The organism is Tumebacillus avium (assembly GCF_002162355.1).
Lineage (GTDB): Bacteria > Bacillota > Bacilli > Tumebacillales > Tumebacillaceae > Tumebacillus_A > Tumebacillus_A avium.
In genome coordinates, this window is the sequence record NZ_CP021434.1 from 3,340,001 (window position 1) to 3,453,596 (window position 113,596).

116 protein-coding genes, 10 tRNA genes and 2 pseudogenes (1 of these 128 only partly in view) are annotated in these 113,596 nt (G+C 57.7%); 104 read left to right on the forward strand and 24 right to left on the reverse strand.

Annotation, left to right across the window (positions count from 1 at the left end; all coding sequences use genetic code 11):
- The 15 genes from CBW65_RS16245 to CBW65_RS16315 form a co-directional block, all read left to right on the forward strand.
- Positions 1-294 carry the end of a TraR/DksA C4-type zinc finger protein gene (locus CBW65_RS16245; protein ID WP_087457696.1) on the forward strand. The gene continues 420 nt to the left of window position 1, outside the view, so the window shows 294 of its 714 coding nt (coding positions 421-714); the start codon falls outside the window, past its left edge; its stop codon occupies positions 292-294.
- A gap of 153 nt (positions 295-447) precedes the next feature.
- Complete coding sequence (gene lspA / locus CBW65_RS16250) at positions 448-927, forward strand: signal peptidase II (protein WP_232463347.1); 480 nt, start codon at positions 448-450, stop codon at positions 925-927.
- Positions 927-1,907, forward strand: coding sequence for an RluA family pseudouridine synthase (locus tag CBW65_RS16255; protein WP_087457697.1), 981 nt, complete (start codon positions 927-929; stop codon positions 1,905-1,907). The genes lspA and CBW65_RS16255 overlap by 1 nt, the downstream gene beginning before the upstream one ends.
- Positions 1,908-2,146: 239 nt before the next feature.
- Complete coding sequence (gene pyrR, locus CBW65_RS16260; protein WP_198299636.1) at positions 2,147-2,701, forward strand: bifunctional pyr operon transcriptional regulator/uracil phosphoribosyltransferase PyrR; 555 nt, start codon at positions 2,147-2,149, stop codon at positions 2,699-2,701.
- Between the two features lie 146 nt (positions 2,702-2,847).
- Positions 2,848-4,101: a uracil permease gene (gene uraA, locus CBW65_RS16265; protein ID WP_087457698.1), complete on the forward strand. Its 1,254-nt coding sequence runs from the start codon at positions 2,848-2,850 to the stop codon at positions 4,099-4,101.
- A 176-nt stretch (positions 4,102-4,277) separates the two neighbouring features.
- Positions 4,278-5,237 carry an aspartate carbamoyltransferase gene (gene pyrB / locus CBW65_RS16270; protein WP_087457699.1) on the forward strand — a complete coding sequence of 320 codons (960 nt, stop codon included), beginning with the start codon at positions 4,278-4,280 and terminating at the stop codon, positions 5,235-5,237.
- Between the two features lie 30 nt (positions 5,238-5,267).
- Positions 5,268-6,554 carry a dihydroorotase gene (locus CBW65_RS16275; RefSeq protein WP_087457700.1) on the forward strand — a complete coding sequence of 429 codons (1,287 nt, stop codon included), beginning with the start codon at positions 5,268-5,270 and terminating at the stop codon, positions 6,552-6,554.
- A gap of 41 nt (positions 6,555-6,595) precedes the next feature.
- On the forward strand, positions 6,596-7,678 hold the full coding sequence (gene carA, locus CBW65_RS16280; protein ID WP_087457701.1) for a glutamine-hydrolyzing carbamoyl-phosphate synthase small subunit: 1,083 nt from the start codon (positions 6,596-6,598) through the stop codon (positions 7,676-7,678).
- Between the two features lie 3 nt (positions 7,679-7,681).
- Positions 7,682-10,879: a carbamoyl-phosphate synthase large subunit gene (gene carB, locus CBW65_RS16285; protein ID WP_087457702.1), complete on the forward strand. Its 3,198-nt coding sequence runs from the start codon at positions 7,682-7,684 to the stop codon at positions 10,877-10,879.
- Positions 10,880-10,898: 19 nt separating this feature from the next.
- On the forward strand, positions 10,899-11,669 hold the full coding sequence (locus CBW65_RS16290; RefSeq protein WP_087457703.1) for a dihydroorotate dehydrogenase electron transfer subunit: 771 nt from the start codon (positions 10,899-10,901) through the stop codon (positions 11,667-11,669).
- Positions 11,666-12,598: a dihydroorotate dehydrogenase gene (locus CBW65_RS16295; protein ID WP_087457704.1), complete on the forward strand. Its 933-nt coding sequence runs from the start codon at positions 11,666-11,668 to the stop codon at positions 12,596-12,598. Before CBW65_RS16290 ends, CBW65_RS16295 begins: the two co-directional genes overlap by 4 nt.
- Complete coding sequence (gene pyrF / locus CBW65_RS16300; RefSeq protein WP_087457705.1) at positions 12,595-13,317, forward strand: orotidine-5'-phosphate decarboxylase; 723 nt, start codon at positions 12,595-12,597, stop codon at positions 13,315-13,317. The genes CBW65_RS16295 and pyrF overlap by 4 nt, the downstream gene beginning before the upstream one ends.
- 26 nt (positions 13,318-13,343) lie before the next feature.
- Positions 13,344-13,973, forward strand: coding sequence for an orotate phosphoribosyltransferase (gene pyrE, locus CBW65_RS16305; RefSeq protein ID WP_087457706.1), 630 nt, complete (start codon positions 13,344-13,346; stop codon positions 13,971-13,973).
- Positions 13,974-14,103: 130 nt separating this feature from the next.
- Positions 14,104-14,370, forward strand: a complete 267-nt coding sequence (locus tag CBW65_RS16310) for a late competence development ComFB family protein (protein ID WP_157721988.1) — start codon at positions 14,104-14,106, stop codon at positions 14,368-14,370.
- 142 nt (positions 14,371-14,512) lie between these two features.
- Positions 14,513-15,196, forward strand: coding sequence for a Crp/Fnr family transcriptional regulator (locus CBW65_RS16315; protein ID WP_087457708.1), 684 nt, complete (start codon positions 14,513-14,515; stop codon positions 15,194-15,196).
- A 124-nt stretch (positions 15,197-15,320) separates the two neighbouring features.
- Here CBW65_RS16315 and CBW65_RS16320 read toward each other — a convergent pair whose 3' ends face one another.
- Positions 15,321-15,530 (reverse strand): hypothetical protein, encoded by a 210-nt coding sequence (locus CBW65_RS16320; RefSeq protein WP_087457709.1) that lies wholly within the window; start codon positions 15,528-15,530, stop codon positions 15,321-15,323.
- 79 nt (positions 15,531-15,609) lie between these two features.
- On the opposite strand from CBW65_RS16320, the gene CBW65_RS16325 reads away from it, so the two are divergent.
- The 10 genes and pseudogenes from CBW65_RS16325 to CBW65_RS16370 all read left to right on the forward strand — a co-directional run bounded on the left by CBW65_RS16325 (position 15,610) and on the right by CBW65_RS16370 (position 30,033).
- Complete coding sequence (locus CBW65_RS16325) at positions 15,610-16,419, forward strand: alpha/beta hydrolase (RefSeq protein ID WP_087457710.1); 810 nt, start codon at positions 15,610-15,612, stop codon at positions 16,417-16,419.
- Between the two features lie 351 nt (positions 16,420-16,770).
- Entirely contained in the window at positions 16,771-18,603 is a 1,833-nt protein-coding gene (gene abc-f / locus CBW65_RS16330; protein ID WP_198299637.1) for a ribosomal protection-like ABC-F family protein, read from the forward strand.
- 30 nt (positions 18,604-18,633) lie between these two features.
- Positions 18,634-20,292 carry a CocE/NonD family hydrolase gene (locus CBW65_RS16335; protein WP_087457712.1) on the forward strand — a complete coding sequence of 553 codons (1,659 nt, stop codon included), beginning with the start codon at positions 18,634-18,636 and terminating at the stop codon, positions 20,290-20,292.
- Positions 20,293-20,425: 133 nt separating this feature from the next.
- Positions 20,426-22,432 (forward strand): methyl-accepting chemotaxis protein, encoded by a 2,007-nt coding sequence (locus tag CBW65_RS16340; RefSeq protein WP_198299638.1) that lies wholly within the window; start codon positions 20,426-20,428, stop codon positions 22,430-22,432.
- Between the two features lie 133 nt (positions 22,433-22,565).
- Positions 22,566-24,653, forward strand: a complete 2,088-nt coding sequence (locus CBW65_RS16345) for a spore germination protein (protein WP_087457714.1) — start codon at positions 22,566-22,568, stop codon at positions 24,651-24,653.
- Positions 24,646-25,764, forward strand: a complete 1,119-nt coding sequence (locus CBW65_RS16350; RefSeq protein WP_087457715.1) for a GerAB/ArcD/ProY family transporter — start codon at positions 24,646-24,648, stop codon at positions 25,762-25,764. Before CBW65_RS16345 ends, CBW65_RS16350 begins: the two co-directional genes overlap by 8 nt.
- A complete protein-coding gene (locus CBW65_RS16355; protein ID WP_087457716.1) occupies positions 25,739-27,040 on the forward strand; it encodes a Ger(x)C family spore germination protein in 1,302 nt (433 codons plus the stop codon). Before CBW65_RS16350 ends, CBW65_RS16355 begins: the two co-directional genes overlap by 26 nt.
- A gap of 10 nt (positions 27,041-27,050) precedes the next feature.
- Positions 27,051-27,233: a hypothetical protein gene (locus CBW65_RS16360; protein ID WP_157721989.1), complete on the forward strand. Its 183-nt coding sequence runs from the start codon at positions 27,051-27,053 to the stop codon at positions 27,231-27,233.
- An 82-nt stretch (positions 27,234-27,315) separates the two neighbouring features.
- Positions 27,316-28,749, forward strand: coding sequence for an FAD-binding oxidoreductase (locus CBW65_RS16365; RefSeq protein ID WP_087457718.1), 1,434 nt, complete (start codon positions 27,316-27,318; stop codon positions 28,747-28,749).
- Positions 28,742-30,033 (forward strand): annotated as a pseudogene (locus CBW65_RS16370) ((Fe-S)-binding protein). The gene CBW65_RS16365 and the pseudogene CBW65_RS16370 overlap by 8 nt, the downstream one beginning before the upstream one ends.
- A gap of 32 nt (positions 30,034-30,065) precedes the next feature.
- Here the strand turns inward: CBW65_RS16370 and CBW65_RS25145 are convergent.
- Both CBW65_RS25145 and CBW65_RS24315 read right to left on the reverse strand, forming a co-directional pair.
- Positions 30,066-30,188, reverse strand: coding sequence for a hypothetical protein (locus CBW65_RS25145; RefSeq protein ID WP_269767954.1), 123 nt, complete (start codon positions 30,186-30,188; stop codon positions 30,066-30,068).
- Positions 30,189-30,252: 64 nt separating this feature from the next.
- Entirely contained in the window at positions 30,253-30,393 is a 141-nt protein-coding gene (locus CBW65_RS24315; protein ID WP_157721990.1) for a hypothetical protein, read from the reverse strand.
- Between the two features lie 162 nt (positions 30,394-30,555).
- Between CBW65_RS24315 and CBW65_RS16375 the strand changes: the two genes are divergently transcribed.
- Positions 30,556-30,759: a hypothetical protein gene (locus CBW65_RS16375; protein ID WP_087457719.1), complete on the forward strand. Its 204-nt coding sequence runs from the start codon at positions 30,556-30,558 to the stop codon at positions 30,757-30,759.
- 22 nt (positions 30,760-30,781) lie between these two features.
- Here CBW65_RS16375 and CBW65_RS16380 read toward each other — a convergent pair whose 3' ends face one another.
- Positions 30,782-32,719 (reverse strand): S8 family serine peptidase, encoded by a 1,938-nt coding sequence (locus CBW65_RS16380; protein WP_157721991.1) that lies wholly within the window; start codon positions 32,717-32,719, stop codon positions 30,782-30,784.
- Positions 32,720-32,843: 124 nt separating this feature from the next.
- Here CBW65_RS16380 and CBW65_RS16385 point away from each other — a divergent pair, with 124 nt between their 5' ends.
- The 3 genes from CBW65_RS16385 to CBW65_RS16395 all read left to right on the forward strand — a co-directional run bounded on the left by CBW65_RS16385 (position 32,844) and on the right by CBW65_RS16395 (position 35,698).
- Entirely contained in the window at positions 32,844-34,508 is a 1,665-nt protein-coding gene (locus CBW65_RS16385; protein WP_157721992.1) for a DUF2254 family protein, read from the forward strand.
- Between the two features lie 91 nt (positions 34,509-34,599).
- Positions 34,600-34,809: a hypothetical protein gene (locus CBW65_RS16390; protein WP_087457721.1), complete on the forward strand. Its 210-nt coding sequence runs from the start codon at positions 34,600-34,602 to the stop codon at positions 34,807-34,809.
- 91 nt (positions 34,810-34,900) lie between these two features.
- Positions 34,901-35,698 carry a GNAT family N-acetyltransferase gene (locus CBW65_RS16395; protein WP_157721993.1) on the forward strand — a complete coding sequence of 266 codons (798 nt, stop codon included), beginning with the start codon at positions 34,901-34,903 and terminating at the stop codon, positions 35,696-35,698.
- A 65-nt stretch (positions 35,699-35,763) separates the two neighbouring features.
- Here CBW65_RS16395 and CBW65_RS16400 read toward each other — a convergent pair whose 3' ends face one another.
- Positions 35,764-36,510: an alpha/beta hydrolase gene (locus tag CBW65_RS16400; RefSeq protein ID WP_157721994.1), complete on the reverse strand. Its 747-nt coding sequence runs from the start codon at positions 36,508-36,510 to the stop codon at positions 35,764-35,766.
- 112 nt (positions 36,511-36,622) lie between these two features.
- Between CBW65_RS16400 and CBW65_RS16405 the strand changes: the two genes are divergently transcribed.
- Together CBW65_RS16405 and CBW65_RS16410 are read left to right on the forward strand one after the other, a co-directional pair.
- On the forward strand, positions 36,623-38,248 hold the full coding sequence (locus tag CBW65_RS16405; protein ID WP_087457724.1) for a hypothetical protein: 1,626 nt from the start codon (positions 36,623-36,625) through the stop codon (positions 38,246-38,248).
- An 87-nt stretch (positions 38,249-38,335) separates the two neighbouring features.
- On the forward strand, positions 38,336-39,121 hold the full coding sequence (locus CBW65_RS16410) for a YheC/YheD family protein (RefSeq protein WP_232463544.1): 786 nt from the start codon (positions 38,336-38,338) through the stop codon (positions 39,119-39,121).
- 10 nt (positions 39,122-39,131) lie between these two features.
- Here the strand turns inward: CBW65_RS16410 and CBW65_RS16415 are convergent, their stop codons facing one another.
- The 6 genes from CBW65_RS16415 to CBW65_RS16440 all read right to left on the reverse strand — a co-directional run bounded on the left by CBW65_RS16415 (position 39,132) and on the right by CBW65_RS16440 (position 45,591).
- Positions 39,132-40,244 (reverse strand): glycosyltransferase family 4 protein, encoded by a 1,113-nt coding sequence (locus CBW65_RS16415; protein ID WP_087457726.1) that lies wholly within the window; start codon positions 40,242-40,244, stop codon positions 39,132-39,134.
- 75 nt (positions 40,245-40,319) lie between these two features.
- A complete protein-coding gene (locus tag CBW65_RS16420) occupies positions 40,320-41,123 on the reverse strand; it encodes an ABC transporter permease (RefSeq protein WP_087457727.1) in 804 nt (267 codons plus the stop codon).
- A 4-nt stretch (positions 41,124-41,127) separates the two neighbouring features.
- The gene (locus CBW65_RS16425; RefSeq protein WP_087457728.1) at positions 41,128-41,925 is read right to left on the reverse strand and encodes an ABC transporter permease; all 798 of its coding nucleotides are present in this window, start codon (positions 41,923-41,925) and stop codon (positions 41,128-41,130) included.
- Positions 41,903-42,928, reverse strand: coding sequence for an ABC transporter ATP-binding protein (locus CBW65_RS16430; RefSeq protein ID WP_087457729.1), 1,026 nt, complete (start codon positions 42,926-42,928; stop codon positions 41,903-41,905). The genes CBW65_RS16425 and CBW65_RS16430 overlap by 23 nt, the downstream gene beginning before the upstream one ends.
- Positions 42,929-43,040: 112 nt before the next feature.
- Positions 43,041-43,727: a CvpA family protein gene (locus CBW65_RS16435; protein ID WP_157721996.1), complete on the reverse strand. Its 687-nt coding sequence runs from the start codon at positions 43,725-43,727 to the stop codon at positions 43,041-43,043.
- Between the two features lie 121 nt (positions 43,728-43,848).
- Positions 43,849-45,591, reverse strand: a complete 1,743-nt coding sequence (locus CBW65_RS16440; protein ID WP_087457731.1) for an Rqc2 family fibronectin-binding protein — start codon at positions 45,589-45,591, stop codon at positions 43,849-43,851.
- 141 nt (positions 45,592-45,732) lie between these two features.
- On the opposite strand from CBW65_RS16440, the gene CBW65_RS16445 reads away from it, so the two are divergent.
- Positions 45,733-47,229, forward strand: a complete 1,497-nt coding sequence (locus CBW65_RS16445; RefSeq protein ID WP_087457732.1) for an aldo/keto reductase — start codon at positions 45,733-45,735, stop codon at positions 47,227-47,229.
- Between the two features lie 94 nt (positions 47,230-47,323).
- Here CBW65_RS16445 and CBW65_RS16450 read toward each other — a convergent pair whose 3' ends face one another.
- Positions 47,324-47,785: a hypothetical protein gene (locus tag CBW65_RS16450; protein ID WP_087457733.1), complete on the reverse strand. Its 462-nt coding sequence runs from the start codon at positions 47,783-47,785 to the stop codon at positions 47,324-47,326.
- 203 nt (positions 47,786-47,988) lie between these two features.
- Between CBW65_RS16450 and CBW65_RS16455 the strand changes: the two genes are divergently transcribed.
- From CBW65_RS16455 to spoVM, 17 genes are all read left to right on the forward strand, one after another.
- Positions 47,989-50,718, forward strand: a complete 2,730-nt coding sequence (locus tag CBW65_RS16455) for a calcium-transporting P-type ATPase, PMR1-type (protein ID WP_198299639.1) — start codon at positions 47,989-47,991, stop codon at positions 50,716-50,718.
- A gap of 6 nt (positions 50,719-50,724) precedes the next feature.
- Positions 50,725-51,555 (forward strand): diaminopimelate epimerase, encoded by an 831-nt coding sequence (gene dapF / locus CBW65_RS16460; protein ID WP_087457734.1) that lies wholly within the window; start codon positions 50,725-50,727, stop codon positions 51,553-51,555.
- A 173-nt stretch (positions 51,556-51,728) separates the two neighbouring features.
- Positions 51,729-52,613 carry a YicC/YloC family endoribonuclease gene (locus CBW65_RS16465; RefSeq protein ID WP_087457735.1) on the forward strand — a complete coding sequence of 295 codons (885 nt, stop codon included), beginning with the start codon at positions 51,729-51,731 and terminating at the stop codon, positions 52,611-52,613.
- Between the two features lie 79 nt (positions 52,614-52,692).
- The gene (remA, locus tag CBW65_RS16470; RefSeq protein WP_087457736.1) at positions 52,693-52,959 is read left to right on the forward strand and encodes an extracellular matrix/biofilm regulator RemA; all 267 of its coding nucleotides are present in this window, start codon (positions 52,693-52,695) and stop codon (positions 52,957-52,959) included.
- Between the two features lie 27 nt (positions 52,960-52,986).
- On the forward strand, positions 52,987-53,604 hold the full coding sequence (gene gmk / locus CBW65_RS16475) for a guanylate kinase (RefSeq protein ID WP_087457737.1): 618 nt from the start codon (positions 52,987-52,989) through the stop codon (positions 53,602-53,604).
- Between the two features lies 1 nt (position 53,605).
- Entirely contained in the window at positions 53,606-53,812 is a 207-nt protein-coding gene (gene rpoZ, locus CBW65_RS16480) for a DNA-directed RNA polymerase subunit omega (RefSeq protein ID WP_087457738.1), read from the forward strand.
- A gap of 76 nt (positions 53,813-53,888) precedes the next feature.
- A complete protein-coding gene (gene coaBC, locus CBW65_RS16485; protein WP_087457739.1) occupies positions 53,889-55,112 on the forward strand; it encodes a bifunctional phosphopantothenoylcysteine decarboxylase/phosphopantothenate--cysteine ligase CoaBC in 1,224 nt (407 codons plus the stop codon).
- Positions 55,109-57,556 carry a primosomal protein N' gene (gene priA / locus CBW65_RS16490; protein ID WP_087457740.1) on the forward strand — a complete coding sequence of 816 codons (2,448 nt, stop codon included), beginning with the start codon at positions 55,109-55,111 and terminating at the stop codon, positions 57,554-57,556. The genes coaBC and priA overlap by 4 nt, the downstream gene beginning before the upstream one ends.
- Before the next feature lie 115 nt (positions 57,557-57,671).
- Entirely contained in the window at positions 57,672-58,151 is a 480-nt protein-coding gene (def, locus tag CBW65_RS16495; protein ID WP_087457741.1) for a peptide deformylase, read from the forward strand.
- A 16-nt stretch (positions 58,152-58,167) separates the two neighbouring features.
- Positions 58,168-59,115, forward strand: coding sequence for a methionyl-tRNA formyltransferase (gene fmt / locus CBW65_RS16500; protein ID WP_198299640.1), 948 nt, complete (start codon positions 58,168-58,170; stop codon positions 59,113-59,115).
- Between the two features lie 5 nt (positions 59,116-59,120).
- Positions 59,121-60,470 carry a 16S rRNA (cytosine(967)-C(5))-methyltransferase RsmB gene (rsmB, locus tag CBW65_RS16505; RefSeq protein WP_087457743.1) on the forward strand — a complete coding sequence of 450 codons (1,350 nt, stop codon included), beginning with the start codon at positions 59,121-59,123 and terminating at the stop codon, positions 60,468-60,470.
- A gap of 16 nt (positions 60,471-60,486) precedes the next feature.
- The gene (gene rlmN, locus CBW65_RS16510) at positions 60,487-61,569 is read left to right on the forward strand and encodes a dual-specificity RNA methyltransferase RlmN (RefSeq protein ID WP_087459268.1); all 1,083 of its coding nucleotides are present in this window, start codon (positions 60,487-60,489) and stop codon (positions 61,567-61,569) included.
- A gap of 4 nt (positions 61,570-61,573) precedes the next feature.
- Positions 61,574-62,332 (forward strand): Stp1/IreP family PP2C-type Ser/Thr phosphatase, encoded by a 759-nt coding sequence (locus CBW65_RS16515; RefSeq protein WP_232463545.1) that lies wholly within the window; start codon positions 61,574-61,576, stop codon positions 62,330-62,332.
- Complete coding sequence (gene pknB, locus CBW65_RS16520; protein ID WP_087457744.1) at positions 62,329-64,299, forward strand: Stk1 family PASTA domain-containing Ser/Thr kinase; 1,971 nt, start codon at positions 62,329-62,331, stop codon at positions 64,297-64,299. The genes CBW65_RS16515 and pknB overlap by 4 nt, the downstream gene beginning before the upstream one ends.
- Before the next feature lie 35 nt (positions 64,300-64,334).
- Entirely contained in the window at positions 64,335-65,216 is an 882-nt protein-coding gene (rsgA, locus tag CBW65_RS16525) for a ribosome small subunit-dependent GTPase A (RefSeq protein ID WP_087457745.1), read from the forward strand.
- A gap of 11 nt (positions 65,217-65,227) precedes the next feature.
- Positions 65,228-65,872 (forward strand): ribulose-phosphate 3-epimerase, encoded by a 645-nt coding sequence (gene rpe / locus CBW65_RS16530; protein WP_087459270.1) that lies wholly within the window; start codon positions 65,228-65,230, stop codon positions 65,870-65,872.
- A 426-nt stretch (positions 65,873-66,298) separates the two neighbouring features.
- Positions 66,299-66,382 carry a stage V sporulation protein SpoVM gene (gene spoVM, locus CBW65_RS16535; protein ID WP_132946622.1) on the forward strand — a complete coding sequence of 28 codons (84 nt, stop codon included), beginning with the start codon at positions 66,299-66,301 and terminating at the stop codon, positions 66,380-66,382.
- 53 nt (positions 66,383-66,435) lie between these two features.
- Here the strand turns inward: spoVM and rpmB are convergent, their stop codons facing one another.
- Positions 66,436-66,627: a 50S ribosomal protein L28 gene (rpmB, locus tag CBW65_RS16540; protein ID WP_087457747.1), complete on the reverse strand. Its 192-nt coding sequence runs from the start codon at positions 66,625-66,627 to the stop codon at positions 66,436-66,438.
- Positions 66,628-66,853: 226 nt separating this feature from the next.
- On the opposite strand from rpmB, the gene CBW65_RS16545 reads away from it, so the two are divergent.
- The 8 genes from CBW65_RS16545 (at position 66,854) to CBW65_RS24320 (ending at position 74,009) form a co-directional block, all read left to right on the forward strand.
- Positions 66,854-67,219 carry an Asp23/Gls24 family envelope stress response protein gene (locus tag CBW65_RS16545; RefSeq protein ID WP_087457748.1) on the forward strand — a complete coding sequence of 122 codons (366 nt, stop codon included), beginning with the start codon at positions 66,854-66,856 and terminating at the stop codon, positions 67,217-67,219.
- 18 nt (positions 67,220-67,237) lie between these two features.
- Positions 67,238-68,914 (forward strand): DAK2 domain-containing protein, encoded by a 1,677-nt coding sequence (locus CBW65_RS16550; RefSeq protein WP_087457749.1) that lies wholly within the window; start codon positions 67,238-67,240, stop codon positions 68,912-68,914.
- An 86-nt stretch (positions 68,915-69,000) separates the two neighbouring features.
- Complete coding sequence (sdaAB, locus tag CBW65_RS16555; protein ID WP_087457750.1) at positions 69,001-69,672, forward strand: L-serine ammonia-lyase, iron-sulfur-dependent subunit beta; 672 nt, start codon at positions 69,001-69,003, stop codon at positions 69,670-69,672.
- Between the two features lie 12 nt (positions 69,673-69,684).
- Positions 69,685-70,575 carry an L-serine ammonia-lyase, iron-sulfur-dependent, subunit alpha gene (gene sdaAA, locus CBW65_RS16560; RefSeq protein ID WP_087457751.1) on the forward strand — a complete coding sequence of 297 codons (891 nt, stop codon included), beginning with the start codon at positions 69,685-69,687 and terminating at the stop codon, positions 70,573-70,575.
- Entirely contained in the window at positions 70,572-72,629 is a 2,058-nt protein-coding gene (recG, locus tag CBW65_RS16565; protein ID WP_087457752.1) for an ATP-dependent DNA helicase RecG, read from the forward strand. Before sdaAA ends, recG begins: the two co-directional genes overlap by 4 nt.
- A gap of 55 nt (positions 72,630-72,684) precedes the next feature.
- Positions 72,685-72,879, forward strand: coding sequence for a hypothetical protein (locus CBW65_RS16570; RefSeq protein ID WP_087457753.1), 195 nt, complete (start codon positions 72,685-72,687; stop codon positions 72,877-72,879).
- A gap of 156 nt (positions 72,880-73,035) precedes the next feature.
- A complete protein-coding gene (locus CBW65_RS16575; RefSeq protein ID WP_157721997.1) occupies positions 73,036-73,242 on the forward strand; it encodes an aspartyl-phosphate phosphatase Spo0E family protein in 207 nt (68 codons plus the stop codon).
- 38 nt (positions 73,243-73,280) lie between these two features.
- Entirely contained in the window at positions 73,281-74,009 is a 729-nt protein-coding gene (locus CBW65_RS24320) for an S-layer homology domain-containing protein (protein WP_157721998.1), read from the forward strand.
- Between the two features lie 18 nt (positions 74,010-74,027).
- Here the strand turns inward: CBW65_RS24320 and CBW65_RS25150 are convergent, their stop codons facing one another.
- Both CBW65_RS25150 and CBW65_RS16585 read right to left on the reverse strand, forming a co-directional pair.
- Positions 74,028-74,150 carry a hypothetical protein gene (locus CBW65_RS25150; protein ID WP_269767956.1) on the reverse strand — a complete coding sequence of 41 codons (123 nt, stop codon included), beginning with the start codon at positions 74,148-74,150 and terminating at the stop codon, positions 74,028-74,030.
- A 27-nt stretch (positions 74,151-74,177) separates the two neighbouring features.
- Complete coding sequence (locus CBW65_RS16585) at positions 74,178-74,462, reverse strand: hypothetical protein (protein ID WP_087457755.1); 285 nt, start codon at positions 74,460-74,462, stop codon at positions 74,178-74,180.
- Positions 74,463-74,788: 326 nt separating this feature from the next.
- On the opposite strand from CBW65_RS16585, the gene rsmD reads away from it, so the two are divergent.
- Genes rsmD through CBW65_RS16605 form a run of 4 tightly spaced genes read left to right on the forward strand, consistent with a single transcriptional unit; the run spans position 74,789 to position 77,761 of the window.
- A complete protein-coding gene (gene rsmD, locus CBW65_RS16590) occupies positions 74,789-75,361 on the forward strand; it encodes a 16S rRNA (guanine(966)-N(2))-methyltransferase RsmD (RefSeq protein WP_087457756.1) in 573 nt (190 codons plus the stop codon).
- Positions 75,358-75,837 (forward strand): pantetheine-phosphate adenylyltransferase, encoded by a 480-nt coding sequence (gene coaD, locus CBW65_RS16595; RefSeq protein ID WP_087457757.1) that lies wholly within the window; start codon positions 75,358-75,360, stop codon positions 75,835-75,837. Before rsmD ends, coaD begins: the two co-directional genes overlap by 4 nt.
- 57 nt (positions 75,838-75,894) lie before the next feature.
- The gene (locus CBW65_RS16600; RefSeq protein ID WP_087457758.1) at positions 75,895-76,704 is read left to right on the forward strand and encodes a patatin-like phospholipase family protein; all 810 of its coding nucleotides are present in this window, start codon (positions 75,895-75,897) and stop codon (positions 76,702-76,704) included.
- Complete coding sequence (locus CBW65_RS16605; RefSeq protein WP_087457759.1) at positions 76,688-77,761, forward strand: SepM family pheromone-processing serine protease; 1,074 nt, start codon at positions 76,688-76,690, stop codon at positions 77,759-77,761. Before CBW65_RS16600 ends, CBW65_RS16605 begins: the two co-directional genes overlap by 17 nt.
- 52 nt (positions 77,762-77,813) lie before the next feature.
- Here the strand turns inward: CBW65_RS16605 and CBW65_RS16610 are convergent, their stop codons facing one another.
- On the reverse strand, positions 77,814-79,040 hold the full coding sequence (locus CBW65_RS16610) for a nucleotidyltransferase (RefSeq protein ID WP_087457760.1): 1,227 nt from the start codon (positions 79,038-79,040) through the stop codon (positions 77,814-77,816).
- 111 nt (positions 79,041-79,151) lie between these two features.
- On the opposite strand from CBW65_RS16610, the gene CBW65_RS16615 reads away from it, so the two are divergent.
- From CBW65_RS16615 to rnc, 10 genes and pseudogenes are all read left to right on the forward strand, one after another.
- On the forward strand, positions 79,152-79,679 hold the full coding sequence (locus tag CBW65_RS16615) for a YceD family protein (protein WP_157721999.1): 528 nt from the start codon (positions 79,152-79,154) through the stop codon (positions 79,677-79,679).
- A 34-nt stretch (positions 79,680-79,713) separates the two neighbouring features.
- Positions 79,714-79,890, forward strand: coding sequence for a 50S ribosomal protein L32 (gene rpmF, locus CBW65_RS16620; protein ID WP_087457762.1), 177 nt, complete (start codon positions 79,714-79,716; stop codon positions 79,888-79,890).
- Positions 79,891-80,084: 194 nt separating this feature from the next.
- On the forward strand, positions 80,085-80,636 hold the full coding sequence (gene fapR, locus CBW65_RS16625) for a transcription factor FapR (RefSeq protein ID WP_087457763.1): 552 nt from the start codon (positions 80,085-80,087) through the stop codon (positions 80,634-80,636).
- 30 nt (positions 80,637-80,666) lie between these two features.
- Entirely contained in the window at positions 80,667-81,671 is a 1,005-nt protein-coding gene (gene plsX, locus CBW65_RS16630) for a phosphate acyltransferase PlsX (RefSeq protein WP_087457764.1), read from the forward strand.
- Complete coding sequence (locus tag CBW65_RS16635; RefSeq protein ID WP_087457765.1) at positions 81,668-82,654, forward strand: beta-ketoacyl-ACP synthase III; 987 nt, start codon at positions 81,668-81,670, stop codon at positions 82,652-82,654. Before plsX ends, CBW65_RS16635 begins: the two co-directional genes overlap by 4 nt.
- A 27-nt stretch (positions 82,655-82,681) precedes the next feature.
- Complete coding sequence (gene fabD, locus CBW65_RS16640) at positions 82,682-83,638, forward strand: ACP S-malonyltransferase (protein WP_087457766.1); 957 nt, start codon at positions 82,682-82,684, stop codon at positions 83,636-83,638.
- Positions 83,632-84,372, forward strand: coding sequence for a 3-oxoacyl-[acyl-carrier-protein] reductase (gene fabG, locus CBW65_RS16645; protein WP_087457767.1), 741 nt, complete (start codon positions 83,632-83,634; stop codon positions 84,370-84,372). The genes fabD and fabG overlap by 7 nt, the downstream gene beginning before the upstream one ends.
- 49 nt (positions 84,373-84,421) lie before the next feature.
- Positions 84,422-84,658, forward strand: coding sequence for an acyl carrier protein (gene acpP / locus CBW65_RS16650; protein WP_087457768.1), 237 nt, complete (start codon positions 84,422-84,424; stop codon positions 84,656-84,658).
- A gap of 103 nt (positions 84,659-84,761) precedes the next feature.
- Positions 84,762-86,002 (forward strand): annotated as a pseudogene (gene fabF, locus CBW65_RS16655) (beta-ketoacyl-ACP synthase II).
- 74 nt (positions 86,003-86,076) lie between these two features.
- A complete protein-coding gene (gene rnc / locus CBW65_RS16660; protein WP_232463348.1) occupies positions 86,077-86,772 on the forward strand; it encodes a ribonuclease III in 696 nt (231 codons plus the stop codon).
- 63 nt (positions 86,773-86,835) lie between these two features.
- On the opposite strand, the gene CBW65_RS16665 is transcribed toward rnc, so the two are convergent.
- A complete protein-coding gene (locus CBW65_RS16665) occupies positions 86,836-87,534 on the reverse strand; it encodes a type II toxin-antitoxin system PemK/MazF family toxin (protein WP_157722000.1) in 699 nt (232 codons plus the stop codon).
- Between the two features lie 208 nt (positions 87,535-87,742).
- Here CBW65_RS16665 and smc point away from each other — a divergent pair, with 208 nt between their 5' ends.
- From smc to CBW65_RS16760, 19 genes are all read left to right on the forward strand, one after another.
- Positions 87,743-91,315 carry a chromosome segregation protein SMC gene (gene smc / locus CBW65_RS16670; protein ID WP_087457771.1) on the forward strand — a complete coding sequence of 1,191 codons (3,573 nt, stop codon included), beginning with the start codon at positions 87,743-87,745 and terminating at the stop codon, positions 91,313-91,315.
- A 42-nt stretch (positions 91,316-91,357) separates the two neighbouring features.
- On the forward strand, positions 91,358-92,293 hold the full coding sequence (gene ftsY / locus CBW65_RS16675; RefSeq protein WP_087457772.1) for a signal recognition particle-docking protein FtsY: 936 nt from the start codon (positions 91,358-91,360) through the stop codon (positions 92,291-92,293).
- Between the two features lie 91 nt (positions 92,294-92,384).
- Positions 92,385-92,717, forward strand: coding sequence for a YlxM family DNA-binding protein (gene ylxM, locus CBW65_RS16680; RefSeq protein ID WP_087459271.1), 333 nt, complete (start codon positions 92,385-92,387; stop codon positions 92,715-92,717).
- Between the two features lie 12 nt (positions 92,718-92,729).
- The gene (gene ffh, locus CBW65_RS16685) at positions 92,730-94,085 is read left to right on the forward strand and encodes a signal recognition particle protein (RefSeq protein WP_087457773.1); all 1,356 of its coding nucleotides are present in this window, start codon (positions 92,730-92,732) and stop codon (positions 94,083-94,085) included.
- A 92-nt stretch (positions 94,086-94,177) separates the two neighbouring features.
- Positions 94,178-94,450, forward strand: a complete 273-nt coding sequence (gene rpsP / locus CBW65_RS16690; protein ID WP_087457774.1) for a 30S ribosomal protein S16 — start codon at positions 94,178-94,180, stop codon at positions 94,448-94,450.
- A 26-nt stretch (positions 94,451-94,476) separates the two neighbouring features.
- Entirely contained in the window at positions 94,477-94,704 is a 228-nt protein-coding gene (locus CBW65_RS16695) for a KH domain-containing protein (protein WP_087457775.1), read from the forward strand.
- Positions 94,705-94,782: 78 nt separating this feature from the next.
- Complete coding sequence (locus CBW65_RS16700; RefSeq protein WP_157722001.1) at positions 94,783-95,202, forward strand: YlqD family protein; 420 nt, start codon at positions 94,783-94,785, stop codon at positions 95,200-95,202.
- 11 nt (positions 95,203-95,213) lie between these two features.
- The gene (gene rimM / locus CBW65_RS16705; protein WP_087459272.1) at positions 95,214-95,726 is read left to right on the forward strand and encodes a ribosome maturation factor RimM; all 513 of its coding nucleotides are present in this window, start codon (positions 95,214-95,216) and stop codon (positions 95,724-95,726) included.
- Positions 95,727-95,745: 19 nt separating this feature from the next.
- Positions 95,746-96,489, forward strand: a complete 744-nt coding sequence (gene trmD, locus CBW65_RS16710) for a tRNA (guanosine(37)-N1)-methyltransferase TrmD (protein ID WP_087457777.1) — start codon at positions 95,746-95,748, stop codon at positions 96,487-96,489.
- 232 nt (positions 96,490-96,721) lie between these two features.
- Positions 96,722-96,796 (forward strand) — tRNA-Gln (locus CBW65_RS16715).
- Positions 96,797-96,799: 3 nt separating this feature from the next.
- Positions 96,800-96,876, forward strand: a tRNA-Leu gene (locus CBW65_RS16720).
- 6 nt (positions 96,877-96,882) lie between these two features.
- Positions 96,883-96,958: transfer RNA gene (locus CBW65_RS16725), tRNA-Ala, on the forward strand.
- 4 nt (positions 96,959-96,962) lie between these two features.
- Positions 96,963-97,038: transfer RNA gene (locus CBW65_RS16730), tRNA-Asn, on the forward strand.
- Between the two features lie 5 nt (positions 97,039-97,043).
- Positions 97,044-97,119 (forward strand) — tRNA-Thr (locus tag CBW65_RS16735).
- A gap of 7 nt (positions 97,120-97,126) precedes the next feature.
- A tRNA-Glu gene (locus tag CBW65_RS16740) sits at positions 97,127-97,203 on the forward strand.
- 32 nt (positions 97,204-97,235) lie between these two features.
- A tRNA-Phe gene (locus CBW65_RS16745) sits at positions 97,236-97,311 on the forward strand.
- A gap of 118 nt (positions 97,312-97,429) precedes the next feature.
- Positions 97,430-97,504, forward strand: a tRNA-Gly gene (locus CBW65_RS16750).
- Between the two features lie 7 nt (positions 97,505-97,511).
- Positions 97,512-97,585, forward strand: a tRNA-Cys gene (locus CBW65_RS16755).
- A 27-nt stretch (positions 97,586-97,612) separates the two neighbouring features.
- Positions 97,613-97,698 (forward strand) — tRNA-Leu (locus CBW65_RS16760).
- A 52-nt stretch (positions 97,699-97,750) separates the two neighbouring features.
- Here the strand turns inward: CBW65_RS16760 and CBW65_RS16765 are convergent.
- Positions 97,751-98,107, reverse strand: a complete 357-nt coding sequence (locus CBW65_RS16765; protein ID WP_087457778.1) for a L,D-transpeptidase — start codon at positions 98,105-98,107, stop codon at positions 97,751-97,753.
- Between the two features lie 128 nt (positions 98,108-98,235).
- Here CBW65_RS16765 and CBW65_RS16770 point away from each other — a divergent pair, with 128 nt between their 5' ends.
- The 10 genes from CBW65_RS16770 to CBW65_RS16815 all read left to right on the forward strand — a co-directional run bounded on the left by CBW65_RS16770 (position 98,236) and on the right by CBW65_RS16815 (position 106,400).
- Positions 98,236-99,051 (forward strand): deoxyribonuclease IV, encoded by an 816-nt coding sequence (locus tag CBW65_RS16770; RefSeq protein ID WP_087457779.1) that lies wholly within the window; start codon positions 98,236-98,238, stop codon positions 99,049-99,051.
- A 141-nt stretch (positions 99,052-99,192) separates the two neighbouring features.
- Positions 99,193-100,314 (forward strand): C40 family peptidase, encoded by a 1,122-nt coding sequence (locus CBW65_RS16775; RefSeq protein WP_087457780.1) that lies wholly within the window; start codon positions 99,193-99,195, stop codon positions 100,312-100,314.
- Positions 100,315-100,453: 139 nt separating this feature from the next.
- Positions 100,454-100,801 carry a 50S ribosomal protein L19 gene (gene rplS, locus CBW65_RS16780; protein WP_087457781.1) on the forward strand — a complete coding sequence of 116 codons (348 nt, stop codon included), beginning with the start codon at positions 100,454-100,456 and terminating at the stop codon, positions 100,799-100,801.
- A gap of 91 nt (positions 100,802-100,892) precedes the next feature.
- Positions 100,893-101,471: a signal peptidase I gene (gene lepB, locus CBW65_RS16785; RefSeq protein ID WP_087457782.1), complete on the forward strand. Its 579-nt coding sequence runs from the start codon at positions 100,893-100,895 to the stop codon at positions 101,469-101,471.
- A 35-nt stretch (positions 101,472-101,506) separates the two neighbouring features.
- Positions 101,507-102,412 (forward strand): ribosome biogenesis GTPase YlqF, encoded by a 906-nt coding sequence (gene ylqF, locus CBW65_RS16790; RefSeq protein ID WP_087457783.1) that lies wholly within the window; start codon positions 101,507-101,509, stop codon positions 102,410-102,412.
- Positions 102,413-102,512: 100 nt separating this feature from the next.
- The gene (locus tag CBW65_RS16795; RefSeq protein WP_087457784.1) at positions 102,513-103,340 is read left to right on the forward strand and encodes a ribonuclease HII; all 828 of its coding nucleotides are present in this window, start codon (positions 102,513-102,515) and stop codon (positions 103,338-103,340) included.
- Positions 103,341-103,362: 22 nt separating this feature from the next.
- Entirely contained in the window at positions 103,363-105,447 is a 2,085-nt protein-coding gene (locus CBW65_RS16800) for a flagellar hook-length control protein FliK (protein ID WP_087457785.1), read from the forward strand.
- Between the two features lie 25 nt (positions 105,448-105,472).
- The gene (locus tag CBW65_RS16805) at positions 105,473-105,748 is read left to right on the forward strand and encodes an EscU/YscU/HrcU family type III secretion system export apparatus switch protein (protein ID WP_087457786.1); all 276 of its coding nucleotides are present in this window, start codon (positions 105,473-105,475) and stop codon (positions 105,746-105,748) included.
- The gene (locus CBW65_RS16810) at positions 105,745-106,113 is read left to right on the forward strand and encodes a YraN family protein (RefSeq protein ID WP_087457787.1); all 369 of its coding nucleotides are present in this window, start codon (positions 105,745-105,747) and stop codon (positions 106,111-106,113) included. Before CBW65_RS16805 ends, CBW65_RS16810 begins: the two co-directional genes overlap by 4 nt.
- Before the next feature lie 59 nt (positions 106,114-106,172).
- Positions 106,173-106,400: a YneF family protein gene (locus tag CBW65_RS16815; RefSeq protein WP_087457788.1), complete on the forward strand. Its 228-nt coding sequence runs from the start codon at positions 106,173-106,175 to the stop codon at positions 106,398-106,400.
- A gap of 53 nt (positions 106,401-106,453) precedes the next feature.
- Here CBW65_RS16815 and CBW65_RS16820 read toward each other — a convergent pair whose 3' ends face one another.
- Positions 106,454-106,804 (reverse strand): hypothetical protein, encoded by a 351-nt coding sequence (locus CBW65_RS16820; protein WP_087457789.1) that lies wholly within the window; start codon positions 106,802-106,804, stop codon positions 106,454-106,456.
- Positions 106,805-106,942: 138 nt separating this feature from the next.
- Between CBW65_RS16820 and CBW65_RS16825 the strand changes: the two genes are divergently transcribed.
- The 3 genes from CBW65_RS16825 (at position 106,943) to CBW65_RS16835 (ending at position 109,240) form a co-directional block, all read left to right on the forward strand.
- Positions 106,943-107,440 (forward strand): hypothetical protein, encoded by a 498-nt coding sequence (locus tag CBW65_RS16825; protein WP_087457790.1) that lies wholly within the window; start codon positions 106,943-106,945, stop codon positions 107,438-107,440.
- Positions 107,441-107,554: 114 nt separating this feature from the next.
- The gene (locus CBW65_RS16830; protein ID WP_087457791.1) at positions 107,555-108,748 is read left to right on the forward strand and encodes a S8 family peptidase; all 1,194 of its coding nucleotides are present in this window, start codon (positions 107,555-107,557) and stop codon (positions 108,746-108,748) included.
- Between the two features lie 96 nt (positions 108,749-108,844).
- On the forward strand, positions 108,845-109,240 hold the full coding sequence (locus tag CBW65_RS16835) for a hypothetical protein (RefSeq protein WP_087457792.1): 396 nt from the start codon (positions 108,845-108,847) through the stop codon (positions 109,238-109,240).
- Positions 109,241-109,282: 42 nt separating this feature from the next.
- Here the strand turns inward: CBW65_RS16835 and CBW65_RS16840 are convergent, their stop codons facing one another.
- The gene (locus tag CBW65_RS16840) at positions 109,283-110,008 is read right to left on the reverse strand and encodes an MOSC domain-containing protein (RefSeq protein WP_087457793.1); all 726 of its coding nucleotides are present in this window, start codon (positions 110,006-110,008) and stop codon (positions 109,283-109,285) included.
- Between the two features lie 71 nt (positions 110,009-110,079).
- Positions 110,080-111,615 carry a YifB family Mg chelatase-like AAA ATPase gene (locus tag CBW65_RS16845; protein ID WP_087457794.1) on the reverse strand — a complete coding sequence of 512 codons (1,536 nt, stop codon included), beginning with the start codon at positions 111,613-111,615 and terminating at the stop codon, positions 110,080-110,082.
- Positions 111,616-112,087: 472 nt separating this feature from the next.
- On the opposite strand from CBW65_RS16845, the gene CBW65_RS16850 reads away from it, so the two are divergent.
- Positions 112,088-112,303: a hypothetical protein gene (locus CBW65_RS16850; protein ID WP_087457795.1), complete on the forward strand. Its 216-nt coding sequence runs from the start codon at positions 112,088-112,090 to the stop codon at positions 112,301-112,303.
- A gap of 17 nt (positions 112,304-112,320) precedes the next feature.
- Here the strand turns inward: CBW65_RS16850 and CBW65_RS16855 are convergent, their stop codons facing one another.
- From CBW65_RS16855 to CBW65_RS16865, 3 genes are all read right to left on the reverse strand, one after another.
- Positions 112,321-112,740 carry a hypothetical protein gene (locus CBW65_RS16855; protein WP_232463349.1) on the reverse strand — a complete coding sequence of 140 codons (420 nt, stop codon included), beginning with the start codon at positions 112,738-112,740 and terminating at the stop codon, positions 112,321-112,323.
- A 79-nt stretch (positions 112,741-112,819) separates the two neighbouring features.
- Positions 112,820-113,149, reverse strand: a complete 330-nt coding sequence (locus CBW65_RS16860) for a hypothetical protein (protein WP_087457796.1) — start codon at positions 113,147-113,149, stop codon at positions 112,820-112,822.
- Between the two features lie 3 nt (positions 113,150-113,152).
- Positions 113,153-113,596 carry a molybdopterin-dependent oxidoreductase gene (locus CBW65_RS16865; protein ID WP_157722004.1) on the reverse strand — a complete coding sequence of 148 codons (444 nt, stop codon included), beginning with the start codon at positions 113,594-113,596 and terminating at the stop codon, positions 113,153-113,155.

The window sequence follows — 113,596 nt, forward strand, 5'->3', positions numbered from 1 at the left end:
CCTGGCTTTGGACGCTCGTTTATGGATCATAACGATGAGGACTACAACGGGTATGACGGGGAGGACGCTTGGCAGGACGTGGCCCGTTACGGAACGGCCGCTACCAACGATGAAAACCCGGATGCCCTGCACCCGAACGAATTTTACCTCCACGCAGACGAACGTCTGGGCTACGTCGAGGACATCGAAGGCTTCACGATCACCGACATCGAAGGCAATCCGGTGTCCGAACCGCAATACGTCCGCAACGATGCGTATCGCCGGGCGTGGAGAGAAGCTGACGAACGCTATTAAAAAAAGCTCTGTGCCGCAAGCAGGCACAGAGCTTTTTTGTATGAAAAATATTTTTGTTTGAAATGAGGGCGCGGGGAGCATGGTAAAGAGTAAGGGAATGTGCTACAATGGGCAAGCAAAAAACGGGCTTTTTTGCCTTTTAGAGGTGACAAGATGCTGTTTTATCTGCTGATCGCTCTTGTGGTGGTCCTCGATCAAGTGATGAAATATTACATACGCACGAATATGGAAGTGACCGAGTCGGTTCCGCTGTGGGAAGGCGTCATCAATTTGACTTCACACCGCAACACAGGCGCTGCTTTTGGGATTTTGGAAGGGCAGCAGTGGTTCTTCATTCTGAGCGTGGTTGCGGTGCTCGTCGGGGTGATCTATTTCCGCTCCAAAGGCGAATTCAAAGGCCGTCCGCTAATGGAGACGGGTGTAGCGCTGCTCGTCGGCGGCGCGATCGGCAATGCGATCGACCGCGTGGTATTTGGCGCAGTGACCGACTTTTTTGATCTGCAGTTCATGAGCTTTGCGATTTTTAACATCGCTGACGTGGCGATCAACGTAGGTGTCGGCTTGATGATTCTGTCGATGCTGGTGGAATGGGCGAAGGCGAGCAAGAACATCCGCAGGGAGGGAGATGCCTGATGGAAGAGAACGTGCAAACGGAACTTGGACAAACGGTGGACGAAGAACTGGCCGAACGCGACACGATGTCGTGGACGATCGGCGAGGAAGCGGGAGAGCGCATCGACAAACTGCTCACCGGCTGGGTGAGCGAACTGTCGCGCACACAGGTGCAGGATCTGATCGACGAGGAAGCGATCCTCGTCAACGGCAGCAAGTCGAAGTCGAACTACAAGGTGCGCGCAGGCGACGTGATCACGCTCGACCTGCCCGAACCGGCCGAAGTGGAACTGGTGGCGGAAGACATTCCGCTCGATGTGCAGTATGAGGACAAAGACGTGATCGTCGTCAACAAGGCGCGCGGCATGGTCGTGCATCCGGCGGCGGGACATACGAGCGGGACGCTGGTCAACGCGCTGCTGTTCCACTGCAAAGACTTGTCCGGCATCAACGGCGAAGTGCGTCCGGGCATCGTGCACCGCATCGACAAGGACACTTCGGGGCTGTTGATGGCAGCCAAAAATGACCACGCACACCGCCACTTGTCGGCACAGCTCAAGGAGCACTCCGTGACCCGCAAATACATCGCCATCGTACACGGCGTTGTTGAGCATGACCTTGGCACGGTGGATGCGCCGATCGGACGCCATCCCGTGCATCGCCAGCAGATGGCGGTGATCCGCGAAGGCGGCCGGGAAGCGGTCACACACTTCCAGGTGATCGAGCGGCTGGAGAAGCATACGGTCGTCGAGCTGAAGCTGGAGACGGGCCGCACGCACCAGATTCGCGTACATATGGACTTTATCGGGCATCCGCTGGTCGGCGACCCGAAATACGGGAACCAAAAGCGCAACAAATTCGGCGACATCATCGACGGCCAAGCTCTGCATGCGCAAGTGCTGGGCTTTGTGCATCCGCGGACGGAGGAGTATCTGGAGTTTACGACCGATATTCCTGAGGAAATGGTGCGCCTGATCGACTTTTTGCGACAACAGGCTTGACGAGTCTCGCAAAAATTGCTATTCTTCAATAGAACTGAATAAGTCCTTTAAACTGATCCTGTGAGGTCGGTAAGGAGTCGGCGCAGAGGCCGGATGCTTGCGAGCATCTCCGGTACTCTGTAAACAACTGTGCACGTATAAGCAGGAGGCTTCTTCCATCCAGGGAAGAAGCCTTTTTTTGTCGACTAGGGGACACTAGATAAGCAATCAGCAAACTGTGTGAGACTGGAGGAGCCACGATGGACCTGACCGAAAAAACGCAGCTGCTCGATGCGGAAGCGATCCGCCGGGCTCTGACACGCATCGCCCATGAGATCGTCGAGAAAAACAAAGGGACGGAAGATCTGGTGATCATCGGCATCAAAACGCGGGGCATACACCTCGCGAAACGGCTCGCCGACCGCATCCAGTCCTTTGAGGACCAGCAGGTGCCGGTCGGGACGCTCGACATCACTTTGTACCGCGACGATCTTAAGCAGCGGACAGAACAAGCGGTGGTGCACGGCTCAGAGATCCCGTTTGACATCACCGACAAGAAAGTGGTGCTGGTCGACGATGTGCTCTTTACGGGCCGCACCGTCCGCGCCGCACTGGATGCGCTGATCGATATCGGACGGCCGACGCAGATCCAACTGGCTGTGTTGGTTGACCGCGGACACCGCGAACTGCCGATCCGCCCCGATTACGTAGGCAAAAACGTTCCAACCTCCCGCGACGAAGTGGTGGCGGTGAATCTGGCGGAAACCGAACAAGAAGATAAAGTCATCATCATGGAAAACGCAAACACTCTTTAACCGGGTCCCGTGAGGCGCGAAAGAGTGGGATGCTTTGGACAGGCCTTGCTGTACCCTGGCTGTGCCTTGCCCAAACACGCCCTCTCCCGAACGCTGCGGAGAGGTTTTTTGTTACCAAGGGGTGTGTCATCTAGGGGGTAAACATCATGAGCCAACAACGAGTTGTCGATGTACATGAGCGCCTGCCGCTCGGACAATCGCTTCCGCTTAGCCTGCAGCATCTCTTCGCCATGTTTGGCGCGACGGTACTGGTGCCGTTCCTGACCGGGTTGAACCCGGCGATTGCCTTGTTGACGAGCGGCATCGGCACTTTGATCTACATCTTCCTGACCAAAGGCATGATTCCGGGCTACCTCGGCTCGTCCTTCGCTTTCATCGCGCCGATCGTCGCCGTGTCGAAAGCGGAAAGCCCGGAAGCCGCCCTCTTCGGCTGCTTGATCTCGGGGATCGTGTACATCATCGTCGCCTTGATCATCAAAGGGGCGGGCATCGGCTGGCTGAACAAGCTGCTGCCCCCGGTCGTCGTCGGCTCGATCGTCATCGTCATCGGGCTTGGCCTCGCTGGAACGGCGGTCAACATGGCATCGAAAAACTGGACGGTCGCTTTTGTCGCCTTGATCATCGCGATCATTGCCTCCGCATTCTTCCGCGGGTTCCTCGGGGTGATCCCGGTTCTGCTCGGCATCATCGGCGGCTACATCTTCGCTGTCACGCAAGGCATGGTTGATTTCACGAAAGTAGCGGAAGCAAGCTGGCTCTCCATGCCGGACTTCCAAACGCCGAAAGTGTCCTGGACGGCAGCGCTCTTGATCGCCCCGGTCGCGCTGGTCACCATCGCCGAACACATCGGTCACCTGCTGGTCACCGAAAACATCGTCGGCCGCAACCTGATGCAAAAGCCGGGTCTGCACCGCTCGATGCTCGGCGACGGCGTCGCAACGGCGATCGCAGGCGCCTTGGGCGGTCCGCCGTCCACCACGTACGGCGAAAACATCGGGGTGATGGCGATCACCCGCGTCTACTCGGTCTGGGTGATCGGCGGCGCTGCGGTGTTCGCAATCCTCTTCGCCTTCATCGGCAAAATCAACGCGGTCATCTCGTCGATTCCGGAGCCGGTCATGGGCGGCATCTCGATCCTGCTCTTCGGGATCATCGCCTCGGCGGGTCTGCGCATGCTGGTCGAAAGCGGCATCAACTACGGCAACAAGCGCAACCTGATCATCTCCTCGGTCATCCTCGTGCTTGGTGTGGGCGGTGCGAAGATCCACATCGGCGAGCTGCCGATCGAAGGGATGGCGCTGGCCACGTTCGCCGGGATTCTGCTCAACCTGATCCTGCCGAAAAACATCAACAACGACGGCGCAGTACAGACCGATACGCTGGAGCATCAAAAAAAGTAAATAGGTGAAAATAGAAACGTTCTGTGCCTTCACAGCACCTTTAAACCAATACGAGAGATTGGTAAGGTCTGTTCTATCGGACGTGTAGTTTACTCTGTCTGCGGGACTCCCTTGCCAATGCGATATGCAAAGCAACGGGAGTCTCTTTTTGTGAGAAGAAACGGGAGGTAGCCGACATGTACCACGTGCTCAGTGCTCATCAGTTTGACCGCAACCAATTGGACCATCTGTTCCGCATGGCGGACATCATGGAATATACAGCTGCAAACGGCGGCTCGAATGTGTTAAACGGCAAGATCATGGCGGCTCTGTTCTTCGAGCCCAGCACGCGCACCCGGCTCTCGTTCGAGTCGGCAATGCTGCGCTTAGGCGGCACGGTGATCTCCACCGAAAATGCCGCTCAGTTCTCCTCGGCGATCAAAGGGGAGACGCTCGAAGATTCGATCCGGGTGATCTCGTCGTACGCCGATGTGATCGTGCTCCGCCACAACGAAGTAGGCGCTGCGACCCGCGCGGCGAAAGTGTCGGACGTGCCGGTGATCAACGCCGGCGACGGCGCGGGCGAACATCCGACCCAGTCCCTGCTCGACCTGTTCACGATCCAAAAGGAACTGGGCAAGATCGACGGCCTGCACATCGCGATGGTTGGCGACCTGACCTACGGGCGCACGGTGCACTCCCTGTCCTACATGCTCTCCCGCTACCAGAACGTGACCCTCTACTTCGTATCGCCTGACAACTGCCCGATTCCGCAAAAGGTCAAAGACTACCTCGACGAGCAGGGCGTCACCTACTTTGAAGAAAACGACCTGCAGCAAGTGGCGGAAAAAGTGGACGTGCTGTACATGACGCGGATTCAAAAAGAGCGCTTCCCGAGCGGCGAAGAATACTTGAAAGCGGCCGGCAAATACGTGATCGACCAAAACGTGCTGAACTTGATGAAACAAAACGCGATCATCATGCACCCGCTGCCCCGCGCCGGCGAAATTCTGCCGGAAGTGGATGCCGACCCGCGCGCGGCGTACTTCCGCCAAGCGAAAAACGGCGTCTACATCCGCATGGCGCTGCTCGCCTACTGCCTGGGCGGCAAACAGGCGGAAGCGGAACTGGAAGCTTTGGCAAAAGTGATGGGCTAAGCAAGCTTTACCATACAGAGGAGGATGACGATGGGACTGGTACTGAAAAACGGACGACTCTTGAACTTGGAAACGGGCGAGCTGGAAGCACGCGAACTGCGTATTGAAGGGGAGATCATCGCCGAGGTGGCGGAGCGCATCGACGCGGCCGGCCACGAGGAGATCGACTTGAAAGGCAACGTGATCCTGCCGGGCTTCCTCGACATGCACGTGCATCTGCGTCAGCCGGGCTTTGAAGCGAAAGAGACGATCGAGACCGGCACGGCAGCAGCAGCAAGAGGCGGGTTCACCACGGTGGCTTGCATGCCGAACACCCGTCCGGTGATCGACTCGCCGGAATTGATCCGCTACGTGTACGAGACGACCGCCAAGGAAGGCTCCTGCACCGTCCTCCCGTACGGCGCGATCACCAAAGGCGAACTCGGTGAAGAACTGACCGACATCGCCGGGCTGAAAGCGGCCGGCGCGCTTGGCATCACCGACGACGGCGTCGGCGTGCAGTCTTCCTCCCTGATGCGCGAAGCGATGCGTGTCGCCGCTGCGCTTGATCTGCCGGTGGTCATCCACTCCGAAGACGAAGACCTCGCCAAAGACGGCTGCATGAACGAAGGCGTTGTCTCCAAACGCCTCGGTCTGCCGGGCATCCCCGGCTTGGCGGAAAGCGCGATGATCGCCCGCGACATCCTGCTCGCCGAAGACACTGGAGCACACCTGCACGTCTGCCACATCTCGGACGCCGCATCGGTCGAACTGGTGCGCTGGGCAAAAAGCCGCGGCTTGAAAGTGACGACCGAAGTCACGCCGCACCATCTGCTCCTGACCGAAGCGATCATCGACCAGACGGACGGCCAAGACGCCAACATGAAAGTCAACCCGCCGCTACGCACGGAAAAAGACCGCCTGGCCTGCCTGCAAGGGCTGCTCGACGGCACGATCGACATGGTGGCGACCGACCATGCGCCGCACACCGCAGAGGAGAAAGCGCGGCCCTTTGCCACCGCCCCGTTTGGCTTTATCGGACTGGAGATCGCCTTCCCGCTGCTCTACACCGAACTTGTGCAAAACGGTCACCTGCCGCTGCACGAACTGGTCCAAAAGTTCACCGTCAACCCGGCGAACGTGTTCAAAATTGACCGTGGCAGCCTCGCACCGGGCAAAGTGGCCGACCTGACCATCGTCGACCTCGAAGCGGAGCGCGAAATCGCAGCGGCTGAACTGAAGACAAAAGGCCGCAACACGCCGTTCCTCGGCAAACAGGTCAAAGGCTGGAGCGTGCTGACGATCAACCAGGGACGCATCACCTACCAAGGCAACTAAAACAACTCAGGCTAGAGGACAAAAGAAGGGTGGAGAAGCGAATGCGAGCAAGGCTGATTTTGGAAGACGGAACGGTGTTTGAAGGCACCGCGTTTGGCGCAGACGGCGAATCGTTTGGTGAAGTTGTGTTTAACACCGGCATGACCGGCTATCAAGAGGTGCTGACCGACCCGTCGTATTTTGGACAGATCGTGACGATGACCTATCCGCTGATCGGCAACTACGGCGTCAACGTCGATGACATCGAGTCGAACCATCCGCACGTGCGCGGCTTTGTGGTGCGCGAGTGGTCGGAACATCCGAGCAACTGGCGCAACATGGGCAGCCTCGATGGCTATCTGAAGAAAAACAACATCATCGGCATCCAAGGCATCGACACCCGCATGCTGACCAAAAAGATCCGCGTCAAAGGCACGATGGGCGGCGTGATCACCACTTTGGACGGCACGGTGGACGAATATGTGGCGAAGCTGAACACGCCGCATCTCCTGCCGCGCGACCAAGTGGCCCGCGTCACCACCAAATCAACCTACAGAAGCCCGGGCAAAAACCGCCGCATCGTCGCGATGGACTTCGGGATGAAATCGGGCGTGCTGCGCTCGCTCGTTGCACGCGGCTGTGATGTGACGGTCGTGCCGGCCGACACTTCGGCCGAAGAGATTCTCGGCTGGAAACCGCACGGCGTGATGCTCTCCAACGGCCCTGGCGACCCGGCCGACCTGAACGACATCATCGAAACGGTGCGTGGGTTGATCGGCAAAGTGCCGATCTTCGGCATCTGCCTGGGCCACCAGCTGATCTCGCTGGCGTGCGGCGCGAAGACGGACCGCCTGAAGTTCGGCCATCGCGGCGCCAACCACCCGGTCAAAGACCTGCTCAACGGTCGCTGCTACATCACCTCGCAAAACCATGGCTATGTGGTGGTCGCGGAGTCGCTGGAAGGCACCGGCCTCGAACTGACCCATATCAACCAAAACGACGGCTCGGTAGAAGGCGTGCGCCACACAGAGCACCCGGTCTTCTCCGTCCAGTACCATCCGGAGGCGCGTCCGGGTCCTGACGACTCCGATTACCTGTTCGACCGATTCATGGAGCTGATTGAAGCACACTGGGAGGGGAAATAAACCATGCCGCTGCGTACAGACCTCAAGAAAATTCTCGTCATCGGTTCCGGTCCGATCGTCATCGGACAAGCTGCGGAGTTTGACTATGCGGGCACCCAAGCCTGCCACGCCCTGCGCGAAGAAGGGATCAGCGTCGTGCTGGTCAACTCCAACCCGGCAACGATCATGACCGACATCGAAACGGCCGACAAAGTTTACGTCGAGCCGCTCACCCCGGAATTTGTGGCACAGATCATCCGCCAGGAAAAACCGGACGGCCTGCTCGCTACACTCGGCGGCCAGACCGGCCTGAACATGGCGGTCAAACTCCACGAGATGGGCGTGCTGGAACAGGAAGGCGTCGAACTGCTCGGCACCGCCTTGTCCTCGATCAAGCAGGCGGAAGACCGCGAAGAGTTCCGCTCGCTGATGCACGAACTTGGCGAACCGGTGCCGGAGTCGGAGATCGTCAACACCTACGAAGGGGCGAAGCAGTTCGCCGAAGAGATCGGCTTCCCGATCATCATCCGCCCGGCCTACACATTGGGCGGCACCGGCGGCGGGATCGCCAAAGACTGGGCGGAGTACGAAGAGATCGTCAACCTCGGCCTCCAGCTCTCTCCGATCTCGCAGGTGCTCGTGGAGCGCTCGATCGCAGGGTTCAAAGAAGTCGAATACGAAGTGATGCGCGACAAGAACGACAACTGCATCGTGGTCTGCAACATGGAGAACTTCGACCCGGTCGGCATCCACACCGGCGACTCGATCGTCGTAGCACCCTCGCAGACCTTGTCCGACCACGAGTACCAGATGCTCCGCACCTCGGCCTTGAGAATCATCCGTGCGCTGGGCATCGAAGGCGGCTGCAACGTGCAGTTTGCGCTCGACCCGGACTCCTTCCAGTACTACCTGATCGAAGTGAACCCGCGCGTGTCCCGCTCTTCGGCGCTGGCGTCGAAAGCGACCGGCTACCCGATCGCGAAAATCGCGGCGAAGATCGCCATCGGCTACACCCTCGACGAGATCGTCAACCCGGTCACCAAGCAGACCTACGCCTGCTTCGAGCCGGCGCTCGACTACATCGTCACCAAGATCCCGCGCTGGCCGTTTGACAAATTCGTCTCCGCCAAGCGCGTGCTCGGCACCCAGATGAAAGCGACCGGCGAAGTCATGGCGATCGAGCGCTCCTTCGAAGCCTCGCTGATGAAAGCGGTGCGCTCGCTGGAGATCGGCCTCGACTCGCTCGACCTGCCGGGCGCAGAAGAACTCGATCAGGAAACGCTGGAAAAACGCCTCATCGTCGCCGACGACGAACGCCTCTTCCTGCTCGCCGAAGCATTTAAGCGCAACTACACGGTAGAGCAATTGCACGACCTGACCAAGATCGACGAATGGTTCCTCGTGAAAGTGGAAGGCATCGTCCGCCTCCTGCAGACGATCGAAAAAGACGGCCTGACCGAAGAGAACCTGCGCAAAGCGAAGCGCTGGAGCATCACCGACTCGACGATCGCCCGCTACGCCAAGACGACCGAAGACGAAGTGTATGGCACCCGCCAAGCCTTGGGCCTGCGTCCGGTGTTCAAGATGGTCGACACCTGCGCCGCTGAGTTCGACGCGGAAACGCCGTACTACTACTCCGCTTACGAGACGGAAGACGAAGTGGTCGAATCGAACGACAAGAAGGTCGTCGTGCTCGGCTCCGGCCCGATCCGCATCGGCCAGGGCATTGAGTTCGACTACTGCTCCGTCCACGCGGTGTGGGGCTTGAAAGACGCAGGGTACGAGTCGATCATCATCAACAACAACCCGGAGACGGTCTCGACCGACTTCTCGACCTCCGACCGCCTGTACTTCGAACCGCTGCACATCGAAGACGTCATGCACGTCATCGACCGCGAGCAGCCGGAAGGTGTCATCGTCCAGTTCGGCGGTCAGACGGCGATCAACCTCGCCGCACCTCTCGCCAAGCGCGGCGTGAAAATCCTCGGCACGCAGCTCGAAGACATCGACCGCGCCGAAGACCGTGAAAAATTTGACCAGCTGCTGACCGACCTCGACATTCCGCGCCCGCAAGGCAAGACGGTCTTCACCGTCGAAGCGGCAGTCAAGGCAGCAAATGAAACCGGCTATCCGGTCGTGGTGCGCCCGTCCTACGTCCTCGGCGGCCGTGCGATGGAGATCGTCTACACCGAGCAGGATCTGCTGCACTACATGAAACATGCAGTCAAAGTCAACTCTGAGCATCCGGTGCTCGTCGACCGCTACCTGACCGGCCTTGAGATCGAAGTCGACGCCATCGCCGACGGCGAGACGGTGCTGATCCCGGGCATCATGGAACACGTCGAGCGCGCCGGCGTACACTCCGGTGACTCGATCGCGGTGTACCCGACACAGAAGCTGTACCCGCACCTGAAAGAGACGATCATCGAATACACGACGAAAATCGCCCGCGCCCTGAACGTCAAAGGGCTGCTGAACATCCAATACGTGGTCTCCAAAGACAAGGTGTACGTGATCGAAGTCAACCCGCGCTCCTCCCGCACCGTGCCGTTCCTCTCGAAAGTGACCGGCGTGCCGATGGTCGACGTGGCGACCCAGATCATCTTTGGCAAGTCGCTGGTGGAACAAGGCTACCAAAACGGGCTCTGGCCGGAGCCGCAAGACATGGTCGCTGTCAAAGTGCCGGTCTTCTCCTTCGCCAAACTGCGCCGCGTCGATGTTACGCTCGGCCCGGAGATGAAATCGACCGGGGAAGTGATGGGGCAGGAGCGCACGTTCGCCAAAGCGCTCTACAAAGGCCTGCTCGCCGGCGGCATCGACATCCCGGAGCATGGCACGATCATCGCGACGATCGCCGACAAAGACAAGGATGAGGCGCTGCCGATTCTCAAGGGCTACGCAAACCTCGGCTTCCGTTTCCTGGCGACCAAAGGCACCGCCGCGCTGCTGCGGGAAAAAGGCATCACGGCGGTCACCGAAGTGAAGAAACTCGCAGAAGGCTCGCCGAACCTCGTCGACCTGCTGCGCCAAGGCAAAGCCGACATGGTCATCAACACGTTGACCCACGGCAAGGACACGTCCCGCGACGGCTTCCGCATCCGCCGCGAATCGGTGGAACACGGCATTCCGTGCCTGACCTCGCTCGATACTGCGCAAGCGATGCTCGACGTCCTGCAGTCGATCCGCTTCTCGACCGTACCGCTTGGCGCCGTACAGAACTAACAAAAGGGGGCTGGGACACATGGCACGGCTTACGATTCTCGAACACAAAGAAATCGCCCGCAACATGATGTGGATGGTGTTTGAAGCGCCGGAGAACCTCGACTTTTCCCCAGGCCAATTTTTACACATCCGCGTGACCGACGGAGTGGATCATCTGCTCCGCCGGCCCATCTCGCTCTGCAAGGTGCTGGGGGACAAAGCAGGCATCGGCATCGCCTACCGCGTGGGCGGCAAAGGGACCAAACTGCTCCAGGCCAAAAAGCCGGGCGACACGCTCGATGTGCTCGGACCGCTGGGCAAAGGCTTCAAACTGCATGCCGGCGACCAACATGCGCTGCTCGTCGGCGGGGGGATCGGTGTGCCGCCGATGCTGGAGCTGGCCGAACAGCTGACCGGACAAGGAGTGCGCGTGACCACGATCGTTGGCTTCCAAAGCGAAAATGTCGCGATTCTGATCGAAGAGCTGAATGTGTTTGGCGAAGTGCTGGTCGCGACGAATGACGGAACGCTTGGCAAGCAGGGATTTGTCACCGATTACATGACCGATGAACTGCTGGCCTCGGCCGACCGCTTCTACGCCTGTGGACCGACGCCGATGCTGCGCGCGGTACAGGAGAAGATGAAAGGCAAAGTCGAAGGCTACCTGTCGCTCGAAGAGCGCATGGGCTGCGGCATCGGCGCCTGCATGGCTTGCGTCACTTCCTGTGTGATGGAGGACGGCAGCGTTGGGTTTAAGAAAGTGTGCAAAGACGGGCCTGTGTTCCCGGCGCCGGAGGTGGTCTTGTCATGACAGCAAACGTCGATCTTTCTGTTGAAATCGGCTCTCTGAAGCTGAAAAATCCGGTGATGCCGGCGTCTGGCTGCTTCGCGTTTGGCAAGGAATTTGCCGACTTTTACGACTTGAGTCTGCTCGGCGCGATCACCGTAAAAGCGACAACGCTGGAACCGCGCCTTGGCAACCCGACCCCGCGTGTGGCAGAAACGCCGGGCGGGATGTTAAATGCGATCGGGCTGCAGAATCCGGGCGTGGAAAAAATCATCGCTGAGGAACTGCCGCACCTGCGCAAATATGACATCCCGATCATCGTTAACGTCGCCGGCACCACGGTAGAAGACTATGTGGCGGTCACAGAGCGCCTGATGGACAGTCAGGATGTAGACGCGGTGGAAGTCAACATCTCCTGCCCGAACGTGAAGTGCGGCGGGATTCAATTCGGCACCGATCCGGAGCAGGCGGCACATGTGACACGTGAGATCAAGCGCGTCTCGAAAGTGCCGGTGATCGTCAAGCTGTCTCCGAACGTGACCGATATCGTGGCGATGGCCAAAGCGGTGGAAGATGCCGGAGCGGATGCGATCTCGCTGATCAACACGCTGGTCGGCATGTCGATCGACCTGAACAAGAAGCGCCCTTTGATCGCCAATGGTATTGGCGGCTTGTCCGGCCCGGCTGTCAAACCGGTCGCCGTGCGCATGACCTACCAGGTGGCGCAAGCGGTACAGATTCCGCTGATCGGCATGGGCGGGATCATGACCGGCGAAGACGCGATCGAATTTATGATGGCTGGCGCTGCGGCGGTGGCGGTCGGCACGGCGAATTTTGTGAACCCGCTGGCCTGCCCGGAGATCATCGACGAGATCCAAGCGTACTGCGCGGAAAACGGAGTTGAGCGCGTGCGCGATCTGCAAGGCGCGGCGTGGAAGGAGTTGGCGCGATGAACACGGAGCTTCGGCCGCAAGAACGGATCTTTGTTGCCCTCGACTATGCCAACATGGACGATGCGCTGCGCATGGCGGAGCAGCTCGGCGACACGATCAAGACGATGAAAGTGGGCCTGCAGCTCTTTTTCAACAGCGGGCCGCAGATCTTGCACCGTTTGCATGAGATGGGCTTTCAGGTGTTTATGGACTGCAAGTTTCATGACATTCCGAACACGGTGGCCGGGGCGTCTGACTCGGTGACGCAGCATGGCGTGTACATGTTTAACGTGCATTGCGCGGGCGGCGTGGAGATGATGAAACGCGCCAAGGAAGCGGCGCTCAAACGGGCGGAGAGCATGGGCATCCTCGTGCCGAAACTGATCGGGGTCACGCAGCTGACCTCGACGTCGCAGGAGATGTTAAACGCCGAGATCGGCGTGCCGGGCGATGTGCAAAGTTCGGTGATCCACTATGCAAAACTGGCGCAGCAGGCCGGTTTGGACGGCGTGGTAGCTTCGGGGCATGAGATCGAAGCGATCCGCACCGCCTGCGGGGATGACTTCGTGACGGTGATCCCGGGCATTCGGCCGACGTGGGCAGCAAGCGATGATCAAAAGCGGATCATGACGCCGAAGGAAGCTCTGCAGGCCGGCGCGCACTATCTGGTGATCGGGCGCGCGATCACGCATGCGGCCGACCCGAAAGCGGCAGCCTTGCGCATTTTGGAAGAAGTGTAAGAGACATTTCGAGGGGGAGTAAGATTATGACCACGACGACAGCGAACAAAATCTCGAAAGCTTTGCTCGACATTCAAGCGGTGTTCCTGCGCCCAAACGATCCGTTCATCTGGGCGTCCGGGATGCGCTCGCCGATCTACTGTGACAACCGGCTGACCCTGTCTTATCCGGAAGTGCGCGACTTGATCGCGGAAGGATTTGCGGAGCTGATCAAGGAGAAATACGGCGACGCGGATATCATCGCGGGCATGGCGACCGGCGGGATTGCGCACGCAGCGTTTGTCGCGCAAAAGCTGAACAAACCGATGGTCTACATCCGCTCCTCGGCGAAAAAGCACGGCAAAGGCAATCAGGTGGAAGGCGCGCTGCAGGCCGGGCAAAAAGTCGTGATCATCGAAGACCTGATCTCGACGGGCGGCTCGGTGCTGGACGGCGTCACCGCTGTGCGCGAAGCGGGCGGCGAAGTGCTGGGCGTGGCGGCGATCTTCACCTATGAGTTCCAAAAGGCGTATGACAACTTTGCGGCTGCAAAATGCCAATTTGACACGCTGACCAACTATTCGGCTCTGCTGCCGATCGCGGTGGAGTCCGGCTATGTGTCGGAAGCAGACCTCGAACTGCTGAAAAAATGGAAAGAAGCGCCGGAGAAGTTTTAAACAAGCGTGTGGCAAGAGACCCTAAGACAGGGTCTTTTTTGCGTTTTGGGGAGGAAGCAGCAGGCAAGCGAAGAATGTATTAATTGCGACAGGGATGAATTTTAACATCAGTATAGTGAGGGACGCAGAGATGAAAGTCACCAATTTGATGGAACAGATCGTGGAAGATGTTTTGCAGGAGCAGTGGCAGAACCTGAACTTGGCCTGCACGTGCGAGATCTGCAGAAATGACATCCTGGCCGTCACGCTCAACGCCTTGCCGCCGCGCTATGTGGCGCATGAACGCGGCCGGGTGATCGTGCAGGCGCGGATGATGCATGAACAGATGAAAGCGGATGTGCTGCGGGAAGTCGCCCGTGCAGCGGGCATTGTCGGGGCCAAACCGTCCCATGAGTAACGGAATCCAAAGATCGCTGACGGCGGTCTTTTTCTGATCAGTTGCGTGATTTTCTCATTGCGGCGTTGACGCAACTGTGTTACTTTAGAAAGGGAAGTAACACGGTTCGATAACACTGGCGAAATGGGGAGGGCAGTTCAATATGAGCGAATGTGCAATCTGCTACCTCGGACAATATGACTTGTTCAAAGATCTGACTGAAGATGAACTGGATCTGCTGGGGAGAGGCAGTCAGCCAAATGTGATTCCGAAGCGCGAATATATTTTCACGCCGGATGACCCGGGCAATCAGGTATATATGTTGAAATCGGGACGCGTGCGCATCTCGCGTCTGTCGGAGACGGGCAAACACTTTACGCTGGTCATTTTGGAGCCGGGCGATGTGTTTGGCGAAAATGCTTTGTTTGCGGATGAACCGCGCCGCAATTTTGCCGAGGTGCTGGATGACGCGCAGATCTGCGCGATCGATAAAAAGGAATTTGAAAAAATTGCGATGCGAAATCCGTCGGTGTCGCTGAAACTGGCGCAGATCGTCGAGCATCGCTTGAATGAAGCGCAGGAGCAGATCGAACACCTGGTGTTTTATGATGTGCAGACTCGTCTGGCCCGCCTGCTGCTGAAGCTGGCCGACATTCACGGTGAGCGCGTCGACGGCGGCGTGCAAATCGGGATCAAGCTGACGCATGAAGACATCGCGTCCTTGATCGGTTCGACGCGGGAGACGACCAGCAAGATTTTGAATGAGTTCAAAGCGAACGGCTGGATCGATGTGAAGAAACGCCATATTATTTTGGTCGACCAAAAGGTGTTGGCTGAGATGAAGTAAGAGAGCGCCTGCAGAGCGCTCTCTTTTTTATTCGCGAAGAGGAAAGGTATGGGGGGAGACGAAATAGGTTGGTAGAAGCACAGAAAGAAACCGCCCGGACGAAGCGGGCGGCCTGTTTGATGGGCTATTGGGCATCGTAGGAATGGATCTCATAGGTGCGGGCGGCTGCGGGACGGGTGGTGCGGCGTTTGACAGGGACTTTGGTTTTGGGTTGTGAGGGTGAAGGTGAAGGTCGACTGAACTGGGTGAACAGGAAGATGACGCCGACCAGCTCTGCCAAGTTTCCTGCGATCCCGACTGTGTCCCGGATGAGGTAAAACATTCTGTCTTCCACGGTTGCTCCCCCTTTCCGACCATTTTGGTGCGAGTATATGGATGTTGGACAATAAGCAGAACAGAGGGAGGCGAAATTGATGCAAGGGATACACACGGAAATGAGCAGGTCGAAAGGTGCGGTCGGGCTGGCTGCGGTGCTCCTGCACGGCGCATCGGACCACAGTGCGCGCTACCGGCATGTGATTGATTCATTAAACGAAAACGGCATCGACGTCATCACCGGCGACCTGCCCGGATTTGGCCGGTCGAAGGGGCTGCACGGGCATATTGACCGCTTCGACGAGTACCTGGGGACGGTGGATGGCTGGGTGCGCGAGGCGGAGCGGTTGGCAGGCGCTGACGGGCGCGTGGTGGTGATCGGGCACAGCATGGGCGGTCTGGTCGCGGTGCGCTATTTGCAGGAGTATGGAGCGAAGCATGAGCGGATCATCGGGGCGGTGCTTTCCTCGCCGCTGTTGCGCGTGGCGGTGGCGATCCCGGCCTGGAAGCGCCAGATCGCCAAGGTGCTCGACCGCGCCCTGCCGAAACTGCGCATGCCAAGCGGGATCAGCACGTCGTACCTGACGCGCAGCCCGGAAGTTGTCACCGCCTATGAGCAGGACCCGCTCTGCGGCGGCGTGGTCAGCGCGCGCTGGTACTCGGAAATCCAGCGCGCCATGGAACTGGCGAAACGGGACGCGGGGAAAATCACGGTGCCGATCCTGCTGATGCAGGCCGGGTCTGACAAAATCGTGGCGCCGGAGGAAGCCGAGCCGTTTTTCCACTCGCTGGCTGAGCGGGAACAAAACAAGTTCGTCTGGTATCCGGACTGCTATCATGAGCTGTTTAATGAGCCGGAGCAGGAGGAAATTATCCGCGAGATGCTGGAATGGGTTGCCAACTCCTAATGTCTTGGCATATACTTACGTTGTAACACATTCCCAAGTTTCTGAAAGGTGGCATCAAGATTCTACATGATCTACTAAGTTTGCAATTCGACGTTCACCAGATGAATAGGTGAGTAGAATTCAAACGCGGCTTCTATGCTGCGAGAGCGGGACAGGTGTGCCCTGTTCACAAGACTCTCGAAGTGGACCCATGTAGACAAACGATTGATGCGCCATTCGCATGTGTTGGCTTATTTTCTTATTTCCTCATGCGGGAATGGATACTTATTGATCGAATGTTGGAAGCCGTGGTCGCGTTTGCTGACTGCGGCTTTTTTGCGTGGGTGCCCTTCGGATTGGGAGGGATTCACGATGTTAGTTGTGAAGATGATTGGTTTGAAAAAGATGTTTGTTACGCGTACGGTATTTGAGAATTTGGAAGCCTCGATCGCCTGGGGCGAAAAAGTGGCGATCGTGGGACCAAACGGAGTGGGGAAAACGACGCTGCTGAACATGTTGACCGGGACGGAAGCGCCGGACGCCGGGGCGATCGTTTGGGACCCGCAGATTGACCCAAAGCGAATCGGGCTGTTGACGCAGCAGATCCAGCTGCAGGACGGTGAGACGGTGCGCGAATTTGTGCGGGGGGCAAGGCCGGAACTGCTGGCTGTGGAACGGGAAATGCGACAGATTGAGACAGAGATGTCGAAAGATATTTCTCGGGAAATAATGGCGGAAGAGCTTGTTTCACGCTATGGAACGCTGCAGGAGCGCTTTGAAGCGCAGGGCGGTTATACGTTTGACAGTGAGCTGGACCGGGTGCTGCAGGAAGTTGGGCTGTCTGCCGAGGTCTGGGAGACGGAGCTGAAGGCGGCCAGCGGCGGGCAAAAGACGCGGGCGCAGTTGGCGAAACTTTTGCTGGGGGAGCCGCAGGTGCTTTTGCTCGATGAACCGACCAACCACTTGGATGCCGAGACGATGGATTGGCTGGAAGACGCCATCCGCTCTTTTGCGGGCACGGTGGTGACGGTCTCGCATGACCGCTATTTTCTGGATCGCATTGCGACGCGCATTCTGGAACTCAGCCCGCAGCGGATCGGTTCGTATCCCGGCAACTATACGGCGTATCAGGAGCAGAAGGAAGTGGAGCGCCGCACGCAACAGGTACAGTATCAGAAGCAGCAGGTGGAGATGCAGCATCTGGAAGAGCTGATCGGCATGTACAAAAAGTGGTACATCCGGGCGCATAACGCCGGGGGCGGCAGCAAAAAGCGGACAAAAGGGCACATCAGCCGCATGCGCAACAAAGAGAAGCAGTTAGAGCGTCTGCAGGCGCAAAAAGTGGAGCAGCCTAAAGAGCTGCAGTCGATCCAGCTCTCGTTCGACAGCGGGGATAAGCTTGGCAACCGGCTGTTTCTGGTGGAAAATGCGGCGGTACGCTTTGGCGAACGGACTTTGTACACAGGGGTAAATTTTGCTGTGGAACGCGGGGCGCGGATGGCGCTGGTCGGGCCCAACGGGATCGGGAAAAGCACGCTGTTAAAAGTGCTGACCGGCGATCTGGCTCCGATGGAGGGCACGGTGAAAGTCAGCCCGCAGGTGCAGATCGGCTATTTCGGGCAGGAAGTGGACCGGCTTGACCCGGAGAAGTCGATTTTGGAAGAAGTGCTGGAACTGGACACGCTGACTCAGGCGGAAGCGCGAACGGTGCTGGCCGGGTTTCTGTTCCGTGGGGAAGCGGTGTTTAAGAAGATCGGCACGCTGAGCCAAGGCGAGAAATGCCGGGTGGCGTTTGTGAAACTGTATTTCTCGGGCGCCAATGTGCTGGTGCTCGATGAGCCGACCAACTACCTCGACATCCCGGCCCGTCAGCGGGTGGAGCAGGCTTTGGAGAATTTCCCCGGCACGCTGCTGCTCGTCTCGCATGATCGCTACATGGTGCAGCGACTGGCGACACAACTGCTGTTGTTTCAACCAGGGCAGGTCACCCATTTTGATGGCGGATGGCAGGCGTGGCAGGAACATCAGGAACGCCGCCGCTTTACGCCGGAAGAGCTGGCACTCCAGGAGCGGCGGATGATTCTGCAGATGGAGCTGTCGCGTCTGGCGGAGAAGCTCGACAACCCGCAATCCCGTCCGGAAGAGCGGGAACGGGCGGCTGTGCAGTTGACGTCCGTGCAGGGGCTGTTGCGGGCCATGTCGTAATAAGATCTTAGGTAGAGGAGGCTGAGAGAGATGGAGATTGGGATTCGACGAGGCTTGCGGATTCCGATGCGTGACGGGGTGACTTTGGCGGCAGACTTGTACCGGCCGCAGGGAGACGGCAAACATCCTGCGATCATCGTACGCACGCCGTATATGATCAACACCGACATCATTCATGAGACGGGCTCGTATTACGCAGAGCACGGGTTTGCCGTGCTGTATGTGGACGTGCGGGGCCGCGGCGATTCGGACGGGGTGTTTGTGCCGTACCGCAACGAGGCGGTCGACGGCTATGACACGATTGAATGGGCAGCCGCGCAAGACTGGTGCACCGGGCATGTCGGCACGATGGGCGGCTCGTATCTGGGGTGCATTCAGTGGCAGACGGCACTTTTGCAGCCGCCGAGCCTGAAAGCGATGTCCGTCTCGGTGACGCCGTCCGATCCGTTTGTGGAATGGCCGACCGGGATCACCACGCCGCAGCATCTGTGCTGGCTGTACATGACGAGCGGACGCCTGATGCAAAACGTCGACGTGGTGGACTGGGACAGCATCTACACCCATCTGCCGCTGGTGACGATGGATGAGCTGACCGGGCGCGAGCTGCCGCACTGGCGCGAAGAAATCGAGCATCAGGGGCTGGATGAGTGGTGGAAAGCGATCTGTTATCAGCACCGCTTCGAGGAGATCGATCTGCCGGTCTTGCACATTTCCGGCTGGTACGATGATGAGCAGGTCGGCACCCCGCTCAATTTTTCTGGGATGACCGAGCGGGCGAAAACGGAGCAGGCCCGCAAGAACCAGAAGATGATCATGGGCCCGTGGCCGCACCGGATTAATACGTCGACGACGCTTGGCGAGCTGGATTTTGGCCCGGAATCGCTGATCGATCTGCGCGGCTATCATGTGCGCTTTTTCAACCATTGGCTGAAAGGCGAACCAAACGGGCTGAACGAGGAAGCGCCGGTGCAGCTGTTTGTGATGGGCGAAAACAAGTGGCGCGAAGAGCAGGAGTTTCCGCTGGCCCGCACGGAATGGACCAGGCTGTATCTGCACAGCCAAAACGGGGCGAACTCGCGCTTTGGCGACGGCATGTTGTCCAAAGATGCGCCGCGCAATGACGCGGGGGAAGCGCAGACCGACACGTATCTCTATGATCCGGCCGATCCTGTTCCGTTTCTGACCGAGCCGACGTCGGCGCAGATCGGCGGGCCGGACGACTACTCGCAGGTGGAGGAGCGCCGCGATGTGCTGGTCTACTCTACGGAAGCATTGACCGCAGACGTGGAAGTTACCGGGCCGGTCAAGATGGAGCTGTTTGCCGCTTCGAGCGCGGTGGACACCGACTTTATGGTCAAACTGATCGATGTCTGGCCAAACGGATATGCCCAGCGCTTGACGGACGGCATGGTGCGGGCGCGGTTTCGTGAAGGGATGGAGAGGATGTCGCTGATCGAGCCGGGCCGCGTCTACCGCTATGAGGTGGACTGCTGGAACACCTCTCATCTGTTTAAAAAAGACCATCAGATCCGCATCGAGATCGCATCCAGCGCCTTCCCGAAGTATGACCGCAACTTGAACACCGGCGCGCCGCTTGGGAAAACGGCCGAGATGATGACCGCCGAGCAGACGATTTATCACACGGAGGAGCATCCGTCGGCGATTCTTTTACCGATCATTCCCCGCTAGTAGAAGAGCAAGACCCTTTCCGCATTGGAAAGGGTCTTTTTGTTGTAAGAATCCAATTAACTAATAAAAGGACTTTTGTCGCATCTGGCGAATAGTACCAGCAGATCATGGGATGCGGAATGGAGGAGCAAGCGTGTTTGGCAAAATGTCGATCAAGTATAAAATCATCTGGCCGATGCTGCTGGTCATGACGATCGTGATGGGCCTGATGTCGTATTGGATCTATGACCGGACGGCCGACAGTCTGCAGCGTCAGGGCTTTGCGATGACGGAGACGGTGCGGATGGGGATTGAAAATGCGCTGGTCGCCCGCCAGACGGCAGAAGAAGTGATGGAGCGGGAGATGATCGGACAGGCGGTGCTGTTGTCCAACCTCGTCGAGAAGGGCACCAGCTATGCGGAGTTGGCGGAGCTGGCCAAGCGCTCCGGGCTCGATGAGTTTTGGGTGACAGACGGCACAGGCAAGACGGTGCTGACCAATATGGCGCCCCAGGTCGAATTTGATTTTGGCCAGGATCAGCAGGCGCAGGCGTATGAATTTATGGATCTGATCACCGGCAAGCGCGATATGGTGACCCAACCGGCGCAGGTGCGTACGATCGATGACAAGATTTATAAATTTGTTGGCGTCACCGGCTGGAAGTCGCCGCAGATCGTACAGGTCGGCCGGGACGGTGCGCGGCTGATGGAGCTGGAAGCAGAAGTTGGCGCCGGACCGGTGATTGCGCAGATCAAAAATCAGCTTGGTGACCAGATTCTGTTCGCGGCGGTCGTGGCGGAGGACGGCAAGGTCACCGCTGCGAGCGAGGCACAGCTGAAGCAATTGCCTGCGGAACTGCAAGGCAAGTTGGGCGAAGCGTTGCAGAACGAACAGACCACGTTTTTGCAGAGCGAGTATGAGGGGACGAAGGCGACTTACTTTTTTGCCCGCTTGTCGAACGGTCAAGGGGTGGTGCTGGCGCTGTCCAATGAAATTTTGACCTCGATTCAGCGTGTGACGATCGGGGCGACGCTGGGTGGGCTGCTAGTGATCGCGCTTGTGCTGTTCGCAGTGGTCTCACGCCAGTTCCGGCGCTTGCGGTCGCTCAATGATGCGCTTTTGTCGATCTCGAACGGGAATGGCGACCTGACCCGCCGCTTGCCGGTGGAGTCGCGGGATGAGATCGGGACGCTGGCCGTCTCCGCCAATGGGATGCTGGACACCTTGCAAGGCACGATCAGACGGGTGACAGATGCGGTGGACAAGTTCCATTTTGCTTCTGCGAACCTGAAGCACACGACGGAGCAGGTGCGGGTCGCCAACCATCAGATCGCCGGTGAAACGATGGCGGTGTCGCATCTGTCGTCCGAGTCGGATACCCAACTGACCGGGATGAGCAGCCTGATGACAGAATTGGCCGGGACGGTGGAGGAGATCGCCGCCAGCGCGAAGGAGTCGGCGCTGTCGACCGATCATTCCGGGAAGATGGTGTCGCTTGGACGCGGGATCGTCGAGGCGGCGACAGACAAGATGAAAGTGATCGATCACAATACGCAGGAAAACAACCAGGTGATCGACCAGTTGGCGGTGAAGTCGGCGCAGATTGAAAAGATTTTGAAGATGATCACCGACATTGCCGACCAGACCAACCTGCTGGCGCTGAACGCGGCGATTGAAGCAGCACGGGCGGGCGAGGCGGGGCGCGGGTTTGCCGTCGTGGCCGGGGAAGTGCGGAAGCTGGCCGAAAATGCGGTGCGCGCTACGTCTGACATCGCCAGCATCACACAGGACATTCGGCAGGAGATCCAGACCATCGTGCACAATCGGGGCAAGCATACGCAAGATCTGGAGGCAGGATTGCAGGCGTTTGGCACGGTCGAGCAGGTGTTTGACGAGATTGCGTCGGCGTCGGAGGAGATGGCGTCGCATCTGGAAGCGATCACGCAGGAAAATGAGCGGCTGGCCGTCTCCTGGCAGGAGTTGATGTCAGGTGTGGAAGACCTGCAGGCCGCATCGCGGCGCACGGTGGGCAATACGGAGAACATCGCCGCCTGCATTGAGGAGCAGACCGCTTCGATGGATGAGATCGCAGGGTCTTCCGCAATGCTTGCCGATACGGCTGCCGAGCTGCAGGAGACGGTGGCAGGGTATAAGGTATAAATATAGCAGCAGCAGATGCCGTCCGGTGCAGAGCCGGGCGGCATTTTTCTGCTAAAAAGCCAAAAACTGCATGGCACAGGGAAAAGGTGGAAGGCTAAAGGGACGAGAAAGCTGTGCAAAGGAGGTATCCGACATGTCTGTCTGGTCGCAGTTAAGCCGCTTGTTGACGGTAGACGATACGATCATAGATGAAGACTTTTCGCTGATCGGCGACGACGAGGGGGAGGACGGGGATCAGGCACAGGAGGATGCTCAACAGGACCGGCCACACAAAAAGAAATCGCAACCGAGATCACAGACGAGTGATCAGGAGTCGAAGCAGAAAACTGATCAGAAAACTGAGCAGAAGTCTGAACAGCAGGCAGAGTCTGAGCCGCCGATGGAGCGTACCAAGCGGGGATTTGTGAAACCGCGCAAGATCGGAGCGCAGGCCAGGCAGCAGGAGCCAAAGGAAAAAGCGGAAGTTCCTGCACCAGCCGCCCGCAAATCAAAAGTTAAGCTGCAGCAGAAGAAACGCCAGCAACCTGCCCCTGCGAAAGAGACCGTGCAACCGCCGCAAAAGAAGCCCGACCATCAGGTGAAAGTGCCCGATCAGGTGCCGGACGAATTGAGCGCCAATCTGTCGGTCAATCGGGCGATGGTGGAAAACATCTTCTTTCTGCCGCAAAACGCAGACGTGATCATCCGCGACTTCACGATTACATCAGATACCCCGATCAAAGCGATCGCAGTATTTCTGGAAGGCATGTCCGACAAGACGATTATCAACAACAACATCCTGGAGCCGCTGATGCTGTTCTCCGGCCTGCCCGCGCACGATACGACCCGGACGCGCGTGCAGATGGTCAAAGAACGTCTCCTGCCCGGCAATCAGATCATGGAGTTCGGCAAATGGGACGATGTCAAAAACGGCATCTTAAGCGGCTCCACCGCCCTCTTCCTCGACGGTGCAGACAAAGCCCTGCTCATGGAGACGAAAGGCTGGGAACACCGCGGCGTCAGCGATACGAAAACGGAGACGGTCGTGCGCGGCCCGCATGACGCATTTAATGAAAACCTGCGCACCAACACCGGCCTCGTGCGCTCGCGCTTCCGCTCGGAGCGGCTGATCACCGAAATGATGCAGGTTGGCGTCCTGGCTCCGACAGACATCGCCATCATGTACGTGCAGGGTCTGACCAACAAAAAGCTGGTCGGAGAGATCAGACGCCGCATCCAAGCGATCGACATCGACTTTCTGCAGGACAGCGGGACGCTGGAGCAACTGATCGAAGAGTCCCGCAAATCTTTTATCCCGAAAATGATGGCGACAGAGCGCCCGGATCGCGTGGCTGCCTTTCTGTCGGAAGGCTTTGTCGCGATCTTTGTCGGGCACAGCCCGTATGTGCTGATCGCGCCGTCCCTGCTGTTTTCGATGCTGCATACGGCGGAAGACGTGTACATCGCCTTTCCGTTTGGCACGTTCATCCGCATCATCCGCTTTGTCGCTTTTGTTATCGCCATACTGCTGCCCGGCACTTACATCGCGGTGACCAATTATCACCCGGAGATGATCCCGACCGACCTGATGCTGACCATTGCCTCGGCCCGCGAACGGGTGCCGTTTCCGGCTGTCGTCGAGGTGCTGCTGATGGAGTTGGCGCTGGAATTGATCCGGGAAGCAGGGATCCGGATTCCCAATGTCATCGGTCCGACGATCGGCATCGTCGGCGCTTTGATTCTCGGACAGGCGGCCGTCGAAGCGGGCGTCGTGTCCCCGCTGCTCGTTATCGTGGTGGCGGTGACGGCGCTGGCGGCGTTTACGATGCCCAACTACAACATGTCGTTTGCGGTGCGCACGCTGCGCTTCGTCTTTATTTTTGCGGCGGCAGGGTGGGGCTTTTACGGCATCACACTCGCCATCATGGTCACGTTGATGCACTGGGCCACGCTGAAATCGTTTGGCGTGCCGATCCTGTCTCCGCTTGCGCCCCGGCAAAAGGCATCGATGGATGTCATCCTGCGCGGTCCGGTCTATCGAAACGAAGTGCGGCCGGTATCGCTCCGGCCGCAGGATGCGGTGCGCCAGGAAAAGATCATCCGCAAATGGGCGCCAGAAGTGCGCGACTCCGCCGAAGCGAAACACAAGATGCTGGAAGACATGAAGCAACCCACCCTTTCGCCGCGCAACGATGTGCAAGTGGAGCCAAAGTTCCGCGAGGGGGGAGACACGGATGATTAAAACCGGACATCTGGGACGGCTGGAACTGCTGTCCTTATGCGTGTTGGCTTCGGTCGCCGATGCGGCGCTGATCTACCCGCAGCAGCTTGTGCTGTTTGGGCTGTCGGCCGGGTGGATGATCCCGCTCGTCTCGATGTTGATCTGTCTGGCCACCTGGGCGGTGATCGGGCCGATGCTGGTCAAAGCAGGGCCCAAAGGCGATCTGATCTCGCTCTCCAAGCGCTATTTGGGGCCGTTGCAACTGCCAGTGCTGCTGATCATCGCCCTCTATCTGCTGATCGACGTCACCGCTTTGACCCGCGGGTTTGCCGAAGCGGTGATCACCACCGTTTTGCCGCGTTCACCGATCTCTTTTATCTCGATTCCCTTTCTGCTGGCGGTGCTCTACTATGCCTACCAAGGGGTCGAAGGTTTGTCCCGCGTTTCGTGGCTGGTGATGCCGGGAACGCTGTTAAGTTTCCTCGGACTGCTGCTTTTGAACGCGAACTGGTTCTCGTATGAATACCTGTTCCCGCTCTGGGGCAGCGGCCCGGTAAAAATCGGCATCGGCGGTGTGCTGTTCACGAGCGTATTCTTGCACCTCCTGATCCTGATGGTCCTCGGCACGAGGCTGCGCGACCGGCGGGATATGGTGAAGATCGGGTATTGGAGCATCGTCTTGACCGCTCTGATGTATGCGTTAATCACGTTTGTGTTCATCTTGGCCTTTTCACCGGACGGGGCGATGCGCTCGCCGTTTCCGATGTACCAGTTGGGACGCCTGATCTACATCGGACGCTTTTTTCAGCGGTTGGAAGCGTTGTTTGTCTTTGTCTGGGTGACGCTCGCGCTGATCAAGACGTCCGTGTCGCTTTGGATGATCTGCTACCTGACCGCCTCGGCGTTTCGGATGCCGGTCTATCGGCCTTTGGTGTTTCCGATCGGGCTGATTATCTATGCGCTGATGTTTTACCCGCCGGGATTTGCCGAACTGATCGAGTGGAACAACAAATACATTTTGACCTGGGGCTGGGTGATCGTCATCTTGCTGCCGGTGCTCTTGACCTATTATTTCCGCATGCGGCAGCGCAAGGAGGAACAACGAGATGAGTCCACTGCGAAAACGGCTTAGCCTGCTGGTGATCGCGGCGCTGATCATCCCGCTGCTGACCGGCTGCTATGACCGGATCGAGCTGGAAGGGATGGCGTTTGTCGTTGCGATGGGGATCGACAAAGGACCGGATCAGACGGTTGACGTCACGGCACGCATCGCCATCCCCAGCGCCATGCCGGGAGGAGACGGTGGCGGCGGAGGAAACGCCGGAGGCGGCGGAAGCACGCAAAACAGCCAGGGCAGCAAGCCGATCACCGTGCGCGCCAAGACGCTTGCCGAAGCGCTCACGCTGCTCAACGCCACGGTGGAACGCCGGGTCTCCCTGCTGCATCTCACGTCGATCCTGATCTCTGACTCGATCTCGCGGGACGGAATGATCAACTATCTGCGCCCGCTGGTGCGAAATCGGGAAGTCAGGCGGACGCTGACGATCACGTTTACCAAAGGCGAGGCGCGGGAAGTGTTCCTGTCCAATGATCCGGTGGTGGAGCGGTCGTCGACGCGCTGGCAGGAGGCGATCTATGAGGTCGGGCGGTACTCGTGGCTGAACGCGACCAAGAAGCTGCATGAATTTGTCGTGTCGCTGGAAACGCCGTTCGAAGATCCATACGGCCCGGTGATGACGGTAAACAAGGCGGTGAAAAAACAGAAGGAGAACAGCCAAAACGGATCAGGAGACGGCGGGGACGGGTTGGAAGAGCGCATGCCTTCCTATAAACCGGGCCAACTGGCCCGGCTTGGCGGGAACAACCTCGATATGATCGGGGCCGCGATCTTTCGCAATGACAAACTGGTCACCTACCTGGACGGTTTAGACACCCGGCTCTTGCTGATGGTGCGCGGGGAAATCGCCCGCACCCAGATGGATTTTGACGACCCGCTGGCCAAAGGGAAATTGGTTGGGGTCGAGCTGAAACACGCCCGTTCGCCGGAGATCACCGTTGATTTTTCCAAAAAGCCGGTGCAGGTGCGCGTGCGCCAGAAACTCGAAGGCGATCTGATCGGTGTACAGGGTGATGCGGACTATATTCTGCCGAAAAATATGAACCAGGTGGAGCAAAGCATCTCCAAGGAACTGAAGGAACGGCAGACCAAACTGATCTCCCGGCTGTTTCACCAGTACCAGGCAGAACCGTTTGGCATTTTTAAAAAGGCGAGAACACAATTTGCCACCGGGCAGGAAATGAACGATATCAAGTTCCGGGAGCTCTTGAAAGATGCGGAAGTCACGACGGACGTCGACTTGCAGTTGCGCCGCTTCGGGGTGCAGATGGCCCCGGTCGTCGGGAAATAGGAGGGAGTTCATGATGCGCTGGGCAGGGCTCTTGCTGCAATTGGCCATTCCGGCGATAGTCGCAATCTACACGGTTAACTTTGGACGCTGGATGAAAAAACACAACCATCTTCTGGGTGCTTTCGGCGCCTATCTGCTCGCCGCCGCCGCGTTTTTGCTGTCTTGCTGGTCGGTGCTGCGCAACAACTCGTAGACCACTGGGCGCAGTGGTCTATCTTTTTTCTTCTCCCCCGATGTGATAGGGTTGAATTATCAGAATCGAGAGAGGGAATGGCATGAACAACGAGATCAAACGCGAACTGTCCGCCATCGTCGGAGCGGGATGGATGCTCGATACACCAAATGAATTGCACGTTTATTCGTACGATGCCACGCCGCTCTATCAGGCGATGCCCGACGCGGTGGTGATGCCCGCATCGGTGGAGGAGACGGCGGCGATCCTGCAGGTGGCCAACCGCCACCGCATCCCGATCGTCTCGCGCGGATCGGGCACCAACCTTTGCGGCGGCACGGTGCCGACCGAAGGGGGGATCGTGCTGGTCACCAACCGCTTGAATGACCTGCACGAGATCGACGAGGAGAACCTGACCGCCACTTTTGGCCCGGGGCTGATCACCGCCGAACTGCATGCGGCGGTGGAAGCGGTTGGGCTGTTTTATCCGCCCGATCCGGGCTCGATGCGCATCTCGACGATGGGCGGCAATGTTGCAGAATGCGCCGGCGGGATGCGCGGCTTGAAATACGGCGTGACGAAAGATTACATCATGGGCCTGCAGGCGGTGCTGCCAAGCGGCGAAGTGCTGCGCTTTGGCGGCAAAAACGCCAAAGACGTCGCGGGCTACGACATCACCAAGCTGCTCGTCGGCTCGGAAGGCACCTTGGCGGTGGTGACGGAGGTCACGGCGAAGCTGCTGCCGCTGCCCAAGGCCAAGCAGACGCTGGTCGCCTACTACAACGACCTGACCGATGCGGCGCGAACGGTGCAGCGGGTGATCGCCGAAAAAATCATCCCGGCGACGATGGAGTTTCTCGATGCGGAGACGATGCGCGTCGTCGAGGAATTTGCCCGCATCGGTCTGCCTCTCGATATGAAAGCGATGCTGTTGATCGAGCAGGACGGGACGGATGCGCAGGTCGAGCAGGACATCCTGCGCATCGCTGAGATCTGCCGCCGCGAAGGGGCGACCGCAGTGCGCACCGCCGAAACGCCGGAAGAAGGGGCGAAGCTGATGGCGGCGAGACGTGCCGCGTTGTCGGCCTTGGCCCGCGTGAAGCCGACGACGATTCTCGAAGACGCGACCGTGCCGCGCTCCCACTTGGCGGAGATGGTCGAGCAGGTCGGCGTGATCGCGAAAAAATACGATGTGCAGATCTGCACGTTTGGGCACGCCGGTGACGGCAACCTGCACCCGACCTGCATGACCGATGAGCGGGACCAAGACGAGATTCACCGCGTGGAGCTGGCTTTTCAGGAGATCTTTCATGCGGCGATCAAGCTCGGCGGCACGATCACCGGCGAGCACGGGGTCGGCATCGCCAAAGCGGGCTATCTCGACCTGAAAGTAGGCGCGGGCGGCATTGAGCTGATGAAGCGGATCAAAGAAGCGTTCGACCCGCACGGCATCATGAATCCGGGCAAGATGTTTGCGAAAGACACACGGCGCAGAGTGGTGGTGAACACGCATGAGTGCGGACACAAGCATGGCTAATCGGAGCTCCAACCTGATCCAGTTGCTCGACAAATTTGATACGGAAGAGATTCTCAACTGCATGCAATGCGGCTTTTGCCTGCCCGCCTGTCCGACCTACCGCCAGACCGGCAAGGAGTCGGCGTCGCCGCGCGGCCGCATTTCGCTGATGAAAGGCGTGTCGGAAGGCCGGCTGGAGGCGGATGCGGAGTTTGAAGCGAACATGTACCTCTGCCTCGGCTGCCGGGCCTGCGAGACAGCATGTCCGGCCGGTGTGCCGTATGGCAGCCTCGTCGAGACGGCAAGGGAAGTGGCGGAAGGCGTCAAAGGAGCAGCGTCGCCTTTGCGCGATTTTATCTTTCAAGAAATGTTCCCGCATCCGAAGCGATTGGAACTGCTCGGCGCGGGTCTGTGGGCGGCACAAGTCACCGGGCTGCAGGCGTTGGCCGACAAGACGGGGCTGATCAACATCCTGCCGCGCCCGATGCGCGAGATGCAGTCGGCGGTCGACACGATCGCTTCGCCGTGGGCGCGGATGCAGCGCGAAGAAGTGGTGCGGGCAGAAGGCGTGCAGACGCTGAAAGTTGGGCTGTTCACCGGCTGCATCATGGACGTGATGTTTTTCGAAACCAACCAAAACACGGCCCAAGTGCTGGCCAAAGCAGGCTGTGAAGTGGTGTTTGTCGCAGAACAGGCCTGCTGCGGCGCGCTCCATGCCCATGCCGGCGAAAAGAGCGGCGCGGTGGAGCTGGCCAAGCGCAACATCGAAGCGTTTGAAGCGTCCGGCGTCGATCTGATCGTCAACAACGCGGGCGGCTGCGGGGCGGCGCTCAAAGAGTACCACCACTGGTTCCACGACGACCCGGTCTGGAAGGAGCGGGCGCAGGCGTTTGTCGCGAAAATGCGCGACGCCAATGAACTGCTCGCCGAACTCCCTCCGCTCCCTTTGTCAAGGAACTGAACGCCAAAGTGACTTATCAGGACTCCTGCCACCTCGCACATGGGCAAGGGGTGCGCCTGCAGCCGAGACAGCTTTTGAAAAGCATTCCCGGCGCTCAGTATGTGGAGATGAGAGGCGCCGATCAGTGCTGCGGGTCGGCGGGCATCTACAACATCACCAACTTCGACATGTCGATGGAGATCCTCGACGACAAGATGAAGCACGTGGAAAAAACGGAGGCGCACTATGTGGTCACCTCCAACCCGGGCTGCCTGCTGCAGATGAAAAAAGGCATCGAGCGCGCCGGACAGCATGGACGGATGCAGGCGGTGCACATCATGGATTTGATCGCCGGTTTATTGTAGTCTTCTTGAGTGAAACGGAAAAACGGCGAGCCCTAAGGCTCGCCGTTGCTGCTTTGCTGGTCGTTGCCGCGTTCACGCCGTTTCCACTTCAGACTGAGGATGCCGGGGATCAGCCAAACCGTGATTTCCTCCAACTCCAAATTCATGAAGTTCATACGGTGTCACCTCCCAATCGGGTAGGCAACCGCAGACGACCGGTTTCCCGCTCTCGTTCTATATCTATGTGCCGTTCGCAAGTAACATGACGAAGAGATCGATCAGGCGCACGGAATCAAAGGACATCCCAAGCGGCAAGCACAGCCCAAGCGCAATCAGCGAGACTCCGGCCAGCATCGGTGCATATTCTTTGATGCGTTGCATGGGTATCGACCATCCTTTCCTGTTAAGAAGTACGCAGCGGGACTCGCCAATGTGAGGGTCGTCACAGATTAGGACGGAACAAGCGTGGAAAAAGTTTCATGTCGGTTGCTCTTCGACAGCGAACTACATAAAGTACGGTAGCGGCAGTTTGGAGGTGGCAGCATGGAGGAGCGCGTGCGCCAAGAGCAGGGAACGGCGAAGTTTGCCGTCGTGTTTCTGGTGATCTTTGCTTTGGGCTTTATCTTAGCGGAAACGATGCCCGATCAGCAGCAGGCCAACCTGCTGGCCGTGGTGTTTGGCGTCTGTCTGGCATTGACTGGGGCGAGCATTGCGGAAGAAAACGAAAAGAGAGCTTCCTCGTCATGAGGAAGCTTTCTTTTTGTCAAGCTTATTTCTTGCTTTCTGCCGCCGCTTTGATGGCGCGGGCGACATTGATCTGGCCATAGCCGTAATACTCGTCCGGACCGTCCGGGCCGAGATCGTCCGCCGTCTCCTCGAGGATGGTGCGGACTTCGTCTGGCGTGAGGTCGCCGTTGATCGAGCGGATCAGCGCAGCGACGCCGGCGACGTGCGGCGAGGCCATCGAAGTGCCGGACAGCGCCGCATAGCGGTTGTTCGGATAGGTGCTTGGGATCGCCACGCCCGGCGCGGACACGGACGTGTGCTGGCCATAGTTGGAGAAGTTGGCCGACTCGTTGTTTTCATCGTTGGCGGCGACTCCGATCACTTCTTCGTAGGCGGCCGGATAGCTCGGGTCGGAGATGCCGTCGTTGCCCATCGCCGCGACGAGTACAACGCCTTTTTCATACGCATAGCGAATCGCTTCATGCAGATAGTCGGAACCGGCATATTCGCCAAGCGACAGGTTGATCACGTCGGCGCCATGGTCGGCCGCCCAGACGATGCCGTCGGCGATGTCAAGCACGGAGCCGGAGCCGTCCGCGTCCATCGCTTTGACCGGCATGATCTTGCCGGCCCAGTCGATGCCGGCGATGCCTTCGAGGTTGTTGGTGCGCGCCGCGATCACGCCGGCGACGTGCGTGCCATGGCCGTTGTCGTCTTGCGGGCGGTTGGTGCCGGTGATCATGTTGCGGCCGGCGACCAGTTGCCCTTTAAATTCCGGATGGTTCAAGTCAACACCGGTATCGACGACGGCGATGATCACTTTCGGATCGCCGGTCGTTGTCTGCCAGGCTTTGTCGGCGGAGATCAGCGGCAGGTTCCACTGGTTGCTGCCGTAAAACATGTCGTTGGGCTGCTCGACCGTCCGATGCGTTTCGGCGGGCGATGTTGTGGTGGTGTTCGGATGCAGTTTGATATGCTGCTCGGCGATCAGCGCGCCGTTGCGCTTAAAGTAGGAGATCGCTTCGGACGGCGCGACGCCAAAGGAGAACAAATAGGTGTGGCGCGAATTTTTGCGAAGCAGACTGCCGCTGATGTCGCGGGCAAATCGTTTGATCTCTGCATCGGTCAGGTCGCGGGAGAAGCGCACGATCAATTCGTTTTGCATGATCTGCGCGTGTTTGGCGCCGCGGTCCTGTACGGAGGTGACGCGGACTTTCCAGGCGGTGCCTTCAACTTTTGCTTCCGCCTTTTTGGCGTTCATCTGTTGGATGCGGATGCCGCCGGTCGGGCCGGATTCGGTTTTCTTCAGCATTTCGTTTTTGCCGTCCATGCCGAGCAGCCGGGTGTCGGTGCCCATCTGGCGGTCTTGCAGCGCGATGATCTTGTTCATATGCCCCATCTCCACATCGGCCGACAGCGCGCCGGTCACTTTCGAGTCGCCGAGCACAGGAACGCCGACGGTCATTGCAATCTTTTCTTTCGGATCGCCGGCATGCTTTTTGGTGTAGAGATCGGATACGTAAAAATCATCGTTTTGCGTGGTTTTGTAGGCTTGATTGTTGAGATCCTGACGCAGTACGCGGCCGACGGTGATCGGTTCGCCGTTGTCGCTTTGCAGAGTCATCGAGACGAACTGCGGATGCATCTTCAGATGATGCTGGAGCATCGCCCGCTTTTCCGCTGCGGTCTGCGTGTGGGCGAGCTCGTTGGTGATATCGGTCAGCATGATCCGGCAGTCGCGCACGCAAAGCGCCGCGGTGCGGGCGATGTCGCGGGCGACCAGATCTTCGTTGCCGGCTGTCTTTTTGGCCAGAATCTGTTGCACTTCAGCCGTGCGGGCATTGTTGGTAACTCCCGGTTGCCGCGCCGGACCTGCTTCTGATCGCCTGATCGGGTCCGGCTGCGCGTCATGCCAGAACAAAGGAACCATAAGGCCGAGTGTGAGCGCAGTGATCACGCCCCATTTGGCGCGCCGATTCATACAGATTACCTCCCTTGAGTCAACGTTTCCAAGGTAGTATCTGCGCTCTGTGGCAGGAGTATGAAACGGGATGATGCGGATACTACTGGAAGGTATGATCGTTCGAGGAGGTGGGGAGACAAGCATGAAGGGTTCGTTTTCCATGATCGGCAAAAAGGTTTGGAACCGGCATCTGCTGCACGCATCTCTCTCCAACTCGGTGTTTCAGCTTCTGGTGTCGCTTGGCTTTATGACGCTGATCTTTCGGTTCACTCCGCCATTTTTCGGCGGCGACCTCGACACGGCACGGGGCTATCTCTCCACGGTCGCTTCGACGCTGGCGACGATTCTCGCCTTGTCGTTTTCGATGATCATGGTCGCGATTCAGCTGACGGCGAGCAAATACACGCACCGCGTGCTCGACTTTTTCGTGCGCTTTCCATTTAATACGACGCTGATTGCCTTTTATTTTGGGACGATCTTTCACGCGATCTACCTGCTGTCGATGATCGAAGACCATCCCAGCGACCGTCCGTCCAACTGGCTGGCACAGGGGATGAGCGCCGATCTGCTTTTGTTGATCATGTGTTTTACGGCGCTGATCACCTATCTGTATTTTGTGATCCAGCTCTTGAAGCCGGAGACGATCGTCTACGCGATTCAGCGCGAGTATGTCACCGCCTACCAAGGCGGGGACTATCAGGAAGCCTTGGACAAAGTCGAGCAGATCTGCGACATCGCCAAAAAAGCGGTCTCAGAGATGGATGCGGTGACGGCGGTGTTTTGTGTGGAAAACATCGCAGAGATGATGCACGGAGCCAAGCTGCCGAGCGAAGACGCCGACGATGTGCTCTGGTATCACGAAAAGATCGTCGGGCAGCTGATCGGCATCGCGTCGATCTCGTTTAAAGAGCGCGAGACGGCGGTGTCGGGACGCATCCTCGATGAACTGCACGAGATGGGGATGCGCTATGCGGAAAGCGGGTCGCTGAAAGCGGCGGGGAGCGTGATCGACGCTTTCGCCTTGATCGTGCGCAACAATCTCGTCGGACAGCAGATGGTGAATATGATCCAGCAGGCGGTGGAGCAGATCTTTTCGATCACCTGCCATGTGGTCAAGAACCGGGAGATGACGAAAGATACGTCCAGGTTCGTGTTGTCGTCGTTTCAAAACCTTGGCGAAATCGGCAAACTGGTGATCAAAAATGAGACGTACGGGCACAGTTTTGTGGCGAAATGCATCGTGTCACATGCGTTTGGACAACTGCTCAGCACGATCATCGGGCCAGAGGGGCACAAGACGCTGGGCGTGGTGCGGGCGCTGTTGTTTGAGTACATGAAGCTCGCCAAACGGCTGATCCTGAAGTCGGAGATCATCGATATCGTGCAGATCACGACGTGGCTGCGCAAGGAGATGATCCCGCATCGCGACCAGCCGAACCGCACCTATCCGTACCTGTATCTGTTTCTGCTGATGACATCCGAAGCGGTCTATCTGCGGCGCACCGACATCGTGATGCTGCTGATCCGGGCGGTCGGGAAATATTTTGCGCCGGACCAGAAGCTTTTGCTGACCTTGTGCAGAAGCCGGCTGGAGATTCGGCGTTTTTTTGACTACCATGAACCGGAGCGCTATCTGATCAAAGCGTTTGTGCTCTGGCAGGGCTATCATGCCTACACGTCGATGTATCCGTCCGGCCCGGAGCGGCAGATCGAGCTGAGCGGGGCGGTGGAAGACCAGAGCGCATGGCGCGATCTGTTTGACGGCCTCGACCCGGAGATGTTTTTGGGCGGCGGGACGACACATTAAGGCGAATGATGCAGGAGTTTGTCGAGCGGGGGTCGAATGGGTACAAGAAGTTTGGGTGATTTTTACAAGCCCTGCAAAGGAGAATTCGGACATGCGCAACATTGGCACAGGGAAGGTTGAATTTTTTCTGACCGACGGCAGCATTCGCGATTATGAAGGGGAAGTGGAGATCAGCGCTGACCGCGTCGTGGTCACCGAGATCATCAACATCAACGGGCGTCCCGCCGGAGCCCGCGAGATCAGCTTGCCGAAAGGGCAATGCGTGATCTATTGGGTGCCGGAAGTATACGAAGAGGTATAAGTCACAAGATGACATACCCGCGTGCGAGCGATCGGGCGGTATGTCATTTTTGTTTTGAGAATATGGTAAATATTGGGGTGTTAGCATGCAGATGGACATTGCAAAAATTGAATCTGGGGAGCAGGAAGCACAACTGCGCTCCTTTTTGGCAGCCGACCCGTATTACGGGCTGTTTTTCAGCGGCAACTTGCGGGCGATGGGGCTGACCGATCCGATTTTGGACTATTGGGGCGGTTATGTGAAGGGCCGGCTGGCTGCCGTGCTGATGCGGTATCGCGCAAACTGGTCGATTTTGACGCAGGAGGAAGCGCTTGATCTGTCGCCGATGATCCGGCTGGCGGAAGATTCCGGGACGGTCAATACGATCACCGGGCGCGTGTGGGTGGTGGAGCGCTTTGAGCAGCAATTGACCCGCTTTGTGGTCGCGGAGCCGTCACACAACTATTTCTGCACGCTGCGGGCGGAAAAATTTGCCCCGGCGTCCATCGACGGCGTGCGTCAGGCATTCAGCGCGGACGGAGAGAAGATTCGCGAGCTGTACCAGGGCGGAGAGATGGATTATTTGACACCCGAGATCTTCCGCCGCCGCATCGAGCGGGAAGGGGCGCGCTGCTATGTGCTGGAAGCGGAAGACGGGCGATTGCTGGCCTGTGCGATGACCTTGGTCGAGACCGACTTGGCGGCGATGATCGGCACGGTGTACACACATCCGAACGAGCGCGGCAAAGGTTATGCGTCGCGGGTGATGAGCGCGCTCTGTGCGGCGCTGTTGCAGGACGGCAAAGAGCCGTGCTTGTTCTATTCGAACCCGGCGGCGGGCAGCGTCTATCTGCGGCTCGGGTTTGCAGATATCGGAACCTTCAAAATGACCGATTTCCAAGCCAAATAAAAAGAGACCGGCGCGCCAAGGCGGCAGACGGTCTCCCGAAGTGTGATGCCGTATGTAAGATGAGGTTAAAACGAAGTATGGCGGGCGAAATGGTCCAGGACGCGCGGCAGATCTTCCTGCCAGAAGCCCCAGGTGTGGTCTTTGTCGTATTCGGCGTAGTCGACATCAACGCCGCACGTTTGCAGCAGGTCGCGCATCTTGCGGTTGAGCGCCAGAATGTCGATCGTTTTGCCGGAGGAGGACTGGAAGTTCTCTTCCTGCAGGCCAACGACTTGATAGACCGGCACGGTGGCGAGGCTTTTGCCGGCCGCTTCCACTTCGGCGTAGGACGAGTCGCGGAAAGCGCCCGACTGCAAGGCCAGATAATGGAACTTGCGCGGATAGGTGAGCAAGGTGTGGAGCGCGGCGGTCGCACCCAGCGACGAGCCTAAGATTCCGCGCGCCGGCCCCATCGGGAAGGCGGTGAAGCGCTCTTCGATGGCGGGCACCAACTCGTCGGCGAAAAAGCGCACATACGCCTTGTGCTTGCTGCCTTCCGGGTGATACTCTTCGCGGCGGACGCTTTTGTCGACCGGAGTGAAGACGACCAGAAAACGCCGTTGATTCCGGTCTTGAAACCTTTCGTTGAGCAAGGTGATCATCCGGCCCATCGACTCGTAGTCGGAGCCGTCGTTGATGTAGAGCACGGGGTATTTATAGAGTGGTGAATAATTGTGCGGCAGATAGACGTGGGCTTCGCGGGTCTCGCCTAAAAATTGGCTCTGGATCTCCACCCGTTCCACGGTGCCGGTCGGTTGCTTCTCGAGCGACATGAACATTCCTCCTCGTTCGATTCTTTCTTATTATACCATTCTCAAAGCCTGTCCGTTGTAGTATGCTTGTACGCATGAGCAAAACGGTTTTTCGTAAAGGGGAGTATGTGGTGTGAAGTCCTTTCTCAGAATTTTTCCGTATGTCTTAGTATTCGTTCTCGTCTTATTGCTGCAGGTCAAGCTGGATGCGGATAACCGCGTCTTGCCGTATTTGGAACCGTACGGACGTGAGACGGCGATCGGCACCGCCACGCCTAACCGACCGGCTCAGGTGCTTGGCGAGAACCGCTATGCCTGGCTGTCCGGGCAGGAGCTCGTGCTGGCTCAGATCGACCCGGCCAAACAGAAGAGCGAATTGGAGAAGCGCCCGTTGCCTTCTCCCGATATCTATACGACCACAACATTTAAGCTGAGCGGCTCCGACATCTATTGGGTCGGGGAGAAACGCGTGCTGAAACATGCTGCCTGGGAAAACGGTGCCTGGAGCGCCGCGAAAACGTTTGACCCCGGCGTGATCTCTCTGGAACTGCTCCAGCTTGGCAAGCAGCCGTACCTGCTGGTCGGGACGGAAAAAGGGATGAAGATCTATCAGGCGTCCGGCGCGGCGCTGAAAGAGGTCGCCAACTTCCCGCAGCAGCGCACCGTCTATGTGGACGGCGCGGTCGACCAACAAGGCCTGGCGCACATCGCCATGCTGGAGCAGGTCGGCGTGGAGAGCTACAACCTGCTGCACCTGACGTATGACGGGGCCGCACAGAAAGCATCTCCGAAACATCTGGTCAAAGCGCTGTCGGTCGGCACCTCGAACTTGATCGATGAAATGGTGTACGGCATGGACAAAACGCACGGCTATTATTTCCTGACCTACAAATCATCGCGCAAATCGACCACCGAACTGCGTGCCGTCTCATTTGCCCTAAACGACCCGTCTGCGAAGACGGCAAAAGACATGAAGCTGATTCCGAAAACGATGGTCGGCGAAGACGCGCCGAACTCCAACGGGCCGTATGTGCGTCCGATTCAGGAGGAGAAGCTGCAGTTCGCCTTTGTGGCCGACTTCGGGAAAAATCCGCGCAACACGGGGCGCGAAGTGCTGTTCTCGTCGATGCAAAACGGCAAGTGGCAGCAGGATGATCTGACCCGCGTCTCCAACTTGAACTCGTTGGGCTTCAACCCGGTGTTCGACAAGCAAGGCGATACGACCACAACGCTGTTCATGAAGTTCGCCAAGCTGAAAACGTACGATGTGTTGTACAACTCGGATGACCCGGCGTATGCGGCGGCGACCAACAAGATGGGCAAGGACGACTACACGCGGGCGGCGATGGAAGTGCCGCAATATCTCGGCATGTCGATCATGATGCTCGTCATCGCCTTCGCGTGGCCGATGCTGCCGTTTGCGTACCTGTTCTACCTGGTGATGAAGAAGGAAGACGTGCTGTACGATCAGCCCAACCGTCACCTGTTCATCTCTGTGGTCTTGTATCTGGCCACGCAGATCGTCGTGTTCCTGAAATACGGCAATCTGGACACGTTGTACTATTACATGCCGACGTGGCTGCAGTCCGGCTTTGCCGTGGCGATGCTGTTCGTGGTGCTGGCGGTGACGTCGTATGCGTTTACCGCGATCTATGCCCGCACCCGCTATGAGCGCAGTGCGATGGGAGAATTCTCGTATTTCCTCGGCATCAACGTCTGGACGGTCACCTTGGCCTTGTCCTACTATCTGGCAGGTTAACAGGAAGCCCCTGATCATCATGATCAGGGGCTTCTGCCGTTCCCGAGGGGACGAGACAGCCATAGGATGCTGGTAGAGGTGAGAAAAATGAAGTTAACACCGGGCAGCAAGTGGAGCAAACACCTGATTGCAGCGCAAAGCCCGGAACTGAGACGTTATTTGCCGGAGACGAAGCTGTATTCCAAGACGGCGCTCGCCAAACTGGTCGAACGCCACGGCGTGGTCTTTGTCAAGCCGGTCTACGGTGGCGGCGGATATCGCATTTTTCGGGTCAAAAAGCTGGTTGGGCAATACGAAGTCAAGCTGGAGCATCAGAAGCGGATCTTGAGCTCGCTGGAAGCGGTGCATGCGTGGATCGAAAAGGTGCGCAAAGGCAAACGCTTTTTGGTGCAGCAAGGCGTGCCGCTGGCGAAGTGGCGGGGGCGTCCTGTCGACCTGCGGACGATCGTGCAGAAGACCGAGACGGGCGGCTGGGAAGTCACCCGGCTGTTTGCCAAAGCGGCAGGCAAGGACCTTGCCGTCACCAACATGGTCATCGGCGGCACCGCGTCGACCATACGCGAGTATCTGCTGGGCATCGGCTACACATCGAAAAGCGCCAAAGCGGCGATCCGGCGCTTGAAAGCGATGTCGCTGCAGATCGCCCGCCACTACGGGCGGGGGTATGCGAACGCGATCTACGGGCTGGACATCGGAATGGACCGAAACGGCAAGTTCTGGCTGATCGAAGCGAACACGGCACCGCAGCTGAGCATTTTCAAAGCGGGCAAGCTGACCCCGGAGGAGCAAAGGTCGCTGAAGCTGTGGAAGCTATATGCGAATGTGAACAAAGCGGCCGAACAGCACCGGGGCAGTTGGCGGCGCAGCAAATAAAGGGAGGGTGCTAGTTGAGAAGCCTCCCTTTTTTTGTGCGTTCATATAGAGCGAGAAACTGCCGAGCGGTTATTTCCCAGGAAAAGTGGCGTTCGACCCAGTTCCGGCCCGATCTGCCAAGTTGTGCGGCTCGATCCGGGTCGGCCAGCAGGCGGTTGATTTCAACAGCAAAAGCGGCCGGGTTGGTAAACTCTTCAACGAGGCGTCCGCTGACATCCTGTGCGACCGATTCGGTCAGTCCCCAGCGCCCGCTCGCAACGACGGGGAGCGCAGCGGCAGACGCTTCGAGATTGACAAGGCCAAACGCTTCCGGGAGCTGGGACGGACAGACAAACACGTCGGCCGCTGCGTAGTAGTTGGGCAACTCTGACTGCGGAAGGAAGCCAAAGAAGTGAACCGGCAACTCGGCCGCTTTTTCCCGGATTAAGTTGTGAAAAGGGTGCTCAGCGTTGCGGGGACTGCCGCCGATGATCCAGAGCACGCTGTGCGGGTGGGCGGCGTGGACGATGCGAAAGGCGTCGAGGAGCTCGGCGATCCCTTTGCGCGGTGTGAAGCGGCCGGCGGTGAGCACGATTTGTTGCTCGGGTGTGATCTGGTGCTTGGCGCGGACTTCGGCGCGCAGAGCTGCGCCTGTTGCACGGAAGCGCGAAGGAAATTGGGCCAGGTCGATGCCGGGATGGATGACGTGGACTTTTTCTTCCGGCAGAAACGGGTAGCGGACCAGCAGGTCGCCTTGCAGGAAGCGGCTGTTGACGACCAGCGCGTCGAGGTGATGGAATGCTTTGCGGAGGATCAGTTTGGGCAGCTCTTGAATCAGGACGTTGGAATGCAAGTTGAGCACGAGCGGGACTCGGGGGAAGGTTTTTTTGATTTTCGGGAGAAACGGGATGCGGTTCTCGATGTGGATGATGCTTGGCTCTGCGGGGTGTTTTTTCACATCGCGCAGCACATGGCGCAGGTAGGACAAGGGGTCTGATGCAGAGACGGCGTCCGTTTTGCCGTAGAGCAGGATGGGTTCGGTGCGGGAGAGTTCGCGTGCGAGATGCCAGAGATAGATCTCCACAGAGGTGCAGGGAGCCGGAGGAAAAGGGAACGTGCCAGGGGCGATGCAGCAGATGGTCATCGGGCAGAACCTCCCTCGTATACATGGATGTTGCAGTATACGAGGGAGATGCCCGTGTTGCGATTGATGCGCTGATTAGGAACCGGTGCTCTGATATTTGGTGATGCTGAAGTTCCACATGCGCACGGCCAGCAGGATCAGGATCACGGCGACGACCGGCGCGAACCAGGTCAGGAAGCCAAACGGCACCTGGTCTTGTTTGCCGAGGAACAGCAGGGACGGGTAGTAGTTCATAAAAGCGAACGGCAGGATGATCGTGACGATCCCGCGCAATACGTTGTTGAACATGTCGAGCGGATATTGCTGCACAACGCCCCACGAGAAGAGCGAGGCGGCGTTGACGATCGCCCGCGAGCGGGTGGTGAAGAAGGAGGTGCAGGCGAGAATCAGCGTCATCGTCGCTTCGACGATCGCCGAAGACAACGCGATCAGGCCGAACCAGAGGAACATCCACCAGCTCCAGTCGAGATTCAAGTTCTGGTAGCTCAGTGTCAGCATCGTCAAGGCGAGCAGCACGTCGCCGACGCCGAGGTAATGCACTTCGCGGCCGAGGAACTGAACCAGCGGGTTGGCAGGACGGGTCAGCAGCTGGTCGAACGTGCCTTCGACGATAAACTGCTCCAGCATGTTGATGTGCCGGAAGAAGATCGCGCGAATGCCGTGGCCGAGCAGCCAGAGGTTGTACAAAAAGACGATCTCCCAGAACAGCCAGCCGTGCAGATTCTCAAAGCGGCTGAGCAGCACCCACGAGGTGGCCAGCGTCCCGGCGTTCAAGATAAACACGCCGGCGATGCCCATCAGGAAGTCGGCCCGGTATTCGAGGCGGGCGAGGACGGCGGCACGAAGCAGCGCCATGTAAACGGTCATATTTTCGCGCATGTTCTCACCCTCCCTGTACGACCAGATGGCGGTGGATGCGCGTCCAGATGAAGCGGGCGAGCAGGAACAAGCCGAAAATCCACGCCGTTTGGATCACAAGATTTTGCCAGATCTCCGCCCCGGTGAACACGCCGGTGAAAATGCCAAGCGGGGTGTAGAAGACCGATTGGAATGGCAGCGCATACAAGAGCGGCTGCAAGACATCCGGGTACATCCACAGCGGAATGATCTGCCCAGAAGCAAAGCGCACCAGCGCGAAATAGGTAAACATGAAGCCGAGCAGATCGAGCGTTTTAAAGGAGATCAGGCCAAAGAGAAAGTTGCAGAAAAAGAGAATCACCCACGCCTGCAGCAAGGCGAGCGCAAACGCCAGCGCCTGCACCGGACTGGGCAGCATCAGGTCGAACAGAAAATAAGCGGCGACCAGCGGCGGGAGCAGGAAGAAGCAGACGCGGGTCACCATCAGGCCGAAGTTGCGCGCCATCATGTGCAGCATGAAATCGACCGGCTTCATCAGGTCGGACGTGATCATGCCCATCCGCACCTGGGTCTGGATGTACGTGTGTACGCCTTCGTCGATCGACAGCACGGAGCCGATCAGCATCCCGAGCACCGCATAGGTGATCATCTGGTTGAGCGTCATCACGCCAAACGAACCGGGCGTCTGCTCAAACAGCACGCGCCACAAGGTGGCGACGACATACAACTGCAGAAACAGGCCAAGCATCTCCATCCAGAAGTTCAGGCGATAGGCCGACTGCTGGAAGAAAAGCTGCCGGCTAAACGTCCAAAACAGCGACATGCGGCTCCTCCTTCTTCCGCCCGTTCATCCCGGTCTCGTAGATCTCGCGGACGATCGATTCGATCTCCGGCTCTTCGACGGTCAGGTCGCGGATGGTGTGTACCTGCGCGACTTTCATCATCACGTCGGACGCGCTCAGCACATCGCGGTTGTAGGACAGCCAGACGCGTGCTCCTTCTTCGCGCAGCACGCGGGTGCCGGGGATGTTCAGCGAGTACGGCGCATCGTCGAGCTCGACGATCAAGGTGCGCTCGGAGCCAAACTGGGATTTCAGATGGTCGATCGAGCCGTCGTAGAGGATCTTGCCGTCGTCGATGATCGCCATGCGCTTGCACAGCTTCTCGATGTCGGTCATGTCGTGTGTGGTGAGCAGCACGGTCACGCCGCGGTCGCGGTTGATCTCGCGGATAAAAGTGCGCAGGCGCTCTTTGGCGAGCACGTCGACGCCGATAGTCGGCTCGTCCAAAAAGAGAATCTGCGGGTTGTGCAGCATCGCCGCTGCCAGGTCAGCACGCATGCGCTGGCCGAGCGAGAGTTGGCGCACCGGAGTGTTTTCAAACTCGTTTAGTTCGAGCAGTTCGCGGAAGGTGTTCAGGTTTTTCGTGTACAAGCTGTCCGGAATTTTGTAGATCGTCTTGAGGACTTTGTAGCTTTCGATGACGGGGATGTCCCACCAGAGCTGCGTTTTTTGTCCAAAGACGACGCCGATGTTCTGCGCGTGTTCACTGCGCTGTTTCCACGGGATGAGACCTGCGATCGAAATATCGCCGGACGTCGGGACGAGGATCCCGGTCATCATTTTGATCGACGTGGATTTGCCCGCGCCGTTCGGGCCGATGTAGCCGAGCATTTCGCCTTCCTGGACTTCGAAGGTGATGTCGTCGACGGCGGTATGTGTCAGGTAGTTGGTATTCCACAGGTTGCGGACTCCGGAAAGGAAGCCGGTTTTGGGAATCAAGCGTTTAAATTCTTTTCGCAAATTGCGAACTTCGATCAATGCCACAGTTCATTCGCCTCCATTCCAACATGATAGCACAGTCTGGCTTGCCGCGTATGTGAGAAAGCTCGCGAAAAAGACCCGATCTTCTTGTGGGGAGAAGAGCGGGCCTTTTCGGTTAGAGCGCAGGAGGTGTCTGGATTGCGGTGGGAAGCAATCCGTCTGTCCCGAGCCCTTCAATCAGTGTCTGGGCGAGATGGGCGAGCGGGGGCAAGAGCTCCGAGGAGGAAATCGCCGTTTTGAGTCCTGCTGTCTGCGGCAGGTCGGCAAATGCCTGCAGCATCAGCGCGACAAAGGCCAGTTCGAACAGCACGAGGATGCCGCCGAGCAGCACGCCGCCAATCCGGTTGAGCGGGGCAGGCACGAAGTCCTGCGCCTTTTTCACCAGGAGTTTCAAGAGCAGACTGAACACTGTGAACAGCACGCCAAGCACGAGGATCAGGCCGAGCACCATGCTCATCCATTCGGTGTACGGGAGGGCGATCGCGTCCAGCAGTGGGTGGCTGGCGGCGTATTCGACCATCTGATCCCGATAGGCGGCCGGGACGCCTGCCGCTTCTAAAATCGGGCGCAGCTGCTCCGGCGGCACTTGGGTGTTGTGCAGCGATTCGGGAATCTGGCCGCCGATCATCGTCCGGACGAATTGTCCGACGCCAAGCCACGCACCCGCGAGTTGCCCGACCGGGGCAGCGAACCGGGCCGCGAGGAAGAGGGCGGCGAGATAGGCGATGATGCGGGAGGTCCCGCTTACCAGTCCGCGTGCAAAGCCAGCCCACAGGCCAAGCAGCAGCAGGACCAAAAACAACAGGTCGATCAGCGACATGGACGATTTCTCTCCTTGATCAGGTGTAAGGTTGTGGCAACTGTGTGGGTTGCTATAGAGTACGTGACGTCCGGAATTTTTTCGTCGGGCGGTTTGGCGATTTTTAGGAAGTTCGCAGCGTTTCGGCCAAGCCGGCGCCGGGGGTGACGTACAACGTCTTCTGGTTGTCGTACAGCACGAAGCCCGGCTTGGCGCCGTTTGGCTTCCAAACGTGTTTGATCAAGGTGTAGTCGACCGGCACTTGGCTTGATTCACGGCCTTTGCTGAAATAGGCGGCCAACTGCGCCGCTTCGAGCAGCGTGCTCTCCGGGACTTCTTTGGCGCGGATGACGACGTGGCTGCCCGGGATGTCCTTGGTGTGCAGCCAGGTGTCGGTGTTGTGGGCGAACTTCATCGTCAGGTATTCGTTTTGCTTGTTGTTTTTGCCGACGAACAGCTCGATGCCGTCGGAGGACAGATAGCGCTCCGGCTTGATCGGGGCTTCTTTTTTCTTGGGCGGCTTCTTGCCTTTGGGCAGCGGCTTTTGCTTGATTTTCAAGTAGCCTTCCGCTTGCAGCTCTTCGCGGATCTCTTCGATATCGCTCCAGGTGGCGGTGGAAAGCTGCTGCAGGACGTTTTCCAAATAGATCACTTCCGCCTGCGCTTCTGCGATCTGCTGGTGGAGGATCGGAATTGATTTCTTGACTTTGTTGTATTTCTTAAAGCAGCTCTGGGCGTTTTCGTTCGCCGAGAGGGCCGGGTCGAGCGGGATGATCAGATCGCCGAGGTTCTCATCGTAGAAGTTCTGGACGGTGACATTTTCCATGCCGCGCTCGATCTGGTAAAGGTTGGCGGTGATCAGCTCGCCGTAGATGCGGTATTGCTCCGCTTCGGACGCTTCGGCGATCATCGTCTCGAATTTGGCGATTTTGTTGGTGTTCTTCTGCAGTTCGTTGGTGAGCAGGCGCTCCAGATCCTGTGAGCGCTGGCGCAGAGCGTCCCGCCATGCTTTTTCGGAATAAAAGCGTTCGATGGCAGCGCTGATCGTGGCAAACGTCGTCGGCTCGCCTTCGACATGGGTGAGGGCGACACAGGAGAAGGCCTTGGGGCGGTCTTCGTGGTAGATGATCGTCGGCTGGTAGCGGTGTGCGCGGCAGTCGTCGATGATGCCGGCAAATGCTTGCCACTCTTCATCGAGTGTGGGGGTATCGGTGCCGAGGCGGTGTTTGATCTCTTTGGCCAGAAGCGGCGAGATCCCGGTGAAGCTGCCAACTAAAAATTTGTCAAAGGCGAGGTCGGCCTGCTCGTCGCGCAGGGCTTGGAAGCGGCCGAGCGAGACGTCAAACGGGTTCTCTTTGCCTTGCTCAGGCGGCTCGACGTATGTACGGCCGGGCAGCACTTCGCGGTGACGGGAGGTGCCGTAGTTGACGTGGACGAGGGAGTCGAGGATGCGGTTCTCCGCCGGGTCGAGCAGGATGACGTTGGAGTGCCGCCCCATGATCTCCACGACGAGAATGCGTTCGGTCAGGTCGCCGAGCTCATCGCGGTTCTCGATGGCGATGTGCAAAATGCGCTCATTGCCTTGCTGTTCGATGCGGGTGATGCGGCCGCCTTCGCAGTGTTTGCGCAGGAGCATGCAGAACATCGGCGGTTCGGAAGGGTTGTGGCCTTTGTAGTCCTGCACGAGATGCGCGCGCGGGAAAGAGGCGTTCGCGGTCAGGAGCAGCTTGTAGTTCTGGCCGCCGCGGCGGATGTGCAGCAGCAGATCGCGGTCGAGCGGCTGGTAAATTTTATCGACACGGCCGGTCAAAAGCAGTTCGGACAATTCGTGTGCAACAGCTTGTAAGACGATGCCGTCAAATGCCATGTTAGATCACCTCTATATAAGAAAAGGCACTTCCGCCAAGGGGAACGTGCCAGTGTTTACGCCATTATACTTGGGATTTGGCGGCATGGCAATGGGTGCTATACTGAAAGAACCAGTGTTGGAAGAGAAAGGGGCAGCGGGATGATTTTAGGAAGCGCGACAGTTGAGGGAACGAAAGAATGGGCAGAGCGTTATCGGGAACTGAAGTACCAGGAGCTGGGGGAGACGGGGCTGTTGGTCAGTCAGGCCGGATTTGGCTGTTACCGGGTCGATGTCAGTGTGGAAGAACATCGGCAGGCCTTGCGGGCAGCGCTGCGGGCCGGGGTGAATGTGATCGACACCAGCGCCAACTATTCGGACGGGAGTTCGGAGGAACTGGTCGGCGCGGTGCTGGAAGAGATAATCGCGGAAGGCGAGTTGCAGCGCGGGCAGGTCGTGGTCGTGTCGAAAGCCGGGTATCTGCAGGGGCAGAACTACCGGCTGAGCCAGGAGCGCAAGGCGGAAGGCCGTTCGTTTCCGGATCTGGTGCTGTACGGACCGGGGCTGGAGCACTGCATCCATCCGGAATTTTTGGAAGATCAGCTGACGCGGAGTTTGGCGCGGCTGCGGATGGAACGGCTCGACGTGTATCTGCTGCACAACCCGGAGTATTTTTTGATGGCTGCGAAAAAAGATGGGGCGCCGCCGGAAGCTGCCCGGCAGGAGTATGAGCGGCGGCTGGAGCTGGCGTTCCGGCATTTGGAACGGGAAGTGGAGCAGGGTCGGATCGGGTGTTACGGGATCTCGTCAAACACGTTTCCGGCGAGTAGGGACGATGTGACGTTTACTTCGCTGGAAGCGGTGCTTTCGATTGCGGAAAAAGTGTCCCCGGCGCATCATTTTCGGGTGATCCAACTGCCGCTGAACCTCATCGAGACGGGCGGGATGACAGAAGCGAATCAGTCCGAAGGGAAAAGTGTGCTGGAGCTGGCGGATGAGCGAAAGATCGGAGTGTTGATCAATCGGCCGCTGAATGCGATCGTCGGCGGACGTTTGGTACGGCTGGCCGATGGGGAAGCGGAACCTGTGGACGTTTCGAAAGTGGAAACGAGACTGGACCGGCTGGTGGGAATGGAGCGTGTTTTAAAAGGGACTCTTTTGGCAGATGTGCTGGAAGAGCCGAAAGAGCGGGAGGAGACGGCAGACAAGCTCTCGGCCGGAAGTCTGTTGCAGGAGCACTGGCAGAGCTTTTCGTCGGCGGAGCATTGGCGGGAGGTGCAAGGGCAGTTTTTGGTGCCGACGGTGCAGGCCGGGATCAAAAGGCTGCTCGGCAGCGAGCAGTTGACGGCGGCGCTGACCGAGTGGGTGGAGGCGTATGTGGAGGAGGTCAACCGCGTGCTGCCGGAAGTGACGGCTTATTATCAGTGGAAGGACGCACAAGAGGTTGCCGGGATCAAGCAGCGTGCGGCAGCGGCTGCAGACGACTGGGCCGGGGCGGGCAGTTTGAGCCGCCTCGCACTGCGGGCGCTCCGCTCGACCCAAGGGATAACGACCGTCCTTGTCGGGATGCGCAAAACGGCGTATGTCGAGGATGTGATGGCGGAGTTGCAGGAAAAGGTGGAGGTAAAAGTACGCAAAGCGGCGTGGGAGAAGCTCTAAGAATATCAAAAAGGCTGTGACGCCAGGCGTCGACAGCCTTTTTATTGTGGTGATCGATCGATGTGACTGGAAATGAGAAGAGTGTTGCGGGGTGTCAGCGGCGTTTCTGGCGATTCATCGCGCGCAGCACTTGATTGAAGTTGGTCTCCTGATCTTCTTCGGATTGGCGAATCGTATCGTAGACCTGATTGAAGCGTACTTCCAGATGCTGTTCGTTCTGCTCAAACCGTTCTTTCATAAAAGACATGATCTTTTCCTCGCCAACCTCAAGGTGATCGAGACGCAGCTTCATTTCTTCGAAGCCATCTTCTAAGCGTTCGAGACGCTGGTCCTGCTGGTCGAAACGGTCTTGGACCTTTTGAAAGCCCGCGCGCATTTCCTGCTGCAAGCCCTCCCATTTTTCGTCCATTTCAAAGAACCGCCGGTCAAACGCTTCAAACCGCCGGTCAAACGCATCAAGCCGTTTGTCAATGCCTCGAAAACGCTCGTCGATCTGCCCGATCAGCTGGGTCTGCATCTGGGCGAAGAGGTAGAGAAGCCTTTCTTCCGTGATCATGCGGCATCGCTCCTTTCTATTAAAAATTCGCCTCGGATTCAGTATATACGAGACCTCCTGTGTAAAGGTAGCCCCGGGACTTTTTTTAATCGTTTTGAAGGCCGTTCAATGCCGGAGGGGACTTGTCATGCTTGGTCTACCTGCTCTGGGTCAAGCATAGACATGTTCTCAGGACAACGATGTGGAAAAAGGGGTGGCACCTGGTGCAGAAGAATCATTGGCATACGATGGACGTACATGACGTACTCCAGATGCTCTCCGTACCGCCGGACGGCCTGACGAACGCAGAGGCCGAAAAACGGCGTGAACAATTCGGGGAGAACAGACTGAACGAAGCAGAACAAAAATCATGGCTGACCTTGTTCCTGAACCAGTTCCGTGATTTTATGGTGTTGGTGCTGCTCGCTGCAACTTTGGTTTCCGGTCTGCTTGGCGAACACGCAGACGCGATCACCATTATTGCGATCATCATCGTCAACGGGGTTCTGGGCTTCTACCAGGAACTCCGTGCGGAAAAATCGCTCGCTTCGCTGAAGCAGCTGACCGCACCGACCGCCCACGCGCTGCGCGACGGGCAAAAGATCAGCATTGCGGCGTCCGACCTCGTGCCGGGCGATGTCATCTTCCTCGAGAGCGGCGACCGCGTTCCGGCCGACGTCCGCATCCTCGAATGCGCCGGCCTCGAAGCGGAAGAATCCGCCCTGACCGGCGAATCGCTCCCGGTGCAAAAGATGATCGCTGCGATCGGCGACAGCAACGCCACGCTTGGCGACCGCAAAAACATGGCCTACATGGGCACGATGATCACCCGCGGCAAAGCGAAGGCGATCGTCACCTCCACCGGCATGCAGACCGAGATGGGCCTGATCGCCGACCTGATCCAAACGGCCGAAGAGACGGAGACCCCGCTTCAGCGCCGCCTCGACCAGCTCGGCAAAATTCTTGTCTACGTAGCGCTGGGCATCACCGCCGTCGTCGTGCTCGCCGGCATCCTGCACGGCAATGACATCTACACGATGTTCCTCGCCGGCGTTTCGCTTGCCGTCGCCGCGATTCCGGAAGGTCTGCCCGCGATCGTCACCGTTGCGCTGGCTCTTGGCGTCCAGCGCATGATCAAGCGCAAAGCGATCGTCCGCAAGCTTCCGTCGGTGGAAACGCTTGGCGCGGCCACCGTCATCTGCTCCGACAAGACGGGAACTTTGACGCAAAACAAAATGACCGTCCAGCGCGTCTGGATCGGCGGTCAATTCTATGAAGTAACCGGCACCGGCTATGATCCGTCAGGCGAGTTCCGCTTCTCGGACAAAAAAATCGACCCGATCCGCCGCCCGGACCTGATGCGCCTCTTGGAAATCTCCGTGCTCTGCAACAATGCCGTGCTGTTCCAAGACAAGCAGAAAAAGCACATCGAGTGGGCGGTGCAAGGCGATCCGACCGAAGGCGCCTTGATGGTGCTCGCTGCCAAAGGCGGACTGCATGGTCCGGACATGGAAGCGCAGCAGCCGCGCCTCGATGAAATTCCGTTCGACTCGACCCGCAAGATGATGTCCGTCCTGACCCGCGACCAAAAAGGCAACCTGTTCATGCTGACCAAAGGCGGCCCGGACGTGCTGCTCGAACGCTGCGGCTACATGCTGATCGACGGCAAAGTCACGCCGCTGACCGGGTCGCTGCGCAAAGGCATCATGCAGGCCAACTACGCGATGGGCGCAGAAGCGCTGCGCTGCCTGGCCGTCGCTTACCGCCCGCTGCGCAATGAAGGACAGTTCAAAGAGCAGGACTCGGAGCGCGATCTGGTCTTTGTTGGTCTGACCGGCATGATCGACCCGCCGCGCGCCGAAGTGTACGACGCGATCTCCCGCACGAAAAAAGCGGGCATCAAAACGATCATGATCACCGGCGACCATCAGGTGACCGCCGAAGCGATCGCCCGCCAGCTCGGCATCCTGCCGTCGGGCGGTTTGACAGTCAACGGACACGATCTCTATAATATGTCTGATGAAGAACTGCAAGCGCGCGTCGATGACATTTTTGTCTACGCCCGCGTTTCACCGGAACACAAGCTCCGCATCGTCAAAGCCCTGCAAGCGCGCGGCCACGTGGTCGCGATGACCGGGGACGGCGTCAACGACGCGCCGGCGATCAAAGCGGCCGACATCGGCATCTCGATGGGCCAGGGCGGTACCGACGTGGCGAAAGACGCGTCTTCGCTGATCCTGTCCGACGACAACTTTGCCACCATCGTCGCGGCGATCGAAGAAGGGCGCGGCATCTATGACAACATCCGCAAGTTCGTCCGTTACCTGCTCGCCTCCAACGTCGGCGAGATCGTGACGATGTTCCTCGCGATGATGATGGGCATGCCGCTGCCGCTCGTGCCGATCCAGATCCTCTGGGTCAACCTCGTCACCGACGGTCTGCCGGCGATTGCGCTTGGCGTCGACCAGGCGGAGAAAGACATCATGCACAAACCGCCGCGCAACGTGCGCGAATCGATTTTCGCCCGCGGCCTGGGCTTTAAGATTCTCTCCCGCGGGATTCTGATCGGGGTGGCGACGCTCGCCGTGTTCTGGTTCACCTTGCAGATGGAACCGGATAACCTGATCAAAGCGCAGTCGATGGCGTTTACGACGCTCGTCATGGCGCAGCTGATCCACGTGTTTGACTGCCGCAGCGTCGAAGGCGGCATCTTCTCACGCAACATCTTTGAAAACAAATGGCTGATCGCATCGGTCATCTCCTCGGTCGTGCTCCTGCTCGGCGTCATGTACATCGAAGCGTTCCAGCCGGTGTTCCGCACCGTTCCGCTGGGCCTCGTCGACTGGGTGATCGTGCTGGTGGCGGCTGCCATCCCGACGTTTGCCCTCGCGGCGCGCCGGGTGACCCGCAAGAGCACCGCACGCCTTGGCTTCTCCGGTGCAAGGAGGAAATAGAGACAAATGAAGTTCACCAAAATGCATGGTCTCGGCAACGACTTTGTCGTCGTTGCCGAGTTTTCTTCCGTTCCGGAAGAAATATCACTGCTCGCTCAAAAGGTCTGTGACCGCCATTTCGGCATCGGCGCCGACGGGCTGGTCCTCGTGATGCCGAATGCGGGCGAGGCCGATTTTACAATGCGGATCTTCAACGCCGACGGCACCGAAGCCGAACAATGCGGCAATGCGGTGCGCTGTGTGGCCAAATACGTATTTGACAAAGGCCTGACCGACAAAACGGAAGTGCTGCTCGAAACGCGCATCGGCGTGCAAAAGCTGCAATTGTTTGTGGAAGCTGGCCAAGTATCGCAAGTCACCGTCGACATGGGCGAACCGACGCTTTCCGGGACGAAGATCCCGACGACGGTCGACAAGGAGCAGGTCGTCAACCATCCGGTGGCGGTCCCGGGCGGCGAGTTTCCGTTTACCGCCGTGTCGATGGGCAACCCGCACGCTGTGATCTTTGTGGAAGATCTGCAGGGGATCGAGCTGCACCAGACCGGCCCGCAGATCGAAACGCATCCTTTGTTCCCGCGCAAGACGAACGTGGAATTTGTGCAGGTGCATAAGCCAGATGACGTGACGATGCACGTCTGGGAGCGCGGCTGCGGCGAAACGCTCGCCTGCGGATCGGGCGCCTGCGCGGTGGTCGTGGCCGGCGTTTTGACCGGCAACACGGCTCGCAAGACGACCGTTCATCTGAAAGGCGGCGACCTGCACATCGAGTGGCGGGAAGCGGACAACCGCGTTTACATGACCGGTCCGTCGGTCATCGTTTTTGAAGGCAGCTATTGATATGCTAAGGATCACTTTTGCCGAGGTCACTTTTTTCGCGGCGGGTGATCCTTTTTACTTGCATCTTGGCAAGAAATTGCGTAATATGAGCAGGAAACGCCAGAAAAACCGCGAAATCCTGTTTCTTGTTACATATTTCCGTAGTATGATAGAGGCGAAAGAAGGGAATCTCGATGCTCAAAAGCATGACGGGATATGGCCGAGCCGAAGGCTCAGACCACGGATACCGCATCCTCGTCGAGATCAAAGCGGTCAACCACCGCTATGCGGAAGTGATGGTGCGCATGCCGCGCGACTATCTGATGTTCGAAGATGGGATCAAAAAGGCCATCTTGGAGCGCGTCTCGCGAGGCAGGCTGGATTGTTACATAACCATTGAAAAGACTGAGCAGCAAGGGCGCACAGTCACCCTTGATGAAGAGCTGGCCGTCAAGATCAAGACGGCTGCCGATGCGCTCGCCCAGCGCCTCGGGATGCCGGAGCGGCTGGGAATTGCCGATCTGCTCCGGCAGCCGGACGTCATGGCGGTCACCCAGGAAGAGACCGATCCGGAGCAGTTGGGCAGCCTGTTGCTGCAGCTGGCAGCTCAGGCGACCGACGACCTGATCCAGATGCGGCAAACGGAAGGCGCCAGGCTCGCTGACGATGTCAAAGAGCGCATCAACAAGCTGCGCGGGGTCACCGAACGGGTGTCTGCGCGTTCGCCGCTTGTGGTCGCTGAATACCGCGAGCGCTTGGAGAAGCGTCTGCGGGACGCGCTCGAAGGGCAGACCTTCGTCGTCGATGAAGCGCGGCTGTTGACCGAGGTGGCGGTGTTGGCCGACCGGGCGAGCATCGTCGAAGAGCTGGTGCGGCTGAACAGCCACTGCGCGCAGTTTGACGAGATGCTCATCGCCTTGGAGCCGATCGGACGCAAGCTCGATTTTTTGGTGCAGGAAATGAACCGGGAAGTCAACACGATCGGTTCCAAAGCAAACGATCTGCAGATCGCCCAGCATGTGGTGGAGATGAAAACCCTGCTGGAACAGGTCCGCGAACAGATTCAAAACGTAGAATAACCGCCTTTCTCTGGTATCAGAAGCTGCCGTCATGGCAACAATGCAGGCAGAGAGGCTGCGAATTTAGGAGGAATGGGTCGTGAGCATTAAACTGATCAATATCGGGTTTGGGAATATCGTTTCCGCCAATCGCATCGTGTCGATCGTCTCTCCGGAGTCTGCGCCGATCAAGCGTATCATTCAAGAGGCGCGCGACCGCGGCATGCTGATCGACGCGACATATGGACGCAGAACCCGTGCCGTCATCATCACCGACAGCGATCATATCATTTTGTCGGCTGTTCAGCCGGAAACCGTGGCACACCGTCTGGTAGCGAAAGATAACAGCCAAGACGACGAAGAGTAAAACCACTACGTCCGGAGGGGTAGAAGGATGATTCAAAAAGGGTTGCTAATCGTTTTGTCAGGTCCGTCCGGAGCAGGGAAAGGGACGGTCTGCAAGGCGCTGCTTCCAAGCATGAACACGACGCATTATTCCGTATCGTGCACCACGCGCCAGCCGCGCGAAGGCGAGATGGAAGGCATCAACTACTTTTTCAAAAGCGTCGACCAGTTCCAGGAGATGGTCAAACACGATGAGCTTCTGGAATGGGCCGAAGTATATGGCAATTATTACGGCACCCCGCGCAAATACGTGGAAGACACGCTGAACGCCGGCGAAAACGTGCTGCTTGAAATCGACATCCAAGGCGCGCTGCAAGTGAAGCAGAAGTTCCCGAACGGCGTGTTTATCTTCCTGATTCCGCCGAGTCTCGATGAGTTGAAGAGCCGCATCATCGGACGCGGTTCAGAGACGGAAGAATCGTTTAACCGCCGCTTCGGCGCCGCGACCGACGAGATGAAATACATCTCCGAATACGATTATGTCGTCGTCAACGACGAAGTGGACAACGCCTGCACCAAGGTTCGCAGCATCATCACCGCGGAGCTGTGCAGCGTCTCCCGCAACTTGGAATACTATAACCGTTTGATTCAAGAGGGGGGCAAATAACATGATTTATCCTTCCATCGACAAATTGATGCATCTGGCTGACAGCAAATACTCGCTGGTCGTGGCCGCATCCAAGCGCGCCCGCCGCATCCAGGACGGCGCCGACAAACTGGTGCAAGTTCCGACCAACAAAAACGTCACCGTTGCACTGAACGAAATTTCCGATGAAAAAGTGCGTTTTGTGCGCACGAAAGACGGCATTAAGTAAAACGACGAGAAACAACCTCCTGCAGGTTGTTTCTTTTTGTAAAAATAGAGACTGACAAGGAGAGGAGACGGTCACCATGCTGAAAGGCAAAACGATCGTGCTTGGCGTGGCGGGCGGCATTGCCGCTTTCAAAGCGGCATCTCTGGCCAGCCTGCTTAGCAAAGCAGGTGCGAACGTGCATGTCATCATGACCGAATCTGCGCAAAAGTTCATCACCCCGCTCACCTTCCAGAGCCTGACCAAAAAACCGGTGCACCTCGACACGTTCACCGAGCCCGACCCGTCCGAGCTTGCTCACATCGCCCTCGCTGACAAGGCCGACCTGATCGTCGTCGCACCGACCACCGCCAACGTGATCGGCAAAGTGGCGCACGGCCTCGCCGACGACATGCTGACCACAACGATCATGGCGACGAAAGCGCCCGTCTTATTTGCGCTGGCGATGAACGTCAACATGTACGAAAATCCGATCGTGCAGGACAACGTGGAGTATCTGCGGGAAAAAGGGTATCGGTTTGCCGAACCAAACGAAGGGTACCTCGCCTGCGGGTGGACAGGCAAAGGCCGTCTGATGGAGCCGGAGGAGATCGGCGCGTGGATCGAGGCTTTTTTTGCTGAGCAGGAACAACCGCAAGATTTGACCGGCCTGCGCCTCCTGATCACCGCCGGACGCAACAACGAACCGATCGACCCGGTGCGCTTTGTCACCAACCGCTCGACCGGAAAAATGGGCTACGCGCTCGCCGAGGCAGCTGTCAAACGCGGTGCGCAAGTCACGCTGGTCACCGGACCGTCCGAACTGGCGCCGCCCGCCGGGGTCACGGCGATCAAGGTGCAGACCGGGCTGGAGATGCATGACGCCGTGATGGCGCATGTCGCAGCGCAGGATGTGATCATCGGCGCAGCAGCGGTCGCCGACTATCGCCCCAAGCTGCGCCATGAGCAGAAGCTGAAGAAAAAAGACGGCCCGCTCGTGATCGAATTTGAGCGCAACCCGGACATTTTGCTCGAAGTGGGCAAACAGAAACGCGCCGATCAAGTTCTGGTCGGCTTTGCGGCTGAGACGGAGCAGGTGCTGGAAAATGCCCGCGGCAAGCTGGAGCGCAAACACGCCGACCTGTTTGTCGCCAATGACGTGTCACAGACAGGCGCTGGATTTGGCACCGACACGAACATCGTCACGCTGGTCGACCGTGCGGGCGATACGCCGCTGCCGCTCTTGTCCAAGCGCGAAGTGGCAGACAAAATTCTCGACCGCGTGCTGGAGTTGCGAACGCGGGAAGCAGGCCCGGTCTCATGAGCTCCAAACGCTTTGCGGAAGTGATCGTCGAACTGCGCTCGGCGCAGGTTGACCGCCCCTTTCATTACGAAGTGCCCGAACACTGGCAGGAGCAGGTGCAGATCGGCACCCGCGTCCTCGTGCCGTTTGGCCCGCGTCGGCTGGAAGGCTATATCGTCGGTTTCTCGCTGGCGGCCGACGTCAGCAAAATCAAGCCGATCCTCGAAGTGCTCGACGATGAACCGCCGCTGACCCCCGATCTGGTCGACTTGGCGGGCTGGCTCTCCGAACGCTACCTCTGCACGAAAGCAGCAGCCGTCCAAGCGCTGCTGCCAAGCGGCATGCGGGCCAAAGCGAGCACCAAGCTCCGGCTGGCCGGCGATCCGCCGTTTGTGCTGCCCGCCTCCTTGGAAGCCGACCTGCTCCAGTCCCTGTACCAATCCCCGAACAAAACCAAAGAGCAACTGATCGCCGAACGTCCCGAGTGGCGTCCGATCCTTCGCGCCTGGGTGGCGGAAGGGATCTTGGAAGAATCCTACCGCGTCAAACAAGGCGCGCAGGTCAAGACGATCACCGCGCTTCAATGCTCGCTTGACAGCGCCGCCTTCCAAGCGGCGCTCGAAGAGTTAAGCCGCGCCAAAAAGCAAAAAGAAGTGCTCGCCTACCTGTTTGATCAAGGAGTTGCGGTGCCGATGAAAGACGTGCTCAGCGAACTGGGCGCTTCCTCCTCGACGGTGAAGCCCCTTTTGGAAAAAGGGTATCTGCAAAAAGTCGAGCAGGAAGTGCTTCGCGATCCGTACGGCATCGCCCACGAACAGCCGGAGCAGCCGCTGCCGCTCACCGAACTGCAGCGGTCGGCGTACGATCAGATCGCCGCAGCGGTGGATACGCAAAAGCCGGAGACCTTTTTGCTGCAAGGCGTGACCGGTTCCGGGAAAACGGAAGTTTATCTGCAGGCGATCGCTTCTTGCGTGGAGCAGGGGCGGCAGGCGATCATGCTCGTGCCGGAGATTGCGCTGACCCCGCAGATGGTCGAACGCTTCAAGAAACGCTTCGGCGACGATGTGGCGGTGATGCACTCCCGCTTGTCGGCCGGCGAAAAGTTTGACGAGTGGCGGCGCATCCGCCAAGGCGATGTGACGATCGTCGTCGGGGCGCGTTCGGCGATCTTTGCCCCGTTCCGCTCGATCGGCCTGATGATCATCGACGAAGAGCATGAAGTCTCCTACAAACAGGACGACCACCCGAAATACCTTGCCCGCGAAGTGGCGATGTACCGCGCCCGCCAGCATGGTGCGACGGTCGTGCTCGGCTCGGCAACCCCGGCGCTGGAGACGCGCTGGTGGGCGCACCAAGGGCAGATCCGCCGCATCGAGATGGGCGAGCGCGTCATGGGGCAGCGCCTGCCGAAAGTCAAAGTGATCGACATGCGCAACGAGCTGCACGAAGGCAACCGCTCGATGTTTTCCAAAGCATTAAAAAAAGGCATCGAGGAGCGTCTGGAAAAAGGGGAGCAGATCATCCTCTTTTTGAACCGCCGCGGGTTTGCCACGTTTGTGCTTTGCCGATCCTGCGGGTATGTGGCCCGCTGCCGGGAGTGTGAGATTCCGCTCACCTTCCACAAAGCACGCGGGCTGGAACAGCTGCGCTGCCACTATTGCGGATATGCGGAGCGGATGCCGGAGACCTGTCCGGACTGCAAAGGCGACCATGTGCGCCATTTCGGCACCGGCACCCAGCGGGTCGAAGAAGAGCTGCACCGCGTGTTCCCGCAGGCGGGCGTGATCCGCATGGATGTGGACACCACGTCCGGAAAAGGATCGCACGCCGAACTCTTGCAGCGCTTCCGCAACCAGGAAGCGCAGATCCTGCTCGGCACGCAGATGATCGCCAAAGGGCTGGATTTTCCGAACGTGACGCTGGTTGGCGTCATCTCGGCCGACACCTCGCTGTTCGTTCCCGATTTTCGGGCGGCCGAACGCACCTTCCAGCTCCTGACGCAGGTGGCGGGACGCGCCGGGCGGCATCTGCTGCCGGGCGAAGTGGTGGTGCAGTCTTACAATCCGCAGCATTACGCGGTGCAGTTTGCCAAGAAGCAGGAGTATGAAAACTTCTTCCAGCATGAGATCCGCGTCCGTTACGGCGTGCACAACCCGCCGTTTCGCGAGTTGACGGCGTTCACTTCGGTCAACACCGACGAAGATGCGGCGCTGCGGATCGCGCGGACGCTCGAAGACCGCCTGCGCACGCTGTTTCAGGGGCGGGACGACATCATCATCCTCGGCACCTCGCCGGCGCCGCTCTCCCGCCTGCAGGGGAAATACCGCTTCAATGTGGTGCTCAAATACATCCGCTTCAAACAGGTGGGCGATCCCATTCGCACCGTGTATCTGGAAGCGGCGCATGAAGCGCAAAAAGCGGGCGGCTATCTGTCCATCGACGTCAACGCGCAAATGATCCTCTAGGGGAAAATCTTCCCTTTCGAAACGCGGGTTGGTTTGGTAAGATGAAAGATGGTGCTTTTTCGTTTTCTTGGAAGCATTGGAAGCATTGGAAGCGTGGTAAGGAGGTAACCAACAGATGGCAATCAAAATCATCCGCAAGGAAGGAGACCCGGTGTTGCGCCAGGTCGCCAAGCCGGTCGCGGAAGTGACTTCACATATACAAAAACTGCTCACCGACCTCGCCGAAACGATGTACGACGCAGGCAACGGGATCGGGCTCGCCGCGACGCAGATCGGCATTTTGAAGCGCTGCATCGTCGTCGATGTCGGGGACGGGCTGATCGAGCTGGTCAACCCGGAAGTTCTCTCGGCAGAAGGCGAACAGGTCGGCCCGGAAGGCTGCCTGTCGATGCCGGGCAAATCGGGTGACGTATTGCGCGCCTACCGCGTTGTCGTCAAAGGGCTGAACCGCGAAGGGGAAGAAATCACCGTCACAGGCGAAGGCATGCTGGCCCGCTGCCTGCTGCATGAGATCGACCACCTTGACGGCATTTTATTTACCGACCGTCTGGTGCCTGCGGGCGCCGGCAACAAGACGGCCGGGAAGAAACGATAAAGGGCAGGTGACACAAATGCGAATTTTGTTCATGGGAACACCCGATTTTGCCGTGCCCTGTTTGGACGCGCTGATCGAAAACGGCTATGAGGTTGTCGCGGTTGTCACCCAGCCGGACCGTCCGAAAGGCCGCAAAGGCGAGTTGACGCCGCCGCCGGTGAAAGTGGCTGCACTGCGCCACAATCTGCCGGTGCTGCAGCCGGAGAAAGTCCGCGCCGAAGAAGCGCTGCAGGAGCTGGAAGCGTTTAACGCCGACCTGCTGGTCACCGCCGCGTACGGGCAGATTCTGCCCAAGCGCCTCTTGGACATGCCGCGCCTTGGCTGCATCAATGTGCACGCATCGCTGTTACCGCGCTGGCGGGGCGGAGCGCCGATTCACCGCTCGATCCTCGAAGGCGACGCCAATTCCGGTGTCACGATCATGCGCATGGTGCAGGCGCTCGACGCCGGGGACATGATCTCGCAAGTCGTCGTGCCGATCGCCGAAGCAGACACCGTGTCTTCCTTGCATGACAAGCTGGCGGCGGCAGGCTCCAAGCTGTTGATCGAAACCTTGCCGTCGATTGCGAACGGCACACATACCGAAACGCCGCAGGATGAGAGCCTGGTTACTTATTCGCCAAACCTGTCCCGCGATGATGAACGCATCGACTGGAGCCGCGACGCCCGCACCCTCTACAATCAGGTGCGCGGACTCAACGCCTGGCCGGTTGCATTTACAACCTTCTCTCATAAAGTGATGAAGATATGGCAAGCTAGGATTAATGAGGAAGAAAGCGCTCCGACTGCCGAGCCCGGCACCGTCGTCAAAACGACCGATGACAGCATCATCGTCCAGTGCGGCAAAGGCACTCTGGCGCTCCTTGAAATTCAGCCTGCGGGCAAGCGGCGCATGCTCGTCACCGAGTATTTGCGCGGCGTGAAGCCCGCCCCGGGCAGCAAGTTCGGAGATCGGGAGGAGTAAACGCATTGGCTCAGACAGCAAGAGACACCGCTTTGGACGTACTGCTTGCCATCGAGGAGAGAGGCGCCTACAGCAACTTGGCGCTGACCAACGCGTTGCGCAAAACGCGGCTCAGCTCCCGCGATGTGGGGCTGACCACGGAACTGGTGTACGGAACGGTCGGGCGGATGAACACGCTCGACTATTATTTGACCCCGTCACTCAAGACTCCGCTGCACAAGCTGGAGCCTTGGGTGCGCAACCTGCTGCGCATGACCGTCTACCAGCTGTTTTATCTGGAGCGGATTCCGCCGTTTGCAGCGATCAACGAAGCGGTGGAGATCGCCAAGCGCCGCGGCCGCAAAGCCAGCGGGTTTGTCAACGGCGTGCTGCGCGGCACCTTGCGAAACATTGACACGCTCAAACTCCCTTCCAAGGAGAAAAATTGGACGCGCCACACGGCGCTGCTGCACTCCCACCCGGAGTGGATGGTGCAGATCTGGGCGGAGGCGTTTGGGCGCGAGACGGCCGAACAACTTTGCGAAGCGAATAACGTTCGCCCGGCGCTGGCACTGCGCGTCAATTCGAGCCGCGCGACCCGCGACGAGCTGTTGGAAGAGCTGGCCGAACAAGGTATCGGCGCACATCCGTCGCTCGTTTCGCCGTATGGAATCATCCTGCATGAAGGGCTGGATGTGACCCAACTGCCCGCTTTCAGAGAAGGGCGCTGCACCGTGCAGGATGAAAGCTCGATGCTGGTCGCTCAAGCGCTCGATCCGCAAGCGGGAGAGCGCGTGCTCGACTGCTGCGCCGCGCCGGGCGGCAAGACCACGCACCTCGCCGAATTGATGGGCGACGAAGGGGAAGTGGTCGCAGTTGATGTGCACGAGCATAAGATCGAACTGATCGAAAATGTGGCCAACCGCCTCGGCTTGCAGTCGATCAAGACCCGGGCCGGCGATATTCGCCGCGTGGTTGGCGACGCAGGCACGTTTGACCGCATCTTGCTCGACGCGCCGTGCAGCGGACTTGGCGTGATCAAGCGCAAGCCCGACCTGAAGTGGCGCAAAGTCCCCGGCGACATCAGCGAGATCGCCGAACTGCAGCGCGACTTGCTGAACACGGTCGCTCCGGCGCTGCGCCCGGGCGGAGTGCTGGTGTACTCCACCTGCACCGTGATGCCGGAAGAGAATATCGACGTGGTGCGCGCCTTTTTGGCGGAGCATCCCGACTTTGAACCAGACCCGATCGCTCCGCATCTGATGGATGTGTTGCACGGGGCCATTCAAGATGACTGTGCGGTGCAACTGATGCCGCAGCAGTTTGACAGCGATGGATTCTTCATCGCACGCTTACGTCGAAAGCAGGTGAACTGACATGGAAACGATCCCCATGATCAACGAGAAACAGGCCCTTTCTGATGCCGGGCACAAAGTGCATCTGCTCAACCTCGAATTTGATGATTTGGAAAAATGGGTGCAGAGCATCGGGCAGCCGAAGTTTCGCGGCAAGCAGATCTTTCAGTGGCTGTACGTCGACCGCGTGACCGACTTTGACGCCATGTCCAACCTGCCGCAAAAGCTTCGCGAGCAGTTGAAGGAGACCGCGACGATCAACACGATGCGCGAAGTGACGCGCCAAGTGTCCACCGACGGCACGATCAAGTGGCTGTGGGAGCTGTATGACGGCTCGACGATCGAGACGGTGCTGATGCGCCATGACTACGGCAACTCGGTATGCGTCTCGTCCCAGGTCGGCTGCCGGATGGGCTGCACGTTCTGCGCGTCCACGCTCGGCGGACTGGTGCGCAACTTGACGGGCGGCGAAGTGGTGGAGCAATTGCTTAACGTTCAGCGCTTCCTCGACAGCGCGGCAGAAGAGCAGGAGCGCGTCTCCTCCGTCGTGCTGATGGGCTCGGGCGAGCCGATGGAGAACTACGACGAAGTGATGAAGTTTGTCGACATCATCAATGACCAGAACGGCCTGAAGATCGGTGCGCGCCACATCACGATCTCCACATCGGGACTGGTGCCGGCGATTCGCCGCCTGGCCGATGAAAAGCGCCAGATCACGATGGCGATCTCGCTGCATGCGACGCGTGACGAGATCCGTTCGGCGCTGATGCCGATCAACCGCCGCTGGGGCATCGACGAGCTGCTCGAATCGTGCCGCTATTACATTCGCCAGACCGGCCGCCGCATCTCGTTTGAATACGCGCTGGTCGGCGGGCAAAATGACGATTTGGCGCACGCGCGCGAACTGGCGGGGCTGTTGACCAATATCGACTGCCACGTCAATCTGATTCCGGTCAACTATGTGCCGGAGCGCAACTACACGCGGACCCCGAAAGATCAGATTCGGGCGTTCGTCAATGAATTGAACCGTCTGGGCGTCAATGCGACAGTCAGACGGGAAAAAGGACACGACATCGCAGCTGCCTGTGGACAGCTGCGTGCGGAGCAGGGGAGAATCTGAGGTGATGGAGATGCTTTATGCGGCGAGAACCCATATCGGGCTCGTCCGTCAGCTCAATGAAGACTGCTATGCGGTCGCAGCCGATCTGACGCCGTTTGGCGTCGCGGTTTTAGCGGACGGGATGGGCGGCCACCTTGCGGGTGAGGTGGCGAGTTCTCTGGCGATTGAAACGCTTTTAACACATATCAAAGAAGCGCCGCAAGACCTCGAATCACATGACGTATCCGATTTGCTGATCGACGCGATGCAGCACGCCAACCGCGCGGTCCATGAGCATGCGTCGACGTCGAAGGACTTCAGCGGCATGGGCACGACGCTGGTGGCGGCGCTGGTCAGCGGGCAGGAGGTCTTTCTCGGCCATATCGGGGACAGCCGCGCTTATCTCTGGCAGTCAGGCGAGCTGATCCAATTGACCGACGACCATACGCTGGTCTTTGAACTTTACAAAAACGGACAAATCACGGAGGAAGAGGCGAGCGTGCATCCGCAGCGCAACATCGTGCTGCGCGCGGTCGGCACCGACGAGTCGGTGCAGGCAGACCTCTACCACCGCACTTGGGCTGCAGGCGATATTCTGCTGCTTTGCTCCGACGGCCTGACCGATATGATCAGCCGGGACGCGATGGTGGAGATCATGGCGCGCGAATCGGCTTTGGAAACGAAGGTCGATGCTTTGATCGATGGAGCGCTGGCAGCAGGCGGGCACGACAACATCACCGTAGTGGCCGTACAAAATCTGTCGGGGCGAGGTGACGCACTTTGATCGGACGAAAGCTTGGCGATCGTTACGAAGTGATCGAACGAATCGGCGGCGGAGGCATGGCAGTCGTCTATCGGGCGCTGGATACTCTGCTCAACCGCTTTGTCTCGATCAAAGTTTTGCATGCGCAATTCTCCACCGATGAAGAATTTGTCCGCCGTTTCCGCCGGGAAGCGCAAGCGGCAGCCTCGCTGTCCCATCCCAACGTCGTCAACATCTATGACGTGGGGATGGAAGGGGACGAGTATTACATCGTCATGGAATTTGTCGACGGTCTGACGCTCAAAGAAGTGATCCAGGACCGTGCGCCGCTGCCGGTGCAGGAAGCGATCGACATCTCCAAACAAATTTGTTCCGCGTTGGGACACGCGCATGAAAATAACATCGTCCACCGCGACATCAAGCCGCACAACATCCTGATCGGCAAAGACGGCCGGGTGAAAGTGACCGACTTTGGCATCGCGCGGGCGATCACCTCGAACACGATCACGCAGGACGGCTCGGTGCTCGGCTCAGTGCATTACTTCTCGCCGGAGCAGGCTCGCGGCGGCATTACCGACGTCAAATCGGATATCTATTCACTTGGCGTGGTGATCTATGAGATGCTGACCGGCGAACTGCCTTTTTCCGGGGAGACGCCGATCTCGGTCGCGCTCAAACATTTGCAAGACCACTTTGTCGAGCCGCGCCAGATCAATCCGTCCCTGCCGCAATCGGTCGAGAACATCATCCTGAAATCGCTCGCCAAAGACCCGGGCGTGCGCTACCAAAGCGCCCGCGAGATGGCGCGCGATCTGGAAAAGGCGCTGCTCTACCCAAACGTGCCGAAGTTCACCGCACCGCTGTTTGACGAGCAAAGCACGATTCAGATGCCGGCCGTCGGCCTGCGCAACGCCAAAGCCCCGGCCGCTCAGACCCTGCCGTCGGCGGAAACGGCAAAAGCAACGGAAGAGAACGATTCTTCTCTGCCGGAAGAACAAGAACCTGGCAAGAAGAAAAAGAACTTCTGGCGACCGGTGATCTGGCTGTTGGCCGTCTTTCTGCTGCTTGGCGTCGGCGCGGTCACCGCGTACACGCTGGTCACCAACTACATGGGCGAAGAAGATGTGACGATGCCGGACGTCGTCGGCAAATCGTACGACGATGCGGTGAAAGAGCTGCTCAACGCCGGTCTTGACATCAACAACATCAACAAAGAAGAAGAGTACAGCGACAAGGAGCCGACCGGCACCGTCATCCGCCAGGACCAATATGGCGGCAAGACGATCAAAGCCAACCGCGAAGTGACTTTGACCGTTTCCCGAGGCCCTGAGCAGATGGAGATGCCAGTCGTCACCGAACTCAGCCGCGACAAGGCGCTGGAGAAGCTGAAACAAGAAGGCGTCAACACGGAAAACGTGTCGTTTGAAGAGCGCGAGGACAAGGATGCGGCGGCCGGCACCGTGCTGTCGCAGAATCCGGCTTCGGGCGTGACGATCGACAAGGAGACGCGCGTCGTGCTGACGGTCGCCAAAGCGATCGAAAAAGCGAGCGTGCCGCAGCTGAGCGGGCTGACCGTCCAAGATGCAACGTCAAGACTGAACGCGGTCGGCTTCAAAGTCGGCGAAGTGATCTCCCAGTACTCCGATGACCTCCCAGCGGGCAAAGTGATCGGCACCTCGCCGTCCTACACGCCGGGCACGGAGCTGGCCAAAGGCGAAACGATTTCGCTCGTCGTCTCCCAAGGCGCGAAAGAAGAACCGAAGAAAAAGACGTACGATGTGCAGGTCCCGGTGGAAGATGGCCAGAAGAAGCGCGTCAAGATCGTGAAAAATGATGCGCAGTCCAACGCGGTGGTCGTCGATGAAACGATCGAAACCACCAAGTCGTACCACGTGGAAGTGATCGTCAAGCCGGGCGAGATCGCTTCGATCAAAGTGTACATCGACGGCAAAGAAGAAAAGACGATTCCCATTCAGTACGAAGACTAAAAGACTATGACTTCCTGAGAGTACGGAGGCGACAGATGCCAGAAGGGCTCATTACCAAAGCAATCGCCGGATTTTATTATGTTCAAGACGGAGATGTCGTGCGCCAATGCCGGGCGCGCGGCGTTTTCAAGAAACAGGGCATCAACCCCTTGGTGGGCGACCGTGTGGTCTATACGGCCATCGGCGGGCAGGAAGGCGTCGTCGAAGAGCTCCTGCCCCGCAAAAACGAGCTGGTGCGCCCGCCGCTCGCCAACATCGATCAATGCGTGCTGACTTTCTCCGTCAAGGAGCCGGATTTCAATCCGAAGCTGCTCGACCGGATGCTGGTGCAGGTGGAGCGGGAAAGCCTGCCTGCCGTGATCGTGCTGACCAAAGTCGACCTGTTGGCCGACAAGGAACAGGCGGAGCGCTTTTTGCATCCGTACCGCGATATGGGCTATCAAGGGGCGTGGGTATCGACCAAGTCGGGAGCAGGCGTGGAGCAGGTGCGCGCCCTCTTGTCCGGCAAGCTGTCGGGACTCAGCGGCAACTCTGGCGTCGGCAAGTCGACGCTGCTCAACACCTTGTCGCCAGGGCTGAACCTGTCGATCGGGGAGATTTCACAAAAGCTCGGACGGGGGAAGCATACTACCCGGCATTCCGAGATCTTCCGCATCTTCGAAGACACTTTTGTCATCGACACGCCGGGCTTTGCCACGCTGGAATTCGCCGGCATGGAGCCGCCGATCTTGGCGCAGTGTTTCCGCGACATCTGGGATCTGTCTCATGACTGCAAATACCGCAGCTGTCTGCACGAAGGCGAAGACGGCTGTGCGGTGCGGGCAGGAGCGGAAGCGGGCAAGATGAGCCCGAACCGGTATGCGCATTACCTGGAGTTTCTGGGAGAGCTGAAGGAAGCGAAAGAACGGAGGTACTAGACGTGCTGGAGATTAAAGTGGCGCCGTCGATTCTCTCCGCCGACTTTTCGAAGCTCGGCGAAGACATTCGCTCGGTGGAAGAAATGGGAGCGGATCTGATTCATGTCGACGTGATGGACGGGCATTTTGTGCCGAACATCACGATCGGCCCGCTGGTCGTAGAAGCGATCAAGCCGCATACGAAACTGCCGCTCGATGTGCATTTGATGATTGAGAACCCCGATCTCTACATCCCGAATTTTGTAAAGGCGGGCGCGGATATCATCTCGGTGCATGTCGAAGCGACCCGGCACCTGCATCGTTCGCTGCAGTTGATCCGTTCGCTTGGCGCTAAGGCATCGGTCGCGCTCAACCCGCACACGCCGGTCTCGATGATCGATCATGTGCTGACGGAGCTGGACATGGTGCTCTTGATGACCGTCAATCCGGGTTTTGGCGGACAGAAATTCATTCCGAATGTTCTGACAAAAATCAGCGAAGTGCGCCGCAAGCTCGATGCGATGGATCTGCATCACGTCGAGATCGAAGTTGACGGCGGCGTGAACGCCGAAACGTCGCGTCTGGTGCGGGAAGCGGGGGCCAACGTCCTCGTGGCCGGCAACGCCGTCTACAACGCCCCGGACCGCGGGGCAGCGATTCGCCAGATCCGCGGTTAATGCCGCAAACACAAACAAAAATTACGCCCGTCCTCACGTCTAAAGCCTTTTGCACGGCATAGGATGTACTATCGGGAGGGCGGAAGAACGGTCACTCCCATGCGTGTAACGACATGCGGGGGTGGCCGTTTTTCGTTGCACAAAAAGAACTTATACGAATATATATAATACCGTACCGTCACAGCGTGGGCGAACGTCCATGGTGGGCGAGGAGAGGGTGGCACTACAGTGATCGGATACCGCAGGCGAAGTATGAAAATGGGGGCGAAACGAATAGCGGGTATCGCAGTGGCATCCGCAGGTCTCTATCTGACCGCACGCTACCTCCCGCCTGAGATGTGGGTATCCATGATTGGTCTCTTCATGATCTGGATCGGGTGGGTCCTTTTCAAGAATTGAATCTACTACAAGCAAGGAGGGGTCACTTTGCGCTTTTACACGATAAAGTTGCCTCGCTTCCTCGGCGGAATCGTCAAAGCGATGTTAAATGCGATTCAGAAAGAAAAATAAATAAAAAAGCACCCCGAGAGGTGCTTTTTTATTTTGCACAGAAAACGCATGAGTTAGATCGCGCGCTTTACTTTGCCAGCCTTCAGGCAGCGGGTGCAAACATTGATACGCTTTACAGATCCGTTTACGTTCGCACGAACTTTTTGAATGTTCGGGAGCCAACGGCGTTTGGTCAGGATATGGGAGTGAGAAACTTGGTTCCCGGTCTTCGGGTCTTTCCCACAGATTTCGCAACGTTTTGCCACGAGCGTGCACCTCCTTAACAACATAGTCCCGAGACACATCGCAGAAAATAAAAGCGATAGGTCGCAAATACTCAATCATCTTATCATACGGTTGTCCGACATTGCAAGCATAAAAAGCCTTGAAAAACTTCGTAGACTTCCATCGCTCCCCTCAGTTTACTTTCTATGTCATTGTGTAGTAAACTGTGGGTGCTACGTTCGAGAATTACAGGGGGTGTGTGTCATCATGCCAAAAGACATTCGTAACGAACTTGGAACGATTACCTTCGATGAGAACGTGATTGCCACTGTAGCAGGTTATTCTGCTCTGGACTGCTACGGTCTCGTCGGCATGGCGTCCCGCAAACAAGTCAAGGACAGCATCAGCGAACTGCTCGGTCGTGAAAACATGACCCGCGGTGTCGATGTGCGCATACAGGATGGCGATGTGGTCGTCGATATGTATATTATCGTAAGCTACGGCACAAGAATTTCGGAAGTCGCACATAATGTCATGGACAAAGTGAAATACACACTGGAACACAATCTGGGATTGAAAGTAGAAAAGGTCAATGTGATCGTCCAAGGCGTTCGCGTGACCGGGGAGAGGTAAAAGGAGGTTTCCATTTACATGATGCAGGTCTTAAACGGATCTTTGTTCGTGCAAATGGTCTTGCAAGGACATGCGGGCCTGGAACAAAACAAGGACCGGGTGAATGCCCTGAATGTATTCCCGGTGCCGGACGGCGATACGGGAACCAACATGAGCCTGTCGATGACATCCGGGGTTAATGAACTCAAACGATACATAAATGAACCGCTGTACCGCGTTGCGGAAGCGGTGTCGACCGGGCTTCTGATGGGGGCGCGCGGCAACTCGGGCGTCATTTTATCGCAGCTGTTCCGCGGCTTTGCGAAAGGCGTTGCGAAAAAGGATGAAGTTGATCCGAAGACATTCGCGGACGCGTTCCAAAACGGCGTGACCACCGCGTACTCCGCAGTCGTCAAGCCGGTGGAAGGCACGATCCTCACCGTATCCAAAGACGCGGCACAAGCGGCGCAGACGGCGGCGAAGGACAAGAATGCCACGATCCGCTCGGTCATGGAAGCGGTGCTGCAGGAAGCGGAGCGTTCCCTGGAGCGCACGCCGGAACTGCTCCCGGTGCTTCGTCAGGCCGGCGTCGTCGATTCCGGCGGACAAGGCCTCGTATATATCTACAAAGGCTGGCTGGCTGCGATCAAAGGCGAAAGCGTTTCGGTCGACACGACAGCTGCCGGACAGGCACCGGTCAAAGTAATGACGCCGGCTGCTGCACACGGCGACGGGGAAACTGAATATGGTTATTGTACGGAGTTTATCATCCGTCTGCCGGAAGCGGCCGACGATGAGAAGGCGACCGAGGTGGCGGTGCGCGATGCGCTGATGCCGCTTGGCGATTCGCTGCTCGTCGTGGCGGCTGATGACATCGTCAAGATCCACATCCATGCGCTGGCACCGGGCAACGTCCTGAACAAGGCGCAGGAATTTGGTGAACTGACCCGCATCAAGATCGACAACATGACCGAGCAGCATCATGACTTGAAGCTGATGGATTCCGGGGATGTGGCCGAAGCGACGACAGGTTCGGAAGCAGAGTCGGAAGGCCCGAAGAAGCCGTATGCGATCGTCACCGTCACGGTAGGCGTTGGCTTGACCGAAGTGTTCAAGTCGCTTGGCGCGGAAGGCATCATCGAAGGCGGCCAGACGATGAACCCGAGCACCGAAGACATCGTCAACTCCGTGAAAGCGCTTCATGCCGAGCATGTGTTCATCCTGCCGAACAACTCCAACATCATCATGGCGGCGGAGCAGGCGAAGACCGTGCTTGGCGACACCGTAACGGTGATCCCGACCAAAACGATTCCGCAAGGGATCGCAGCGGCGATCTCCTTCGATGCGGCAGCTGCCCTCGAAGAGAACGTCGAGAGCATGCGCGGCGGCATTTCCCGCGTCAAGTCGGGCCAGATCACCCAAGCGGTGCGCGATTCCAACTTCCAGGACCTCGAGATCAAAGAAGGCGATTTCATGGGCATGCAGGAAGGCAAAGTCGTAACGCTTGGAAAAGAATTGGATTTGACGGCAGTCTCGTTGCTTGAGAAAATGATAGATGACGAGAGTGAAGTGGTCACCGTGTTCTACGGTGAGGATGTGACCCAAGAGCAAGCGCAGAAGCTGCTCGAAGAGGTGCAGAATCAATTTGACCACTGTGAGTTTGAACTGCACTATGGCGGTCAGCCCTTGTACTCCTACATCTTCTCGGTAGAGTAGAAGCTCGGCCGCGTCAGCCCAGAACGAATCCGTCCTGTCGTATTTTCGGCAGGACGTTTTTATACGGGCAGGGAGGAGAGAGTTCGATGTCTTCTTTTCGCCATTCGTTTGACATCATCGGACCGGTGATGATCGGACCGTCCAGTTCGCACACCGCCGGTGCTGCGCGGCTGGGCCGAAGCGCGCGGGGGATTTTCGGGGAACAGCCGGAACGGGTTGAGATCACGCTGTACGGCTCTTTTGCCAAGACCTACAAAGGTCACGGCACAGATGTTGCGCTGGTCGCCGGGCTGCTCGATTTCGAAACGCACGACCCGCGCATTCCCCGTTCGCAGCACCTTGCGGCGGCGGCGGGCATGAATGTCGTTTTTATCATGGGAAAGCCTAATTCCGACCTCCATCCCAACACGGTGCGCATCAAGCTGATCAAAGGCGAGCGCGCCCTCGAGATGATGGGATGCTCGATCGGCGGCGGCGCCATCGAGATTCTGGAGATCAACCATTTCAAAGTCAAAATCACCGCCGCCTATCCGACGTTGGTCATCCCGCATGTGGACCAGTTTGGCGTCGTGGCGGCTGTCACCGCGATTTTGTCTAAATACAGGCTGAACATCTCGGCGATGGAAGTCGCCCGCCGCGGGCGCGGCCGGGATGCGCTGATGGTGATCGGCACCGATGAGCGGCCGAGCCCGGTCGCGGTTTCAGAGATTGCAGCATTGGAAGCGGTGCAAGATGTGGCGATCATCAACCCTTCCTAGGAGGAGTGCATCGTGAGATTTACGAATCTGGCAGAGCTTATCGAGCTCGCCGAACAGGAAAAAAAGCCGATCTACGAGATCATGATCGAAGAGCATGTCACGGAGACAGGTGACACGCGGGAGAAGATCATCCAACAAATGACAGAATCCTTCGACGTCATGATGGCATCTGTCGAGCGTGGCTTAAAAGAAGATATCAAGTCGTTCTCCGGTCTCACCGGCGGCGATGCGAAACGCGTCTATGAATACGCACAAAAAGGCAAGACCCTGCTTGGCAAACAGGCGACCGAAGCGGTGGCGATGGCGCTGTCCACATCGGAAGTCAATGCGGCGATGGGCCTGGTGGTCGCAACGCCGACCGCAGGCTCCTGCGGCATTTTGCCAGGCGTGCTGTCCTCTTTGCGCGGGTCGCTGGGCCTCGGGAAAGAGCAGTTGGTGCTTGGCATGTTCACCGCAGCTGCGGTCGGCTATGTCGTGGCGAACAACGCTTCGATCTCCGGCGCCGGCGGCGGCTGCCAGGCGGAAGTTGGCTCGGCGACGGCGATGGCAGCAGCGGCTGCCGTGGAACTCGCGGGCGGCTCGCCGTCCCAAGCGATCCAAGCGGCCGGTCTGGCGCTGAAAAACGTGCTGGGCCTCGTCTGCGATCCGGTCGCAGGTCTGGTCGAGATTCCTTGCATCATTCGAAATGGGTTTGGTTCGGTCTTGGCGCTGGCAGGCGCCGATATGGCGCTGGCAGGTGTAAGGAGCGTGATTCCGCCGGATGAAGTGATCTTGGCGATGTACAACATCGGCAAGACGATGCCGGTCGAACTGCGCGAGACGGCGATGGGCGGCTTGGCCGACACGCCGACGGCGCGCAAGCTCGAACAGCAGATTTACGGAAACGAGTTGAACGAAGCGTGACCCTCGCCACTGCGCCGGTCAGCGTTTTGCCAGGTGTAGGCCCCCAGCGACTGCGGACGCTGGGGCTTCTTGGTATTTTTACCCTGCTCGATCTGATCACCTACTACCCATTTCGCTATGAAGACCGCAACGCCCAGCCTGGGCGGGAACTGGAGCACGGCGCCCGCGTGACGGTGCGCGTCACGATCGACGGCGCGGCCGGTGTCAAATACCGGGGCAAGCGCGCTTCGACGACGATCTCGCCGGTCGTGACGGAAGACTATCGCCGCCTGCACGCCGTCTGGTTCAACCAGCCCTATGTCAAAGACCAGCTCAAGCCCGGACGCAAGATGACGATCACCGGAAAATACGATGCCAACCGCCGTTCGATCACCGTCACCACCCACGATTTCGCCGTCGCCGGGGAGACGGTGCACAGCAACCGCATCGTGCCTGTCTACAATGTCAAAGCGGACATCACGCCAAAAATTCTGCGCAACCTGATCGCGCAGGCGGTGAAAACGTACAGCGCCGAGATCCCGGAACTGCTGCCGCTCGTGTTGCGCCAGAAATACCGCCTGATCGACCGCATCGAAGCGGTCAACGAAATCCACTTCCCGACCAACAGCGACACGCTGCATCAGGCGCGCCGTCGGTTGATCTTTGAAGAATTTTTCCTCTTCCAGCTCAAACTGCAGGCGTTTCGTTGGATCCACCGCCATGAGCAGCCCGGCGTGGCGCATACAGCGCCGGATGACGCGGTGAGTCAATTTGTACAGAAGCTGCCCTTTGAGATGACCGGTGCTCAAAAGCGCGTCGCCGGGGAGATCCTGCGCGACATGCAAAGCAAAATGCCGATGAACCGCCTCGTGCAGGGGGACGTCGGCTCCGGGAAGACGATTCTCGCCTTTCTGGCCGCCTATGTCGCGTTTCTCTCCGGGCACCAGGGCGCGATCCTCGTGCCGACCGAGATCCTCGCCGAGCAGCATTTCCGCTCTGCAGTCGAACTGCTCGAACCGCTTGGCGTGAAAAGCGTGCTGCTCGTCGGGTCGCAAAAGGAAAAAGAGCGCCGTGAAGTGCTCGCCGAGATCGAAAGCGGCGAAGCGCATGTGATCATCGGCACGCATGCGCTGCTCGAAGAAGGCGTGCGCTTCCGCTCGCTCTCCGTCGTCATCACCGACGAACAGCACCGCTTTGGTGTCGAGCAGCGCTCGATCTTCCGCCAAAAAGGCCATGCTCCCGACGTCTTGTTCATGTCGGCGACGCCGATCCCGCGGACGCTTGCCATGTCTGTATTTGGCGATCTCGACGTGTCGCTGGTAGACGAGCTGCCGGCCGGACGCAAGCCGATCCAGACCTTTTGGATCACGCCGGACAAAGAAGAGCGCTCCTTGCGCTTTATCCGCAGCGAACTGGCCAAAGGCCGCCAAGCCTACATCGTCTGCCCGCTGGTCGAAGAGTCGGAAAAGGTGGAAGGCGTCGTCAATGCCACCGATCTCTACGCGATGCTCAAAGACTGGTTTGCCGGTTTTGAAGTCGGTCTTATGCACGGAAAACTGCGCCCGGCGGAAAAAGAAGAGGTAATGCGCTCCTTCGTCGACAACGAAACGCAGGTGCTCGTCTCCACCACCGTCATCGAGGTTGGCGTGAACGTTCCCAACGCCACGGTGATGATGGTCTATAACGCTGAGCGGTTTGGCCTGGCCCAATTGCACCAGCTGCGCGGACGCGTCGGCCGGGGCGAGCATGCCTCTTCCTGCATCCTGATGTCCAAGCCGGATACCGAGGCTGGGGAAGAGCGGATGAAAGCGATGGTCGCTACGCAAAACGGGTTTATTCTGGCCGAAAAAGACTTGGAGCTGCGCGGCCCGGGTGAATTTTTCGGCGTCAGGCAGAGCGGGATTCCCGAATTTAAGATCGGGGATCTGCTCCAGGACGCGAAAATCATGCAAGTCGCCCGCGACGAAGTGCAGACCTGCATCCGCACGCCCGATTTCTGGACCCTGCCGAACTACTCTCAGCTGGTCGACTTCCTCAAGCAGGAGAAAGTGCTGCTGCAGCGCGCCGGGGACTAGCGGGATAAAATCGGCGGCGCCCGCTCATCCTATCTCCTGAAAGGGAGTGACGGCGATGAGCAAAAAGAAAACCGCCTATGTGCTGGGCAGCCAACAGGCGATGCAACTGTTCCGTTATGAAATTGCCCGCGAGATCGGCCTTGGCACGTCCAGTTTTGAAAAAGCGCCGAAGCGGCTGAAGGATGAAGTGATCACCGATGCCATCTCCAAGCGCATGATCGAACTGGCCGATGTCCAGAGCAGAAAATGACGGTCCGACGCCCGGATCGTCTTTTTTCTCAGGCGGCACTTACATAAAACGGGAATTTGATTTATATTGTACGTATGGAAAAAATCAAAGCAAGAATTTCTCGCTTGCTTCGTATGATAAAGGAAACAGTCATCAGAAGGGTAAGGGTGTTTGGCGATGAACAGTATCTCTGGGCAGATTGAGACACTAAGGCAAAAGCTGCTCGAAACGGTGGACAGTTACCGGGGTGACTTTCTGCATCCGAACGTGCTGCGCATCAGCCAGGAACTCGACACGCTGATCGTGAACGTGCAGCGCAGGAAGCAGCATCAGGCGCAGTCGCCGGCAGCAGCCAGCCGGGAGTCGGGTCACGCGGGACTGTGATCCTGTTGATTTTGCTTGACGATTAGGGGGTGGAGCAGATGGCAACACCGATTATGGGAACGGCGCGGGCGACAGCAAATCAGATGCGCCTTTTTTTGCGCCGTGTGAATTCTGATGCGCCCGACTATTCTCAGCTCTATCTCGACATCGGGGCTCGCTACGGGGTGCGCGGGGATCTCGCGTTTGCCCAGTCGATTCACGAGACTGGATATTGGCAGTTCCGGGGGACGGTGCGCCCCTACCAGAACAACTTTTCCGGGCTGGGCACGGTGAGCGCCGATGTGCAAGGCGCCACGTTTGCCACGCCGGCGCTGGGCATCGAGGCGCAGATCCAGCATCTCTACGGCTATGCGACCCGGTCTCCGCTGCCGGCCGGGGTCAAAGTGGTCGATCCGCGCTTTGCGATCCTCGAGAGCGCAGGGCTGCGGGGCGTGGCCCCGACCTGGGAGCAGCTAAGCGGCAGATGGGCCGTTCCCGGCACCACGTACGGGCAGTCGATCGTCGCGCTCTGGCAGCAGATCCTGCAGATCCAGGCGCAACCTTCCACGCCAAGCCCGCTGCCGACGCCTCCTGTGACGCCTGCGCAGCCCGATGATCTTTTCACCGATCTTGATGAAGCGTTGTGGGCGGAACCGTTCATCCGCCAGGCGGCCGAGCTTGGCCTGATTCAAGGCTATGAAGACAATTCGTTCCGTCCGGCGCGGGAGCTGACCCGCGCGGAGCTGGCGGTGATCCTGACCCAACTACGAGAAAAGCTGAGGGGATAGTCCCTCAGCTTTTTTGTGTCAGCGTTTGTGTTTGTCTTTGGGCGGCATCAAGATCATGATGAAAAATTGGAAGAGGATGATTCCGACAAATATCAGCGAAGCGAAAATGGCGACCTGTGCCGGGGTAAAATCAAATTCCATTCCGCTCACCTCCTGCGTTTGGGGCGCTCAGATTTGACTGATTTCGTTGATCGCTTCCTGCACTTGCATGCCGATCTGCAGTTGTTCCTGCGACAAAGGTTCTTGGTCGCCCTGCTCGACCATGTAGCCGATCTTCTGCAGTTCCTCCTGATAGACGGTGAGGACGTCCTGCAGGCGCTTACCGATGCGGCGCTGGTCGGAAGAGCCGTTCAGCAGCTGGTTGGCCACGCCTTCAAGCTGATAGCCCGCAAGGCGCATCCGGTGCAGGGACTGTTCGATCCGCTTTAAGGGGACAGGTCCGGTCATCGTCATGGTTCGTCACTCCTCGTTCCTAGGATGCCGCCGCGAACGGCCAAGAATGTCTGGAAAAAAGAAAAACCCGCGTCCGGGTATACGCGGGTTTTCGCTCGCCGTTTGCACGGCAAGCACTGGGAGAGGAGAAACCGGAGGAAGAGCTTATGGGGAAACCTAAGTCTTCTCCGCGGTTGCCTGCAACAGCTCTCGCCGTTGCTAGTTGTTATCGTTGCCGCTCTGCAGGCAGGATATACATCACTGAGAAATTTTTCTTTTGCAAAAGGAGGGGATTGGCTCAGGGGTGGTCTTTTATGGTAAAGTAAGGACTGAGGAGTGAAGTCATCATGCGCGTCATCTCAGGCGACTGCAAAGGCAGGCGTTTAAAAGCGGTTCCGGGCACCAGCACGCGCCCGACGACCGATAAAGTGAAAGAGTCGATGTTCAACATCATCGGCCCCTATTTTGACGGAGGCTGGGCGCTCGACCTGTTCGCCGGCACCGGGGGGCTTGGGATCGAAGCGTTGTCCCGCGGCATCGACAAAGCGGTGTTTCTCGACACCGACCACAAGGCGGTGGCGACCATCCGTGAGAACGTGAGCACGCTTGGGCTGACCGAGCGCTCCGAGATCTACAAAAATGACGCCAGACGGGCGCTTGACCAACTGGCCGGGCGCGGGCTGCAGTTTGAGCTGGTCTTCCTCGACCCGCCGTATAAGCTGGTGAACTACTACGAAGAGCTGATCTCGAAACTGCAAACGTTGAACTTGCTGACCGAGCGGGCGTACATCGTGGCTGAGCACAGCGCCGATGTGGAACTGCAAGGCGCATACGGCCGCGCCAAACGCTGGCGGCATGCGGAGTACGGCGAGATCGCGATCAGTTTTTACGAGATTACAGAAATGGAGACTGAAGCATGAGCATCGCAATCTACCCGGGATCTTTTGACCCGGTTACTTTTGGGCATCTGGACATCGCCGAGCGCGGTGCCAAGGTGTTTGACAAGGTCATCATCGCCGTCATGGTCAATCCGCACAAGAATCCGTTGTTTACGATCGACGAGCGCAAAGAATTGCTCCGGGAAGCGGTCAAACACCTGCCGAACGTGGAAGTGGACAGCTTTACCGGCCTCTTGGTCGACTACGCGCGCGAGCAAAACGCCGGCGTGATCATCAAAGGGCTGCGGGCCGTTTCCGACTTCGAGAGCGAACTGCAGATGGCTTCGCTCAACCGCCACATGTACGAGGCGGCGGAGACGCTGTTCATCCCGACCAATCACAACTATTCCTACCTCAGTTCCTCGATCGTCAAAGAGATCGCCCGCCACGGCGGCCCGGTCGCCGACCTCGTGCCGAAGCATGTGGAAGCGGCGATGCGAGAGAAATACAGCAAGTAACACAGCGCAGGTACATAAATAACAACTATCATCAGATGCACAGGGAGGGAGAGCCTGGTGCGCAGACCACGAATCGGATTGGCGCTGGGAGCGGGCGGTGCGCGCGGCTTTGCGCATATCGGTGTCCTGCAGGTGCTGGAGAAGATGGGCGTTCAGGTCGACATGATCGCCGGGAGCTCGATGGGCTCGATGATCGGCTCCTTTTACTGCTCCGGGATGGACACGCGCTACATGGAGTCCCTTGCCGTCAACTTGAAGCGCAGGCATTGGATCGATTTTACGGTCGTGCCGAAGATGGGCTTTGTGAACGGAACGCGGATCATGGAGATGGTCCGCTTTTTGACCAAAGATCAAAACCTCGAAGATTTAAAAATTCCGCTCGCCGTCGTGGCGACCGATATCCAGAAGGGCGAACGGGTCGTCTTTCGCGAAGGACCGGCGTACCATGCGGTGCGCGGTTCAATCTCGATCCCCGGGATTTTCATGCCGCACCGCTATCAGGGGCGCGTGCTGGTCGACGGCGGCGTGATCGACCGGGTGCCGATCAACGTGGCCCGCGAGATGGGGGCGGACATCGTCATCGCCGTCGATGTTGGGCTGTATGACCGCGAGACGGAAGTAAAAGGCATTTTCGATGTGATCTTTCAGTCGATCGAGATCATGGAGCGCGAGATTTTGCGCACCCGCATTCTAAATGCGGATGTGATCGTGCGCCCCGATGTCGGGCATATTTCGTCGACGGCGTTTTCAAATATTGAAGAGGTGATCGCTCACGGACGGGAAGCGACAGAGCGTGTGGCTGAGCTGATCCGTAAAACGATCGACGAGTGGCAGGGAGGAGAGTACGCGGATGGGACAGAAGCATAGCGACAGCACCCGATTTTTCGGCAAAAAGAACATCAAGGGCGCGGTGATCACAGCGGTGCTCGCCCTTTCGTTTTTCATCCCGACGCCCTATTATCTGTATCAGCCGGGCAGCGCGGAAGAGCTCGCCCCGATGGTGACGGTCGAAGGCGGCGACAAGGCGGAAAAAGGCACATTGATGTTGACCACCATCGCTTCGGTGAAGGCGAGCAACATCTATTACCTGGGCTACGGTTTTGTGGCGCCGCACACGGAGCTCAAGAAGGAAGAGGAAGTGCGCGGCGACATGAGCGATGACGAATATTCGCGCCTCCTCGACCACATGATGACCAGCTCCCAGCACAACGCGATCGTCGCAGGTCTGACGGCCGCCAAGGAGCAGGTCACCGTGCACTATGAAGGGGTGTTCCTGCGCGCCTTCCTCGAGGATTCGAAAGCAAAAGGCATCCTGCAGGTCGGCGATATCCTGCACTCGATCGACGGCAAGGAACTGCGCAAGGTGGACGAGATGTCGTCGTACATTCAGGAGAACAAGAAGCCGGGCGACAAGGTCGAGGTCGGATTTACCCGCGACGGAAAAGCTCAAAAGGCGACGATCGACGTGGTGAAGTTTTCGGTCAATACGAAAACGGGCATCATCGAGCGCATCGGTCTTGCCATGCAGTTGGAAAATGAGACCCGCATTGAAAATGACCGCGAAGTGAAGATCGACGCGGAAGATATCGGCGGTCCGTCGGCCGGTCTGATGTTCTCGCTGGAGATCTACAACCAGATCGCACAGGGCGACTTGACCAAAGGCTACCGCATCGCAGGCACGGGGACGATCACGATGGAAGGCGAGGTCGGACAGATCGGCGGGATCCGCCACAAGATCGTGGCAGCCAATGACGAAGGAGCCGATATCTTCTTCGCGCCGGCCGACCTTGATCCTGATTATGACACCAACGCCTTCGAAGCGGCCGATGAAGTCAAAAAGCTTGGCTACAAAATGAAAGTGGTGCCGGTTGCCACCTTGCAGGAAGCGATCGACTACCTCAACAAGCTGGAGCCGAAAAAATAAATACGTCTTGTACGAAAAACGCCTCCCCACAATCGTGGAGAGGCGTTTTTTGCTACCAGTTTTCAATCTGTACCGGTCGGGTGATGTCCCAGAGCTCTGCGCCTGGTTGCCGGGCAGAATAGCCTTGCGCATAGAGGCGCGAGGCGCGCAGGTCGAACTCGAGCATCTTCGGTTTTTCCTTCGGCAATTTGGTCAGAATAGGAACACTGGCGCGGCTGGACGCAGCTCTCAGCACCGCTTGTCCCCGCCCGGTGAAGCCGAGCACGCGAATGTAGGGCGGACCGTCCGCCACAGAGAGCTCCTTCTGCTCGCGGCGCGTCAGCCCAAGCAGGACCGACGTCAGCGCCCGCTGGATCTTCGTCCACGTGTAGCGCTTGGTCTTGGTCAGTGTGATCAGCTCATGCACCGTAGCGGCCCGCAGAGCGGCTTCCAGCAGGCGGTGCTCCAGCCCTTCATCCACCCCGACATATTCGCGGAGCCCGTCCGGCGTGGCGCGGTGCAGGAGCGTGAACAGCGCCTGGCGGTAGTTCTCCCACGAGAGCGGTCCGCGCCCGGCTGCAAACTCTTCCTGCAGCACGCGGTAGGAGACGGCAGGGAGCAAATTTTCCGCCGTTTCGATCCCCGTCTCAAACGTCGCTTTGCGAATCGCTGTCGCTGAAGCGATCGACGGATGGGTGATCGTCTCCTGGTTGTAACCGGCCGCGATGCGGGTGATGGTGGCAGGCTCGATGGAGCTGTTCAGTTTTTTGAGCGCCGCGAGGTACTCCAGCCCCAGCATGTTGTTGGGCTTTTGGGCCAGCTCCGAATCGATCGCAGGATCGAGGGCGGCAAATCGGGCCAGCGCGTCAGAAGCGGCGCGGGGGTACGAATGCCCCTTTTGCAGCTCTTCGCGCAAAAAAGTTTTGAAAAGCGGCGGCTCTTCCACTAAGATGTTACTAAGGGCTTGCAACGGTCGGATATCGCCGCTTTCGCTGCCGAAACAGACGGTGTCGACCACGCCAAGGCGGTCGAGCACCGCGATCGACCCGTAGGCGAACAGGGAGGCGCTCTGCGCTGAATAAGCGGCAGGCAGCTCCAGCACGAGGTCTACGCCTTGCTGCAGCGCCATTTTCGTGCGGGCCCACTTGTTGACGAGCGCAGGTTCTCCGCGCTGCAAGAAGTGGCCGCTCATCACGGCGACGACCGCATCGGCCGACGTGGATGCCCGTGATTGCTCAAGATGATACAAGTGTCCGTTGTGCATCGGATTGTACTCGACGACGACGCCGGTGACTCTCATGGGAACTCCTCCCAACAGCCGTAATATTCGTCATTATAGCAAGCATGAACTTTATTGACAATTTGCCAATCACTAGATATAATGAACTCTGTTGCTTACGAGGTGATATCGTTGAAACTGAGTTGGCGTGAATTGCGAGAGCGATCCGAAGGCGTTACATTGCAAGAAACGGTTGAACTGCCGAACCTCGTCAAAGAGAATCGTCAATTGATCAAGCTTGAACCGGTCCGCGCAGAATTGCACGGAACGGAGGCATCCGGTGTCGGACTCCTGCAGGGCAGCCTGCATGGGAAGGCAACGTATCGCTGCTCACGCTGTCTGACCGATTTTTCCGAGGATTTGCATGTGCCATTTGACGAGCATTTCATGCAAGTATCGGAGGACAAGCTTTCCGCAGAGGAAGGTACTGATTACAATGATGACCGCAACTTGGTCGTCGGTGAACAGTTCGATCTTGTGCCTTATCTCGAGCAGGCGATCAATCTCGCCCTGCCGTATCGTCCACTTTGCAATCAGGATTGCGCTGGATTGTGTCCGCAGTGCGGCGTCAACCTCAATGAGGCGAGTTGTTCCTGTCAAACAGAACGAATCGACCCTCGGTTGGCAGATCTGGCTAAATTTTTTGAAAAAGATTCTTAAGCTTTCTTTTTTCTCTGTTAAGGAGGTGGATCCAATGGCAGTACCGCAAAGACGTACCTCGAAGACCCGCAAGCGCATGCGTCGCACCCACTTCAAGATCTCGGTTCCGGGTATGGTGGAATGCCCGCAGTGCCATGAAATGAAACTGGCTCATCGCATCTGCAAAAACTGCGGCTCTTACAAAGGCCGTACCGTTGTAGAGGCTGAATAATTACGCCCATAAAGGCAAGCGCTGATTTTCCGGCGCTTGCTTTTTTCGTTTTCCTCGACAAAACTTGTCTTAAAAGCGACAAAAAAATGAGTTGTGGAAGCTGATCTTTTTTTATATACTTCTAATAGCACTAGGTACTAAGAGCGAGTAAACATCGCAGACATCTCCTAATGGCTAGGGGGATTCGAGGAGATATGGCAGCGCGTAATAAAAGGCAGCGGCAGCAAGAGTTGACAGCTTTGATCGACTCGGAGCCTTTCCTGACAGATGAAGAGCTGGCCGACCGGTTTGAAGTGAGCGTGCAGACGATCCGCCTCGACCGGCTTGCCCTTGGGATCCCGGAACTACGTGAGCGGATCAAAGCGGTGGCTGAGCAGAATTATTCGGAAGTGCGGTCGCTGGAAAGCACCGAAGTGATCGGCGAGCTGATTGAGCTCGATTTGAACGCTTTGGCGATCTCGATTCTCGAGATCGGGCCGGAGCACGTATTCTCCCGCACCAAGATCGCCCGCGGACATCATTTGTTCGCACAGGCCAATTCGCTGGCTGTAGGGATCATCAACGCGGAGACGGTCTTGACCGGCTCGGCGGAGGTCCGATACAAGCGCCCGGTCAAACTGGGCGAGCGTCTGGTCTGCAAAGCGGTGGTCAAGGACCTGCGCGGCGAACGCGCACATGTGGAAGTGACGACGAAGGTTCGCGACGACATCGTGTTCGAAGGGCAGTTTGTCGTCTTTAAGATGTAGCACCGAAGGCAGAGAACGGGGGAAAGACCTGTGAGAATAGCGATTGATGCCATGGGCGGCGACAACGCACCGCAGGCGATCGTAGCAGGATCGCTGGACGCGGCGCGCGCCTATCCCGATATCACGCTGATTTTGGTCGGCGATGAAGGACAGATTAAGCAGCATGCGGGAGCGAACCTCCCTGCCAATATTGAAATCGTACATACGACCGAAGTGGTCGAAGCGGAAGACGAGCCGGTGAAAGCGATTCGCCGCAAGAAGGATTCCTCGATGGTCGTCGCCGCCAGAATGGTGAAAGAAGGACAGGCTGACGGCATGGTCTCGGCCGGCAACACCGGCGCCTTGATGACGGCAGGGCTGTTGATCGTCGGCCGCGTCAAAGGCATCGAGCGCCCGGCGCTTGCTTCGATCTGGCCGACGATGGGCGGAGGCTCGATGCTGACGCTCGACGTCGGAGCGAACATGGATGCGGAAGCGAACCACCTTTACCAGTACGCGCTGATGGCCAACGCCTACGCGCAGATCGTGCTGGAGCGGGAGAAGCCGCGCATCGGCCTCTTGAACATCGGCGCTGAGCCCGGCAAAGGCGACAAGCTGCGCAAAGAAGCGTATCCGCTGCTCGAAGCCGGCCCGTTCTATTTTGTCGGCAACATCGAAGCGCGCGAGGCGCTGAACGACAAGTGTGACGTGCTGGTCGCCGACGGCTTTACCGGCAACAACATGCTGAAGCTGATCGAAGGCTTTGGTCTGGGCATCTTCGGCGAGTTGAAAAAAGTGTTTATGAAAAATGCGATGAGCAAGCTGGCAGCGCTGGTGCTGAAACCGGGGCTCGCCGCTTTCAAAAATAAATTCGACTACGCAGAATACGGCGGCGCTCCGCTGCTCGGCATCGACGGTGCGGTGATCAAGGCGCACGGGTCGTCCAATCCCCGCGCGTTCCGCATGGCGATTCATCAGGCCAGAGCATTCCTCAAAGGGGATGTGCTCGGCAAGATCCGCACCGATCTTTCGGAAGGGGGAGAACAGACATCATGAGCAAAATTTCGGTCGGCATTTTAGGTACAGGTTCGGCAGTCCCTGATCAGGTGGTCACCAATGAGGAGATGTCCAAGCGCGTCGAGACGACTGACGAATGGATTCGCTCCCGCACCGGGATTCGCGAACGCCGTTTTGTTGACGAAAACACGGCATCCTCCGACCTCGCGTTCCTCGCGGCACAGCGCGCGATGGAAGCGGCAGGCGTCACCGCCGATGAGATCGGCATGATCATCTGTGCGACCGTCACGCCCGACATGATGTTCCCGGCGACGGCGTGCCTCGTTCAGGACCGCCTCGGCGCCAAACAGGCGGCGGCGTTCGATCTGTCGGCAGGCTGCAGCGGCTTCTTGTACGGCTTGTCTGTCGCCGTGCCGATGATCGAGACCGGCATGTATAAGCATGTGCTCGTCATCGGGGTGGAGACCCTGTCGCGGATCACAGACTTCGAAGACCGCAGCACCTGTGTGCTGTTCGGCGACGGCGCAGGCGCAGTAGTGCTGGGGCCGACCGCTGAAGGGCGCGGCTTCCTGAGCTTTGAGATGGGCGCAGACGGCTCCGGCGGCAACCTGCTGAAGCAGGAAGCGGGCGGCTCGCGCAACCCGGCGACGCAGGAGACGGTGCTGGCGCGCAAACATTTCATCTCGATGGCGGGCAACGAAGTGTTCAAGTTCGCCGTGCGCATCCTTGGCTCCGCTTCGGAAGCGGCGCTGAAGAAAGCGGGACTCAGCAAAGAGGACATCGACTACCTGATCCCGCATCAAGCGAACACCCGCATCATCGATTCGGCGATCAAGCGCCTCGAACTGTCGGAAGAAAAGGTGTACGTCAACCTCGACCGCTACGGCAACATGTCGTCAGCATCGATTCCGGTGGCGCTCGACGAAGCGGTGCGCGCAGGCAAGATTCAGGAGAACGACACGCTGGTGCTCGTCGGTTTCGGCGCAGGTCTGACCTGGGGCGCAACCGTGCTGAAATGGTAAGCAACGGCTGATAGGAGTGAAGACAACATGACAAGCAAACTGGCACTGCTGTTCCCAGGCCAAGGCGCACAAGTCGTCGGCATGGGCAAAGAGATGGCAGTACAATATCCGGCAGCGGCTGAGGTGTTCAAACGGGCGGATGAAGCGCTTGGCTTCTCCTTGTCGGAGATCATTTGGAACGGCCCGGAAGACAAGTTGCGTCTGACCTATTACACCCAGCCGGCCATCCTGACCACCTCGATCGCGTTTTTGGAAGTGCTGAAGGCGGAAGGGTTCACACCGGCTGCAACGGCCGGCCATTCGCTGGGCGAATATTCGGCGCTGGTAGCTGCCGGCGCGATGAAGTTTGAAGATGCGGTGCGCGTTGTGCATGCCCGCGGCAAATTCATGGACGAAGCCGTTCCGGCCGGCCTTGGTGCGATGAGCGCCGTGATGGGCGTTGACCGTGAACAGCTCGCCGAGATCTGCCGTGAAGTTTCCAAGACGCACGGACCGGTTGAACTGGCCAACGTCAACTCCCCGGGGCAAGTGGTGATCTCGGGCAAGGCGGAGGCGGTCGAAGAAGCGGGTCGCGTGCTGAAAGAAAACAAAGGCAAAGTCACGCCGCTCGTCGTCAGCGGTCCGTTCCACTCAACGCTGATGCAGCCGGCTGCCGACAAGCTGGCCGACGTGCTGCAAACGATCGAGATTCAAGATGCGGCCGTCCCGGTCATCGCCAATGTCACCGCACAGCCGGTGCAGAGCGCGGCGGAGATTCGCGATGCGCTGACCCGTCAGGTATCGTCGTCGGTGCTGTGGGAAGACAGCGTGCTGACGATGCGTAACGACTTGGGCATCGGGACGTTCGTTGAGGTCGGCCCGGGCAAAGTGCTGACCGGCCTGCTCAAGCGGATCGACAAGACCGCCAAAGGGCTTTTGATCAACAGCCCGGATACATACGCAGCAACTGTGGCTGCGCTAAAGGGGGAACTCGCCGAATGTTAAGCGGAAAAACGGCTCTGGTCACCGGCGGTTCGCGCGGGATTGGCCGTGCGATCTGTCTGGAACTGGCAAAACAAGGCGCCAAAGTTGTCGTGAACTACGCAGGCAGCGAAGGCGCGGCGCAGGAAACGGTAGCAGCGATCAAGAGCATTGGCGGCGAAGCGATCGCCGTGCAGGGCGATGTGGCTTCTTACGAAGACGCAGAAAAAATGGTGGCGGCGACTCTTGAAACGTTTGGCCGCATCGACATCCTCGTCAACAACGCCGGGATCACCCGCGACAACCTGCTCATGCGCATGAAAGAAGAAGACTGGGATGCGGTGATCAACACCAACCTCAAAGGCGTGTTCAACTGCACCAAAGCAGCATCGCGCCCGATGATGAAGCAGCGCGTGGGCCGCATCATCAACATCACGTCGGTGGTGGGCCAGATCGGCAACCCCGGACAGGCGAACTACGTGTCCGCCAAGGCCGGCGTGATCGGTCTGACCAAGTCCAACGCCAAAGAGCTTGCTTCGCGCAACATCACCGTCAACGCGATCGCTCCGGGCTACATCGAGACGGAGATGACCGACAAGCTGGGCGAGGACATCAAGTCCAAGCTGTTCGAAGCGATTCCGCTCGGCCGGATGGGCAAGCCGGAAGACATCGCCAACCTCGTATCGTTCCTGGCGTCCGACAATGCGTCGTACATCACCGGACAGATCATGAATGTTGACGGCGGCATGGTCATGTAGCCATCTGCACATCCGCATGGTAGAATCTGCTTGAGAGGAGGTGAGCAGCATGTCCGCAGATATCTTTGCAAAAGTTAAAACCATCATCGTAGACCGACTGGGTGTTGAAGAAGATCAAGTTAAACTTGAGGCCTCCTTCAAAGAAGACCTCGGTGCCGACTCTCTTGATGTTGTTGAGTTGGTGATGGAACTCGAAGATGAGTTCGATATGGAAATCTCTGATGAAGACGCAGAGAAGATCAACACCGTAGGTGACGTAGTATCCTACATCACTTCGAATAAGTAAGGTTTTCTTACTGGAGTGGGGAAGTCCCGCGACGCATTCCGCCCGGGACTTCTCCATTTTCTCTATGTGCAGGCAAACTCTAAAAAAGAGAAGGTGAATCTGCGTGAAAAGACGTGTAGTGATCACCGGTATGGGAGTTATCACCCCGGTTGGGAATGACGTAGATACTTTCTGGAACAGCTTGACCGCAGGAAAATCGGGAATCCGGCCCATCGACCGTTTCGACACAACTGGTTTTGCCACCACGATTGCCGGTCAGGTCGATTTCAATCCGGAAGACTTTATCGATAAAAAAGAAGCGCGCCGCATGGACCGCTTCGTCCAATACGCTGTAGCGTCCTCTGTGCAGGCGATGCAGCAAGCCGATTTGAAGATTACGCCGGAAAATGCAGAGCGCATTGGCGTTTACATAGGTTCTGGCGTCGGCGGATTGGAAACCCTCTGCGAACAGCACTCCGCGCTGGTCGAAAAAGGGCCGCGCCGTGTATCTCCGTTCTTCGTGCCGATGATGATCGGTGACATGGCGTCCGGCCAAGTCTCGATCATTCTGGGGCGAAAGGGCCGAACTCCTCGCCGATCTCGGCGTGCGCGACCGGCACCAACGCCATCGGCGATGCGTCGAAGATCATCGAGCGCGGCGCTGCTGACGTGATGATCACCGGGGGTGCGGAAGCGGTGGTTCTGCCGCTGACCGTCGCCGGGTTCAACTCGGCGAAAGCGCTGGCGACCAAGTACAACGACACGCCGGAAAAAGCTTCCCGTCCGTTTGACAAAAACCGTGACGGTTTCGTCCTCGGTGAAGGCAGCGGCGTGGTGGTGCTCGAAGAACTGGAGCACGCGAAGAAACGCGGTGCAACGATTCTCGCCGAAGTGGTCGGCTACGGCATGAGCGGCGACGCGTACCACATCACCGCACCGGCACCGGAAGGCGAAGGCGCCGCGCGCGCGATGAAAGAAGCGATTCGCGATGCAGGCATCGAGCCGTCCGCAATCGGGTACATTAATGCGCACGGCACATCGACGGAGTTGAACGACTATTACGAAACCCAAGCGGTGAAAGCCGCATTTGGCGACCACGCTTACAAACTGGCGATGTCCTCGACCAAATCGATGACCGGCCACTTGCTGGGCGCGGCGGGCGCAATCGAAGCGGTAGCCTGCGTGCAGGCGCTGCGCGAAGGCATCTTGCCGCCGACGATCAACTTTGAGGAACCGGGCGATGGCTGCGACCTCGATTATGTGCCAAACGAAGCGCGCAAAGCGGACGTGGAATACATCATGTCCAATTCTCTTGGCTTCGGCGGGCATAATGCGTCGATCATCATTAAAAAATATAGAGACTAGGTCTTTCTCCCCTGGCAGTCCGGGACACGTCCCGCTGCCAGGGTATCTCCTTTTCTACGGGCAGGTGAAAAATGGTGACAGGTGGTTCCTTCGAACAATTTCTGCAACACCTCGAGATTGAGTTCAGCAACAAAAAACTGCTCAAGCAGTCCTTCACGCATGCGTCGTATCGCAACGAGCACCGCACAGAAGGCGGGCAGGACAACGAGCGGCTGGAGTTCCTCGGGGACGCTGTCCTTGAGCTTTTGGTCAGCGAATATCTGTTTCTCAAATACCCCAAGCTTCCGGAGGGTGAATTGACCCGCCTGCGCGCCGCGATCGTCTGCGAGCCGTCCCTGGTGCGCTTTGCCACGAAGCTGGAGTTCGACCGCTACATTCGCCTCGGCCGCGGGGAAGAGATCTCCGGCGGGCGCAAGCGTCCGGCGCTGCTTGCCGACGTGTTTGAAGCGTTTGTCGGCGCGTATTACCTCGACCAAGGCCTGCAGGCGGTCAAAGATTTCCTGCACAAGTATGTGTTTCCGGAGATTCAAGGCGTCGGCACCCCGCTGTTGCAAGACTACAAGACATCCTTGCAGGAGTACGTGCAGCGCGAAGGATTGGGACAACTCTCCTACCAGATCCTCGAAGAGCGGGGACCTGCGCACAATCGCGAATTTGTGGCGATGGCGATGCTGGATACCCGGTCGATGGGCGAAGGTGTCGGGCGTTCGAAGAAAGAAGCGGAGCAGCGAGCAGCACAGATGACGATGATGATGCTCGGCAAAATCTGAGCAAGGCTTCCTGTAGTGATCAGGGCCGATGCCAAGCGACAGACTTGGTCGCTGGAGGAAGCCTTAAGAGAGAGATTCTGCTTCCCGCAGCCGTGCGATTTCGCGGTGGAGCGTTTCGTTTTCCAAAGCGAGCTGTTCAAGTTCAAGGCGGTATTTTTGCAGATCACGATAAAGACCTGGCGCGAAATAGCGGGCGATAAGCTCGTCGACGGCGTCCAGGTCTTTTTTGTCGACGACGATCGGCTCCAGCCGTTCCATCTCTTCGGGTGTGAGGAATCCATCATGCTGGCTTTTTGAGAAAAAGTATCCGAGGACGCGCCGCTTGTCGATCACTTTGACCGCATCAAGCTGCAAGGTAGAAGGGGTGTCAAACGGGTAGTGCAAGGGAAGGTCGAAGTGGAGGGTGACGGGGTCGCCGTACTTTTTCGAGGTCATCGGGGCGACAAAGGCCCAGTTGCGGCCTTCGCAGAGGATCAGGCAGGGGTGGCGGTACGAAGTCTCCGAGCCGATGTTAAAGGCGCCGAGGTCGGCATAGACGATGCGCCCGCGCTTGTAGCGGGTGTGATTCTCCGCATACTGCGTGCGCTCCAGCCAGAATTCGCTCCACAGCACCAGCGGGATGCTGCGCCGGAGCGGCATTTCACTCAAAAACAGGATCAGGCGGCCCACCGCTTTCATCATCTCGGGGAACAAGCCTAAAAGTCGTGCCGAACTGTCGGGGTGGGAGCGGTAATACTCCAAGAGCTGTTTCTTGTTGATCATCTGAGGGGAACTCCTTACGGGGGAAAGTGTGGGGGACTTGCGAAGTGTTGCAACGAGTCCCATTTTTCCACAACACCGTTTAATCCGTCAAGATGCATTTGCGAAAAACAGGCTGGTATTTATCGAAAAGAAGCGGTGTCCCACAAACAAACGGTGTATGGTAAACTAGAAAGGTTGAAAGTCGATTCATTCACGGAGGGGAAAAGGGTTGTATCTGAAGCGAATAGAAGCCATCGGATTCAAGTCGTTCGCCGATCGAACGGAGCTTGAATTTGTTCCCGGCGTCACCGCCGTTGTTGGCCCTAACGGCAGCGGCAAGTCGAATGTCTCCGATGCGATCCGCTGGGTGCTCGGGGAACAGAGCGCCAAGAGCCTGCGCGGGGCAAAGATGGAAGATGTCATTTTTGCCGGTTCTGATACCCGCAAGCCGGTCAACTATTGCGAAGTGTCCCTGACGCTCGATAACAGTCAGCACGAGCTCGACTTGGAATTTAACGAAGTGGTGATCACGCGGCGCGTCTACCGCTCGGGTGATTCTGAATATATGATCAACAAGCAGTCTTGCCGCCTCAAGGACATCACCGAACTGTTCATGGACACGGGGCTTGGCAAAGAGGCTTATTCGGTGATTGGACAAGGCCGGATTGACGAGATCTTGTCCAACAAATCGGAAGACCGCCGCGCCATCTTTGAAGAGGCGGCCGGCATCGTCAAATACAAAAGCCGCAAGAAAGAAGCGGAGAAGAAGCTCGATGAGACAACCGCCAACCTGATTCGCATCGGCGACGTGATCGGCGAGTTGGAAGTGCAGATCGAGCCGATGGCGGAGCAGGCGGAAGTGGCGCAGAAAGCCAAAGAGTTCAAAAAGCAGCTCGAACGCTACGAAGTCGCGCTCTACGTCCACGAGATCGAAGACTTGCATGGCAAATGGACGCAAGGCACCACCGACGGCAAGGAGCTGGAAGCGGAGCACTTGCACCAGTCTGCCCTCGTCAGCAAGCAGGAAGCCGACTACGAGAAGATTCGCTGGGAACTGAACCGGCTGGAAGAAGATCTTGAAAAGGCGCAGGCTGCGCTGGTCGACGTCGTGCAAGAGTTCGAAAAGGCGGAAGGCCGCCGCGAAGTTTTGCTGGAGCGCGAACGCAACCTGCTCGTCACGATCGGCGATATCGAAAACACGCTGAACAAACTCCAGCGCGAGCAGGAGACGACCCGCGAACTGCACACGGCAGAATCGGAAAAAGCGGCCGGGCTCTCGGCCACGATCCAGTCCCTGCGCCGCGAGCTGGAGCAGAAGCTCAACCTCGCCAAAGGCATCCTCGACAAAGTCGGCAGCGAAAACGAAGTGGAACGCCTGAAAAGCGACCTGATCGAACGCTTGAACGACAGCGCTTCCAAGCGCAACGAGCTCAAGAACATCGACCAGACGCTGGAAGGCCTCGAACGCCGCATCCTCCGCCAGAGCGAAGAGGAAACAGAGCTGAAATGCCGCGTGCAAGCGTTCCGCGAGACGATGTCTGACGTGCAGAAGGCGCGGCAAGAAGAAGCGTCGCAGGAGACGGTCACCACACAGCGCGTGCAGACCCTGCGCACCAAGATCCAGAACGAGTCGCAAGATCAGGAAAAGCGCACGAACATCCTGCGCACCTGGCAGACCGAACATGCGTCCGCCCGTTCGCGCTATGAGTTGCTGCGCGACATGGAGTCGCAGTACGGGGGCTACCAGGTCGGCGTGCGCAACATCCTCCAAGCCGCGCAAAAAGGCCGTGTGAACGGCATTAACGGCGCGGTGGCCGAGCTGATGCAAGTGCCGCGCGAGCTGGAGCAGGCGATGGAGACGGCGCTGGGCGGCGCGATGCAAAACGTCGTTGTCGACAATGAAAAAGCCGGCCGGGATGCCATCCACTTCCTCAAGCAGTCGGGCGGCGGACGGGCGACGTTCATGCCGCGCGACGTGATGAAAGGCCGCAACCTCGGCCGCTCTGAGCGCATGGCGGTGGAAGGGCACAGCGGCTATGTCGGCATCGCCTCCGAACTGGTCTCCACCGACGCCAAGTACCAAAACATCGTCGACAACCTGCTCGGCTCCGTTGTCGTCGCCAAGACGATCGCCGACGCCAACGCCTTGGCGCGCCTCTTGCAGTACCGCGTGCGCATCGTCACGCTTGACGGCGATGTCGTCAACCCGGGCGGTTCGATGAGCGGGGGTTCTGTACAGAAAAAAGGCACGTCGCTGCTCGGCCGAACCCGCGAGATCGAAGAGATGGAAGAAAAAATTGCGGCGATGGAGAAAAAGATTGCTGACGCCGAGACTGTATTCCGTCAAAAAGAGCAAGAATTGGTAACAGCCAAAGCTGAGCTGAACAAGCTGACCGGACTGGTCGATACGCACCGCGACACGCTGTACCGCCAGGATTCTCAGCTCCGCGAGCTGAACATCCAGCAAGGCGGCGTCGAAGAGCGCCTCGAACTCGTCCTGCTCGAGCTTGAACAATATCGTTTGGAAGCGAAAGACAACAAAAACAAAAAAGAACAGGTGCAGGCCGAACTGCTCCGCTTAGACAGCGAAGTGGCCGCCCTGCAGCAGACGGTCGATGAGAAGCAGCATGCGATGAAAGAACAGCAGTCGGCGATGAACGACGCCAACGAGGAAGTGACCGAGTTCAAAGTCCGCCTCGCCTCGATCGAACAGGAGCACCAAGGGGTGCTGGCCAACGTCGAACGCCTGCAAGGCCGCCTGAACGAACTGCAAGCAGAAGCAACAGGCAAAGACGCCGAACTGACCGAGGCCGGCCTGCGCTTGCAAGAGATCAAAAAAGAGCTGGAGAACGCCGTATCCCTGCTCAACAACTTCGAAGGCCACCGCCGGGAAGCGGAAGCCAAGCTCGACGTTCTGCGCCAGACCAGACAGGATCTGTCCGGCAAAGCGGGCGCGCTGGAGCAGCAGTTGCGCGAAGCCCGCATCGTGCAAAAAGCGATCGAGCAGAAGGTGCACACCAACGAAGTCAAAGTCAACCGCCTCGACGTGGAGCTGAACAATGCGCTGACCAAGCTCGCCGAAGAGTACCACATCTCCTACGAGCTGGCCAAAGAGCGCTATCCGCTGCCCGAAGAGATCGAAGCGACGAGACAGCGCGTGCGTGCTTTGCGCCGCGAGATCGAAAGCTTAGGCGATGTAAACTTCGGCGCGATCGAAGAGCATGCCCGGATGCAGGAGCGTTTAGGCTTCCTGACCGAGCAGCGCGACGACCTCGTCAAAGCGGTGGAGCAGTTGTATGAAGTGATCGGTGAAATCAACGCCGAGATGTCCAAACGCTTCCAGGAGACGTTCGATGCGATCCGGATTCATTTTGTCGATGTATTCGTCGCGCTCTTTGGCGGCGGGCGGGCCGATCTGACCCTGACCGACCCGGAGTCGATGCTGACCACCGGCATCGAAGTGCTGGCCCAGCCGCCGGGCAAGAAATTGCAAAATTTAAACCTGCTCTCCGGCGGCGAGCGGGCGTTGACCGCACTGGCTCTGCTCTTTGCGATCCTGCGCGTCAAACCGGTGCCGTTCTGCGTGCTCGACGAAGTCGAAGCGGCGCTTGACGATGCCAACGTGGCGCGGTACTCCCAGTACCTGCGCGAGTTTTCCAAACAGACGCAGTTTATCGTCATCACCCACCGCAAAGGCACCATGGAAGGCGCAGACGTCCTCTATGGCATCACGATGCAGGAATCGGGCATTTCCAAAGTCGTCTCCGTGCGCCTGATGGAAAATGAGATCGAAGCCGTTTAAACAGATAAGAAGCACAGCCGTTATCGAAGGAGTTGTTCCGACATGGGATTTTTCAGCAAATTTAAAGAAGGCTTGACCAAAACGCGCGACGCGCTGATGGGCAAAGTCGAATCGCTCATCTCGTTTGGCCGCAAGATCGACGAGGAATTCTATGAAGAGCTGGAAGAAGCGCTGATCATGGCCGACGTCGGCGTGAACACCGTCATGGATATCATGGACGAGTTGCGCTCGGAAGTGAAAAAACGCAAGCTTACCGAAGCTGAAGAGCTGCGTCCAGTCTTAAAAGATATCCTCATCCGCCTGATGGGCGAGCAGAACAACGAACTGAACAGGTCGCAGGAGGGCCTGACCATCTTCCTGTTTGTCGGCGTCAACGGCGTCGGCAAAACGACGACGATCGGCAAACTGGCCCACAAGTTCAAGTCGGAAGGCAAAAAAGTTGTCCTCGCAGCAGGCGACACCTTCCGTGCCGGCGCGATCGAGCAGCTCGAAGTGTGGGGCCAGCGCGCCGGTGTCGACGTGATCAAGCAGCAGGCCGGTTCCGACCCGGCTGCCGTCATCTACGACGGCATTCAGGCGGCGCGCGCGCGCAAAGCGGACGTGCTGCTCTGCGACACGGCAGGCCGCCTGCAGAACAAGACCAACCTGATGGAAGAGCTGAACAAAGTCTACCGCGTCATCAAGCGCGAAGTGCCGGATGCGCCGCATGAGACCTTGCTCGTGCTCGACGCGACGACCGGCCAGAACGCTCTGCAGCAGGCCAAGCTGTTCGGCGAGTCGACCGGCGTGACCGGCCTCGTCCTGACCAAGCTCGACGGGACCGCAAAAGGCGGCATCGTCATCGCGATCCGCAAAGAGCTGTCCATCCCGGTCAAACTGGTAGGACTTGGCGAAAAGATGGACGATCTGATGCCGTTTGAAGCGCAGGATTTCATCGACGCGCTGTTCGCCAAGGGCGACGAAAAGCCGCAAGAGTAAGATTTTTTGCAAGACAGTTGACAAGCCGTTGTCTTTTCAGTAATATATCGTCTGTAAAGGTTCTCGACTTGACAGGCAGGGGGTGTCTCATCTGTTAGAAAAGACCACCCAGATGAACCTGTTGTATGACTTTTACGGTGTTATGCTCACCGAAAAGCAACGGCAATTTGTCGAACTGTATTACTTGGACGATCTGTCGCTTGCTGAGATCGCCGAGCAATTTGAGATCAGCCGTCAAGCGGTTCATGATAACCTCAAGCGCGCAGGCGCGCAGCTGCTCGATTACGAGGACAAGCTGCGCCTTGTCGAGCGTTTTCTGCACCGTATGGAGACTCGGCAGCAGGTCCTCGATCTGCTGGAAGATCTGCCGGAGGAGAAGTTGGCACAGCTGGAACTGCTCCTCGATGAACTGATCGCAGAATAAAGGAGGATGGCCATGGTCTTCGAAGGATTAGCGAACCGATTGCAGGACACCTTTAACCGCCTGCGCGGCAAAGGGAAGCTGGGCGAATCGGACGTCAAAGAAGCCATGCGGGAAGTGCGGCTGGCCCTGCTCGAAGCTGACGTCAACTTTAAAGTCGTCAAAGACTTTGTTGAAAAGGTGCGCGAGCGTGCAGTCGGACAGGAAGTCCTGCAGAGCCTGACTCCGGGTCAACATGTCATCAAGATCGTCAACGAAGAATTGACTGCCCTGATGGGAGGCGAGCAGGCCAAGCTCGCCGTCACCAAGCCGCCCACCGTCATCATGATGGTTGGTCTGCAAGGTGCGGGTAAGACCACCCATGTCGGCAAGTTGGCGCGACTTCTGCAAAAAGAGCGCAAAAAGCCGCTGCTCGTCGCCGGTGACATCTACCGTCCGGCCGCGATCAAGCAGCTGCAGGTGCTGGGCGAACAGCTCGATGCTGAGGTCTTCTCCCTGGGCGATCAAGTATCGCCGGTGGAGATCGCCAAACAAGCTTTGCACCATGCGACGATTCACGGCCATGACTATGTGCTGATCGACACCGCCGGCCGCCTGCACATCGACGAACAGTTGATGGACGAGCTCCAGCGGGTCAAAAGCGAAGTCAACCCTGACGAGATTCTGCTTGTGGTCGACGCGATGACCGGGCAAGACGCGGTCAATGTCGCACAGAGCTTCCACAGCCAGCTCGCCGTCACCGGCGCGATCCTCACCAAGCTCGACGGCGATACCCGCGGCGGTGCTGCATTGTCCATCCGGGCGGTGACCGGCATCCCGATCAAATATGCGGGCATCGGCGAGAAGATCGACGCGATCGAACCGTTCCATCCCGACCGGATGGCGTCTCGAATCCTCGGTATGGGCGACGTGCTCACCTTGATCGAAAAGGCTCAGGCCAACATCGACAAGGACAAGGCGATGGAGATGGAGCGCAAACTGCGCAATGCAGACTTTACGCTCGATGACTTCCTCGATCAACTGCAACAGGTCAAGCAACTGGGGCCGCTGGATCAACTGCTTGGGATGATGCCTGGCATGAACAAGGCGATGAAGGGTCTGCAAAACGCCAACGTGGACGAAAAGCAGATCGGCCGTGTCGAAGCGATCATTCGCTCGATGACACCGATCGAACGCATCGAACCGAAGGTGATCGACTCCTCGCGCCGCAAGCGCATCGCCAAAGGCAGCGGGACCACCGTTCAGGATGTCAACCGCCTGCTCAAGCAGTTCGAAGAGATGCAGAAGATGATGAAACAGTTCTCCGGAATGGCCAAGAAGATGAAAAAAGGGAAAAAGGGCAAAGGCTTCCCGAAGCTTCCTTTTATGTAATCGCTGATTTCTCACCCAAAAGGTAAATCTTTTCGTTCCATCGGAACGAGATTTATGATAAGATATGATTTTGTGATGGAGGTGAAATAACAATGGCAGTTAAGATTCGTTTGAAGCGTATGGGTCAAAAGAAAGCTCCGTTCTACCGTGTAGTCGTAGCTGATTCCCGCTCTCCGCGCGATGGTCGTTTCATCGAGGAGATCGGTACCTATAACCCGGTAACTCAACCGGCTCAAATCAACATCGACGAAGAGAAGGCTATCAAGTGGCTGAACGACGGTGCACAACCGTCCGACACCGTGAAGAACCTCTTCTCGAAAACCGGCATCCTCAAGAAAGTCCACGAAGCTAAAACTGGCAAGTAATCTCTCTTCCCAGGGAGGAATTTGCTATGAAGCAATTGGTCGAAACGATCGCCAAAGCACTTGTGGATCACCCGGAGGAAGTACGGGTCAATGAGATTGTGACCGAAAAGGCAATCGTGTTTGAATTATCGGTAGCCCCATCTGATATGGGGAAGATTATCGGCAAACAAGGACGGGTTGCAAAGTCGCTCCGCACTGTGGTGTCGGCTGCAGCTTTGCAAGAGCAAAAACGTGTCACGATTGAAATTGTGTAAACAAAAGGCTGGGAGGCTCATGACTCCCAGCCTTTTTGTGGTATAATACCTGTAAATCACAAAGGAGTGTGAATTAACGTGTTAAACCTGAGAGTTCCCGTACAAGTAAAAATTATTCTGACTGAAGATACAAAAGCTCAAATCACCGGCGAGATCAACCAAGCGATCCAAGGCATCCAGCGCGAACTGGATCAAATCGATTTCCAATCCCGCAAAGCGCTGCAAGACGCTGAGAAAAACGGCCCGCAGGCGATGAACGCGGTACAAGGCCGCATCAACCAGGAAGTGGGCATGCGCATGGAACGCCGTGAGCAAATGATGCAGCAACTGGTGCAAATCCAGCAAAGCCCGATCGGCTCCGAGATCCCGGGCGGCCAGATCGACACGAACGTTGAAGTTCGCGTTGGCGACGTGTGGGAAGATGTGATCCACGGCACCGAAATCGTGCTGCGCGATGGCATGGTGGTAGAAATTCGTCGAGCAGGTGATCACGCTTGAGTCAACAGAACATGATCCTCGTCGGACATCTGGTGAATACGCAAGGAGTGCGAGGAGAAGTTCGGGTGATCTCGCGTACCGACTTCGAAGATCAGCGCTTCCATATAGGGGCCAAGCTGTTTCTGGTGCATCCGAACCAGCCCAAACCGATTGAACTGACGATTGCGTCGACACGCAAGCACAAACAGTTCATTTTGCTGACCTTTGAAGGGCATCATGGTATCAACGATGTAGAAAAGTACAAAGGCGGAGAACTGAAGGTTTATGAAACCGAACTGATGGAGCTCCCTGAAAATACATACTACATCTATCAGTTGGTCGGCTGTGAAGTGGTGACAGACGAAGGTGTCGTGCTTGGCACGTTAAAAGAAGTGCTGCAGCCGGGGGCGAATGACGTGTATGTGGTCAAGCCGCCGAAGGGCAAAGACATCCTGCTGCCTGCGATCCCCGATTGCGTGCTCGATGTAGATGTGACGAACAAAAAGATTCTCGTGCACATCATGCCGGGCTTGCTCGACGACTAACGCTGGAGGCGAATTTCAAGTGCGTATAGACATCGTGACCATCTTCCCTGAGATGTTCGAAGGCGTGGTTGGCACCAGCATCATCGGCCGTGCCCGCGCGCAGGAGGCGGTGGAGATCAACCTGGTCGATTTTCGGGAGTACTCGGGCAACAAGCATCACACGGTCGACGACACGCCATATGGCGGGGGCGGCGGGATGGTGCTGAAGCCGGAGCCGATTTTCGCAGCTGTGGAGTCCTTGCTGATGGAAGGCAAGCGTCCACGGGTGATCTTGACCTGTCCGCAAGGGGAAGTCTACAGCCAGAACAAAGCATTGGAACTCGCGCAGGAAGAACATTTGATCATCGTCAGCGGCCACTACGAAGGATATGACGAGCGTATTCGCGAGCATCTGATCACCGACGAGATCTCGATCGGGGATTATGTGCTGACCGGCGGGGAACTGCCGGCGATGGTGATCGTCGATTCGATCGTGCGGCTGTTGCCGGGCGTTTTAGGCAATGATACATCTGCTGTTTTGGATTCCTTCCGCGAACCATTGCTGGAATACCCGCACTACACGCGTCCGGCCGATTTCCGGGGCTGGAAGGTGCCGGACATCCTGATGTCGGGCCACCACGCCAACATCAGCGTCTGGCGGCGCAAAGAGTCGATCAGGCGGACGCTGCTCCGCCGTCCGGATCTGATGGCGCGCCTCAGTTTGAGCAAGCAGGATGAAAAGCTGCTCGCTGAAGTGAAGCGGGAAGAAGGCTTGGAATCATAATCGCAACCCTGCTCTTAGAAGAGCAGGGTTGTTTTTTGAAGCAAGCACAAGATTGGGGAAAACAAATGCGGATATTGTGTCGTTTTACTTGAAAATCCGCGTTGAAAGAACTCGGTTCAGATGATAGGATTATACCTGTCGCCGCCGCTCTGAGCGGCTTCGAAAAAAGTTGTTGACGGCGAATGAGAGATGTGATATATTGAATCTCGTCGCTGATGCGGCAAACGCTCATTGGGGAGTCGCCAAGCGGTAAGGCAACGGACTTTGACTCCGTCATGCGAAGGTTCGATCCCTTCCTCCCCAGCCATCTGCCGAAGTGATGGAATTGGCATACGTGCGCGACTCAAAATCGTGATTTTGTGGGTTCGAGTCCCACCTTCGGCACCACTTCACGGGGGTATAGCTCAGTTGGTAGAGCACCTGCCTTGCAAGCAGGGGGTCAGCGGTTCGAATCCGCTTATCTCCACCATTGTTCCTCAATAGCTCAGTTGGTAGAGCGCCCGACTGTTAATCGGATGGTCACAGGTTCGAGTCCTGTTTGAGGAGCCAGTAACGCCTTTTTAGCTCAGTAGGTAGAGCGCATCCATGGTAAGGATGAGGTCATCGGTTCGATTCCGGTAAAAGGCACCATTTTCTTGGCTCGTTGGAGAAGCGGCTTAACTCACCGCCCTTTCAAGGCGGCATTCACGGGTTCGAATCCCGTACGAGTCACCATTTTCTTTACGCTACAATAAGATATCACGTATGGCTCGGTAGCTCAGTCGGTAGAGCAGAGGACTGAAAATCCTCGTGTCGGCGGTTCGATTCCGTCCCGAGCCACCATTTAAGGAAGCAAAGGTAGCCCAGCTAAGAGCGCGACGTCCTGTCGCAACGCTGGAAGGTAGCCCCGCTAAGGGCGCGACGTCCTGTCGCAACGCGGGACACGGTACATCCTGTACGTGCGGAAGTGGCTCAGGGGTAGAGCATCGCCTTGCCAAGGCGAGGGTCGCGGGTTCGAATCCCGTCTTCCGCTCCATTATGTTGGTGGCATAGCCAAGTGGTAAGGCATGGGACTGCAAATCCTTGACCCCCGGTTCAAATCCGGGTGCCACCTCCAACTTTACTTTTTCTCTCAATTCCCCATGCGAGTGTGGTGGAATGGCAGACACAACAGACTTAAAATCTGTCGGGGGCAACCCCGTGCCGGTTCGAGTCCGGCTACTCGCACCAACTTACATAACAAACGACGAGCACCTCTCCGTTGGAGAGGTGCTTTTTGCATTCACGGCACAATTTTCACTTCCGTCCCAATCGATACCCGCTTCGCCAAATCTTCCACATCTTTGTTATACATGCGGATGCAGCCTTTGGACACATATTTGCCGATCGAAGAGGGGCGGTTGGTGCCGTGGATGCCATACCCCTTTTTGGACAATCCCATCCAATAGGTGCCGTATACGGTGATCGGCCCGCCCGGCCGCCGTCCCGGATTCGGCACTTTGTTGATGATCTTAAACGTCCCGCTCGGCGTTCGAGTCGCTATTTTGCCGACACCGACGGGGTAGCTTTTGATCACTTTTCCGTTTTCCAACAGATCGAGCTTGCGTTTGCCAAGCGACACGCGGATCGAAACGGCCAACTGGCGTTACCCCCTTTTGCTTCGTCTCTGTCAGGGTATGCGCGATTGCCTAACCGGGGAACCTATGCTAAACTTCCTACTGTAAAAATGCCCATGATTTGGTGGGAGAGAGAGGACGGTCTATTACGATGAGACTTGGGGCAAACGTTTCCATTGCCAAAACCGGGCTGCTCAAGGCGGTTGAAGAATCGATCAACTATGAAGCAGACACCTTTATGATCTATACCCGTTCCAACCGCGGCGGCAATGCGCGCCCGATCGAAAACTTCGGCCGCGAAAAAGCATACGAAATCATGAAAGAACATAACCTCGCCGACCCGGTCGTGCACGCGCCGTACCTGATCAACCTGGCTTCGAACAAGCCGGAGACGTGGGAGTACGGCGTAGAGCTGTTGCGCGAAGACATCCGGCGCACCGAATACCTCGGCATCAACTACATCGTCTTCCATCCGGGCTCCCATACCGGAGCCGGCGTTGAATACGGCATCAAACGCATCGCAGAAGGCCTGAACGAAATTTTGACCGGGGAAGAGGAATTGTTCGTCTGCCTCGAAGGCATGGCCGGGGACGGGTCGAAGCTCGGCTCGAACTTCGAAGAGCTGGCTGAAATCATTTCGCTCGTCAAACACAAGGACAAGCTTGGCGTCTGCCTCGACACTTGCCACCTATATTCTTCCGGTTACGACATTGTCAATGATTTTGACGGCGTCATGCAGAAATTCGGCGACACCGTTGGCCTCGACCGCCTGAAGGTGTGGCACATCAACGACAGCAAAACGCCGTTCGATTCGCGCAAAGACCGCCATGCCAACATCGGCGAAGGCTCGATTGGCGGCGACGCGATCAAACGCATCGTGCATCACGAACTGGCCCAAGGCAAACCCTGCATCTTGGAAACGCCGGAAGGAAAATACAAGGAAGAAATCGCCTTTTTACGCAGTTAACGCGCAAGAGGCAGACAGGACCCGTTGTTGCAACGGGTCCTTTGCCTTTTCTTCCACCTATTGCTTCGATTTGCGGATTCGCCCGAGCCAAACAATAGTTCCATGGGGTCGAATCTAAGGTTGAAGTGAGGAGTGTTGACGATGCGTTCGAAAAAGAAACTCAGTCTGATGCTCGCTGCTGCTTTTGCCCTGATGCCGCTTCCGGCGATGATGGACGCGCAGGCATCTCCGTCCCATGGCGGCCACGCGCTGCAAGCTGTGCCGGTTGCTGCCCATACACCGGTCAACCGCGCTGGCGTGGCGGTCAATGGCGTGATGAAATCGGCGATCGATCCGATCCTGGTGGGCAGCATCTATTATGTTCCCTTTAAGGATATCGCGCGCATTCTTGACTATGATGACATCCGCTACAACTACAGCAACAAAACGTACACCGCCACCGACGGTTCGGTCACGGTAAAAGTGACGATCGGCGGCACCTCCGCGATGAAAGGCGACGAACACGTGCATGTGGACCCGCCGAGGTTTATCAACGGCACCACTTACATTTCGCTTGGTTCCGTCGGCGCTGTCTTCAACACGTACACTTGGTTCAAAGCGGAAAACGGCTCGATCCAGGTGCAACTGCCGGCTCGTCAGTACAAAGTGCAGGCTGGCGACACCTTGTGGGAAGTCGCGCAGGCGCATCACACGACGATCGCAGCGGTGCGCGCGGCGAACAACCTGACCACCGACAGCTTGAAGCCGGGCCAGATGCTCCGCGTGCCGCCGGAATATCAGACCCGTGAGATGGAACCTGTTCGCCAATCCCCGCCGGCGCCGGCAACGCCGCAAGGAAACACGGCGACTCCGGTGCAGTCGACGTCCGCATCGGCCAAGGCGCAGGCGATCATCGCGACCGGCAAGAAGTATATGGGCCGTCCGTACAAGTTTGGGGCCAAGCCGTCCGAAGCGCCGGCCCGCATGGACTGCTCGTCGTTTTTGCAGTATATTTTTAAACAGCACGGCATCACCTTGCCGCGCGATTCCCGTCAGCAGTCTGCCGTCGGGAGCCGGGTGTCCAAGTCTGCGCTGAAGCCGGGCGATCTGGTGTTCTTCAAGTATCCGGAGCGCTATTCGGACGGCCGTGTCGGCCATGTCGGGATGTACATCGGCAACGGGCAGATGCTGCACACCGTTCCGAAGACCGGCGTGACGATCTCCAAGATGTCGTCCGGCTACTGGACGCGCAATTACCTGTACGGCAAGCGCGTGATTAAATAGCGCTCAAGATACTCAAGGGAAACTGCTTGTCATCCTCCCCTGATCTGTGCTATACTTTCTTTTGTTATCAAGGCGGTCCTCTTTCTGGTGCTCATTAGATAGCCCACGTTACGAACGCCTGTAGGGAGGAGGTCTACTCATGAACCAAGAATTGCTCAAAGCAATCACTGCTGAACAGATCCGCCAGGACATTCCTCAATTCAAAGCGGGCGACACCGTTCGTGTCCACGTTAAAGTAAAAGAGGGTAACCGCGAGCGTATCCAGGTCTTCGAAGGCGTTGTCATCAAGCGCCGTGGCGGCGGTATCAGCGCAACGTACACCGTTCGTAAGATGTCTTACGGCGTTGGCGTTGAGCGTACGTTCCCGCTCCACACTCCGAAGGTTGATAAGATCGAAGTGACCCGTCGTGGTCGCGTACGTCGTGCGAAGCTGTACTACCTGCGCAACCTCACTGGTAAAGCAGCACGTATCCGCGAAATCCGCTAACAAAGTACAGGGACTTGTTGAAACGACAAGTCCCTTCTTTGTCTTCTATCGTAGCTTTTTCGTATAAGAAGGTAAGCTGGGAGGCACAGTAATGAGTGAATTTAACCCTCAAAACGAAACGAACCAAGACACTTCAGGTCAGGAAGAAAAGAAAAAAGGTTGGGGAAAAGAAGCATGGGAATGGGGCAAATCGCTGCTCGTTGCGTTCTTGCTGGCGCTTCTGATCCGTCAATTTGCTTTTGCGATCTTTATGGTGGACGGTCAATCGATGGTGCCGACATTGGAAGACAAAGAACGCCTTGTCGTCAATAAAATGGTCTATTACTTACATAAACCGGAGCACAACGACATCGTTGTCTTTAAATATCCGGCCGACCCAACGAAAGACTTTATTAAGCGCGTCATCGGTGTGCCCGGCGATAAGATTGAGATTCGCGATTATAAAGTCTTCCGCAACGGGGAAGAGTTGTCGGAGAATTACATTGCGGAACCGACCGCGACCAACAACGGCGTCTTTACCGTGCCGGACGGCACGATTTTTGTCCTTGGCGACAACCGCAACTATTCGAAAGACAGCCGCGACCCGCAAGTAGGCTATGTGCCTTACGATGCGGTGATCGGGCGCGCCGAATTTGTCTGGTGGCCGTTTGACCAGTTCCGCGACATCTAGGACTTGAAGACGGGCTTAAAGGAGCTAACGGAGAGATGACGATTCAGTGGTTCCCCGGCCATATGGCCAAAGCACGCCGGGAAGTTACCGAGAAGCTAAAGCTGGTCGATATCGTGTTTGAACTTGTCGACGCGCGGCTGCCTATGTCCAGCCGCAACCCGATGATGAACGAGATCGTCCAGAACAAGCCGCGCCTGGTGCTCTTAAACAAGGCCGATCTGGCCGATCCGCGCATCACCGACCAGTGGATGCAGTATTTTCAAAAGCAGGGTCTCGCCTGCGTGTCGATCAACGCGCTGAAAGGGGAAGGCTTGCCCAAGGCAGCCTCCGAAGCGAAGCGCCTGTTCGAGCCGAAAGTCGAAGCGATGAAGAAAAAGGGGATTCGCCCGCGTGCAGCAAGAGCGATGATTCTCGGCATCCCGAACGTCGGCAAATCCTCTTTGATCAACCGCATGGCGAAAAAGTCGATCGCGAAGACGGGCGACCGTCCGGGTGTGACACAGGCGCAGCAGTGGATCAAGGTTGGCAAAGATTTCGAACTGCTCGACACGCCGGGGATTCTCTGGCCGAAATTCGAAGACCCAGCAGTGGGTCTGCGCTTGGCGGCGACCGGTGCGATCAAGGAAGAGATTCTCGATACGGAACCGGTGGCGATTTTCATCGTCAAAGTGATGAGCAACCGCTATAAAGGCGTGCTCGAATCGCGGTTTAACGTGGAAGATCTGCCCGCCGATCCGCGTGAGGCGCTGGAAGCGATCGGCCGCAAGCGCGGTTTCCTCCGCGCCGGCAACGTCGTCGATATGGAAGCGACGTGGAAGCTGATGATCCGCGAGTTCCGCGGCGGCCAGTTCGGGAGGATCACCTTGGAAGACCCTGCCGATTTTGTAGAGGAAGAGTCTGCAGTGGTGGAAGAGGAAGTCGTGAACACAACCGAAGAGTAAGACATTGCCACCGTGGAGACACGGTGGTTTTTTCTGTTCGGGACAGGAAACCAACACGGCGCGGCGAAAGGATAAGGGATATAGAAAGGGGTTCCTTCCCATGGCACGAACGATTGAATTTGAAACGCTGACTGTCGGTGAAATTCGCGACTGGCTGCAAGCGGAAGAGCCGAACAAGCGGCAGGAAAAGCAACTGCTGTCAGACCCGCGCAGCGGGGTGCGCAAACTGATCGAGTCCTATGTGCGCGAACGGGAAAAGGCAGCTGCAGAAGCTGTCTGGCGCGCCGGGATGTGGCAGTATGAGCGGGACGCGGCGGAGCAGGGATATCGTCTGGTGGCCGGCGTTGATGAAGCGGGCCGCGGACCGCTGGCCGGACCGGTGGTGGCTGCAGCGGTCATTTTGCCGGAGGGGATCGAACTGCCGGGGCTAAATGATTCGAAACAGGTCGCGGAGGAGACTCGCGAGCGCTTGTATGATCTGATCTGCACAGGTGCGGTGGCGTACGGCATCGGGGTGGTGGATACAGATTATATCGACAAGCACAACATCTTACAGGGGACGTTTGAAGCGGCCCGGCAGGCGCTGCGCCGGATGGAGCAGCAGTTTGCAGCAGTACCGGACTACCTGTTGACCGACTTTTTGAAGATTCCGGATGTGGTGCAGCCGTACAATCCGATCGTCAAAGGGGATGCGAGTTCGTTTTCGATCGCGGCCGCTTCGATTTTGGCGAAAGTGACGCGGGACCGGTTGATGGCGGAGTATGCGCAAGCGTATCCGCAGTATGGATTTGAGCGGCATAAGGGGTACTCGGCGCCGGAGCATATGCAGGCGCTGGAGGAGTACGGGCCTTGTCCGATTCATCGGAAATCGTTTGCGCCCGTGCAGAAATTGCTGCAAGGGTCGCTGTTTGATTTTGCCGGCCTGTAAGGCCTAGGGAGGTGGGTGTGTGATGCGGATCAATGCGGGTCAAGTCGGACAGGTCGTCCTGTCGACGCTGCAAGGGGCTAAGGAGCTGGAGAGCAAGGTCGAACTGAAAGTGGGCAGTGTGGTGCGGGCGACATTGATGCAGCATGCGGGCAAAGATGAAGTTTGGTTGCAGATCGGCGGGAAAAATGTCCGGGCGCGGCTCGATGCGAACGTCAAGCCGGGCGATCAGGTCGACTTGCTGGTGACCGGAGAGCAGAAGCAAGGGGCGATGGAGCTGAAGGTGGTCGGGCAGCCGATCCGCAGCGGCGAAGGAGGCAAGCAGCTCGATATCGCGGGCCTTGTTCGCGCTTTGGGTTTGCCGGAATCGGAGGAGACCAAGGCGCTGGTGCAGGAGCTGGCGGCTCGCGGCGTGCCGTTGAAGCCGGAAACGGTGCGTGCGGCGCTGGCCGTGCTGCGCAGCCTGCCGCAGGTGACGCCGTCGCACATCGCAACGCTTGGCAAGCTGGCTGAGCTGGGCATCCCAATTTCGCCCAGCACCTTTGAGGCGATGCACACGTTGGAAGCGGGGCCGAAGCTGCATGATTTGCTGACGAAGATCCAGAGCACCTTGCAAGGACTGTTTCCGGAGGCGGCGTCGACAACTGGCAAGACGGCGGCATCAGGTGGAGTAATCGCCACAACGGGTACGATGCCAACGCCGAGTACGGCAGGCACCCAAGCAGGTACGACGCCAACGCCTAGTGCCGCAGGTACCCAAGCGGGAACGACGCCTGTCCCAAGTGCCGCAGGTACCCAAGCGGGAACGACGCCTGTCCCAAGTGCCGCAGGCACCCAAGCAGGTACGACATCTGCGCCAAGTGCCGCAGGCACTCAATCGGGAACATCACCAGTGCCAAGTGCCGCAGGTACCCAAGCAGGTACGGCGCCTGCACCAAGTGCCGCAGGCACCCAAGCGGGCACATCACCTGTGCCCAGTGCCGCAAGCACCCAAGCGAGCACGTCCCCTGTATCAAGTGTCGCAAGCACCCAAGCGGGTGCGCAGCCTGCCCAAAGTGCCGCAGGCACCCAGGCAGGTACAACACCTGCGCAAGGTACAGTAAGCACTCAAGCGGTCAGTTTTGGCACTACTGTAACTGTCAACGCCAAAACGGCTGCTCCTGCACCGACAGCAGGCGCTGCGCCGGTACCGATTGCTGCCAGCGCACCAACACAGAACGCCAACGGAGTCACAACTGCCCCAGCGTCTCAGCAAAGTGCGGTGCCTACGATTCATTTCCCGGAAAATACTCAGGCAAACACCCTGCCTGCATCCGGGAACCACAATCTGTCCGCACCAACGCGCGTCAACCTGGAGCAGCTTCTTCACGTCACGACCCAACTGCTGCACAGTGCAGATGACTCGACCCAGACGGGCGCTCAACTGGCAGACAAAGCGAAGCAGTTAGGCCTGAATTTCGAAGAACAGCTCGCCCACGCCCTGCGCCGCCTTCCGCCGGACAGTGAAGCTGGTCAGGTCAGCCAAGCGTTTCAACAGGCGCTGAAAACATCCGCAGAGCAAGGCACCACTTTGAAACACGCCCTGCTCCTCGCCCAGAGCGCTGCTGCTGAACTTGATGCAGCCGGACTCAGCACCTTGCAGCAAGACCTGAGCACCGTGCTGAAAAACATCACCGGGCAGCAGTTGATGCAAACATCGGGCGGCGACCGTGCCGACTTGCTGTACCAGTTTGCAGCCGTTCCGATCCGCCATGGCAAAGACGAGCAAACGGTGGAACTGCACGTCATGGCCCGCAAAAGCCCCGGTCAAAAAACGATCGACCCGGCCAACTGCTACGTGCTTTTCCGCCTCGACATGCCGAACTTAGGAGAGCTGGACATCCATCTGCACATCGTCGACAAAGTGGTTGGCGTCCGTTTTCTTTCCGAACAGCTGGCCGACATGACCCTCACCCCTGCCGACCAGCGCGACCTCCGCGACGCGCTGCAAAAAGTCGGCTTCCATCTCGGCGTGCTGAAAGTCGAGGACAAAAAGCAGCCGGAGCCAGGCGCACCGCAACCGCTGCTTCCGCCAATCCTCACCAACAAGCAGTTTGACTTAAAAATCTAACCCGAAACGAGAGGAGCGCCGAATCATGACCGACCCAACCCGCAAAAAGGCAGTCGCCATTCACTACGACCAGAACAAAGATTCGGCTCCTCGCATTGTCGCCGGGGGTCGCGGGGCGATCGCCGAGCAGATTCTGTCGCTGGCAACAGAACACGATGTGCCGCTGCACGAAGACCGCGCCCTCGTCGAAACTCTGCTCGCTTTTGACATCGGCAAAGAGATCCCGCCTGACCTCTACCAAGTGGTCGCGGAAGTCCTCGCCTTTGTCCAGCGCATCGACAAAAGGGAGCGTGACCAATGACCCGCTCCCGCAAACAGACCGGCGCCTTAGGCGAGCAGATCGCCAGCGACTGGCTCCTCCGGCAAGGCTGCGAGCTGATCGTCCGCAACTGGCGCTGCCAGGAAGGCGAGCTCGACATCATCGCCGCAGAAGGCGACACCCTCCTGTTCCTCGAAGTCCGCACCCGGACGACCTCAGGGCGCTTCGGCACCGCCGAAGAATCGGTCGACTGGCGCAAACAGCGCCAAGTCCGCCACCTCGCTGCCCGCTATCTTTCCACCACCCAGCACCCGTTCCGCCGTTTCCGCTTCGACGTCATCGTCGTCTACCTGCATCGTCACTCTGCAGAAGTTCTGAACATCCGCCAGATACGAAACGCTTTTTAAAACCATACTGCCTGTGGTATCATGGGGTGAGAAAGATAGACGTAGGAGGATACATACTCATGTTTACCACCCTTATCGCGATCGGTACGTTTGTACTCGGTCTTGTACTCGGCGCCATCGGCGGTGTTTACTACCTCAAGAACAAGATGACCAACATGCAGATGTCCGACAAAGAGATCCAGACGATGGCCCGCTCCATGGGCATGAACCTCAACCAAAAGCAACTGATGCAGGTGTCCAAGCGCATGCAGTCTGCTAACAACAACAAGACCAAGAAGAAAAAATAAGCACACAAAAAGAGAGGGCAGAGATGCCCTCTCTTTTTTCATACCTGCGGGAATTACCAGAACAACAAGCTGGATAGTGCGAGGATCGACAGGAACGGGACGAAGAATGCAGCCGGATTGTAACCGTAGCCATATCCATAGCCGCGTCCAAAACCACCTCCAAAACCACGTCCATAACCGCCATACCCTCCATAGAAAACATGATCAGCGTTTATGTCGGAAGCAGAGGATTCAAGCGTGCGAAACAAGTTCTCTTTTTCACCGGAGGCCATGCCGACCGGACGCAGATAAAGCCCTTTGCTGTTAACCCGCTCCACTACGCCGCGATGCTGACCGTTTGGCGTTTGGACGTGCACCATTTTACCAACGTACTGTTTGCAGTTTCCTGCGTGATAACGGCACATAAGGAAAACCTCCTTTCGTTTTGGTCTTTATCAGCATATGTACAAAAAGGGTACAGGCTCACGGCGCATGCGGAGGACAAACCAAAGATAGACGGCTCACCTGCTGCATACACATGGAAGGAGAAGGAGGCGAGCGTCATGAAAATGGGGTCTCCCCTGTGGAAGTTTCGCTACCAGACCCGCCGCAATCCGTGGTTGATCTTGATTCCGCTGCTGCTGGCGATCATCCTGTTCGCCGCAAGCTGCGCCTTGATCGGCGGGGGAGAGGAGAGCGAAACGAAAACGGTCGGCCAGTCGGTCGTTGACGGCTGGCTGTATGGAGGTTTCGATTCGTCAGGCAACCTGATCTTCCGCCAAGGAGATCAGGTTGTGCTGTTGCCCCAAGGCAGCAAGGAAGTCAAATTAAACGGCGAGACGGTGCGCATCCAAAGCGCCACGCCAAACACGCTGGAACTGCAAACTGATGCCACATCCGCTGCAACGCCCTTCACGGTGCCGGCCGCCGTCTGGTGGGCGCTGGGGACGGGTGTGTTTGGTTATGTGCTCGGCAGACTGCATCCAACCAAACCATCAGCGTCCGCATTGCCGGCCCGTCCGTCCATCCCGCGATGGAAGCCGCGCCGCTGGTCGCGTTAAAATATGGAAATTGTGTCGAAAAGTATATTTCAACAGAATTGAATATTCATTGAATTTCAACAATAAGATCCCTAGTGTAACAAATTTATTGTGAAAAACAGGGAGGAATTTGAAATGAAGAAAACGATCGCCGTGATGTCGGCCGTCGCAGTACTGGCCATGCTGGCTCCGGCAGGTGTGTCCGCTGCAACGACCCAAGCTCCGCAAAACACTGCTACTGCAGAAGCAGCAGCAGCACCGGACCGCATTTTGGTAAAATTCACGCCGGGCGCTGCCGCAGCAGAAAAAGCAAACGTTCACGCCGCGCTGGGCGGGAAAGACCTTGGCAAACTGGGCCAAGGCAAATCCGACTGGACGCTGGTCGAAGTTCCTTTTGGCAAAGCTTCGGAGATGAAAGCTAAATATGCGAAAAACCCGAACGTCGAACTTGCAGAGCTCGACTATGTATATACGACAACTGCACTGCCGAACGATCCGCTGATCGGCAGCCAATGGCATCATACCAATGTGCAATCGGCAGCAGCTTGGGGCGTAGTGACCGGGTCGAACCGCACGATCGCAATCATCGACACCGGGATTGACCTCGACCACGCGGACCTCGCTGGCAAACTGGTAGCGGGCGCATCGTTTGTCGACCGCGTTTCTTCCGCCAACGACGACAACGGCCACGGCACGCACTGTGCAGGGATCGCTGCGGGCATCGGCAACAACGGCGTGGGCATCTCCGGGATGGACCAAACGGCGAAACTGATGCCGGTAAAAGTCCTGAACAAGCGCGGTTCCGGTTACACCTCCGACATCGTGGACGGCGTGTACTTCGCAGTCGACAACGGGGCGGACGTTCTGTCGATGTCGCTGGGCGGCGGCGGAGCAACACAAGCGTTCCAAGACGCGATCAACTACGCTTGGAACAATAACCGCATCGTAGTTGCAGCAGCAGGCAACAGCGGCGTGTCCACCCCGTCCTACCCGGCGGCGTACAACAACGTGGTATCGGTTGCGGCGACCGACGCGAATGACAACAGAACCTCCTGGTCGAACTACGGTTCCTCCTGGGTAGATGTGGCAGCGCCGGGCAACTCGATCTACTCGACCTACTACAACGGCGGGTACACCACCATGTCGGGCACTTCGATGGCAACTCCGCTCGTTGCCGGCCTGTTCGCACTGACCTGGGGCAAGAAGCCGACTGCCACTAACTCCGCAGTCGTCAACCGTGTCCTGACCACCGCTGACAGCACCGCAGGCACCGGCAGCGCGTACCAGTATGGCCGTGTGAACGCGTTTAACGCAGTCAACGGATTCTAATCGCATTTAGACGGAAAAAGACCGCAGGCCACTATGGCGTGCGGTCTTTTTTGGTATACTGGAGATGGACAATCTATGGAGCAGGAGAGAAGCAGAATGAAATTTACTGGGGACCGCAATTGGATGTTCATCGCCATTGCTGCCGTATCACCGTACATCTGGATCAACAATGCCATTCAGAAAACCGACCCGCTCACCGTGTCGATCGCGGCCGGTTTCAGCGTGCTGGCGGTGATGCTGCTCGTGTTTTTGCTGCGCAAACAATACATCGAAGTCAACCACAACCGGATCTTGCTGCAAAGCATGTTCAAGCGCCGCGAGTTCGCCCCTGACGACCTGCAGAAGATCGTCGTCGAAGAGCATGTCATCACCGCCTTCGACAGCAAAGGCAAACCGCAGCACTTGATGATCCCGCTGAAAAAAGAGCAGCTCAAAGAACTGAAAGATGCGGTCAAGGCGTTTTGCAAACGCAACAAAATTCCATTGCAATAACCAGCCCGGCCCGTTCGCAAATGAACGGGCTTTTTTATTGCTCTAACGATTGATTTCTAATAAGTTCGCCTCATCGCCAACATTTATTTCACCATGACATTCAACTTTCGCCCAAACACCAAAGATGCCGCCATGATGATCAGCCAGGGTTTTGAGTACCCGAGCATCCTGTTTTACTTCTTCTTGTGCATTGTTCACCATGACACACCTCTGGAGCGGTGCAACTACTCTCAAGATTGCTGTCGGCCCGATCTTGATTGGCCGGTTGATCCAATCACTTTCGGGAAAGCCGGTTGCTTCTGTATCAAGCAAAAGGTTTGCTCGAAAACGACGCGGGTCTACCGGCTCATCTAACTCTTGACTCAACTTATGTATTGCAGACGTCGTAATGATACTGATCGGCCCCTCGTCAAAATGAGAGATGGAATCTTCTCGTGTTAAGGCTGCCTGTATTCCTAGCGACTCACTCAACGCCTCATTGAAAGTGTGATCTTCAACTCGATAATCAGTTCCATCAGGCATCGTTACAATCAGATCAGCCCCAACGTACCTGGCTCTATAATTGAACAGCCCTTTCATGAGTTGAAAACGGCGTGTTGTTTTTCCACTGCCAAACTTTCCGTCCGAGTTTTTGATTGCCCACAACCTGTCACCAAAGAGACCGCGATGATCAATCGAAACCGATGATAAAGACTCCCCTAAAATTGATTTGACAGGATACCTGCGGATTTCCTTGACCGTCCCTGCAAACTCATACTTAAAATCCATCGTTACACCCCCGTGTATTTCAAAATAACATATCAGTCTATTCCTGACAAAGAAGAAGGAATACCCCCGTTTCACTCGCCCCAGAACTTCCGGTCGAGTCCCCGGTATTGGATGGCTTCCGCGACTTGGGCAACATCTAACTGTTCACAGCCATCCAGATCGGCGATCGTGCGGGCGACTTTTAAAATGCGGTCGTAGGCGCGGGCGGAGAGGCCGAGCTGCTCGAAGGTGTCTTCGAGGAGGGACTCGGCTTCGGGGGTGAGGCGGCAATGGAGACGGAGGTCGCGAGAGGTCATGGCGGCATTCCAGGGGAAGGGTCGGTCTTGCAGGCGGGATTGCTGAAGGGCGCGGGCTGCGGTTACCCGCTCGCGGATCTGGGCGGAGGTTTCTTCGCGGGCATCGCTTTTGATGTCATGGTATTTGACGCGGGGAACTTCGATGTGCAGGTCGATCCGGTCGAGCAGCGGGCCGGAGATTTTGCTGCGATAACGGGTGATCTGCAGCGGCGTGCACGTGCACGGCTTGTAATCCGACCCGTAATACCCGCACGGACAAGGATTCATCGCCGCAGCCAGCAAAAAGCGGCTCGGGAACGTATACGTCGCCTGCGTCCTGGCGATCGTCACCTTCGCATCTTCCAGCGGTTGGCGCAGCACTTCCAGGACCGATTTTTTAAACTCCGGCAGCTCGTCCAAAAACAGCACGCCCCCATGCGCCAACGTCACTTCGCCGGGCTTGGGAATCGTTCCGCCGCCGATCAGCCCCCCGTCGGAGATCGTGTGATGCGGAGAGCGGTACGGTCGCGCATGCAGCATCGTCCCGCCCTGGGCCAAGAGCCCCGACACGCTGTACACCTGCGTCACTTCCAGCGACTCTGCTGCCGTGAGCGGGGGCAGGATCGTCGGCAGCCGCCGCGCCAGCATCGTCTTGCCGCTGCCCGGCGGTCCGATCAAAATCACATTATGCGATCCGGCCGCCGCGATCTCCAGCGCCCGTTTCACGTGCGGCTGCCCTTTGATCTCGGAAAAGTCATCTTCGCCGCTCCCGCCGTATTCTGCCGTCACCGAACTGTCCGGTTCGTACGGCAGAATCTCCCGTTTGCCGTTCAAAAACGCATACGCTTCCTGAAGCGACCTTGCCGCATAGACTCGCAACCCGCCCACCAAGGCCGCTTCCCGGGCGTTCTCCAGAGCGACGAGCAGTTGTTTCACGCCTTGCTCCTGAGCGGCCAGCGCCAAGGACAGCATGCCGCGCACCGGGCGCAACGTGCCGTCCAGCGCCAGTTCGGCAACGGCTGCCATCCCCTCAGGCAGAGGCTTGTGCATCATTCCGCCGGCCGCCAAGATGCCAAGCGCCAGGCACAGGTCGTATCCTGCCCCTTCTTTGCGCAGGCCGGCCGGGGCCAGATTGGCCGTGATCCGCTGAAGCGGAAAATCAAACCCGCTGTTGCGCAGCGCCGCCCGCACCCGATCTTTTGCCTCACGGACCGAACTGTCGGGCAGCCCGACCAGATCAAAACTCGGCAGACCGTTCGCCAAATCCACTTCCACCTGCACGATGATCCCTTGCAGGCCATACAAAGCAATCCCTGTCATTTGAGCGTACATGAACAGAAATCCTCCCCAATATGCGATTTTTAGACAGCATTCGATAAAAATTTGATTTTACTTAGTTCAGGATTGGTATCTTTTGCATACAATAAAGCAAGGTCACAAAATAGTACGAAAAATGATTCTAAACAAATTATGAATATGGCCTTGGTTTTACTGATCTTTTCAGATGTTTGGTCTATAATAAAGAAGTTGGAATGAATGATGAGAAGGAGGTGAAAGGGGTTGGAATTTGTGTGCCTCGAATGCGGAGGTTTCTTCGAGGGAGACGAAATCCGCCGATCCAAGAATCGTTGTGAGTCATGTGAGGATGTTACTTCTGATGACGAACAAGGAGAGTGTCATGGATACCGTTGACCGAAAGAAACCGAGCTAAACGCCCCCGTTCGTGCAAACGATGGGGGCGTTTAGCATGTTCGGCCTTTACATATCCTATAGGCGTCCATCCTAAACAAGAGGAGGCGTTGAGATGATTTCCGTGCAACTGTATCATGATCAATATGCCAAGATGAGCCATGACAAGTCCCTGCACCATTTCTTTCCGAAGAACAGCGCGGTGATGGAATGCAAGATGACGGAAAGCGAATTTGACGAATTCCTCAAGGAAAACGACATGATCACCATCCGGCACCATCTCAAGACTTATCAGGACGGTCAGGTCTGCGGAGAATTTGACGTTCTCTAGACCGTTATGAACTTACTTTATCGTGATCTGACGTTCGACCAGTTGGTGAACTGCTTGAGTTGAGCCAGCAGTTCGGTATGCCAGGTCTCGTCGCCGAGTGACTTCGCCATGTTGATCATGTCGAGCAGCGAGTCGATTTGCTCAGGCAGAACGCGCCGTCCTGTGCGGTGACGTTCGTCCTCGGGGTAGGCCGAGAGCACCCGATCAATTTTGTCCGACCCGATCGCTTCCTGCAGGGAGGCGATTTTGACACCATCCGTTTCCGCATGGTGTGCCAGCATGATGAAATCCAGCTCCAACTCGGGGGCGAGATGACTTTTATGACAGGTAGGGCAGACGAGCATTGGCACGTCATGAATCAGCACTCCGCCTTCGGAGTATACGCTTCTCATGATGGCGTTCATCGTCAGCCCGCAACAAAGCGTATCCTTTGACACAGGCGTTTCCCCCTTACGTAGTGCAACCAAAAGCGATTTGCTTTTAGGGTATCACAAAACCCCCTGCAACGGGGGTTTTTTACGTCTTTGTAATCTTGCTCACGACCAGCGACGCGCTGTCCGGAATTTCGTTGCGATATTGATCGATGTAACCAAGCGCATCCGCTTCCGTTGCACCCGGCACCGTCACTTGCGCTTGCACAACGATCTGCGTGCCGTCTTCCGTAAACCGGCTGCCGAGGATCTTTCCGTGCTCCACATAGGCCGGCACAACCTGCAGCAGCTTGTGCAGATATCCGTCGCCTTTGGCTAACTGATCTTCTTCATATTCATTGTTGGCGAGGATCTTCGTCGTGATGAATTTGCGGATTTTGTACTCCAGCACCAGCGTATGCCCATGACGTACCATGTGCTACAGCTCTTCCGGCGATACGGTGTTTCTAAACCCAAACTCCGCCTTTTGCCCGGGGTCTGTTTGGACAAATTCGATCTTCACCACCGATTTGACATTCAGGCATTCGCTGTGGCCGTCCGGCACGAGGAGGCGCACAGGGAAACCTTTTTTCAACGGCTTGTCCTCTTGTTGAAACAGCAGGTAGGCATTTTGTAAGTCAGCTTTAGGCAGGACAGCTTGAAAATCGTCGCTAGCGTGAAAAACGGCGTGTGTGCTTTCCGCCAGCGGCTGTATTATTTCGAGAAGCGAAGAAACTGGGGTCGCAATTCCCGTGAAGCTTGGTACAATAGGGGTAACGTCAAGGAGCGGACCTAATTTTCCGCTGATAAAGTCAGAATATTCCAAGTCAAGTTCACGTTCAACAAGACCGCGGACTACCACATGAAAAGCATCTTGTGCCAC

Bases quoted from the DNA above. Each gene is read 5' to 3' on its own strand.
- CBW65_RS16255 (WP_087457697.1), top strand. From the start codon at position 927: ATGGAAGAGAACGTGCAAACGGAACTTGGACAAACGGTGGACGAAGAA.
- ftsY (WP_087457772.1), top strand. From the start codon at position 91,358: ATGGGATTTTTCAGCAAATTTAAAGAAGGCTTGACCAAAACGCGCGAC.
- CBW65_RS16420 (WP_087457727.1), bottom strand. From the start codon at position 41,123: ATGCGCGAAAATATGACCGTTTACATGGCGCTGCTTCGTGCCGCCGTC.
- CBW65_RS16465 (WP_087457735.1), top strand. From the start codon at position 51,729: ATGCTCAAAAGCATGACGGGATATGGCCGAGCCGAAGGCTCAGACCAC.
- CBW65_RS16840 (WP_087457793.1), bottom strand. From the start codon at position 110,008: ATGGATTTTAAGTATGAGTTTGCAGGGACGGTCAAGGAAATCCGCAGG.
- CBW65_RS16820 (WP_087457789.1), bottom strand. From the start codon at position 106,804: ATGTGCCGTTATCACGCAGGAAACTGCAAACAGTACGTTGGTAAAATG.
- coaBC (WP_087457739.1), top strand. From the start codon at position 53,889: ATGCTGAAAGGCAAAACGATCGTGCTTGGCGTGGCGGGCGGCATTGCC.
- rimM (WP_087459272.1), top strand. From the start codon at position 95,214: ATGATCCTCGTCGGACATCTGGTGAATACGCAAGGAGTGCGAGGAGAA.
- CBW65_RS16315 (WP_087457708.1), top strand. From the start codon at position 14,513: ATGAGCGAATGTGCAATCTGCTACCTCGGACAATATGACTTGTTCAAA.
- CBW65_RS16445 (WP_087457732.1), top strand. From the start codon at position 45,733: ATGATTTTAGGAAGCGCGACAGTTGAGGGAACGAAAGAATGGGCAGAG.
- ffh (WP_087457773.1), top strand. From the start codon at position 92,730: ATGGTCTTCGAAGGATTAGCGAACCGATTGCAGGACACCTTTAACCGC.
- CBW65_RS16545 (WP_087457748.1), top strand. From the start codon at position 66,854: ATGCCAAAAGACATTCGTAACGAACTTGGAACGATTACCTTCGATGAG.
- rpmF (WP_087457762.1), top strand. From the start codon at position 79,714: ATGGCAGTACCGCAAAGACGTACCTCGAAGACCCGCAAGCGCATGCGT.
- CBW65_RS16450 (WP_087457733.1), bottom strand. From the start codon at position 47,785: ATGATCACGGAAGAAAGGCTTCTCTACCTCTTCGCCCAGATGCAGACC.
- CBW65_RS16385 (WP_157721992.1), top strand. From the start codon at position 32,844: ATGAAGGGTTCGTTTTCCATGATCGGCAAAAAGGTTTGGAACCGGCAT.
- CBW65_RS16775 (WP_087457780.1), top strand. From the start codon at position 99,193: ATGCGTTCGAAAAAGAAACTCAGTCTGATGCTCGCTGCTGCTTTTGCC.
- CBW65_RS16860 (WP_087457796.1), bottom strand. From the start codon at position 113,149: ATGGTACGTCATGGGCATACGCTGGTGCTGGAGTACAAAATCCGCAAA.
- CBW65_RS16375 (WP_087457719.1), top strand. From the start codon at position 30,556: ATGGAGGAGCGCGTGCGCCAAGAGCAGGGAACGGCGAAGTTTGCCGTC.
- CBW65_RS16605 (WP_087457759.1), top strand. From the start codon at position 76,688: ATGGGACAGAAGCATAGCGACAGCACCCGATTTTTCGGCAAAAAGAAC.
- ylqF (WP_087457783.1), top strand. From the start codon at position 101,507: ATGACGATTCAGTGGTTCCCCGGCCATATGGCCAAAGCACGCCGGGAA.
- CBW65_RS24320 (WP_157721998.1), top strand. From the start codon at position 73,281: ATGGCAACACCGATTATGGGAACGGCGCGGGCGACAGCAAATCAGATG.
- uraA (WP_087457698.1), top strand. From the start codon at position 2,848: ATGAGCCAACAACGAGTTGTCGATGTACATGAGCGCCTGCCGCTCGGA.
- CBW65_RS16665 (WP_157722000.1), bottom strand. From the start codon at position 87,534: ATGATCAACAAGAAACAGCTCTTGGAGTATTACCGCTCCCACCCCGAC.
- fabG (WP_087457767.1), top strand. From the start codon at position 83,632: ATGTTAAGCGGAAAAACGGCTCTGGTCACCGGCGGTTCGCGCGGGATT.
- gmk (WP_087457737.1), top strand. From the start codon at position 52,987: ATGATTCAAAAAGGGTTGCTAATCGTTTTGTCAGGTCCGTCCGGAGCA.
- lspA (WP_232463347.1), top strand. From the start codon at position 448: ATGCTGTTTTATCTGCTGATCGCTCTTGTGGTGGTCCTCGATCAAGTG.
- CBW65_RS16345 (WP_087457714.1), top strand. From the start codon at position 22,566: ATGTCTGTCTGGTCGCAGTTAAGCCGCTTGTTGACGGTAGACGATACG.
- CBW65_RS16415 (WP_087457726.1), bottom strand. From the start codon at position 40,244: ATGACCATCTGCTGCATCGCCCCTGGCACGTTCCCTTTTCCTCCGGCT.
- CBW65_RS16635 (WP_087457765.1), top strand. From the start codon at position 81,668: ATGAGCAAAATTTCGGTCGGCATTTTAGGTACAGGTTCGGCAGTCCCT.
- CBW65_RS16440 (WP_087457731.1), bottom strand. From the start codon at position 45,591: ATGGCATTTGACGGCATCGTCTTACAAGCTGTTGCACACGAATTGTCC.
- fmt (WP_198299640.1), top strand. From the start codon at position 58,168: ATGCGAATTTTGTTCATGGGAACACCCGATTTTGCCGTGCCCTGTTTG.
- CBW65_RS16570 (WP_087457753.1), top strand. From the start codon at position 72,685: ATGAGCAAAAAGAAAACCGCCTATGTGCTGGGCAGCCAACAGGCGATG.
- CBW65_RS16275 (WP_087457700.1), top strand. From the start codon at position 5,268: ATGGGACTGGTACTGAAAAACGGACGACTCTTGAACTTGGAAACGGGC.
- CBW65_RS16815 (WP_087457788.1), top strand. From the start codon at position 106,173: ATGTTTACCACCCTTATCGCGATCGGTACGTTTGTACTCGGTCTTGTA.
- CBW65_RS16395 (WP_157721993.1), top strand. From the start codon at position 34,901: ATGGACATTGCAAAAATTGAATCTGGGGAGCAGGAAGCACAACTGCGC.
- CBW65_RS16410 (WP_232463544.1), top strand. From the start codon at position 38,336: ATGAAGTTAACACCGGGCAGCAAGTGGAGCAAACACCTGATTGCAGCG.
- abc-f (WP_198299637.1), top strand. From the start codon at position 16,771: ATGTTAGTTGTGAAGATGATTGGTTTGAAAAAGATGTTTGTTACGCGT.
- CBW65_RS16850 (WP_087457795.1), top strand. From the start codon at position 112,088: ATGATTTCCGTGCAACTGTATCATGATCAATATGCCAAGATGAGCCAT.
- acpP (WP_087457768.1), top strand. From the start codon at position 84,422: ATGTCCGCAGATATCTTTGCAAAAGTTAAAACCATCATCGTAGACCGA.
- CBW65_RS16425 (WP_087457728.1), bottom strand. From the start codon at position 41,925: ATGTCGCTGTTTTGGACGTTTAGCCGGCAGCTTTTCTTCCAGCAGTCG.
- priA (WP_087457740.1), top strand. From the start codon at position 55,109: ATGAGCTCCAAACGCTTTGCGGAAGTGATCGTCGAACTGCGCTCGGCG.
- def (WP_087457741.1), top strand. From the start codon at position 57,672: ATGGCAATCAAAATCATCCGCAAGGAAGGAGACCCGGTGTTGCGCCAG.
- CBW65_RS16325 (WP_087457710.1), top strand. From the start codon at position 15,610: ATGCAAGGGATACACACGGAAATGAGCAGGTCGAAAGGTGCGGTCGGG.
- CBW65_RS16365 (WP_087457718.1), top strand. From the start codon at position 27,316: ATGAACAACGAGATCAAACGCGAACTGTCCGCCATCGTCGGAGCGGGA.
- coaD (WP_087457757.1), top strand. From the start codon at position 75,358: ATGAGCATCGCAATCTACCCGGGATCTTTTGACCCGGTTACTTTTGGG.
- fabD (WP_087457766.1), top strand. From the start codon at position 82,682: ATGACAAGCAAACTGGCACTGCTGTTCCCAGGCCAAGGCGCACAAGTC.
- CBW65_RS16805 (WP_087457786.1), top strand. From the start codon at position 105,473: ATGACCGACCCAACCCGCAAAAAGGCAGTCGCCATTCACTACGACCAG.
- sdaAB (WP_087457750.1), top strand. From the start codon at position 69,001: ATGTCTTCTTTTCGCCATTCGTTTGACATCATCGGACCGGTGATGATC.
- CBW65_RS16290 (WP_087457703.1), top strand. From the start codon at position 10,899: ATGGCACGGCTTACGATTCTCGAACACAAAGAAATCGCCCGCAACATG.
- CBW65_RS24315 (WP_157721990.1), bottom strand. From the start codon at position 30,393: ATGCAACGCATCAAAGAATATGCACCGATGCTGGCCGGAGTCTCGCTG.
- CBW65_RS16295 (WP_087457704.1), top strand. From the start codon at position 11,666: ATGACAGCAAACGTCGATCTTTCTGTTGAAATCGGCTCTCTGAAGCTG.
- carA (WP_087457701.1), top strand. From the start codon at position 6,596: ATGCGAGCAAGGCTGATTTTGGAAGACGGAACGGTGTTTGAAGGCACC.
- carB (WP_087457702.1), top strand. From the start codon at position 7,682: ATGCCGCTGCGTACAGACCTCAAGAAAATTCTCGTCATCGGTTCCGGT.
- CBW65_RS16845 (WP_087457794.1), bottom strand. From the start codon at position 111,615: ATGTACGCTCAAATGACAGGGATTGCTTTGTATGGCCTGCAAGGGATC.
- CBW65_RS16515 (WP_232463545.1), top strand. From the start codon at position 61,574: ATGGAGATGCTTTATGCGGCGAGAACCCATATCGGGCTCGTCCGTCAG.
- CBW65_RS16610 (WP_087457760.1), bottom strand. From the start codon at position 79,040: ATGAGAGTCACCGGCGTCGTCGTCGAGTACAATCCGATGCACAACGGA.
- CBW65_RS16380 (WP_157721991.1), bottom strand. From the start codon at position 32,719: ATGAATCGGCGCGCCAAATGGGGCGTGATCACTGCGCTCACACTCGGC.
- CBW65_RS16825 (WP_087457790.1), top strand. From the start codon at position 106,943: ATGAAAATGGGGTCTCCCCTGTGGAAGTTTCGCTACCAGACCCGCCGC.
- CBW65_RS16355 (WP_087457716.1), top strand. From the start codon at position 25,739: ATGAGTCCACTGCGAAAACGGCTTAGCCTGCTGGTGATCGCGGCGCTG.
- CBW65_RS16795 (WP_087457784.1), top strand. From the start codon at position 102,513: ATGGCACGAACGATTGAATTTGAAACGCTGACTGTCGGTGAAATTCGC.
- CBW65_RS16800 (WP_087457785.1), top strand. From the start codon at position 103,363: ATGCGGATCAATGCGGGTCAAGTCGGACAGGTCGTCCTGTCGACGCTG.
- CBW65_RS16550 (WP_087457749.1), top strand. From the start codon at position 67,238: ATGATGCAGGTCTTAAACGGATCTTTGTTCGTGCAAATGGTCTTGCAA.
- rsgA (WP_087457745.1), top strand. From the start codon at position 64,335: ATGCCAGAAGGGCTCATTACCAAAGCAATCGCCGGATTTTATTATGTT.
- pyrE (WP_087457706.1), top strand. From the start codon at position 13,344: ATGACCACGACGACAGCGAACAAAATCTCGAAAGCTTTGCTCGACATT.
- CBW65_RS16310 (WP_157721988.1), top strand. From the start codon at position 14,104: ATGAAAGTCACCAATTTGATGGAACAGATCGTGGAAGATGTTTTGCAG.
- CBW65_RS16575 (WP_157721997.1), top strand. From the start codon at position 73,036: ATGAACAGTATCTCTGGGCAGATTGAGACACTAAGGCAAAAGCTGCTC.
- pyrB (WP_087457699.1), top strand. From the start codon at position 4,278: ATGTACCACGTGCTCAGTGCTCATCAGTTTGACCGCAACCAATTGGAC.
- CBW65_RS16350 (WP_087457715.1), top strand. From the start codon at position 24,646: ATGATTAAAACCGGACATCTGGGACGGCTGGAACTGCTGTCCTTATGC.
- CBW65_RS25145 (WP_269767954.1), bottom strand. From the start codon at position 30,188: ATGAACTTCATGAATTTGGAGTTGGAGGAAATCACGGTTTGGCTGATC.
- CBW65_RS25150 (WP_269767956.1), bottom strand. From the start codon at position 74,150: ATGGAATTTGATTTTACCCCGGCACAGGTCGCCATTTTCGCTTCGCTG.
- CBW65_RS16810 (WP_087457787.1), top strand. From the start codon at position 105,745: ATGACCCGCTCCCGCAAACAGACCGGCGCCTTAGGCGAGCAGATCGCC.
- pyrR (WP_198299636.1), top strand. From the start codon at position 2,147: ATGGACCTGACCGAAAAAACGCAGCTGCTCGATGCGGAAGCGATCCGC.
- rpoZ (WP_087457738.1), top strand. From the start codon at position 53,606: ATGATTTATCCTTCCATCGACAAATTGATGCATCTGGCTGACAGCAAA.
- CBW65_RS16400 (WP_157721994.1), bottom strand. From the start codon at position 36,510: ATGTCGCTCGAGAAGCAACCGACCGGCACCGTGGAACGGGTGGAGATC.
- CBW65_RS16585 (WP_087457755.1), bottom strand. From the start codon at position 74,462: ATGACGATGACCGGACCTGTCCCCTTAAAGCGGATCGAACAGTCCCTG.
- CBW65_RS16390 (WP_087457721.1), top strand. From the start codon at position 34,600: ATGCGCAACATTGGCACAGGGAAGGTTGAATTTTTTCTGACCGACGGC.
- CBW65_RS16835 (WP_087457792.1), top strand. From the start codon at position 108,845: ATGAAATTTACTGGGGACCGCAATTGGATGTTCATCGCCATTGCTGCC.
- CBW65_RS16695 (WP_087457775.1), top strand. From the start codon at position 94,477: ATGAAGCAATTGGTCGAAACGATCGCCAAAGCACTTGTGGATCACCCG.
- pyrF (WP_087457705.1), top strand. From the start codon at position 12,595: ATGAACACGGAGCTTCGGCCGCAAGAACGGATCTTTGTTGCCCTCGAC.
- CBW65_RS16335 (WP_087457712.1), top strand. From the start codon at position 18,634: ATGGAGATTGGGATTCGACGAGGCTTGCGGATTCCGATGCGTGACGGG.
- rplS (WP_087457781.1), top strand. From the start codon at position 100,454: ATGAACCAAGAATTGCTCAAAGCAATCACTGCTGAACAGATCCGCCAG.
- lepB (WP_087457782.1), top strand. From the start codon at position 100,893: ATGAGTGAATTTAACCCTCAAAACGAAACGAACCAAGACACTTCAGGT.
- CBW65_RS16770 (WP_087457779.1), top strand. From the start codon at position 98,236: ATGAGACTTGGGGCAAACGTTTCCATTGCCAAAACCGGGCTGCTCAAG.
- CBW65_RS16360 (WP_157721989.1), top strand. From the start codon at position 27,051: ATGATGCGCTGGGCAGGGCTCTTGCTGCAATTGGCCATTCCGGCGATA.
- rpsP (WP_087457774.1), top strand. From the start codon at position 94,178: ATGGCAGTTAAGATTCGTTTGAAGCGTATGGGTCAAAAGAAAGCTCCG.
- fapR (WP_087457763.1), top strand. From the start codon at position 80,085: ATGGCAGCGCGTAATAAAAGGCAGCGGCAGCAAGAGTTGACAGCTTTG.
- rsmD (WP_087457756.1), top strand. From the start codon at position 74,789: ATGCGCGTCATCTCAGGCGACTGCAAAGGCAGGCGTTTAAAAGCGGTT.
- rlmN (WP_087459268.1), top strand. From the start codon at position 60,487: ATGATCAACGAGAAACAGGCCCTTTCTGATGCCGGGCACAAAGTGCAT.
- CBW65_RS16830 (WP_087457791.1), top strand. From the start codon at position 107,555: ATGAAGAAAACGATCGCCGTGATGTCGGCCGTCGCAGTACTGGCCATG.
- dapF (WP_087457734.1), top strand. From the start codon at position 50,725: ATGAAGTTCACCAAAATGCATGGTCTCGGCAACGACTTTGTCGTCGTT.